Source organism: Nocardioides pocheonensis, from assembly GCF_003725535.1.
In the GTDB taxonomy this organism is placed as follows: domain Bacteria; phylum Actinomycetota; class Actinomycetes; order Propionibacteriales; family Nocardioidaceae; genus Marmoricola; species Marmoricola pocheonensis.
On record NZ_RJSF01000046.1, the window covers coordinates 140,203 to 252,753 of the forward strand.

Consider the following 112,551-nt stretch of genomic DNA (forward strand, 5'->3'; position numbering starts at 1 on the left):
GTCCCCCTGGTTCCGGCAGGCTCAACCACCAGCCCCCCTGGTTTCGGCAAGCTCAACCACCAGTCCCCCTGGTTCCGGCAGGCTCAACCAGCGAGCGGTACGGCGACCGCTCGAAAGCCGGGCGCGGGTCGCGTATCATTGGCACTCGACGTAGTGGAGTGCCAACGCTCCCCGACCGCCTTGACCCTGAGGAACGCCCGTGCCCACGTACCAGTACTCCTGCACCGAGTGCGGCCACTTCTTCGAGGCCGTCCAGAGCTTCAGCGAGGACTCGCTGACCGTCTGCCCCGAGTGCGACGGCCGGCTGCGCAAGGTCTTCAACGCCGTCGGCGTGGTCTTCAAGGGGTCCGGCTTCTACCGGACCGACAGCCGCGGCTCCTCGACCGGCTCCGAGACCGCGGGGTCGACCACGACGGCGACCGAGACCAAGAAGGCCGACTCTGCCGGCGCCACCAAGACCGAGAGCAAGCCTGCGGCTGCCGCTGCCGCGGTCGACTGACCGTCGCGGCCTCCGGGCCTGTGGATCGTCGCGGCGCGTGAGCCGCGCGGCTCTCTAGCGTGAGGGCATGAACCCCCTGCGCGTGCTCGACCGGGCCCGTCGGCGCGTCCTTGTCCACCGCCGCCTGCTCGGAGCGTGCTCCGCGGCGGCCGCCGTCTGGTTCGTCGCCCAGGCAGCCACCGCGCCGGCCCCACGGACCGTTCCGGTGTGGACGGCCCGGCACGACCTGGCGAGCGGGACGGCGCTCGGTGCGGACGACCTGCGGCGCACGGCATTCGCCCCGGGCAGCGTGCCGGCCCACGCCGTCCGCTCCGTCGGGGCGGTGCTCGGCCGCACCCTGGCCACGCCCCTCGGAGCCGGTGACCCGGTCACGTCCTCGGACCTGATGGGCGCCGAGCGGCTGGACGGCTACCCCGGGCGAGCCGCCGTCGCCGTACGCATCCCCGACCCGGCGGTGGCCGCGCTGCTCAGCCCCGGACAGCACGTCGCCCTCGTCGCCAGCGATCCGCAGGGCGCCCACGAGCCCGAACGGATCGCCGCGGACGCCGCGGTGCTCGCGGTCCCACGCAGCTCCTCCGAGGCGTCCGGCGAGGCGTCCGGCACCGCCATGCTCGGCGGTCGGCTCGTGGTCTTCGCGGTCCCGGAGGGGCAGGCCGACGAGCTCGCCGCAGCCGGAGCCAGCCGCTACCTGAGCGTGGTCTGGAGCCGCTAGCGTGCGAAAGGTCATCCGGGTGGTCTGGTCCCGGGCCCACACGAAGGAGTACAGATGACCGGCTTCAAGAACTTCCTCCTGCGCGGCAACCTCATCGAGATCGCGGTCGCGTTCATCATCGCCGGCGCGTTCGGCAAGGTGGTCACGACCTTCACCGAGTGGCTCACCGGCCTCATGCCCGACTCGACCAGCAGCGTGTTCGGCACCGCCGCGCAGAGCTTCGGCGCCTTCCTGAACGCCGTGATCGCGTTCGTCCTGCTCGCGGCCGTCGTGTACTTCCTGATCGTCGTGCCGTACACGAAGGCCAAGGAGCGGTTCTTCCCGGCCGAGGAGTCCGGCAAGCCGTCCGACATCGCCCTGCTCGAGGAGATCCGCGACCTGCTGTCCACCCGCGGCGGCCCCGGCGTCTGACTCAGCCGTGGTGCGGGGGGACCTGGCTCTTCAGCCAGTCCTCCTGCGCCTGGTCGTCCGTACGCCGCTCCGCCGCTCCGGCTTCCCCCGCGTCGTCGCTTGTCTGCTCGGGGAGCACCTCACCGAAGATCTCGGCCAGCCGGCGGCGCCGCTCAGCGCGCTGCCGGGGAGTGAGCTCGTCGGTCACGACGTCGCCGCGACCGGAGCCTGCGCCGCGTCGAACCAGGCCGGGTCGAACGTGGACCGGCGCGGCTGCCACCCGGTCTGGGCCGAGAAGTGGTCGGAGCTGACCCGCAGCGACCGGGTCAGCGGCTCGACCCGGGGGCCGGCGAGCCGGCGCAGCACCGGGCCGAGGAACGCACCGCTGTCGACACCGACCGCCTTGGCGTACCCGTCGACCAGCTCACCGCGCAGCACCGGCGCGGCGCCCACGTTGTAGACGCCGTTCGGTGCCTGCAGCGCCGCCAAGACGGCGGACCCGAGGTCGTCGGTGTGGACCAGGTGCGACCACTGGTCGCGACGCCCGACGCCGACCGGTCGCCGGCTCGCCGCGGCCTTCAGCCAGAAGCGGGTCATGGCGTCGTCGCCGACGATCGAGCCGAACCGCAGCACGACGCCGGCCCGCGAGGCCGACCCGAAGCCGAGCACGTGGGACTCACCGACGGCCGAGGGCTCGGTCGCGGGCGTGATCTCGATGGAGTCCTGCTCGGTGATCCAGGCGTCGCCGTGGTCGGCGTACAGGAAGCTGACGCTCTCCTGGACGACCCGGCGCACACCCGCAGCGCGGGCGGCCGCCACGACGTTCGCGACCGCCGTGGTGCGCAGTGCGTCGTGGTCGCGCCACGAGCCCGGCCAGACGGCGGCGTAGCCGACCGGCACGCGGGAGGCGAGGTTCACCACGGCGTCCGCGCCGGCGTAGATGCGCTGGAGGCTGTCGGGGTCGAAGAGGTCGGCCGGGCACGCGCGTGCACCGAGGCTCTCGATCAGGGCGGTGTTCTCGGGCGACCGGGACAGCACGTCGACGTCGTGGCCCGCGGCCAGCAGAGACTGGACGGCAGCACGACCGATGACTCCTGTCCCCCCGGACACGACAACCCGCACCCGTCCATCTTGCATAACGAATCCGTAACGCACAACTCATGCGGTCCGGTGGGCGCGTCGCGGGAAAGCATGCGGGCGTCGAGGGCCCGACGCGCGAAAGGCTACGTGCAGAGACCCGCAGCCTGTGCGTCCGCCTTCTTCTGCTCCTCGGACTTCGTCGGTGTCGACGACGGCGACGAGGACGCACCCGAGGTCGCGCCGGACGACGACGCGGTCGGCGTCTTGCTGGGACTGGCCGAACCGGTCGGGGTGCTCGTCGGGCTGACACCCGCCGTCGCGGCGCTGTCGCTGCCGGGCGTGACCGCGTCGGAGGTGAACTCCGGGGTCAGCGGCTTGTCGCGCCGGATCAGCTTCCACAGCTGGGCGGCCTCGGGCTTCCAGGCGACCCGGTTGATGTCCTGGCTCCACGGCTCCCACGGCACGGTGATGAACTTGACGTTGTCGAGCCCGATGTTCTTCAGCGAGCTGCCGAGCGAGGCGAGCTGCTTGAGGTTCGCGAAGCCGGGGTCGGTGGTGAGCGAGTTCGTGGCGGCGTCGAGGAACTTCAGCAGCCGCACGGGGTTCGCGAGGGTGCCGGCGGAGACGACCTTCTTGATCATGGCTGAGATGAAGCTCTGCTGCCGCTTCATCCGGCCGATGTCACCGGTCGGTGCGCCGAGGTCGTGGCGCACCCGCACGTAGTCGAGGGCCTGCTGCCCGTTGACCTTGTAGGTGCCGGCCGGGAGCCGGATGTGGCCGACGGTGTCGTTGACCTCCTGGGGCACGCACACGGTCACGCCGTTGATCGCGTTGACCATCGACTTGAAGCCGACGAAGTCGACGACCACGAAGTGGTTGATCCGGATGCCGGTCAGCGCTTCGACGGTCTTCACCGTGCAGGCCGGACCGCCGATCGCGTACGCCGCGTTGAACTGCGTGATGCCGCCGGGGTCGACGCCGTTGCCGTTCTTCCGCGGGCAGGCCGGCCGCTGCACCATCGCGTCGCGCGGCAGGCTGACCCCGTAGGCGAACTGCCGGTTCGCCGAGAGGTGCAGCAGGATGGTCGTGTCCGAGAGCCCCGGGGTGTCGCCGCCGATGCCCTTGCCGTTGGCTCCCTCGCGGGTGTCCGAGCCCATCACGAGCACGTTGATCGGGCCCTTGACCTCCTCGGTCGGGCGCGGGCCCGCCAGGAACTGCGCGGTGCCGATGTTGCCCTCGAGCCGCTTGTAGGCGACCACCGCGATGGTCGAGACCACCATGAGGAGCACGGCCACGCCGATGCCGATGCGCTTGAGGAGTCGCCGCGACCTCGGCGTACGCCCTCGGTGGCGCGGTGCTCCCTCGGACAAGATGTGACCCCATGATCCTCGACGGGTCCCTGCCCGCGCCTACACGTGGGCACCCATTGTGGAGCGTCCGCCGGATAGTCCCAAATTGGGCGTGTCAAGATGTACGCCGTCCGGTTCGCCGGCCCGCCCCAGTAGCTCAGTGGATAGAGCAGCCGCCTCCTAAGCGAAAGGTCGCCAGTTCGACTCTGGCCTGGGGCACCAACGCAGAAGCGCAGGTCAAGACGCCCAACGGGCCCCTCACCTGCGCGTTTGTCACGGTGCTCCCTCGTGCTGGACCGTGTCGGCTCATGCCGAACTGGTCCAAGGCGACCCCTGCGAATCTGATGTCGACGGCCATTTGACGGCTCCTCTATGGGAATCCTATGTGAAATCCGGAGCTCAGCGGCCCGAAGATCCGCGCAGAGTGCGGCCAGTGACCGGGCTTTGGACCGCTGCGAGGGGTCCGCAGTGGGCTGCGGCCCAAACTCTCGGACCGAGGTTACCGCCGCGAGAGGGCAGGGCCCGTCCACGACATCGTCGCTGGTCAGAGACGGTATGAAGGCCTGCGCCTGCCGCCCCATGGGCACGTATTAGGCACAGACCCGAGCGCCAGTCAGCTCGTGCTCAGGACCTGGGTCACGCTCGAGGCCGCCGGGTCGCGACAGTCACTACTTCGACCCTTAAACGGACTCGAGCAACGCGCAGGCCTGCGCGAAAGAATATCTTGTTTCGAAAGTTGGCGGGACCACCGGCCGGATTTTCGATGCCGTCGTGCGACAGATAGACGCAACAGGGAAGCCGGCCCCGAGCTGGTGAGGCTCCTGCAGCTGGGCCAGCGTGGCGTCGAGCGTGGCGAGGGCTGCGGAGTCGACAGCAGGCAGGGTGAGGCCGCACCTGGTGATGTGCGCCCGGTCGGGCTCGCCCTGGAGGCGCTGGCGCGACGGGCCGGACATGAACGGCTTGAGCGCTTCAGGGACGTACAGGTAGGCTCCGAGGTCCTCATTCCTGAGGATCCTGATGCGGTACTCCTCGCCGACGAACTGCTTATCCGCGTGAGCGTCGTCGAACATCAGCAGGCGCGTCTCGGGCAGCTTCGGGCTGCTATTGAAATATGGCGCGGTACGTGGTGATGCCGATCGCTTATGCGCCGGCCTCGACGGCGCTCTCGCAGCAGAGACCCAGCCTCGGTGGCTGCGATGACCAAAACGCCCGGCACTTCTTTTCGCTGCGCGACGGCGAGCACGTGGCGCGCCAGCTGCTTGGTCGGGGTGGCGGTGAATGACCGGGCCCTCGTTCTTGCGGCGCACCTATCCGACGAGCAGGCCCCGGGGCTTGCCCGATCCGGCCGGTAGTTCGAGCGCGAGATCCGGTGTGGCTTGGTGGTGATCGGCGTAGACCCGGAAGACGTCGCCCTGGTGCAGCCAAAAGGTCGTCGACGGCCTCAGTGGTGCGGGGCCACGCTGCCCGGCGCGGCGGACCAGCTTAGGGGAGCTCAGGTCGGCTTCCTGGGGAGCTTCAACCTCCACTGGACGAGGCTTGCGAGCAGCCGGTACGGGGCCCGGGCTCAGGTCTGGACGTATACGGTGCCACCGAGCTCGAGGAACTCCGAAGACTTCTGCTCCATGCCAGCCTTGGGGTCGAGGCTGCTGCCGAAGCGGTCGCGGACGTCCTGGGAGATCCGCATGGAGCAGAACTTCGGGCCGCACATCGAGCAGAAGTGCGCGGTCTTCGCGTTCTCGGCCGGCAGCGTTTCGTCGTGGAACGACTCGGCGGTGTGCGGGTCGAGGGAGAGCGCGAACTGGTCGCGCCAGCGGAATTCGAAGCGTGCCTTGCTGAGCGCGTCGTCCCAGGCGCGGGCACCGGGGTGGCCCTTCGCCACGTCGGCGGCGTGTGCGGCGAGCTTGTAGGTGATCACGCCGGTCTTCACGTCGTCGCGGTTCGGCAGGCCGAGGTGCTCCTTGGGGGTGACGTAGCAGAGCATCGCGGTGCCGTGCATGGCGATCGTCGCCGCGCCGATCGCGGAGGTGATGTGGTCGTAGCCGGGCGCGATGTCGGTGACCAGCGGGCCGAGCGTGTAGAACGGCGCTCCGTGGCACCATTCCTGTTGGAGCGCGACGTTCTCCTCCACGAGGTTCAGCGGCACGTGGCCGGGGCCCTCGACCATGACCTGCACGTCGTGCTCCCAGGCGCGCTTGGTCAGCTCGGCGAGCGTGCGCAGCTCGGAGAGCTGGGCCTCGTCGTTGGCGTCGGCGGTGGAGCCCGGGCGGAGGCCGTCGCCCAGGCTGAACGCGACGTCGTACTGCGCGAAGATCTCGCAGAGCTCGTCGAAGTGGGTGTAGAGGAAGTTCTCCTCGTGGTGGGCCAGGCACCAGCCGGCCATGATCGAGCCGCCGCGGCTGACGATGCCGGTGACCCGGTCGGCGGTGAGCGGCACGTAGCGCAGCAGTACGCCGGCGTGGATGGTCATGTAGTCCACGCCCTGCTCGCACTGCTCGATCACCGTGTCGCGGAAGATCGGCCAGGTGAGCTTGTCGGCCTCACCGTTCACCTTCTCCAGCGCCTGGTAGATCGGCACCGTCCCGATCGGGACCGGGCTGTTGCGGATGATCCACTCCCGGGTGGTGTGGATGTCGTCGCCGGTGGAGAGGTCCATGACGGTGTCGGCACCCCACGTGGTCGCCCAGGTGAGCTTCTCCACCTCTTCGGCGATGGAGCTGGTGACCGCGCTGTTGCCGATGTTGGCGTTGACCTTCACCAGGAACCGGCGGCCGATGATCATCGGCTCGGACTCGGGGTGGTTGACGTTGTTCGGGATGATCGCGCGACCGGCCGCCACCTCGCTCCGGACCAGCTCCGGGTCGCAGCTCTCGCGGAGCGCGACGAACTCCATCTCCGGGGTGACGATGCCCTGCCGGGCGTAGTGCATCTGGGTGACGTTGCGGCCGGTCCGGGCGCGTCGCGGTCGGACCTTCTCCCCGGTCCACTCCTCGCGGGCCGCACCGGCGCGGATCGCGGCCTTGCCGTTGTCGACGAGCTGGGTCTCGCGGCCGTCGTACTGCTCGGTGTCGGCGCGTTCCTCGATCCAGGCCTGGCGCAGTCGTGGCAGCCCGACCTCCGGCTGGGAGCCCGGCCCCTCGGTGCTGTAGCGGTCGAACGTCTCGCCGTTCGTGAGCGCGACCCGGGTGACCGGCACCTGCACGTCGGGGCGAGAACCTTCGACATGCACGCGGGTGTGGGCTTCGTGGATGGTCATGCGATCTCTCCTCGGGTGTGTGCGATCGGTCCTCGGCCGCGGCCGAGCTCCCAGTGCTGGCTGAGCCGGAGCTTCGCCGTGGTGTAGGTGGCGGCCCGCGTCACGGCACTAATCAGCGGCACGCGACGGGCGAGATGAACGGTGAGCGCGGCGCTGAACGTGCAGCCGGTGCCGTGGTCGTTGCCGGTCACGACCGCGTGGTGGGTGAGCGGCACCGGATCCTCGCCCGGTAGCGCCACCCAGTCGGTGCAGCTCCCCGAGCCGACCCCGCCGGTGAGCACGACCGCAGGCCCGGTCTCCGCGAGCAGCCGTGCCAGCACGTCGGGCGGCCCGTCCACTTCCGTGAGCACCCGGGCCTCGTCGAGGTTGGGTGTGACCACGGTGGCGACCGGCAAGAGCCACCTCCGGTAGGCGCGGACCAGCTGGTCGTCGCCGAGCACGGCGCCGCTCGTCGCGACCAGCACCGGGTCGACCACCACCGGGAGGCCCTGGTCGCTGAACCGGTCGGCGACCAGCGCGACGGCCTCCGCGCTACCGAGCATGCCCGTCTTCACCGCAGCGACCGGCAGGTCGGCCAAGACGGCGTCGATCTGCGCAGCGACCATCGCGACCGGCAGCCGGTGGATGTCCCGCACACTCGTGGTGTCCTGGGCGGTGACCGCCGTGACGACAGACGCTCCGTGCGCGCCGAGGTCGGAGAAGGTGGTGAGGTCCGCGGCGATGCCCGCGGCGCCACCCGAGTCGGTGCCAGCGACGGTGAGCACGACCGGAGGAGTGGCCCCGTCGGTCATCCGCCGACCTCGCGCATCAACTCCCGAACGACGCCGGCCGGGTCGGAAGCCCGCATGACACAGCCCATCACCGCGACGCCGAACGCCCCGGCGGCCCGCGCTGCGGCCGCGTTGCCCGGACCGACTCCGCCGAGGGCGAACACAGGGATGTCGTGGTCGATCGCATAGGCCTCGCCGGAGACGGGCGGCCCGTAGCCCGGCTTGCTCGTACTGGCCGCGAACGGCGACAGCGTCACGTACGCCGCGCCCTCCTCGGACGCCCGGCGAACGGCCGCGACGTCGTGGCACGACCGACCGAACCAGTCGACCGCGGGACGCTGCTGACCGGCCGCGAGGTGGACCCCGCTAGCACCGGCGAGCGGGGTCCGCGCGGCGAGCACGGTCAACCCGGCGACGGCCGACAGCTCCGCCACGAGCCGCTGACGATCGGGCGGGTCGAGGTCGAGCTCGCGCACCACCACCTGGGTCAACCCCGCCGACGCACACGACCTCACCACCTCGACGAGATCGGCGCCTTCGGGAAGCTGACTCCGGTCGGTGAGCAGCAGCAGCCGGTCCGGAAGAGCCGCAGACGTCATCCGATCCGCCCCGAAACCGGACTCGAGGCTCGGGCCGTCGTACGCCGCGGGATCCGGCCGGCCGCGTACGCCGCAGCGCCCGCCTCCACCCCGAGCCGGAGCGCACGCGCCATCGCGACCGGATCGTCGGCGCGGGTAACCGCCGTCGCCGCGAGCACCGCCGCGCAGCCGAGTTCCATGGCCAGGGCAGCGTCGCTGGCCGTGCCGACTCCCGCGTCGAGCACGACCGGCACCGAGACCGCGGCGACCACGCTCTCGATCGCGTGCGGGTTGAGGATGCCGAGGCCGGAGCCGATCGGCGACCCCAGCGGCATCACCGCCGCGCAGCCGACGTCCTGGAGCCGTCGGACCAGCACCGGGTCGTCGGTGGTGTAGGGCAGCACGACGAACCCGTCCCTGACCAGCGTCTCGGCGGCGTCGAGCAGCTCGACCGCATCCGGCATCAGGCTGGTCTCGTCACCGATGACCTCGAGCTTCACCCACGAGGTGTCCAGGGCTTCCCGTGCCAGCTGCGCCGTCAGCACCGCCTCGCGGGCGCTGGTGCACCCGGCCGTGTTCGGAAGCAAGGGGACGCCACTACGGATCAGGGTGTCGAGCAACCCGCCAGGTGCGAGGCCCGAGGTGCGGCGTACCGACACCGTCACCAGCGCGGGCCGGGCGGCGTAGAGCACCGGCTCCAGCAGGGACAGGTGCGGCAGCCCACCGGTGCCCAGGAACAGCTGCGAGCCGAGCTCGGTGCCGGCGATCGAGAGGCTCATCCGCCCTGCACCGCCGTCACGACCTCGACGACGGCGCCCTCGTCGAGCTGGGTGCGGGGCCACCGGTCGCGGGGCACCACCTCCCCGTCGACCGCCACGGCGACACCCCGCGGTGCACGGGCGCCGAGGTGGACCTCGATGAGGTCGGCCACCGTCGCAGCGCCTGCGTGGGTCGAGCCGTTGAGCACGATCGTCATCGCGTGATCCCTTCTGTTGCGAAACGCCGTGGGTCGAGCGCCGGCTCCACGGATCCGGTCTCGAGGTGGTCCGCGACGAGCCGGGCGGTCAACGGCGCGAGGAGTACGCCGTGCCGGTAGTGCCCCGCAGCCAGGACGACCCCGTCGACGCCGGACGGGCCGACCAGCGGCAGGTTGTCGGCGGTGCCGGGCCGGTCGCCGGCGCGGACCTCGGTGATCTCGGCCCGGTCGAGGCCGGGGATCAGCTCTCGCGCCGCCTGCAGGAGTCGGACGGTCCCGCCGACGGTCGGCACCGGTGGTCCGTCGTGCTCCTCGGAGGTCGCGCCGACCACGATCTCCCCGGAGGGTCGCGGAACGACGTACACCGGCTCGCCGCGCACCCAGCCGCGCACGGTCCGACCCGGCGCGGTCCCGCCCCGGACGCGCACGATCTCGCCGCGGACGCCGCGCACCAACGGCCGGAACGGCTCGGGGAGAAGCGCGCCGGTGGCGACCACCGTGACGTCGTTGCCGCCGGCGTCCTCGGGCACGACGGCGACCCGCCCGAGCAGGGCGGAGAGCACGGCGCGCGGGTCCACGCTCGCTTCGTCCGGCAGCAGCGCGCCGCCGGCTACCCGCGGCCCCAGCGCCGGCTCGTGGTCGAGCACCGACCGCCGGTCCAGCAGAGCGACCTCACGTCCCTGCGCCGCCAGGAGCGCGCACTGCCGCTCAACCTGCTGGAGGTCACCGTGGTCGCTGCCGACCAGCAGTGTCCCGCCGGTGTGCAGCGGGACGCCGAGGCGAGCGGCGGCGTCCGGCCAGAGCGCGAGGCTGCGCAGGCCGACGTCGAGGAGGGCCTCCTCGCCGTGCCAGACCTCGGCCGAAGGGCTGAGCATCCCCGCGGCCACGAACGAGGCACCGCTCGCCGGCCGAGGGTCGACGACGGTGACCGTGTGGCCTCGAGAGATCAGCTCCTCGGCGCAGAACAGGCCGATGATGCCCGCGCCGAGGATCCGGACCCGCATCACGCGATCGCTTCGAGGAGCTCCTTCGCTGCGGTCACCGGATCCGGTTGTCGCCAGATGGCACCGATCACGGCGACGCCGTGAGCGCCGGCCTCGCGCGCGGCGCGGGCAGTTCCGGCTTCCATGCCGCCGATCGCCAGCAGGGGCAACGGTCCGGCCGCACTCGTCACCGCCTCGAGCCCGAGGGGAGCCGGCAGCCCGGTCTTGCTTCGGGTCGCGAACACGGGTCCGAAGCCGGCGTAGTCCGCACCGGCCGCAGCGGCGGCCTCCGCCTGGCTGCGGTTGCGGCAGGTTGCGCCGACCAGCAAGCCGGGAGCGAGCCGGCGCGCCACCTGGATCGGCAGATCGGTGCGACCGAGGTGCACGCCGTCGGCACCGGCCGCGAGCGCGACGTCGACGCGGTCGTTGACGATCACCGAGGCGCCGTACGGTCGCACGTCTGCGATCACAGCCTGGGTGAACGCGAGCAGCTCGGCGTCCGTGAGCGCCTTCGCGCGCACCTGGAAACCAGGAACCCCCGCCCGCGCGAGCTCGGGCAGCAGGGACCGATCGACGGACGCATCGACGAGGCAAAACAGGTGGGGCAACACAGCAAGCTCCTCGCTTCCTTCGCCGGCATGACCCGGATCAGGTTCGACGGTCGGAGCGGCTCCAGCTCCTTCTCAGCCCACTGCCGCGGGCTCCCGTGGTGGATGTCGAGGACGCTAGCAGATCAGGTCACCAGTCCCCCAGAGCGCGGTCCGCATTCCGGGACAACCATTCGATAGTTCGTAGGCGCGGCGCATGTTCGTCGCCTTAAATCGACGCAGGCCCATCGCCCGGCCTTCCGGCGCCCTGGGGGTCGCGGGTGCTTTCTCGGCCGCGCGGTGATCGTGCCCCGCAGTTGCCACGAGCGTTTGACCCTCGACGGAAGACCGTCGGCAGATGCGGAAGCGATGCAGCCTGACGCTTCAAATGATGCGGACGTCGAGGTAGCAAGGACGTTGGGGAACCCGCCCGCGCGGCGCCCCACCAGAGACCCGTGCCGTACGCCGCATCATCAAGTCGACGGCCCAACGCAAGAAGGAACGGGCTTACGTGCTCTGTTCTTTCGCGGTGCTCTGCGAGCCCGACGAAGGAATCCACGACTACGGCGGTAGCCATGGCACGCCGGAGATTGCGGGAGGCCAGTGCTCCGCAGGCTGCTACTGGCCACCAGTGCCTCAGCAGCAGAGAGGCTTCCTGCCGGACGGCCCAGCAGAGACCGCGCAGGGCGAGCCTACCAGCGACGCGGCGGCGATCCGGCGTGGGTGGGAGCGCCTTTTGCACCGCACGCATGCCGACCGCCAGCCCGACCGCCGCCGAAGGCCCTGACCAGCGGTTTCGGAGCAAGAGCGCGGCGGCCGCTGCGGCGAAGGTCGGGGTGAGGACGGCGGGCGCGAGTGCGTCACCATGGCGTTCAGCCAGTTTGGCGCTACCCGAACCGTAGAACGCCTTCCGGCCCAGCCAGGACCACAAGGTCGTCCTCGTGTCGTGGCCTGCCTCGATGGTCGGGTCGTAGCGCACGCGGTGTCCTTGGGCGACGAGACGCCAGACGAGGTCGACGTCCTCCCCCACGCGGAGTGACTCGTCGAAGGCGCCGGCCACGATGCTGGTCCGGCCGACGAGACACGCGCTGGGCAGCCACCCCACGTCGCTGCCCGGTGCGACGGATGCCGACTTCTCGCCGAGGGTGAGGGATGAGGCGACGACGTCATACCGCTCGAACCAGCGCGGCCGCTCTGAGCGGACCACGCCGGTGATCCGTGGTCCGACCAGGCAGACCTGCGGGTCGGCGAAGTGGCGGGTGAGCATCAACAGCGTCGTGGCGTCCACCTCCACGTCGGAGTCGACGAACGCTATGAATGGCGTCGTCACCAGCGCAGCGCCCGCGTTGCGGGCAGCCGCGGGACCAACGTTCGCCTCGAGGGGCAGCAGCCTGGCGCCGTGCCGGGCGGCGATCGCGGCTACGGCGCTGCGGTCGAGCGAGGCGTCGTCGACCACGACGGAGCGCAGCGGCGTCAGTGCCCCCAGGGCACGGTCGAGTTGTGCCGGCCGGTCGCGGACGGGGATGACCACGGTGAGCGCGTCGGCGTCGGCTTCGGCGACGTTGGCCAGGTCGGGGACGCCGAGGTTCGTGGCGAGCAGGCGCTGGGCGACGTGCGCGGTCTGCTCGTCCGTCACGCAGATCGTGTTGTCGACCAGCATCTGATGTGCCTGGGCGGACAGGCGCATGGCGGTGAGAGGAGAGCCGCCGACCAGCAGGCGACCTCCATCGGCGACGAGCACGTCGGATGCGAGCCGGACGGTGAAGCCGGCAGGAAGGGCGCTCATCCGGTGAACCCGCCGTCGGCACGCACCACGGACCCGTTGAGTGCCGCACCGGCCGGCGAGCAGCACAAGGCGATGGCGGCGGCGATCTCCTCGGGCTCGAGCAGCCGGCGAATGCCCTGGTGGTCGGCCAGCTGCTCGGGCGTGCTGTCGTAGAGATCGGCCGTGGCGGCGAGCATCGCGGTTCGGGTCGAGCCCGGCGCTACCGCCACCGCGGCCAGACCCGTGCCGATCAGGTCCGCGGCCAGACCCCGGACGATCCCGATCACCGCGTGCTTGCTGGCGACGTAGCCGGCCAGGTTGAACAAGCCCCGCTCCCCCGCTGCCGAGGCGACCGCGACGAAGCGGCAACCCGCGGGGTCGTCACCGGCGAGCATGACCGGGATCGCGGTGGCGGCGGTGTTCCACACTCCGCGGACGTTGATGTCGAAGAGGGTGTCCAGGTGCTCGTCGGGGGTATCCCATTGCGGTCGACCTCCGACCACGACCCCGGCTGCCGCGACCACGGCGTCGAGCCGTCCGAACCGGACCAGGGTGGCATTGACCGCCCAGTGCATCGCCTCGCGGTCACGCACGTCGGACTCGATCGCGAGGACCCGGTCAGGGTGACGGTCCGCCACCGTTGCGAGATCGGCGCGCGTGGCGAACGGGTAGCCCACGCCTGCGGGTACGACGCCGCCGGCGCAGATGTCGAGCGCGGTGACGGCGTACCCGTCGGCCACCAGGGCGTCGACGGTGGCCGCGCCGATGCCGCGGGCAGCGCCGGTGACCAGGGCGACCCGACGCGGAGTGGGAGCGTCAGCACCGGACACCGGCGACGGCTTCCAGGACGCGGTGCACCATGACGTCGAGCAGGTGTCGGCCTTCCGCCGAGCTGGCACCAGTGGGGTCGCCGAGGACGCCGTTGCCGGACACGGCGCCCACACCGTCGCTGACCAGCACGGGGAGCAGGATGTCCAGGGGTGCGGTGTTGCCCGGTGCCGCGCGCGTGCGGTCCACCGATCCGGGACGCAGGTGCAGCATCAGCGAGGTCTCCGTGCGACCGGCGTGGGCGTCGCTTCCGGGAACGCAGCATGGCACCCATGCGACCTCGTGACCTTCGGCCACGAGTTGGTCCACCGCAGCGGTGAGCGCCCGCATGTTGCCGCCGTGGCCGTTGACGAAGACCACCTGGCGCGCCCACGTGCGCACCGACCGGGTCAGCTCGACGAGGAGGTGCTGCAAGGCGGCAGTTCCGATCGAGCTGGTGCCGGGGAACGTCTGGTGCTCGCCGCTGGAGCCGTACGCGATCGCTGGGGCCACCACCGCTCCCGGGATCTTCGCCGCTGCGCGGTGGGTGACGGCTTCGGCGATCACCGTGTCGGTGTCCAGGGGCAGGTGCGGTCCGTGCTGCTCGACCGACCCGACCGGGACCAGGACCAGTTCAGTGCCTGTGGCAGCAGTCGAGGTGATGGCGGCCAACAGCGGAGCCATCTCAGGCCTCGATGGCGACGGGCCGAGGCTTCGGCTGCCCCAGGAGCCGGTGGAAGCCGTCGGGGAAGAGGATGTCGTCGGGGTCGATCTGGTGGATCGATCCGACGCCCAGGCCCATGAGGGTGGAGTCGATGCCGCCGCGCAGGACGTCGAGGACGTTCTCGACACCGGCCTGGCCGTTGGCGGCGAGGCCCCAGAGGTAGGCCCGGCCGATCATCACGGCTCGGGCGCCGAGGGCGACGGCCTTGACCACGTCGGAGCCGCGCCGGATGCCGCCGTCCATGAGCACCTCGATCTGCTCGCCGACGGCGTCGGAGATGGGCTTGACCATCCGGATCGTGGCCGGGGTGCCGTCCAGGTTGTTGCCGCCGTGGTTGGACACCGAGATCGCGTGCACTCCGGCGTCCACGGCTCGTAGCGCGTCGTCGATGCGGCAGACGCCCTTGAGCATGAACGGGGTGCCGCTGATCTGGTGCCACTGCTCGCGCATCCAGGCGACGTCGTCCCACGACGGCGGCGGGGTGGTCATCCACTCGTAGTAGGCGCCGAAGAACGTCGGGGCGGCGCCTCCGGGCGGGGCCAGGTTGGGGGCGGTGAGGTGGGCGATGTGGCCCGGGCGGCCGAAGTGCCACAGCCAACGGGGCTTACGGATCACCGCGGGCGCCATCCGGACCATGGTGCGCAGGTCGACCTTCTCCGGGATCTCCGGGCTCCCCCAGTCGCGGCCGATCGAGAACGACCAGTCCAGGGTGGCGATCAGACCCTTGACCCCGGCGTCGTGGGCGCGCTGCATCCGCTGGGTCATCGTGTCCCGGTCGCCGGTCCAGTACATCTGGAACAGGGTCGCCGCGCCGGTGGCGGTGACCTCCTCGACCGGTCGGCTGGCGAAGTTCGACAACCCCATCAGCGTGCCGCGTGCCGCAGCGGCGCGCGCCACCGCGACCTCGCCGTCCGGATGCACGACCTGGACCCCGGTCGGCGAGATCAGCACCGGCAGCGACACGTCCTGACCCATCACCCGGGTCGACTGCTTCCGTTCGGCCTGCTGGCCGGCCACGTGCGGTGCGAGGCCGATCTCCGCGAACGCCGCCTGGTTGTCCGCGACACTCTGGCCGCGCTCGGAGCCGGCCACGAGGGCGCCGTACACCGGCTTCGGCAGCCGCTTGCGGGCCCGCGCCTCCGCGACCGCGACCGACTCGAACCACGGGTTCTGCTTCCAGGGATTCTCGAAATTCATCTACACGATCTCTCGGTTGGTGCCGGGTCGCCGCCTCGTCTCGGGTGCGGGGCGGCGACCCGGAGTCATGGGGTCTCGATCAGGGTCGGGCCAGGGATCGGGGCAGCGTGTAGCCGGCCAGCGGGTTGCTGGCGCAGGCGGTGACCGGCGCAGCATCGATCTCTTCCCGCCTGGTCAGGGTCAGCATCACCGGCTGGCTGCGGGTCGGAGCGGTCTTCGAGTGGTCCTGGCTCGGCGCCGGTACGACGCGATTGCCGGCCAGCGCCAGCTCGCCGTACCCCTGGACACATTCCGGGTCCGGCCCGTCGAGCGGAAGGCCGGTGAAGAACTTCGCGGCCATGCACCCGCCGCGGCACGAGTCGTAGAACGAGCAGCTCGCGCACGCGCCGCCGGTCTGCGGCGAGCGCAGCTGCGCGAACAACGACGAGGTCTGCCACACCTGCTGAAAGCCGCCGGTGAGCAGGTTGCCGGCCAGGAAGGTCTCATGGATCGCGAACGGGCAGGCATAGACGTCGCCGACCGGGTCGATCAGGCACACCACCCGTCCGGCACCGCACAGGTTCAACCCGGGCAACGACTCTCCGAAGGCGGCCAGGTGGAAGAACGAGTCCCCCGTCAGCACCCGGTCGCCGTGCGCCATCAGCCAGTCGTAGAGCTGCCGCTGCTGCTCCGGCAGCGGGTGCAGCTCGTCCCACACGTCCGCACCGCGGCCCGACGGGCGCAACCGGGTCAGCCGCAAGGTGGCGCCGAACCTTTCGGCGAGTGCCTTGAAGTCGTCGAGCTGGTCGATGTTGTGCCGGGTGCACACCACCGAGATCTTCGCGTCCCGGAAGCCGGCGTCCTGCAGGTTCGCCAACGCGCGGACTGCGGTGTCGAAAGAACCCGGGCCGCGGACGTAGTCGTTGACCTCGGCGGTCGCGCCGTCCACGGAGATCTGCACGTCGACGTAGTCGGTGCTCGCCAGGAACCGCGCCCGCTCGGGCGTGATCCGCACCCCGTTGGTGGAGAACTTCACCCCGACCTGGCGGTCCACGGCGTACTCGAGCAGGTGCCAGAAGTCCGGCCGGATCGTCGGCTCCCCGCCACCGATGTTCACGTAGAACACCTGCATCCGCTGCAGCTCGTCGATCACCGCCTCGCACTGCGCCGTGGTCAGCTCCCGCGGATCCCGACGACCGCTGCTCGACAGGCAGTGCGCGCACTCCAGGTTGCAGGCATAGGTCAGCTCCCAGGTCAGGCAGATCGGCGCATCCAGGCCGTACTCGAACTGCTGGACCAGCGACCCGGTTGTGGGGCGTTCGGCAAGCTCGGTCATCGGGCGTCCTCCGTGGTAGCCGTGCGCGGGCGGATCATGTCCGCGTCGGCGAGGCCGCGCAGCGCGACGGCGTACGCATCATGCTGGTCCTCGGGAATTCCGGTCGCCGTGAGCGCGGCCCGCACGTCGATGTGTTCGTCGAGCCCCCTGACCAGCGCGACCAGCTCCCGCCGCTTCAAAAAGGTCAACTTGCGGTTCCCGAAGTGATAGGCCAGCGCCCCGAACGGCTCCGGCCGCAGGGCGACCGACGGCGACAGCGTCCAAGCCTCCTCCAGCATCGTGGCGTCCTCAGTAGACGCCGCACATACCGTCGATCGAGACCTCCTCGATGAGGTCCTCGGCGACCAGGCTCTCGGTGGTCTCTTCAGTCTCGGTGGTGTTGGGCTCCATCAGCTGGCTCCTCTGGGGCGGTCGCGACGTGGTTCGCGCCACAATAGATGCACTCGATGCCAAAAGGGAAGGGTGCCATCACGGATTGGCTAGGTTTCTCGCCATGACACAGCCCAGCCGCGCGTTGGCGGGCCGCCCGGAGGCGACCTCGCACGCCGAAATCGAGCAGGCCGCTTTCCGACTGTTCGCCGAGCGCGGCTTCGAGGGCACCACCATGGACGCCATCGCGGCCGAGGTCGGCGTCGGCCGGCGCACCCTGTTCCGGTACTACTCCTCGAAGAACGACATCCCCTGGGGCCAGTTCGACCGCACCCTCGAAGGCTTCCGGCAAATCCTCGACGACATGCCCACCGACATCCCACTCCACGAGGCCGTCCACCGCGCCGTCGTTGCGTTCAACGACTTCCCCGACAACGCCAGCCCGCCTCACCGCCAGCGCATGCGGCTTATCCTCGAAACCCCCGCGCTGCAAGCCCACTCGGTCCTGCGCTACGCCGAGTGGCGCACCGTCATCGCCGAGTACGTCGCCCGCCGCCTCGGCCTCGAGCCCGACGAACTGGTCCCCTCCGTCGTGGCACAGGTGTCGCTCGCGCTGGCGCTCACCGCCTACGAGCAGTGGCTCAGACTCCCCGAGGCATCACTTCGAGAACTCCTCGGGCGGGCCATGCTGTCTCTTCGAGTCCACCTCGGCGTGGACATCGAGGAGCGTCCGAACGGTGCATCCGACCTGCCGCAAAGCGCCAAGACGTCGGGATCGATTGAATAGCCGTCAAGGGCGAGTAGCGGCAGACTCCAGCGGGCTAAACAGATCTCGCTGATGAGGTGAGTGTTGTGGCGATGCGCTTAAGTAGCGCGAGGAGTTCTCGACGTTGATCTGCTCGAGTGCGTCGTTCCTGACTGCGATGGACTCGATCGGCGTGACACCCGATCCCACGTGCACCTATCCGGTTGCGGTGGCATCGGTTAGCTCCTGGGCGTCACAGCGCTGTGCGTGACCCCCTCTTCCGATGATCGGGCCCAGGCTTCCGGGAGGAGCTGGCCCCATGGTTTGTCCAACGCATGACGGCAAGCGCTTGACGTCCATGGTTCGGAGCCGCTCCGGCACCTCAGCCCCCTGCCGCGGACTCCCGTGGAGATCTTGCGGAACCTAGCAGAAAGATGGGAGCAGCGTTTGTCCGCATTTCAGAATATTGATACAGAAATCAGACCGATCTTTGCAGTGTTGGGCGTACATGCGCGGGCCTCCGACCGCGGTCATGCCCCAGTCATTTCACTCCGGACGGACCTTTCCTCCGGAGAGGAGGCTGCACGATTCGTCGCCCCTCGCCTGCACCGCCAGGGACCGCTCCAGGTAGAAGCTCAGGCCCGCCCATCGGTCTTGGGCGTCCAACCGCTGCAGGATCGCCTCGAGCTCGTGGTGCCGCTGATCGCGATTCGCACTGATGGGGTGCTCCTTGTTTGCGAACCGCCTGGTGGCGACCCGTACGCCAAGTCGCACGCCCAGCGATCAACTTTTCTACGCGACTCCTAGACGCACGGACGGAGTCCAACCCATTCCCGGCGCCGGCCGCTTGACGCGGTCCGTAAGCGGGCCGGCCGGACAGCATGTGTCGACGGGCAACGTCCAATCCGGCGAACCGCCGGAACCGGTCCAGGCTATTTGCCAGATGACCAGGGCGCCTGCGGATTTCGCGGTTGGCACGAGGTTCAGATTACGGTGTGAGTATGGCCAGTCGCCGAGCTGGTAATCTGCCGTCCGACCTAAGTTCCTTTGTGGGTCGGACCCGCGAGATGCGCGAGGTCCGCCAGTTGTTGGGTCAGGCTCGCCTGGTCAGCGTGGTCGGGCCGGGTGGCGTAGGCAAATCGCGGTTCAGCATCCGGCTCGCAACGCAGGTCCAGAAGAACTTCCGCGACGGGGCGTGGCTCGTCGAGTTGGCCGCCGTAACAGACTCTTCACTGGTCGCGGAGACCATGGCCGGCGCTCTGCAAGTACCGGAGGAGTCGAACCGTGATCCGGTTCAAGCACTCTGCGAGTATCTGGCCGTCCGCGACGCGCTGTTAGTTGTCGACAACTGCGAACACCTGAGAGAGGCATGTGCGGTTGTACTGAGCACCGTGCTCTCGCGATCGCCGAAGCTGCGAGTCCTACTCACGAGCCAGGAGGTCCTCGGCCTCCCCGGCGAGGCCGTGTACCACCTCGGTCCACTCGAGGTTCCCGACGGTGATGTCGGAACCGACGCGGCGGAGATCTCCCCCGCCGTCGCGCTGTTCGCTGATCGGGCAGCAAACGCGCTGCATGGGTTCACGCTAACCAAGGAGAGCCTTCAAGCGGTAGTGGATCTGTGCCGGCGCGTGGACGGTCTTCCGCTCGCGATTGAGCTAGCGGCCGCCCACGCCCGCACGTTCACACCTGCCCAGATGCTTGACCGCATGGATAACCGGTTCGGCCTGCTGGCTGCCAAGACCACCGCCATACCGGCCCGGCACCAGTCGTTCAAAGCGACGCTAAACTGGAGTTACGAGTTGTGCGGCAAGCCCGAGCGGCTTGCCTGGCAGCGGCTCTCGATATTTCCTTCGAGTTTCGACCTAGCCAGTGCGCAGGCCGTGTGCACTGACGAGCGGTTGACGACCGCCCAAGTGGAAGACGCAGTCGGCGAACTCGTGGACCGGTCGCTGCTCATGCCTAGACCCGACCCGTGGGGGATGCGATACCAGTTGCTGGAGTCGATCCGTGCCTTCGGCCGACACATGCTTCGCGAGGCCGACAACACCGAGGACGCTCTCCCCGAGAGCGTCCTTAGGTCTCGGCACCTCCTTTGGTACGTCGCCGTTGCCACCGACTTTGAGCGCGAGTGGTTCGGATCGCGGCAGCCGGAGTGGCTGGAGCGCCTCCGTGCGGACCTCCCGAACATTCGTGCCGCGTTGTCATTTGCCGCCGAGAAGGAGACTCATCGAGAGTCTGGCTTGATACTCGCCGGCAAGCTGGGGTTCTTCTGGCGTGTTGCCGCGCTGCGTGAAGGCGAGACATGGCTGACCAGGCTTCTCGGAGCCGGTTCTAAGCGGTCCACGGGTCGGGCTTGCGCCTTGGTCGCACTGGCCCGCCTCTTGGGTGCGCGTGGCGACCCGGCCGCCGCAACGGTCGCTGCGGACGCGTTGGAAGCGGCTCAACGCTGCGATCCAGTCCTCGTACCACGGGCGCTGGCGATCCAGGGAGCCCTGGTTCCCGATCAGGCGAATTCCATCGCTCTGCTGAAAAGAGCGCTCGCGGAAGCAGAGCGGATCGGATCGGCCGCCGACAGAGCCTTCATCCTGCATCGCCTCGGGTGGAGCATCGGCACCGCAAGCGGGCCGACCGCTGCCGAGTGGTACTTCCGGGAAAGCGTGGCCATGTCGCTCGCGGCCGGCGAGCTTTGGTCTCGTGGCCTTACCGAGCTTCGGCATGCCCAGATCGCGTGGATGTACGGCCAGTCCGAAATCATGGCCGCATCCGCTGCCGAAGCCCTGAGGGCATCAAGCCGCATTTCCGATCCTCTCACCTGCGCGAACGCCCTAGCAGTCATCGCAGTTGCAGCGGTCGGCCGTGATGACCACCTTGCCGCACGCTTGTTCGGCGTGGCAGGGCGGGTGTCGGAGGACGCTGGCGGCTCAATTCTCCTGACTCCACCCTGGCAGCAGCTGCTTGACGACGCGCAGGCCCGCTGCCGCACGATGATCGGCAGCAACGCATTTGAACGGCACCACCAACGGGGCAGGGCCCAGTCACTTGATGACGCCATTGCCAATGTCTTGGACGAGCGACCGCCACACGAATCCTATGAAGCCGAGCCAGACTTCGCGCTCACGCGTCGAGAGTTCGAGGTCCTCGAACTCATCGCGCAAGGGATGACGAACAAGGAAATCGCGAGCAGGCTCGTGATTTCGGTTCGAACGGCCGAAGCTCACGTTCAGCACATCTTGGTCAAGACAGGGTTCGCCACACGGACTCAACTAGCGGCTTGGCATGCCGCACGCAGGTGAAGCGGCCGCACTCACAGTGCGCTGCAACGAGCCGACGCGTCGGAACCCGATCGAGCAGCCAAATTCTCCACGGGCTAATTGCTCTCAGCACTGGCCCCTTGTTGCGTCGCAAACGGAACGCCGCACAGTGACCGGAGCCGACGCATTGGTCGCGTACGCCCAGCGTTGCGCTGGACGCACCGGAAATCCGCAGCGAGGAAGGCGGCTATCGGCCCGAGGACGATCGGGTCGGTTCGTCGGCGCCCGCCACTTCCAATCAGGCGGAGGTTGCTGTCACGGCGGTGAGTGCACTGAGCACTTGGTCCTGCACGACTAAGCAGGCAATCAACACACCCGGTGGCTCTCGCGTTATCACTGGGAGTTGGCCGATCCCGTTCTTGGTCTGGCTGACGCACCCCAGGCCGCCCTTTCCTCGGAAATCAAGCTCCTGCGACAGTCGAGGTCAACTCCACCGCTTCGTGGAGCTCCTCAAGCCTGGTGACGCGATCGAAGAGGTCGTCCACTTGGGCGTCGTCCAAGGGTGTCGCGGCGACCGACGCGCACTCGCCGAACTTCTGTCGCAGGTCAGCCCACGACAGCGGGTGTTGAGGCGAACCCGGCACCCCCTCGCCACCCTGAATCAGCTGACGCCCATCAACGAGAGTGATCTCGATTCTCCCGTCGGGCAGTTTGGACTTCCAATCTAAGGAGGGATCACGGGAGACCGTTACACGGGCTGCCAGAGCACGGACTGCTGGGTCCTTGAGTGAGTGGCCGTTCAAGTCGCGGACCGAGACATTACCCCGGACGGCAGCGAGGGCCACAAGGAACGGCAGACTGAACCGGGCGTCGAGGACCGTCGCCGGGACGCGACGCTCGTTGAGCGGGACGCACAACAACTCATGGGCGTCTCCTACGAACAGTTTGAGTTCTCTGATGGTTGAGACGTCGAGAGAGTGGAGCTGGATGGCCTGGATAACGGCGTGAATGTGGCTGTGCGCGGTTCCTATCGCGGGCCACCTCTTATAGAGGGTGTGTGCGCCCTCGAACTCGCGACCAAGGTCAGCCAGCATCGCGTCCCGGTCGTATCCCATCGAGAAGAAAGCTGCGAATACTCCCGATACCCCCTCGAGGAAGGTGTCGGTACCTTTCACCCCACGGTCGGCCAATTGCGCGGCCATTACTGCAGTTTTCGCCGGAAACGCGCCGTAGATGCCCCCGAGGTCACTGCCGAGCCCCGAGACAACCTCCATGACGCCACCGGCCTCGCTGCTAGCAATAGCCATCGCGTGGTTGATCTGACGCCCGTCTAGGCCCAGCACACGACCGGCCGCCGCTGCCGCCGAGACGGCGCCCATCGCCGTCGAGAGGTTCCAATCCTTCTTCCAGGAGACGTTGCATCGAAGCCGAGCGAACAGGTCCTGTCCGACTGCGATCGCCGTGATGAGCTCGGTCCCGGGAACGCGCTCCATTCGCTCCGCAGCGGCGAGCACCGCCGGGACGAGTGACAAGGAACAGTGCTGACCCCACGGAAGGTAGTCGTCAAAGTTGAGACTGTGCATCGCGGCGCCGTTGGCCATTGCTGCGAGCATGGCGGGCGCACGGAACCCGAACCCGAACACCGACGCTTCTTCGCGCCCGCCCATCTCCCGCACCATGTCCACTACCGCGCGGGTTGCATTCTCGTCACCACTGGCCGCCAGCATCACCGCCAGTGAGTCCACGATGGTCTTCTTCGCGGCATCGACCGCTCCAGCCGGGAGGTCCTCATATCGCGCTGACCGTGCGAAGTCTGCGAACTGACGGCTAACGTCGACGGTGCCCGGAGAGACGAGCTCGCCATCCCTCTCACTCACTCTGCTCGGCCTCTCGTCGGTTGAAAGGGTGGTAATCGTGCTCATTCGCGACACGGCCGGAGGCGGGGGGTGCCATCGGCAGATTTCTACATGCGGCCCGCTGACACGCCAGCAGCGGGCATCAGGACTACTGACATGCCACCGTCAACCAGCAGGTCGACGCCGGTGATCTGCGAGGCCTCAGGTCCCGCCAGGAACAAGATCGCGCGTGCTACGTCTTCAGGCATGCCAATTCGTCGCAGCGGCAGATTCGATTCCCGCATCTCGCGAATGGCCCGCTGCCGTGGGTCGTCCATGTCGTTGAACACTCCCTCTGTGAGCCCCGTGATTGTCGGGCCGGGAGAAACGCTATTGCAACGGATTCCGTCGGGGCCCCATTCGAGCGCCAGCTGCTTCACGAGCATCAGCAAGCCCGCCTTTGCTACTGAGTATCCGCCCTGGGGAGGAGCCGGGTGATGGCCGCAGATGGAGCCGGTCGCCACCACGCAACCTCCGGCGGAGGCCAGCCACTGGCGAGCGGCCGTGGCGAGAAGCCAAGTTGCCCGGACGTTGATGGCGATGTTCGCGTCGAACTCTTCGATCGTCAGAGTGGAGAGCAACCCCATCTTGGGAGCACCCGCGTTGCTGACGAGGACGTCGAGGCCCCCCAAGGCTCCAACAGCGAATTCGACGACGCGTTGTGGCTCCTGCGGGTCAGCCAGGTCAGCCCCGACGGACGACACCTGAGCTCCTTGCTCACGCAGTGCGGCTTCGACCTCGGCAAGCCCCTGCGCGTTTACATCCACCAGGCAGAGTTGGTGGCCGTCCGCAGCTGCCAGCTCTGCCACGGCCTTCCCAATACCGCTGGCTGCACCTGTGATGAGGAAGCGTTGTCTATCCGGCCGTGTCCGTTCCATTTCTTCTCCGCTCGTTCCTCGCGCTAGGTCTCCACCGTTGTCGAGCCCACACTCCGGCCCTATACCTCGGCATCCGCGATCGCACGCCAGGTTTCAAACGCCTTGTCGTCGTTGCCCCTAGCCAGCCGCGCCAGGGCATCAATGACGGGAAAGTCGCCCTGGACCGACGCTGCCAGCTCTGCCGCGAGCACCGCGTCCTTCGCGTAGAGCGCCATGGCCGAGTGGAAGACTTCGCGCGAGTGGCCGTACCGCTCGAAGTGCCTGTGTAATGCTGAGCCGCTAGTGGAGAGGAAGTTGCGACCGGTGCTGACCTCAAGCACATTCGCCAATTGGTCAAGCTCCACACCGCAGTCGATGGCGATGCGGGCGACTTCAGCAGTGACCAGAGCATTGAGAGTCCCGATGGCGTTGTTCAAGATCTTCACATTTTCGCCGGCGCCGACGCTGCCGCAATGGAATACGTGCGATGCGAGGTGGGACAGCACAGGGACTGCAATTGCCACATCCTCCGGGCGTCCGCCCACCATGACGGTCAGCGATCCAGCTGCCGCGCGCGCATCTCCGCCGCTGACCGGCGCATCGACCAGTCGCGCTCCGGCAGCGCGGACGATGCCGTCCATCTCGCGCACCGCGCTCGCCGCGACCGTACTCATCACCACCACCACCGGGCCTGGCGAGACCACACTGAAGGTCAGCCCATGCGGCCCTGTAAGGACCTCGCGCAACTGCGCGGCGGTGTTTACCACGACGAGCACGACGTCGTCTCCGGCGCAGGAAGCAGGCTCATGGGTGGTCCGAGCGCCTTCCGCCGCGAACGCTGCGAGGGCCGCCTGGGATCGGTCGCAGGCGGTGACGGTGAAGCCAGCGGCCATAAGACGGCGAGCCATCGGAGCGCCCATCTCGCCGACACCGACCACGCTCACCTTCATCGTCTGACCCCCGGCAGACGGTCGCGCCTGGGCACCTTCGAGACGAACCCAAGACCACCACTCAACACAGCGTCGCCCCGCTATCCACCTGCAGGATCTGGCCGGTGACGACTCGTGACTCCTCCGAAGCGAGATACACCGCCAGATGTGCTACGTCGATCGGCTCGACGAGGCCAAGGAGGTGCTGGCGGACCAGCGGTGCATCCGGGTCAGTGACTCCCGCCCTCGCTTCAACCCGCGGAGACAGTGTGATGCCCGGGGCGATCGCGTTCACGCGGATACCGAACGAGGCGTACTCGGCAGCCATAGACCGCGTCAGCGAGATGATTCCTCCTTTGGCTGAGGTATAGCAGTCGAAACCTGGCACAGCCTTCACGGCCACGATCGATGTGGTGTTGACGATCGACCCTGGGCTTGCCTTGATGAGTTCTGGCAAAGCCTGCTTTGCGACGTTGAAGGTTCCGAACAGATCTAGTTTCACGGCTCGCCAGAACTCCTCCTCCTTGGCCTCGAGAAGGGGGGCATCTGCGAGGCTGGAGCCACCGGCAAACTGGCACAGAGTGGTCAGGCGCCCAAAAGCCTCGAGACCCGTGCGAAGAGCTTCCGAAACGCTGTCGTTCTCGGTTACATCGCATGAGACGGCAACGGCGTTATCCGGGCGCGACTCGACTGCCATCTCCGCGGCTTCCCGCGAGATGTCCGCCGCTACGACCCGCGCGCCTTCCGCAAGGAAACGCTCACAGGTCGCGCGGCCGATCCCACCCCCGGCACCAGTCACGAAGGCCACTTTGCCATCTAGGCGCCCCACCATCGATTTTCCTCCCTGTTGGTCCACCCGCCGCCTGGGCGCCGCGACGACCAAAGCCGGGGGCAATGCCCAATGGGACGGGCCGAAACCGGGGCCGCGCCCAGGCGTGCATTGCCTGTGTCAGACGAATGGCCAAGCCTCCGTGAGCCTCCCCGGAAGGCTTGCGTTCGTAACTACGCATCGCTGTACAGTATCTAGAACGTCCCACCCGGTCAATGGGACGTGGCGCCGTCCGCGGCCTTGCTCGCTTCAGTCGTGTGTAATAACGTATGCGTATTCCTAATGCAGAACAATCTTGACGGCGCAGAATACCCCCGCGCCGATGCCGGCCCGTGAACCGGGCACCCCTGGGTGGCCCCAACTCGAACGGACAACAACTCGTCGTCGCGGCGCCGGCTGTTCAGCGCGGCGCCCTTAGCAACTTCAAGCGCGCTTCTCGAAAGGTCACGTCATGAATGAAAGCCTCAAAGCCATGCAGGCTGAGATGGGCGAGCACGTTGTCGAGGCGCACGCGCAGTACGCCACAGTGGACGAAGAGCTGTATGACGCATATCTTGCGTGGCGGAGCGCGATGCTCGATTCCGGAACAATCCCCCGCAAGGACAAGTTACTCATGGTCATCGCCCTCTTGACCGCGCAGCGCGACATCATGCCCCTCAAGTTGTATGCGCAAATCGCTCGGTCGCAGGGCGCCACAGCGCAAGAGCTCAAGGAGGCGTTGCGCGTCGGAATCCTCTTCTCGGGCGGTGCAGGCGTCGACGCCGCTTCCTCGGTCGTCGATCTCCTTGTCGACTAGTCACACGATATGCACCTGGCGCGGTAGGTCTACCCCCGAGATCGCACGGGTCAATGAAGACGCATCGGGGTCCTTCGGTGTAGTAAGCCTCCTGACCCAAACTGGGGTTCGCTCGACTCGGGCGGTTTCACAGCTAAACAATCGGGCCAGTAAGAGCCCGGCGTGTCGCGCCAGAGCTTCATCCGCAGGACAAGTGAACCTCCCCAGGCAGTCCTGTCACGCACTGGGAGCGCGGTGCTGCGGGCAGGATCACTACACATGACCGCCCATGTTGGCGCCGGGGCGCCTACGGTGACAGCGCACGGTAGGTGATCCCGAGACCTTGACGCGTGATGCTCGGACCATAGCGGTTCTCTCGGCACGCGGGTCCTGGGTGGTTTGAACGCGCGTTTGTGATTCGCTGGTGGGTCTCCATCGGCGAAACATCAAATGACCTACCCACCTCCAGTGGCAGCGGCAGCAGATCAGTCCAGGTAGGGCATCCGCGGCTCGGTCGACAGGTCCCACACAATGCCCTTGTGTCTGGTGTACATCTCCACGGCCGCGAAGCCGTACTCGACCCCGAAGCCGCTTCGCTTCGCGCCGCCGAAGGGCACTGTCGGATCAAAAGCGCGGTATGTGTTGACCCAGATCGTCCCGGCGTCGAGATTCTTCGCGAGGTGTTGGATAGCCCTGGCGTCGTTGCCCCACACTTGCGCACTCAGCCCGAACTCGGTGCCGTTCGCCCGGGCGACAGCCTCCTCCAGATCAGAAAACGGCATAAGGCTCGCCACAGGTCCGAATACCTCGGCCGTTGCCACCGGATTGTCATCCTCTACTCCGGCTAGGACCGTAGGCCGATAGAAGGCACCCGACGAAAGTTCAGCTCCGTCTGCGGGGCCGCCTCCAGCCAGGCATTCTGCACCCGCCTCGACGGCCCGGTGCACCAGGGCGTCCACCCGACTTCGATGCTGTTGGCTGATCAACGTGCCCATTTGCGAGCTGGCAGCTGTCGGCAGACCGACCCGGATGGCCGCTGCCCGCTTGGACACGTCAGAGCACACTTCGTCGTAGATCGATTGGTGCACGAGCACCCGAGAGCCGGCCACGCAGCTTTGACCGGATTTCACGAAGTTTGAGTGCAGAACGGAGGGGACCGCGGTTGCGAGATCTGCGTCCGGCAACAGGATGGCGGGGCTCTTCCCCCCGAGTTCGAGGATGACTGGAACGATGTTTGCGGCGGAGGAACGAATGATGGAACGCCCTGCGCTTTCGCTCCCGGTGAATGCGATCATCCCGATGCCCGGGTGCTCGGTGAGGATGGGGCCGACCACTGATCCTCGCCCCGTGACCACGTTCACTACACCGGCGGGGATGCCCGCCGCGACAGCCAGTTCGACTACCTTGAACGTGTACAGTGGGGCGATCTCCGGCGCTTTCAGCACAATGCAGTTCCCGGCAATGATCGCGGGAGCAGCTTTCATGACTACGAAGTTCGGGGTGCCGTTGTATGGGTTGACTCCTGCGACGACGCCGTACGGTTCCCTCACCCCGTAGGCCAGGCGATCTCGCCTGTTCGAGTACGTCTTGCCCTCGATCTTGTCGGCCAATCCCGCGTAATACCGCAGCGTACGCACCGAAGCGTCGATGTCGCCGAGGACCTCGCTTCGAAGCAAACCGACTTCCGACACCTCAAGTTCTGCGAGCTCGTCTCGGTGATCGACGAGCGCATCCGCCCACGCGCTCAGCAGTTGACCACGCTTCTCGGGAGTCACGTACCTCCAGGTGTCAGCGAAGGCAGCCTGCGCCTGACCGACCACGAGGTCTATCTCCGACTCGCCTACCTCGTAGGCGCTGGCAATCACCGTCCCGGTGGCTGGGTTGTACACCGGAAACCATTCCCCCCGATTAGGCCTCACGTGCCCGTCCGCCGACAGGTAGCCGAACCGCGGCAGGGGTGAGTCGTCAGTCATCGATAACCCTTCTAGGGACGCGTTGAATCGACGGTTCCTCGGAGGGACCGTCAGCGGTCACGCCATCGGGAGTCTTTGGAAAGTCCTGGTTCTGGAACTGGGAGAGGCTGGGATCATGATTCATAAGGATCCGGTCTGATTGACCGCAGATCCTGGCGATCGACTCCAACGAGGTCTTCGCCGACACGTTCAACCCGGGTGCCGCGGGAACCGTCAAGTTCTCCATCAAGCAGGCGGCGTCGCCGGCAACGCAGAGGATTCCCTCGTCAGTATTGACCAGCACGGACTGGTGTCCCGGCGTGTGGCCAGGCGTGCGGATAACCCGAAGACCAGGGAGCACATCGTAGTCATCCACTTGAATCAAGGTGTATTGGAGGAACGACAGCACATCGCTCGTCCATTCCACGTCGTACAGACCGACTTGGTTGCTGCTCGGATCGTGCGCGAAGTCCCACTCCGCGCGCGAGACGAAGAACTGTGCATCGGCCAGGTCCAGGTTGTTCTCGGAATGGTCGTAGTGCAGGTGTGAGTTGATGACGATATCGATGTCTCGCGTGCGCCATCCGAGGTCCGCGAGCCGGGCATGCAGGGTCTCGCCAGGATCCAGCGAGTGCGGTGCACCGCTGCTCCACTTGTCGGCGTCCCTCAACCCGGTGTCCACGAGGATCTTGCTGCCGTAGCCCTCGATAGCGGCAACCCAGATGGGCACGTCGATGAGCTCGGAGCCTCCGCCCTGGACCGCGGCGCTCTTCTCAACCCTGATGGAACCGACCCGAAGGGTATGAACAGAGTAGGTGGGGATCACTAGCGCCTCGTTCGCTGCCTCATCATCTCAATCCCTCCTTCGCGGCCGCGTACGGGCTTCATCCCGAGGTGGCGGACAGTTCCTGGCGCTAAGCTTGCCCGGATCACGTACGCACTTTGTTCACGTAGCCGTACGATAGTACGTTAATACGAACCTTCGCCGGGGTCAACGTGCCGCCTCAATGCCATTACGCAACTCGCGAGCTTCGAAGTGACTTGAGAGCCCCACAGCGACCCTCGGTTGGGGCCATTCCGACTCGAGTCGTTGCCTTGGGCCAAGGGACAGTCAGGCCTGGTTCACCTGCGGATGGCGCCTGCCGTAGTTTCCTGAAGCTCTTGCACCGCTTGTGAAGATCGGGTTACGTTTTGATTCGCAATCGCAGATAGGGGTTCGTCATGTCGAACACAGTTGACCGGTCCGCGGCAGCACCCGCCGTCGCCTCTCTAGCGCAGCTTGTCGACGACGCCGTCAGTGACGGCGTGGCGCCATTCCTGGTCGCGATGGTTGCTGATCGGGACGGAGTTCGGTGGCAGCATTGCGCGGGCTTAGCCAACGCGACACATCCTGCGAGCCCAGACTCCGTACTTAGCATCTTCTCGGCCACGAAGGCTGTGGGTGGACTGATGGCCGTCATGGCCATCGATCGAGGCCTCATCACGATGGACACGCCGGTCGGCGATGTGCTTCCGCAGTTCGACAAGTTGCAGGTGCTTGAGTCCGTAGGCCCAAACGGACCTGTGTTCCGCAAACCCAAGCGGCGCGCGACCCTGCGTCACCTACTCACGCACACCAGTGGAATGGGTCTCGAGTTCTACTACCCCTTGATGGCGGAGTACGCGGCCAGGACAGGCGCACCCTCCGACGTCACAGGCACCTTCGAGTCACTCAATTACCCGTTGCTGTTCGACCCGGGCGAGGATTTCGCTTACGGGATTGGGCTTGATTGGGTGGGTGCGCTAGTGGCGGAACTGGATGGACGGTCCATCGATCGCTTCGTGCAAGAGGAGATCCTCGAGCCGCTCGGAATGAAGCACACATACTTCGAGCGGGCCGCGGCGGGGGACCAACTTGCCACGATCAGGCTCAAGCGGCCGGACGGCGAGTTCGAGCCCATGGAAAACTTCCTGCCAGAAAACCCTGAGATCTACCACATGGGGTACGCGCTGTACTCAAGCTCGGCGGACTACTTGACTTTCCTCCGCCTGGTACTCAATGAGGGCGAGCTGGATGGTCGGCGACTTGTCAGCCCCGAGGCGATGCAGCTTATGTACACCGATCAGCTTCCCGGTGTGGCGCTTCCGACGCCCATCCTGAAGAGTTCGGCTGCCATCATCTGTGACACCGAGCCCTGTCCCGGCACCCGCAAGACCCACACGGCCGGCTTCTTCCGCAACGAGGATGCCCTGCCGGGCATGCGCAACGTTGGCTCCCTGTTCTGGGGAGGAGCGCTGAATACCCACTATTGGGCAGATCCCCACGCTGGAATTGCTGCTGTGTTCATGACACAGATGTCGCCGTTCTTCGAGCCTCGACTCATGGAGCGCTTCACGGAATTCGAACGAACGGTGTATCGCGACCTGGTGAACTGACGTCCTTGTCGAACAGGATCCGCATGACCGCAACTCGAGCCTGGGCTGATGCGGGCCGAGATGGGTATGCGCTTCTCCCGGCAAAGCCCCCACGCCTCCAGGGCGACCCTTGCCTCCAAGGAGCCCCTCGCCACCAACGAGGACTGAGGCGCCGACTAGCCTGCCGGGGTGGGCGCGGCGGCGCCCGATGCCATCAAGGGGAGGGCGCCATCTTTAGATCAGGTTGTCAAGTCCTCGGAGGAGCGCAGGTTGTTTACCAAGCCACCCGGAAGTGCGATGCTCTTCAGTTCGTAGTAGCTCTCAATGCCTTCGCGGCCGTTCTCCCGGCCGAAACCCGACTGTTTCACTCCGCCGAAAGGTCCTCCGCCGCCACCGCCGGGGCTTTCGTTGATCCGACAGCTCCCGGTTTCCAGGCGTAGTGCAACCTCGAGGCCGCGCTCCTCGTCGCTCGTGAAGACCGCGCCGCCGAGCCCGTAATCCGAGTCGTTGGCAAACGCGACCGCTTGATCGACGGTGTCATACGCAGTGAGGGTGAGTACTGGTCCGAAGATTTCGTCGCGCGCGATCGTCATAGAGTTCTCGACTCCCCCGAAGATGGTGGGCTGCACGAACCACCCACGCTCGCCCTGAGGCCGGCCGCCTCCGTAGAGGAGCGTGGCCCCCTCACTCTTCCCGAGCGCGATGTACTGCTCGACACGGTCACGCTGGCGTTCGGCTACAAGCGGCCCGATGTCGGTTTCTGGGTCGTGAGGGTCTCCGACCACCAGCGCGGCGACCGCCTCGACAAGGCGCTCCGTCACCTCTGCGGCCCGCTTGCGTGGGATCAATAGACGGGTGGTGGCATGGCAAACCTGTCCAGTATTCGGGAGGGAACTCGCGATGAGGTGGGGCATCATTGCATCGAGGTCGACATCATCGAGAACAATTGCCGCGGACTTTCCCCCCAGCTCAACCGACACGCGCGCGAGCCGTTCCCCACACAGGGCCGCCACGCGGCGACCGGCTGCAGTGCTTCCGGTGAATGCCACGCGGGACACTCCATTCCGGCTGATGAGGTACTCGCTCACTTCGCGTCCGCCAGGCAGGATGCTGAGTACACCGGACGGGATTCCTGACCTCACCGCAGCGTCGGCCAGGAACGAGGCCGACAACGGCGTTTCCGGCGCCGGCTTCAGGATCAGTGGGCATCCCGCGATTAGTGCCGCGTAGATCTTTCCGAGCGCCGTCGCGATGGGTCCGTTCCATGGGATAACCGACGCGGTGACGCCGACGGGTTGCCGATCCACGAGCACCTTGCCCGAAGAACCGTCACGCGTCTCGCGCGGCGGAATGGTCAAGGCGTCTGCCACATACTTTGATGCTGCCTCGATGCGCCCAGCCGTAGTAGCGCGTATCCACTTGTCTGGGCCTCCCATCTCGTCGATCTGGAGTTGGACGATCTCGTCGAGGTGAGGCTGCAGCTCGGCAGAAAAGCGCATGAGATATTCGCCCCGCTCGGCTACCGCCAGCTGGCGCCAATCACCGGCGGCGTGAACAGCCACGGCTGCGGCGACTGCGCGATCGACGTCGGCCTCACTCGCGGCTGGGGTCGTACCGACCAGCGCTTCGGTGGTCGGTGAGAATACAGAAATTCGCTCATCGCTAGCTGGAGCGATCCACTCCCCGCCGATGAACAAGTACTGATTCTCAATCACCGCATCCATTCCAATCGCATAGCTCCACTCGGCGCTAGTTTGGATGGGCCCGGCTGACGCGGAGCACTTCGAACGAGGGCGGCGACCGATGCGGATCGTTCATCTTCCCGAATATAAATATGATAACTCGAACGCAGCGCCGGGTCAACCAGGGGCCCGATAGGAGCCGCGTCGTGACACGATGCTCCGATCACGGCGTCCTACCCAGGGTTCCTGCGCCCGACCTGGAGTACACCCACCTAGCCGAGCCTCACTGAGTCAGCGTGCCTCAGTCGTGCTAAAGAACCGCTGTTCGTAGATATGAACATCCCGATGTGAAAACGACGACACTCGCCGGACGAATAGTTAAGATGCCGCAAATATCGACGAGCTCGAACAAGCCGGGGTGTCCCAGTCCTAGTCGTCCCCGGCGAAGATCGCGGCGCTGATCTTTTTGCGCGCACATTGCTCATCTCTCCGGATGGCGAGGAAGGAGTACCTCGAGTCGCCTCGCAGTGGATCTACACGAACATCGGGGTCCGGCACTCGTACCTTGCGAAGGGCATCCATGACCGGGCCGCCCAGATGTGGCCATGAGCCCTCGAGCGCTGTCGCCGCGTCGTGCTCACTGGCGCCAAGTGGATCAGCGATCACACGCCTGTCAGGGCAAGCGCAGACGTCTCGGATGACCTTGTTGCCGATGGCGTCGAAGGTTTTGGTCGGCGGCCTCGGCGTGGCGGCATCGAGGCAAGGCGTCAGCATGCGTCCTAGGTGCGTCGCCATAGCGCTGGCTCCGAGCAGCGCCGAACCTACGGTCCAGCGCACCGGAATGGACACGCCGGCTGCGGCGACAACGGACGAGGCTGCTGGCAACTCTGATCGCCCAGGCCGAACAATTTGCTCGTCAGACGTCAGTCACTCTCACTCCGGAATGCGCCTTGTACCGACGGTTGACGCTGATCAGGTTCGCCGTCAAGGCCTCGACCTGATGAGCATTCCGCAACCGGCCGCCGTACACGCCGCGAACGCCGGGGACCGTGTCAGCCAATGCCTGCACCATGTCGGTGGCCGCACGGTCATCTCCCAGCACCAACACATCAGTGTCCACTGAGTTCACGTCCGGGTCGTTGAGCAGCGCCGCGCTGACGTTATGAAAAGCGCCGACCACCGTGGATTCGGTGAGTATCACTGCGGCTTGCTCGGTCGCCGAGCCCTCCTCCACTCTGAGGGCGAACGCTCCATGCCGGTCGAACCCGAGCGGGTTGACGCAATCGACCACGACCTTGCCACCGAGTTGCCCTTTGAGCTGGCCCAGAAGGTCCGCGTGACCTTCCCACGGCACCACGATCAGCACGACATCTGCAGCTTTCGCCGCCTGGGCGTTCGAGGCACCTGACACTTCAGCCCCTGTCGCCTCGGAGATCTCTGCGGCCACCTGTTCCGCGTTCTTCGCCACCCGGCTCCCGATGACGACCGAGAGACCAGCAGCCGCGAAACGACGTGCCAAGCCCCGCCCCTGTGGTCCGGTTCCCCCAAGGACCGCGAAGGTCATTTCAGCCAAACTCGAGTCAGTCATGTGTACAAGCTCCATGAAGCGCAGTTAGCGTCCAGCGGTCGCGCCGTTCGGCCGCACCGCCGAGTTGCGGGTGCTTGGGTCACCTAAGATCTGCCGGCACGGACACGCTCAGCGGCCGCGTAAATCCCCACAGCGACGAATAGGACAAGGCCGTACAAGGTCTGCTTCGCCGCATCCGGGAGGTTGAGCAGGGGCGTGACGTTGTCGATGAGCGACAGGAAGATCGCGCCGAGCACGGCTCCGACGAATGATCCACGACCCCCGCTGAGGACGGCGCCGCCGAGAAAGACGGCGGTAAAGCAGGGCAAGGCATAGCCCAAGCCCACGTCGTTGGTCCCGATGCCGGTCAGGGAAGCGAGAAACACGCCGGCCACGACTGCACCGAAGGCGCAGACGACCAGGCCCATCGAGCAGATCAGCGCGACCCGTCGACCAACCCGGTTGCTAGCTTGAGGATCGAAACCGATCGCGCGATGCGCGAGACCACCATGCGAGCGGTACATCCAAAGTTCTAGCGCGACCGCGATGGCGATGAGAACGAGGAACGGAAACGGGATGAAACCGACGCCCCAGCTGAAGGACTCCCCAAGGTCCGGCGCGATAAGACCGCCGGGTTCAGGTCGAAGGATGATTGCGATTCCCTGAATGATTCCCGTGGTCGCGATTGTGGCCACGATCGGGTTGACCTTGAGCACCCCGATGAGGAAGGCGTTGAACCCGCCCACGGCCAACCCACCCAGGATCAAGACGGGGATCGCCAGAGCTAGTGACCCCTGACTGACGTCGGGGAGCGTGAGAGACAGAAGCACCACCGTTAAGCTCATTGTCGCGCCAACGGAGATGTCGAGTCCGCCGGTGAGCATTGTGAACTGCTGGCCTAGGGCTACGAAGGCGAGCGGCAGGCTGAGTAGCAAGAGGTTCGCGAGGTTGGGGCCTGTCCAGAAGACAGGTGACTGGGTACCCGTGTAGATCGCGAGCAGGGTACACAGGAGCAGTAGCACCAGTATCGAGATCTGAGACGACCCTCTGCTGAGCAGTCTCGTAAGGGCCGATGGATGATTCGACGCCGCGGTGCTCTGCTCCGCCAGGCCAGCAGCACTCACGAAGCTGCGGACGATCTCGTTCTCTGAGGTTGGTCCGACGATCTCGCGCGTAACCTTCCCGCGGGACATGACGTACACCCGGTCACACAGACCAGCGAGCTCCGATGAGTCTGATGAGTTCACCAACACGGCCGTGCCATCTTCCGCGGCGTCCGCCAACATGCGGTAGATGTCCATGCGCGCCTTGGCATCGACACCTTGAGTGGGCTCGTCGACGACAAGCACCTTCGGTTGACGCAGTGCTGGTCGCGCCAGTACCACTTTCTGCTGATTACCGCCCGAGAGTGCACTGATCGGTTGGAAGGGCGAGGCGGTGACAATCCCAAACTGCTTCGCTGACCGTCGGAACATCGCGCGCAGGCGACCAAAGACGGCCAATCCGAACGGGCCGCCGGCGGAGCCGGCATGGAGTGTCAGGTTATCCATCACAGACAGCGGGAGGTACACCGACTCCGCAGCGCGGTCGCCGCTCTGGAAACTGATGCCAGCTGTCGTGGCCGCGACAGGGTTGCGTCGGGTGATCCTCTTGGCGTCCACCTCGATATCGCCACCCGTGCGGCCCATGCCGATAAGTCCACGGAGCAGGGCACGCTGCCCATTGCCCTCGGCACCCGCAAGTCCGACGATCTCTCGCGCGCGTACGGATAGGGAGATTGGCCCGTAGCCCGGTCCGGTTAGGTCTCGAACGACGAGCCGCTCTGTCTCCGACGAAGGGCGCTGCCGACTCGGGAACTCCAGCTCGGTGGGCGCTCCGACCATGAGCTCGACAATGTCGTCAACGTTCCACCCGTCCGACGTGTACGTGCCTTGTAGGACGCCGTCGCGAATCACAGACAGTCGGTCCGCAATGCGGCGCACCTCCTCCAGCCGATGGCTGACGTAGACGATGGCAGTTCCAGCGCTGCGCGCTTGTTTGATGAGTTCTTCGAGATGCGCCGCGAGATGCATGTCCAATGCGGCGGTGGGCTCGTCGAGCAGCAGGACCCTCGGCTCGTGACACATCGCTCGCGCGACCTCGAGGAGCTGACGAGCGCCCGGGCCGAGCGCGGAGACTGAGTCGGTGGTCTTGAAGGGCAGTTCGTAACGGTCAAGGATCTCGCTGAGATCCATTGGCCGCGGCTGCCCGATCGCGTCGAAGGACAGCGCCAGATTGTCAGCGACCGTTAGTTCGGCGACGAGCGAAGTGTCCTGGTACGCCGTCATCAGCCCGAGCCGACGGGCCTCCCTGGTACCACCGCGCGAGAACGGCTTCTCAGCGATGTAGACCTCACCGGCGTCAGGGGTCAGCACGCCGGCAGCGATCTTGATCAGGGTCGACTTCCCCGAGCCGTTCTCCCCAACCAAGGCGTGTACCTCGCCGGGCCTGCAGTCGAACGTCACGTTGTCGAGCGCCTTCACGCCCGGAAACGTCTTGGAGATACCGGTCAGCAGGACTGCCGTCTCGTCGGACCGATAAGGTGCCGCATCAGTCTCGTTCAACACAACATTGCTCGTTCCGTCCATCACGGCCTTCACTCGGTTGATCTGTCATCACAAGAATCGAAGCATTGGGTTGGGTTCCGTGATGCCACGGAACCCAACCCGTAGTCGCCCGTTGCGCTCACCCTGCTGACAAGGACTCCACTGCCAACTCAGGATCAAGCAGGGTGGTGAAGGAGACGTTCCCCGGGATCCCCGGTTCCGCCAGCTTCTGGATATCGTCAAAAGACTCCGTCGGCACCGGCGCGAGCAGGTTGTTCGGAACGTCGAGGCCCAGCTTGTTCATCACGCCCGCCGTGACGGCCGTCCGGACATACCACAGGTGGCCGTTGCCCGCAAAAGCCTTCACGTCCTTACCCTCGCCCGTCCACTTCTTGTAGGCCTCGATCGACGAGTACAGAGCGGCGTCTGTGGCGACAATCGGAGGCGTCTCACCCTTGTCGATGTACGGCTTGACGAACTCCTCGTAGAATCCGTCCAACAGAATCCCGGTCGGGTTCTTCCCACTCGCGAGCAGCCCGTTAGCGGCCTGCGCCACGCCCTGAGGCGTCCACTTGGTGTAGCCCGAAAAGACCTTCTTCCAGCCGGCGGCGTCAAACTCCTTCTCGGCACACGGCTGCCACAGCGGCGCGATCGAGTTGCCAGGAACGCCGGTGTAAAGGGCGTAGGTCTTGGGTCGCGGCCCCGCGTTATCGATCACCTGCTTGGCGGCGGTCGTACCCCAATTGCAGAGGTCGTAAGGGAACTGGGCGGTCACCTCGGCGCCCACCGCCTTGGGAAGCGGCGAGTTGGCAGTCACGAAGGCGATTCCCGCCGCCTTGGCTTGCTTCACCGCGGGGAGGATCGCTCCACCGAACACCGGATCCTCGACGATGATGTCGACCTTCTGGGCAATCAAGCTCCGGAGGTTGGCAAGAACCTGTGCGATGTCGCCACTTTCGGCACTTGTGTAGATCACCTTCCGGACCTGAGGGTAGGAAATCGCTTGAAGCGTTCCTTCTGCCCGCCGAATGCTCCAGTAAGGGGCATTGGTGAAATCTGCGTTGATGGCGACGGTCAGCGTCCCTCGGCCCGTGTCGCACTCGCGCTGGCTGAGGCACTTCTTGAGCAGAGCCTTCTGCTCGTCGGTGACGGGCATCGAGGCTACGGCCAAGGAGTCCGCAACCACGGGATCCATGTCAGAGGTGGACACCGGGGCAAGCATCGCCTTCTCGATCGTTGCCTGCAGTTGGCCATGGTCGACCGAAGCGGCCGTCGGGATGTCCTTGGACTTGCCCTTCGATGAACCCGCGCCGTCGCTGTTGCTTTCCGTCGTGTTCGAGCACGCAGTGAGCACTACGGCGAGCAACGTCGCCATAAACAACGGCCATTTCTTCGCTAGTGCGAACCGAAGGTTCGGCCACCGACTGGTCATCTTGTCTCCTTCATTTTGGCTGGCTGGGTCGATGACTCCAGGCCCTCTAGTTGGTCGCTACCGGCGACTTGGCGGAAACTGCGAGTGCTCCAGCGCAACCCCGAGAGTGCGTACTGGCCGAGAGTGATGGCGGAGATGGCAACCACAAGTGCGACACCTTGCGCCACAACTCGTGGACCAGCGGCTAGTCCATGGATCGTCAGGGCTTGATCGAGCAGCTGAAGGAACACACACGCGCCCACGACACTGGCGACGCTGGCCGGACCGCCACTAAACGCCGTCCCCGCGATGGCAACTGCTGTGATCGTCGCCAGTTGGTAAGGCGCTCCAATGGATGTATCGGGGGATCCCACGATCCCCGCGACGAGAACCCCAGCGATCCCGTACAGCAGGCCAGCGGCCGCGAACGCAGTGAACTCGATGCGTACGACTCGAACGCCCTGGAATCGTGCTGCTCGCCTGTTCGTCCCAATCGCAGCGAGTTGACGTCCCCCGCGAGTGCGCGAGAGAACCAGCGCGAGTAGGCCAGCCACGACCAGCGCGACGAGGAACGACGCGCTCAAGTTGAGAACCGACCGGTTAGCCAGGGTCTGCAGTGCCTCAGGAGCCCTGCCCGTGAGCGAAAACGAGACTCCGGTCCACCACGCCATGGCGCCCGTGACGATGCCGAGGGTGGCGAGGGTGGTGATGATCGAATTCAGGCCCAAGCGGGTGATGAACACCCAGTTCCCGAGACTGATGACGACGGCAACTGCGAGAGCCAGAAGTACGATCGGCGGAAGACTCGCGCCCGGTGTTCCGAAGTGCACCACAATGCCAGCGGACGCCATGATGATGGCGGGCACCGATAGGTCGATTGCACCCAGCATCACGATGAGCATCTGACCCATGGAGGCCAAGGCCAGCACGCCGGCGAGTGAGGTCACGACTTTGATGCCGTTCGGGTTGAAGGTGACCGGCACCACGATGGCCACGATCACTGCGAGCAGGACCAAGGCTCCCCAGCACGCCAGGTAGCGGGCGGGGAAGCGGTACTTCAGGTCTGTCACGAGACTGGTCACGCATTCACTCCACGGTGAGGAGTCGGTCGGCGCATGGATGTATTCACCGCTGCAACTCATACGATAATCCGTACACGCGTACGCTATGGCGATCGTCCGTCGGGTGTCAACAGTCACATCGCGCAAAGTCTCGGGCGCCGGTCTCCGCCCTCGCACAAGTTCCTATCGCAGGATTGAGGATGGAACGGCCAGCCACCACACGCTTGGCAAGACCGGGTCGCGTTGCATTCTCCGGCTGCCAGAAGAACCGAACCCCCAAGCCGCTTTGGGACAGTCCCCCCGCCCCTCACTCAGAACAGTTCGCGGACTTACGCAGGCATTACGCGTGGCACAAATCAGCGGAGGCTCGGCCCTCGAACAGGTAGCGACCACCTCTGGGCAACCAGCCGCTCGCGCGACAAGCCCATGCACGGCGCTGGCGCGCGGCGTGGGCCTCTTGCCAGCCCGGACACGCGGAACGGAATCAAAAGAGACTCAAGGCCTGCTCCGCGTCAGCGCTGCCAGAAGGGAGTGCCATGCGGCGCATCGCATGGCAGGCTGTTGGAACCGCCCGCTGGGCCAATCAGGCCAGCGACGGCTCCTGGTAAGGAGCCGTGCGCTGGTCGAGCCCCCTACTCCGAAGAAAGTCGCTGACTACCCCCGCGACTTCGGCATTGTTCAAGTCAGACATGGGGAAGTGTGTGTTGCCCTTCACCCCCACGTCGGGAAGTTCCAGATACGTGGCGTCACCGCCTCGCTTGTTGATCGCGTCGACGAACTGTCGGCCACGCTCGCGCTCGAGCCGCCACAGCTCGATACCGAAGTCGGCGTTCGGGTCAGGCTCGTCTGCGATGTTGTCGCCCATCAGAATCAGGATCGGTATCTTGGTCAGTTCCTGAAACCTCTCGCCCGGAACCAGCTGTGGCTCCAGGAAGGGAAGTAGGAACTCGTTCGCAGTTGAGACTGGCGGCGGAACGTCGTCGTCCGGGAACGCATACTGGCCCGGCTCGATAGAAACGATCGCCTTGACGGACTCCGAGCGCTTCATTCCTGTGACCCACCCGTACTGCCCACTAAACGAGTGCGTCATCAGGATGCTGGGCCCGGCAGTATCGAGCAGGTCAACCATGCCCTCTGCCATGAACTCCCGGTGCTGTGCGTTGAGCGGCTCCGGACCGGTGTTTGGAGTCTGTTGCGCCATGAACTGACGTACAGAACGTGGGTCCCGCGGAAACGCGATACCCGCAAAGAAATCCGGAGACCCCGGAGGATGCCACGACCCGAGTCGCTGGGTGCCCCAGAAAGTCGCCTCGCTGTCCTGCGATGGCAGGGGCGGTAACTCCTCTTGCGAAGACGGGAAGCTCGACACGCGCCCGCCGCGACCGCGCCTCGGCTGGTCGACGATGAACACGGGCCAACCTTGACGCGTGAAGATCTGCCAGAAGCCTTCACGTCCGTCTGGGGTCGACTCCCATGTCTTGCCCGACTGTCCCATGCCGTGCCACATGATCAGTGGGAACTCGCAGGCCTCCATCGGAACGAAGTACTGGGCGTACCCGTGATCACAGTGACACGTTTCGCCTGCTTCATTCTGGACGACCCTGCCTCCGTAGAAGAGGCTCCCCATGGCGCGGAGAGTGATCGGCTGCTCATGTGGTGCACCGATGGTCACTGGAGTCCTCCTCGAACCAACGATTCGTCATTTCGAATCGATTGTCTGATGTACGAATGGACTCCGACGCTAGGCGTGTAGATCCAGCCTGTCAATGGGTGGACGACTATCGACGGTCACGCGCGTCTGCCCCGGAATTCGCGCGGTTGACCCGGAACGCTGCTAATCGGTATTCTGACGATCTATCCTTATATACGAACGCGCCACTGGTCTTCGACCGGTCCATGTCGGAGCAGGTAAGCCACCAATCTAAGAAGCCGCCGGCCTCATCGGGCCGGCCTGCTGACACCAAGGGCGGAGCAGATGACTCAAACCGACCGACCGAAGCCAACTGCTGCTCGTGAGCTAATCGGCGACTTTGCGCCTCGACTCGTCGAACTGACGGATGGAACCCTGTACGACGAAGTGTGGAACCGGGAGGTGCTGAGTCGTCGCGAGCGCAGTTTCATCACGGTTGCGGCGCTCGTGGCCGCGGGGAACTTCGAGCAGCTGCCTTGGCATCTTCGGTATGCGGTGGAGAATGGCATCAGCCAGCAGGAGATCAGTGAGGCCATCATGCACCTCGCCTTCTACGCCAGCTGGCCAAAGGCGATGTCTGCGATCAACGCGGCCAAGACAGTCTTTGCGGACGCCTTCCCGGCCGACGTCGTGGACTGAGGCGCTGAACGCCCCGCCCGTTCTGGCTTTCTGGCGCTCACCGGATCGCCAGACGCCCGGCCGAACCCCTGAGGCTTGCGCGGACGTGGCAGTTGCTTCCCGGCGATATTCCCACCACGTCGATGCGCTTGGCTCTTTTGGTGAGCCGCTCGATCGGGTCGGTCGATCGACGATTTCTTGCGCCAGTGCGCGTGCGGGAAAGTTGATCCTCTTTGGCGAGTTCCTTGGCGGGTTCTCACAGAGCTCACGCATTGGACTCTCCGACGTGGTGGACCGACACGAACCGGTAACCAATCAGACCCAGAGTTACATGACTCCAGTGGACGCCCCCACTACGGGCGCGGGGGCCGCCACAAGCCGGATGAGTTGACCAACATCCGCGCACCCCTCCAGCTCTCGGATGCCCGACTTGAGCTGACGAAGGTCCCTGGAACTGGGAGGCGCAGCGGCCACGGCCGCGCAATTGGCGAACTTCGCCTCTAAGGCGTCCCATGTGAGCGGGGCAGATGCACTGCCGGGGACGCGGTCTCCAACGGCCTCGACACTTCGTCCGTCTTCGGTGAGGATCCTGACGCGGCCCAGAGGGAGCTCGGTGTGCCAGTTCAGTGCGGGGTCGGGAATCGGAACCACTTTTGCCGCGGTACGGAGCACGTCCTCGTTCCGAAGAGCGTCCTCGGTGAAGTCGGACACGTCGATGCCCCCCCGCACTGCGGCCACGGCTACAAGGTAGGGCAGGCTGTACTGCGCGTCGGCTCGACTTTTCGGCGCTCGGCGGGCTTCCAGTGGCCTACAGGTCAGCTCGTGATAGTCGCCGACGTAGAGCCGGATCTCTTTAATCTGCGCGCCGGTGAGGCCGTGGTTCGCAACTAGGTCGATCGTTGCCTTTATGTGGCTGTGCGAGGTGCCGACGCACGGCCACGCCTTGTACTCCGTATCTGCGCCCCTGAAGTCTTCTCCCAACCCTTCGAGCATGGCGGCGCGGTCGAACTGGCCCTGGAAGTAGCTCGCGAACACGCCGTAGTCACCCTCGAACAACTGAGGAATCCCGGTGACACCCCGTTGCGCTAGGAGAACAGCTTCCACCGCACCTCTGGCAGAGAATCCTGCATACATCCCGTGCAGATCACTGCTGGTCCCGGCAATCATCTCGGTCATGCCGGCCGAGTGCATGCTGGCGATGCCTAGCGCATGGGCCACCTGCTCCGAGGGCAGGCCCAGCACCCGTCCGGCTGCCGCCGTCGCGGCATAGACCCCAAAGACCGTGGACAGATTCCACTCTCTGCGCCAGTCGATATTGCGTCGAAGCCGGGTGAACAGGTCTTGGCCGACTGCGACAGCGGTGATCACGTCCCGCCCGTGCACGTTGCCCGCCCGCTCGGCGACTGCCAGCACGGCGGGCACAATGGAACTGCTGCAGTGGTGGCCCCACGGTGTGAGGTCATCAAAGTCCAGGCAATGCGCCATGGCTCCATTGGCAAAGGCCGACGCCGCAGCCGGATACCGTCCGGAGCAGGAAACGATGGTGGCTTCCTCTTGACCTCCCGTCTCCCGCACTAGGTCGATCAACCCGGTGACCTCTGGCTCCATCCCACTGGCGGCGAGAATGACACCGAGCACGTCCAAGACGCTCTTCTTCGCGGCCTCAGCTGCAGCAGGCGAGAGCGCGTCGTAGCTCGCGTTCGACGCAGCCAAGGCGAAGTGATCGACGAGGTCCATATCCCGTTCAACTCCTCAGGACAACTGAGCCAACGATGCTCATCAACATGAATTCACTTTTCGCGGGAACTAACTGTGCTTGCCTCGGGAGGCGAAGGCGTCGCGCTCCAAAGATTTGTCGCGCGTCACTCGCGGACTGCAGCGAACTGCGTGGAGGACAGGGTGCAAGCGCGTTCGGAACGATTGCTCCAGGCATGACGGGTTCCGCGTTGAACGAGGGTGTCGCCGGTACGCAGGAGAGTTTCACCGTTCTCCATCACCAGCCAGATCTCGCCGTCCAGGACCGTCACCACGTCGATGGTGTCCGTCCTGTGCATCCCCGCTGCCCCGCCTTGCGCGTCGTTGCCCTGATCTCCGTAGAGCTCATGGAGGGCTGCCTCATATGCCGCAGCCTTGTCTGCGTCGATGTCCTTGTCGGCAGGGAACACCGCGAGCCGGACACAGACACCGCGCACGGGGGGCGCCATCACCCATTCGCCGCTCTCGACGGGAAAGTCCTCCACCCTGGCCGGCATCGATTCTGCGCGCCAGATCTCCATAACGACGGAGCCGGTCGGTCTTTGCACCCAGGTCGGAGTTGGGCCGTCACTTACGACTACGGAACGGCCATCGTCTCCAATGCCGGTCACGACTCTACGGGCCAGCCTTGGCTGCGGCTCCGTTGACATCTGATCTCCTCTACACCGCGACATCAGTCGATCGCTGTCCAGCAATTGGGATCGCAAGCTGGCGAAAGACTCGGCCATCTCGGCATGCGTGATTACGTACTGTCGTACGCCATTACGGCTTAAGTTAGCGCAAGAACTGACCCAAGACAAGAATCGGAATGGCCCTTCAGGGTGATGGATGGGTTCATATTATCGTATGCTCAGTCGTGATCACGAACCAGCGCGAAGGAGGTGGCTATGCCTACATCGGGAGTTCGGCTCGAAGAGGCAGGAGCGAATGTCAGGGTGCTCGTCATTGACCGGGTTGAGCGTCGGAATGCGCTCAGCATCGCCGTGAAGGACCGAATCGCGGACCTGGTCGAGGTGCTCGACAACGACCCGGGCGTCAAGGTCATTGTCGTCACCGGTGGACCCTCGGTTTTTGTCGCCGGGACCGACGTTGAGGAGATGTCACGCCTCACCCCAACTGAACACACGCTCATGGCGACGGACAGAATGTTCCGCGTTCTCCGGGCTTGTAGGACACCACTCATCGCGGCGGTGGATGGCTACGCTCTCGGCGGAGGATTCGAGCTCGCGCTGAGCTGCGACCTGATCGTGGCCGGCGCAGGGGCTAGGTTTGGTCTTCCGGAAATCAGGGTTGGTGTGATGCCAGGAGCCGGGGGGACCCAAAGGTTGGTGCGTTTACTCGGGAAGTACCAGGCCTTGCGGCTCGTCCTCACGGGTGATCACATCACCGGCACCCAGGCTCATGCCATGGGCGTCGTGTCTGACGTCACCGACGACGGTGCAGCATTGGCGCGAGCCCTGGAGCTCGCCGAAGTCATCGCAGCGATGCCCCAGCTCGCTGTCCAGGCGATCCTTGAGGTGGTCGAAGTCGGCGCTGAGGCTCCCATCGACGTGGCGCTTGTACTTGAACGACGAGCATTTCAGCTGCTCTTCGATACTGAGGATCAGAAAGAGGGCATGCGCGCTTTCCTGGAGAAGCGCTCACCCGAGTTTCAGAATCGCTGAATCGTCCGCCGTCCGGCGAATCCCTTCACCTGCCGCTTCGCAGCACGAACAGGCCGTCGACCGCCACCACACCTCGGCCTTCCTCGCGCACGAGCAGCGGATTGATCTCGGCCTCCGAGATCTCGATGCCGGTCAGGCAACCGAGCTGCGACATGGAGGAGACAACTTGGGCGAGTGCCTCCTTGTCTCCCGGCGGCAGGCCACGAAACCCCGAGAGGACCTTCAGTCCCGAAACCTCTTCGATCATGGCTCGTGCCTCGTCGAGATCGACCGGGGCCAGCCGTACAGCGAAGTCGCGATACACCTCCGCCATCACACCACCCACACCCAGCACGACGATCGGTCCGATCTGCGGGTCATGGCGGAAGCCCAGGATGACCTCGGCTAGCCCAGACTCCATCTGCTGGACCAAGATGCCTTCGATACGCGCTTCGGGCACGTTGGCCCGAACCCGCTCGATGATCGCGGACGCGGACAACCGGAGTGCCTCGGCATCAGCGATTCCCAGTTGGACTCCACCAGCATCGGTCTTGTGCAGCACGTCGGCCGAAAGAACCTTCGCCACGACAGGGAAGGTCAGTGCCACCTCGTGGTCGGGTTCGGCGATGATTTCGCTACGCGCGAACGGGATGCCGAGCGCTTCGAACACGGTGCTCGCTTCCCGCTCGTTGAGGGTGGTGCCCTCCGCCGTCTCCAGTGCGCGTGTCACCGCCGCGAGGCGATCATCGTCTGTGAGCTGTTCCTCTTTCGGCGGCGTCCAGCATGCCCACGCCCGAATGGCATCGACGCAGGACTCGGGAGTCCGGAAGCCGGCGACACCGCTCTCGTCGAGCAAGCGGAGGGACTCGACGGCGTGAGGGGCGATGAACATCGCCAATGGCTTCCCGTTGCGGTCTGCGCTAATGACCGGCTCGACCGCAATCTCGGGTTGGAATTGCGCGGAGCTGCCTGCGACCGCGAGAACAAGATCACAGTGGTCCGATGCCAGCAACTCCTCGAGAACTGGACCGTATACATCCGCGCGGGTACCGGCATGGGTCAGGTCGGTCACCCTGGCATCGCTGATGGTGATGCCCCTGGCTGCGAGGTTCTCGATGACCTTAGGAGAAGGCGGGACGACGTTGACGCCGACGGTTCCCAAACGGTCGACCACGATGCCGGCGCCACCACCGGTGGTTGACATGACCGCAACCCGATGCTGCTGCGCCGGCCTCTGAGAGACCAGCAGAGGCGGCAGCTCGAAAAGGGTCTCCAAGTTGTCCACCCTCAGAATGCCGTTGGCGCGGAAGTAGGCATCGACCACCTCGTCCGCTCCGACCATCGCACCGGTGTGTGAGGCCGCCATGTCGCGACCGAGTTCCGAACGGCCGAGCTTGTAGGCGATGATCGGCTTGCCCGCCTCGGCAGCTCGCCGAGCAGCCCGCGCCAGACGAGGAGCATCACGGATGCTCTCGATGAAGAGCAACACTGCGCCGGTCGCATCGTCGTCTACCAGGAGGTCGACGAGCTCCCCCACCCCTAGGTCGGCCTCGTTACCAATCGAGACGATCCGGGAGAAGCCGACTCCACGCCCGAGCCCGCGGGAGACGAGTCCACCGGTCATGCTTCCCGACTGCGAGATGATGGCCAACGGTCCCGGCGTCACGTCAAGCTGCTCCATGGCGGAGTTCACGGAGAGCGCGCAGGAAGGCCTCGTGCTATAGATCCCGCTGCAGTTCGGGCCGAGGAGCCGCACGCCGTGCTGGCGGGCAACATTGACCAGTTCCTCCTGCAGCCGCGCTCCCTGGGGGCCGGTCTCCGCAAAGCCGTCGGTGTAGATCGTTGCTACCGTTACCCCGCGCTTCCCGCATTCTTCGATCGCCCGCGGCACGGCGTCGACCGGCACCATGATGAATGCATGGTCGATCCGGCCAGGCGCATCAAGGATCGACGGGTAAGCCCGCTCGCCGAAGATCTCGTCGCGCCCGGGGTTGATCGGAACGATGGTGCCGCCGAATCCGTGCGACCGAAGCATGCGCTGCGGTCGAGCTGTGTTCTTCGTGGCGTCACCGGACGCCCCGACGAGGGCGATGGCCCTCGGTGCGAACAAAGCGTCAAACAGATCGCCATGCCGCTGCACGTCAGCGCCCCGGTCGCTGGGAGAAGCGGCGGCCGAAGACCGACTCCGCGATGCGGTTCTGGAGCATCTCGATGGTGCCTCCTGCGATCATCCAGCCGCGGGTACGGCGAAGGCAGTACTCGACAAGCGTTTCGTCGCTGTATCCCATTCCACCCATGACTTGCAGCGCCTCGTTGGCAACATCGAACCCCACTCGGTTGCACTTAACCTTCGCGATGGCGGTCTCCTCGGGTGAGGGGAATCCCTGGTCAGCGTTCACCGCAGCGCGGTAGAGCAGCAACTGAGCGGCATCAAGCTCGATCTTCATGTCGGCGAACTTCCACTGCAGTCCCTGGAACTCCGCCAACGGCCGCCCGAACTGGTGCCTGGTCAGCGCGTGCTCTCGGGCAAGGTCGTAGGCGTAGCGACCAAGTGCAAGCGACCGGGCACTGTTGCCGATGCGCTCGACGTTGAACCCGCTCATCTGGCTCTTGAAACCACCCGGTCCGAGCAAGACGTTCTCGGCCGGCACGTAGACATTGTCGAAGAAGAGCGGATTCCATTCCTCGCCGCCCAGGAAGTTCGCCGGCGCACCAAAGGAGAAGCCCTCTGCGCCTCGCTCGATCAGCACCGACCCAATGCCCTCGATCCCTGGCCCAAATCGCACGTAGACCAGGAATACTGACGCATGCAGGCCGTGGGTCGTGAAGATCTTTGCACCGTTGATGCGGAAGCCATCGCCGTCCGGCGTAGCCGACGTGGTGAGTTCTGTCATTGCGGAACCCGCGTCCGGCTCCGTCATCGCGACGCAGATGACGCCATTACCACGCAGCAGCGGTTCCAGATAGCGCTTCTTCTGATCGTCAGTGCCGAATTGCGCCAGCACCCGCAAGGCGCCGAAGTTGCCGGCCTGGATCACATCCGCGCTCCGGGGGCAGGCGGCGGCAATCTGCTCGATGGCAAGGACCGCGTCCATCAGCGAGCCTCCTGACCCGCCATCCGCCTCATCCACAGTGATGCCGATGAGCCCCAGCTCAGCCATCCGGCTGGCCACGTCCCACGGGTAGTCGCTGCTGTGAGCCCGCTCCAGCGCCCCCTTCGCAAGCTCGCGTCGCGCGAAGTCGCGGACTGAGTCGCTGAACGCCTTCTGCTCGGGCGTGAGGTCAAACTCCATGGAACCGTTCTCCAGTCTGTAGCTGATGGGCATGCATGTGGCCGGCGCTTCCGGACTCCGGCTGAACGGACGCGAAGTCATCGGACGCCAAGAAGTCCGCGCGCGTTGGGAACCGACGGATCGGACGCGTGCCGTCCCAGGTGGCGGCGAGCCTTTCGATCGCGGACATGTACGAGTGGCGGTAGGGCGTCATCGGCACAACGGCGACGACTACACCGACCGATGCCGGGCTCTCGTAGTAGCTGGCGTTCTTCGTGCCGTCGGCGACGTGTATGGTGCTGAGTTCCCTGAACCCAGCGCCCTCAATCGCGCGACAGGATGCGGCGTAATCCTCCGGCCAGAATTCCAGGTGCTGGACCCCTTCACGCCCGCCATCGAGAAACTCGCGGTAGGGCGACGGTGCATCGTTCGACTGGCTGATGAGCTCGAACTGGGTTTCACCTCCATACGTCAACGCGAGCGACATCTGCACGTCGCTCCGTCGTCCGCGATGCATGAACGTCCGGCCCTCCAACCCATCCTCGATGAGGATCCAGGGCCCGACCCCCAGATGCTCTGACCAGATCAGCGCGGCCTGCTCGAGGTCGTGGACGACCATGCTTACCTGCATTCGCTTGCCCAGGATGTCTGGAACGCCATTGCCGCGGGGAAGGGAGTTCATTGGTGTGCCTTTCTTGGTGATTGCAGCAAAGAGGTCTGTCAGCGGCCCGACCACTTCGGCTGGCGCCTTTCCACGAAGGCTGCTATGCCCTCGCGCATATCGGCGCTGGACATTGCCTCAGTCATCGCCCCCTCAGACAGGCGCCAACATTCGACGTCGTCAACGGTGGCGGCCGAATCGATGACCCGCTTGCTCGCACGCACAGCGACCGGTGCATTGGCGGCGATCAGCGCGGCCAGCTCCGTGGCAGCGGTCAGCGCCTCACCCGGTGCCGTCAACCTGTTCACCCAGCCGAGCTCGCTGGCTCGTGTTGCGTCGATTGGTTCCCCGGTCAGCACCATCTCCATCGCGATGTTGCGAGGCAGTCGACGCGGAAGGCGGAACAGACCACCTGCAGCGGCCACGAGCCCGCGCTTGACCTCGGGAATGCCGAACGTTGCCGCGGTCGATGCGACGACCAGGTCCGCAGCCAGACAGATCTCGGTGCCGCCGGCAAGCGCGGGGCCTTCTACCGCCACGATAATCGGCTTGGTCCGTTCTCGTGCCACGAAACCGGCGAAGCCACCCCGAACTGTGCGCAACTTGTCACGCCGGCCCGCACCGATCTCCTTCAGGTCGGCGCCAGCACAAAACACGGGAGGGGTGGCGGTCAACACACCAACCCGTAGCTCCGGATCAGCCTCGAGCCGGTCGACTGCAGCCTCGAGTCCCAAAGCCATCGCGGCGTCGACCGCGTTCCGCGCCTGCGGACGATTGAGGCTGATCGTTACGATGTGATCCCGCACCTCGAACCGGACCACGTCCTCGGCGGGCGGGGCGACCAAGGCGCCAGGGGTGTCAAACTCCGAAGCGCTCATCGCGGGGGCATTCTTATCGCGCCGTCGAGTCGGACGGTCTCGCCGTTTACGTACGAGTTCTCTAGCAGCGTCACGGCCATCGCGGCATAGTCCTCAGGTGCCCCGAGACGGCGGGGGTGCGGAACCGCGCTTGCAAGCGCCTCCCGCAAGTCGTCCCGAAGTCGCGCCAGCATGGCGGTGTCAAACGTGCCCGGCGCAATCGTGTTGACTCGGATCTGCCGGCTGGCCAGGTCTCGCGCCGCCACCAAGGTCATGCCATGGACAGCGGCCTTCGACGCCGTGTAGGCCGTTTGACCTATCTGGCCATCGAACGCAGCGATCGACGCCGTCAGCACGATGGCTCCCCGATCGCCGCCCAGTACATCGTTCGAGGCCATTCTGGCCGCCGCGAGCCGGAGCACGTTGTAGGTACCGAACAGATTGACTTCGACGACGTTGCGGAAACTATCGAAATCCCCCGGCTTCCCATCCCGGTCGACAATGCGCAGGCGGTCACCACCGCGGCCTGCGCAGTGCACGACTGCCCGGAGGGTGCCGAGCCGCTCGGCGGCGTCGAATGCCGCACCAAGCGCCAGTTCGTCGAGGATGTCCGCCGGGGCGAACACGGTGCCGTGACCGAGTGACTCTGCCGCCTCGGTTCCCGCCGAGTTGGGTAGGTCGACCAGGACGACGCGAGCACCCCGCGCAACCAAGTCGGCGGCGGTCGCGAGCCCCAGACCGGACGCACCTCCGGTCACGAGTGCCGATTGTCCGCTGAGGTTCACTCGTTGTGCCCTTTCGTAGTCTCGTGGTTCGCTCGCCCGTCCATGCTCAGGCGACGAGTTCGAGCAATGTCGCGTTCGCCGTGCCGCCCGCCTCACAGATGGCTTGGAGACCGAAACGGTGTCCCTCGGCATGCATGTGGTGGATCAGGCGAGTCATCAAGATGGCGCCTGACGCGCCAAGGGGATGCCCGACCGCGATCGCGCCGCCGAGAGGATTCAGCCGCGTGGCATCTGGCCCGATGTCGTTCAGCCACGCGAGTGGCACGGTTGCAAACGCTTCGTTCACCTCAAACGCCCCGATCTCCTCCAGCCGCACGGCGCTGCGCTCCAAGAGCTTCTTGGTTGCCGGAATCGGGGCGGTCAGCACCGACACCGGATCGGCACCTACGGCCACGCCAGAGTGAAGCCGTACCAGCGGGGTGAGTCCCAAAACTCGGGCGTTCTCCGGCGTCGTCACCATGACTGCCGCTGCCCCGTCGGAGATCTGTGACGAGTTCCCTGCGGTGACAACACCGGTGTCCTCGAAGACAGTCGCTAGTTCGGCCAGTTTTTCCATCGACGATCCCCGTCGGATGCCCTCATCGACCGTCAACCGGTCGTCGATGGGCTCTAGTTGCTCTTCGAACAGACCTGCATCCGTGGCTGCTGCTGCCTTCTCGTGCGACTCCAGGGCGAATTCGTCGAGCTGCTGACGCGACAGCTTCCAGTGCCGGGCCATCATCTCTGCTCCAGGTCCCTGCTCGAACGTCGCGTCGGGGTAGCGCTCGGACATCAATGGGCCGTACGGGAAGCCAACCGCCCGGGTCGCCCCCAGCGCAACACGGCTCATCGTCTCCACACCGCCGGCGATCACGAGGTCGTAGCGCCCAGACATGACCCCCATCGCGGCGAACTCAATCGCTTGCTGGCTCGAGCCGCAGGCTCGGTTGATCGTGACCCCGGGGATGTGCTCCGGCCATCCGGCAGCGAGGACCGCGAAACGTCCTACGTTGCCGGACTGGTCGCCCAGTTGGGTGACACATCCCCAGATCACATCGTCCACGACTTCGGGAGCCAATCCCGTTCGCTGGAGAATTCGGGTCAAGACATGGGCCGAGAGGTCGACCGGATGCAGGTTCGCAAGTGCGCCGTTGCGCCGGCCGATCGGGGTCCTGATCGCCTCGACGATCACAGCTTCACGCATGAGCTTCCCCTCCCCCGTGTGCCGGTGGGTAATGTCGGACCTGCCGCGCGTTGGCCCCCCGGTCCGGGGTCACTGGATGCCGCCCATGCACAGATACTTGACCTCGAGATAGTCCTCAAGTCCGTAATGCGAGCCCTCTCGCCCGACTCCCGACTCCTTGATCCCCCCGAAAGGGACGGACTCGTTCGCCATGAGTCCCACATTGATCCCAACCATCCCGGTTTCGAGGGCCTCGGCGACTCGCCAGATCCGGCCGATGTCACGACTGTAGAGATATGCGGCGAGCCCGAACTCGGTGGCGTTGGCAGCGTCGATGAGCTCGCGCTCGTCGGTAAAGCGAAACAGCGGCGCCAGGGGTCCGAACGTCTCATCACACGACACCAGCGCGTCGCGGGTGACGTCGGCGATCACGGTCGGCTCGAAGAATGCGCCACCGCGGTCGTGGCGCTTTCCTCCGGTGAGAACACGCGCACCCTTTGCTACTGCGTCGGCGACGTGTGACTCGACCTTTTCTACAGCCTGGGCGTTGATGAGCGGCCCCATCGTCACCGCGGGGTCAGCGCCGTCGCCAACGTGCAGCTGCTCGACCCGCTTCACCAGCTCCGCGGCGAACTGTTCATAGATCGAGTCATGCACGTAGAAGCGGTTTGCACCAACGCATGCCTGACCGCTATTGCGGAACTTCGAAGCCAGGGCACCTTCCACTGCAGCCTCGATGTCCGCATCGCCGAAGACGATGAATGGCGCGTTCCCACCCAGCTCGAGCGCGAGCTTCTTAATGGTGCTTGCGCTCTGCTCCATCAGCATCTTGCCAACTGCTGTCGAGCCGGTGAAGGAAAGCTTGCGAACGACGGGATTCGTAGTCAACTCGCGACCCATGTCCTGCGGGTGACCGGTGACGACATTCAGCACCCCCGCGGGGATGCCCGCGCGTGCGGCCAGTTCGGAGAGCGCGAGCGCCGAGAATGGCGTCTCTGTTGCTGGTCGCACAACCATCGTGCAGCCGGCTGCCAGCGCAGCACCAGCCTTGCGCGTGATGATTGTGTTCGGGAAGTTCCACGGTGTGATGGCAGCGCAGACCCCGACCGGCTGCTTGATCACGGCGATGCGACGGTCGTGTGCCGGCGTCGGAATCGTCTCACCGTAGGCTCGGCGCGCCTCCTCCGCGAACCACTCGATGAATTGAGCACCACTGACGACTTCCGACAACGCCTCGAGGTAGGGCTTGCCCTGCTCGGCAGTCAAGATCCGCGCAAGGTCCTCTTGGTTGTCGATGATCAAGTCGAACCACGCCCGCAGCAGTCGACCCCGCTCTTTGGCAAGGAGTGAGCGCCAATGCGGCAGCGCAGCCTCCGCGGCTTCGATCGCCCGGCGTGTCTCCGATGCGCCGAAGTACGGCACCCGGCCGACCTCTACTCCTGTGGCCGGGTTGGCGACCGCGACGGTTTCTTCGGAGTCCGCGGCCACCCAGTGGCCGCCGACGTGACACAGCTGACGCAGAAGGGTCGGGTCTTTGAGGATGAGCTTAGTTTCCATCGGACTCCCCCGGCAGCGCGGGCATCGCTTCGGCACTAAGCGGCCCTGACTTCCAGGTGTCGTGAAAGTTGGCCGGGTACGGATACCAGATCGCGCGGTACTGGGGCGTCTCAAGCTCCGTGTCGACGCAGATGAGCGTCGGACGACCGGAGTCGAGCGCAGCCTCCAGGGCCGGGCCGAACTCTGACGCCTTCGTCACATTTACGCCCTCGGCGCCCATCGCCTGTGCCATAGCCGCGAAGTCAGGGCCCCACAGCTCTTCTTCGCCGACCTTCCGGTAGTCACACATCGATTCGCGGCCATAGACGCGCAACATGGTCTCGCGTTCGATCTGGAGGGAGCGGTTATCCATGACGATCCAGACGATGGGCAGATTCAGCTCAACCGCGGTCGGCACGACTGTGGCGCGCATCAGGAACGCGCCGTCCCCGAGTAGCGCGATAGCGGGCTGGTCGCCGCTGGCCATGCTTGCGCCCAGGACCGACGCGGCACTCCACCCCATTCGGTGCATGAACCCGGAGTGCACAACGTGGCGCGAGGAGGCCGGCAGGAAGGATGGACCGAAACTGAGCATGTGACCGGTGTCGAAGTGAATCGACGCATCAGGGCACTTCTCAGCAACGATTCGCGCTGTGTCCCACGTGACGCGGCCATAGTGCAGCGGTGCGATGTCCGAAGTTCGGATCTCTTCGGTTTGAGCGAGCCATGCAGTCCGCTTTTCGTCGAGGACGGATGTCCACCCGGTCTGCTCAGCCACCTCCCCCTCCCTAGCCGCTTGCGTCATCGCTTCCAGACCGAGCCGCGCGTCGGAGGTCATGGCGACCGCAGTGGGATAAGCGCGACCCAGCTCGCTGGTGTCGATGTCGATGTGGATGAGCTTCGTATTTGTCGGGATGTCAAACAACGTCCACGCGCCGGTATCGATGTCGGTGAAGTGGGTGCCCACCCCGATCACGACGTCGGCGTTCTGCGCGGCGTAGTTGCCCTGACCCGTACCCGCGCGGCCAATACAGCCCAGCGAGAGGCGGTGGTCCTCGGGGAAGGCCGCCTTGCCGGATGGCGTCGTGGCGACGGGGATGCCTGTCGTCTCAGCGAACTCGAGCAGTGCATCCCAGGCCCCAGAGTTCGCGATCCCGCTTCCGACCACGACCGTGGGCCTCTGAGCGGCCCTGATGATCTCGATTGCCTCGGCCACACCCTGCGGATCTGGCGCTGGCGGGCGGTGCATCATGTATGGCGTCGGATCGGGAAGGTCATCGTCGATGAGCGTGTTCTGAATGTCGAACGGGATCGCCATCACCACTGGTCCAGGCCGGCCGGAGTGAGCGGTCTGGTACGCACGGAGAAACATGTCGATCGCAGTGTCCGGCCGGGTGACCATGAGCGACTTCTTGGTGATGGGCTTCATGACCCCGACCCAGTCCTCAGGGCCATGCCGGTAGAACTCTTCGATACCGCCTCGGTCGAACCAGTGGGTGGCCCCAACGCCGACAAGGATCAGCATGCCGATCGACTCATAGTAGGCCGTGGCGATCGGCGGAACGGTGTTCATGTTGCCCGGCCCGACGCTCGTGGTCACGATGGGCAGCGGAGGCTTCCGCGTGCGGCGCCAGTAGCCATCGGCGAGCTCGATCGCGTGGTCCTCGCTCCGAACTGCGACGCTGCGGATGTTCGTCTCGTGGACGAGCGCGTCCAGCAGCGCCCAGTTACCGTGTCCATTGAGCCCGAACGCGGCTTCAGTGCCCATCTGCTCCAGCAAGCGCGCAATGGCCTGGGCAACTGTGATCTGTCCCATGATGTCCTTCTCGGTAGTGCCAGTTGGTTCGTACGGATTGATCACTGTGGGATCACCCGCGGTGCCCTCGAGCGTTGTTAGTCCTGGAAGATCGAGGTGCAGGTGGGAAGCACCTTCACCGATGGGAGAGCGTCTACCTTCTGGAGGAGGTCGAACAGCTCGCGCGACTCTGAATCGGTGTGCGTCTTCGCCGTGCACTCGCGGAACTTGCCCCAAAGCTGCTCTGTCGTGAGCGGGTCGCTCGCATGCCCAGGGATCGTGGCGATGGGACCGCTCTCGAGAACCTCGCCGCTCTTGAAGCGCAGAGTCACGGACTCGGTGGGTGAGAAGACCGGGTCGCGCTCGTCGTACTCGTCGACAGGGACGAGCCTGACCTTCGGAAAGAAGGCTTGGATGTCCGGCCGTTGGACGACCTCATCGGCAAGTTCCGGCACGCCCATCTTGCCTAGGATCACCGCCGCAGCGATCCCGAACTGACCGCTGAACTCAGCCTCCCAACGCGTCTGCGGACGCTCATACACAAGGCAGGTGACCTGGCCCCTGCCCATGCGCACCTCCACGGACTCGACCTCATCCGGATCGACGTCCCGGCCGGCGAGCATGGCAACGGTTCCGTTGAAGGAGCGGTGCAGGAAGTAGCAGGTGGGGTGCAGCTTGATAAGTAGCTTGTGTGTCGGGAGATACCACTCCTTCCCCAGTTTGGAGTCTGAGGTCAGATCCGGCTCCCTTTGGGTCGAATAGGCCATCAAGAAGCCCTGCGGGTTCTCAATCGCGTCGTGACCAGCGGACATTCCGGCAGCAGCAAGACGAGCCGCTTCCAGGCCACCTCGCGCGGCCAGGCCGGCGTGGTAACCCTTCATCATGGAGCCGAAGTTGGAAAACAGCCCACCGGCGTAACTGCCGGCGATTGCGACGGCGGCGGCAGCACGGTCTGCGGGCAGCCCACGGAGCACCGCACCAGCGGCAGCTGCGGCCATGGCTCCGAAAACCGACGTCGGGTGCCATCCCTTGGCGTGGTAGCTGCGATCGCGCCGCCACAGCTCGCACCACACCTCGTACCCTGCTACGTATGCCGTAACAACGTCGCGACCGTCCGAGCCCAGGAACTCGGCTTCAGCCAGGATAGCCGGCACGAGCACCGCGCTGGGATGTCCTGACATCGACTGGTCGTCGTAGTCGAGCGAGTGTGCGATGGCCCCGGCAAGGAGCGCTGCTTCTGGCGCGGCGACGCGCTCGGACGACAGGCACGACCGCGCCTCCGCCGCGCCCAGCGGCCGCGCCAGAGTTTTGCGGACGACCTCGGCCACCGGCTGATCGATGCCGACCATGATGACCGCAACGGTGTCGGTGAACGCGTCGCGGACCATGGGAAGGACCTCCGGCGGTAGGTCGTCGTACGTCACCGAGGCGAGGAACTCGCCGATGTCAGAAGTCAGTGATCCCACCCGATGTCTCCTTATATGACAGGTCCGCGACTCGAACTCGACAGACATCTGGGTGTCGGACTGCAGAACCCGAGACCCTCTGTGATGTGTTCGGTATTTCGAAGGACCATTCGTGATTGCGTAGGAATGTACGCGGCTGAAGAGGTCTGGTCAAGCCGAGATGCCGACCGCTTGGGAACCACCTGCGGCGGGCGCGCCCTGACGAGACAGGTGGACGTCCCGGCATGCACTGGGCCACTGCCGCTTGTCGACGCGAAATTCCTCGACTCGAGGCCGGGTGTGCTTCCTTACGCAATCGCGAACACAAATGCGGTATCTTGGACGAGGTGTTTCAACCGCAACCGGCGCTCTAGAGCCGCTTGGCGCCGCCGTAGGAGCAAGTGGAGCCCCCATGATCGAACAACTCATACCGCCGGGCATGCGCAGCGTCCTCGGTCCGCGCATGCAGGTCGGCATGGTCGTGCGCGACCTCGAGGTGGCGACAGAGTTCTGGGCCCAGCACCTCGGGATCGGCCCATGGATCGCCATGAAGAGCTCGAGCGCCGACCGACGCTTCGTTCATCGGGGCGCGGAGTCGCCAGTGGAGATGGAGCTGGCATTCTCGTACGCCGGAGACACTCAGCTCGAAATCATCGCCCAGACCAACGATGCTCCGTCACCCTACAAAGAGTTCCTGGATGAGGGACGCGAAGGAGTCCATCATCTCGGCTTCTGGCCCGAAGACTTCGAGGGGTCGTGTAGCGCGCTGCGGTCAGCTGGCTTTGAGGAACTGTTCGCGCTCTATCTCCCGGACGGATCTAGCAATGTGACCTACTACTCGAGTCCCGCGTTCATCGGCTTGGTCGTCGAGCTCGCACCGATGACGCCGTTTCGGCGGAAGTACATGACCGCGATCGAGAAGCTGGCGCAGTCCTGGGACGGCAGCCATCCGCTACGTCGGTTCGGCTCACGAGAAGAGTTCATCGCATCGGACGACTTCCGGCGCGTGGAGGGTGAGGGAAAGTGACGGTGGACACGCCCGGCGCCTGGATGAGCCAAGAGCAGAGCCCGGCATCATGACGTCGGCTGATAAGCACCGCGCAGTGACCTTCATCAGAGTCCCAGCCTGGCACGACGCCCGGACGCCGCAGTACGAATACTGGTACGACAACGTCCACATCCCCTTGCGCATGCGACAACCGGGATTCCTCGGAGCGCAGCGGTACGAAACGCTTCTGGGGCGGCAGCGCTACTTCGTGCTGTACGAGCTGGCGGATGCCACGGCCACGGAATCGCCGGAGTACCTGGCCCTTCGCAGTTGGGAGGCAGCCCAGCCCGCCGACAGCTTCGAGGCCCCGGCTACTAGCAGGCCGGGATTCGAGCGAGGCATCTACGACCAGACGGCCGGCCCGTCCTGGCCGGACCCGAGCCTCACCGCACCGGTGGCTCATATCGCGGGCTTCCAACCCTCGGAGATCAGCGAGGAAGAGTTCTTGAAGAAGCTCGAGCTGATGTATGGCACTCTGTTCCGAGCGATCCCGCAGATCGCTGCCGTGCGCCTGTTCAGGCTCACCGGCCACAGCTTCAGGGGCAGTGCCAAGAAGACTCAAATGCACACGCGCTTCCCTCGTGTCATCGCGATTTCGTACCTCGCCGAAGAGTCGGTGATGAACGCAGCCAAATTCGCGGAGGTGCAAAGGGACGCCCGGCTCCTGGAGAATCAGCGCGACCACGAGCCTTACCTGATGGTCGGTCGGCTCAAGCACACAGCGTTCGGCGCCGCTGGGTGAGGTTTCAAGACCACTCTCGATCACCGGAGGGCGGCCAGAGCCGGCCATATCGCTCCGCTCACCCTGCACCCGCTCCGCTGCCCATCACAGGCGCGGGGGCTTGCGGCCCATCGCAGCAACGATTCAACCCATGTTGGCCAGGGCCTCGAGGTGCCTGCCGCCGTGAACAAACCGATATCCCGCACCAGCGGTGGTCATAGCCTCCCGAGGACGTCGCGCTGGAAGGCCTGCATCTCTTCCACGACTACCTCGGCTCGCTGATGCTCGAAGCGGAAGTCGATGGCAGTGACACCGAGGTCACGCACAACGTTGAGATCAGACGCGAAATCAGCATCGCCGCCGGCAAACAGGCGACGCGTCCCGTCGCTCGCCGTCGGGGATAGGCGATGTCCATGCTCGGCGACCCGCAAGGCGATGTCGATGGAGCCCGGGTCGCGGCCAGCGGCTTCCGCAAGGTCCCGAAGTCGTCCGATACCGGCCTGGAGTCGATCGACAGTGTCCAATGGCTTCGACTGGTCGTTCATCATCGGATACCACGCGTCCCCCAGCCGGGCAGCGCGGCGCATCGCGGGACCACTCATCCCCCCAATCCACAGCGGCGGGTGTGGTCTCTGAGCCGGCTTGGGCTCCAAGCCAATGCCGTAGACCTGGATGTGCTCGCCTTCGTACTCGACGACCTCCTCAGTCCACAGCAGCTTCATGACCTCCAGGTACTCATCGGTGACACGGCCCCGCCTTTCGAAGGCAGGAGCGCCCAAGGCTTCGAACTCGTCCTTGATCCATCCGGTTCCCGCCCCCACCGTCACCCGCCCACCTGACAGCACGTCGATCGTGGCCAACATCTTGGCTGCGAGAACGGGCGGGCGATAGGGCACCACCATGACCGCCGTCACGAAGCGCAAAGCGCGAGTGCGGCCCGCAAGAAAGGCAATCGTCGTGACCTGTTCATGACAGCGGCCGTAACCGATATCGGTGTCGCCTTCGTCGCTGTTGTTGTACTTGGCCCGCAGAGACCGCTGGACAACCATGTGGTCGAAGACAGTGGTGTAGTCGAAGCCAAGCCGCTCCCCTTCCATCACCAGATCGGCGAGCTCTTGCGTATCAGTCATGGCACGGGGCGTTCGAACATCGAATCCGATGTGCATCGGCGCGGGCTCCTTCTGCAAGTAGGTCCAGGGACGGCACCGCGTTCCCGTCGGAACGGCCAGCGGCGCGCGCACTGCACTGTCCCTTCTAGAGTAGCGCGGCGTTCTCTTTTACGTATGCTAGGTCTAGATGATGAACACATCGTCAGCGTCCAGGGCCTCGCCCTAACCTCTAATCCTGCCCCTCGTCCACGACAGTTTGAGGATTGCGACGCTCCAACAGCCACACTGCCTGCAGGAGATATAGATGATCACCCTGGGACTCGAGTCCGCCGTCGTGCCAGTGACCGGAGCCGCTTCCGGCATCGGCCTGGCTATCGCCGAGCGACTGCGCTCCGAGGGCGCGACGCCTCTGTTGATCGACGTGGACGAGTCTGGGCTGCGCGACGCAGCAGAGAGGGTGTACGGCGCCGACTCGAATCCGCGCTACACCTACCCTGTCGATGTCAGCGACTCGTCGGCGGTCGATGCTTGCTTGGCGGAGATCGGCGTTGACCATGGCCCCATCTCGCACGCGGTCGCCAGTGCCGGGATACTCGGCCCCTCCGATGCTCTTGGCCTCACCGATGAAGTGTGGCATCGCGTGATGGACGTCAACCTTAACGGGGCGATGTACTTCTGCCGGGGTGCCGCACGACAGCTCGCTGACCGCGGCCGCGGAGGATCGATTGTGACGATTTCCTCGCTGGGAGGGCTTGCGGCGCGAGAGAACCGGGTGAGCTATGTCGCGTCCAAGGCTGCGTTGATCAACCTGACCAGGGCGTTCGCCCTGGATTTAGGCCATTTGGGCATTCGCGTGAATTCGGTCGCCCCTGGGCTCGTCGACACGCCGATTCAGTCCAACAACCAGGATAGGTTTCGGGAGCTCGCCGAGACCGTGCCCCTGCGGCGCATCGGGACCCCGGACGACGTAGCAAAGGTGGTCATGTTCCTGCTTTCGGATCTGGCTGGCTACGTGACCGGAGAAACGGTCGTTGTCGACGGGGGCCTCGTGGCGAGGTACAGGTGACCGGACTGGACACGGGATCGGCACCATGTTCGTTATCACGAATCTCGACGTGATATTATGAACGCCCGGGAACTCGGCGGATCGCCCTGATCACCGCATGGAGGCGCGTGGTGGATGTAGATCGCTATGAACAAGGCGTCCGCATTCGGCGCGAGGTACACGGTGACGAGGTCGTCGACGCTATACACGACGCCACCGATGCGTTTTCGCAGCCGATGCAGGACCTCCTCAACGAGTATTGCTGGGGAACGGTCTGGAGCCGCACTGGCCTGGATCGGCGGAGCCGGAGCATCCTCAACATCGGGATGTTGGCTGCGCTGAACCAGCCTGATGCGCTTGCCGGACATATGCGCTCCGCTCTGAACAACGGGGTCAGCTGGACGGAGATCCGTGAGTGCCTTCTTCAGGTTGCGGTGTACGTCGGCATGCCGGCCGCGCTCGCCGCGTTTGAGGTCGCGCGAAAGGTTCGAGCGGAGACCGATGCGCTTGGCTGACTGCCTAGCTAGGCATCCAGTGCAGTCGATCTTGGCAGGCGGACCAGCCCCGGTCTCCGGCTGGGACAGCCTCCAGCTAGCCGCGGTACGACCGAATCCCAGGCCGTGCGACGGATCTTGCGCGGTTGAAAGACGCGCTCCAGTAACGGAAGGGTCTTAATGAAGTACCTCGTCCGTGAGTACGCCGACGACGACCTCGACCACGTGTTGCACCTGTGGGACGAAACAGCCTCGCTCGGTCAGCTGAGCATCTTCACAGTGGGCGAGTGCCTGGCCGCACTACAGGCCCATCATCCGGCAACCGTCGCGATCAGCGACGGCAGGCTAATTGGTGTCGCCGTGGCACGTGTCGACGATGACCGCGCGTGGATCATGCGGATCGCAGTACACCCCCAACGCCGCGGGGAAGGGGTTCCCAGCGCACTTTTAGGCAGCCTTGAGCGCCTGCTCCTCACACGAGGGTCACGACGAATCGCTTACGTCCTTCCCCACGAAGAGCGCATAGCCGAAGGCCTCACCAAGGCGGGCTACAACCGTCACCCTGCGATCGCCTACTACGAGAAGCGCGAGGGCCTCGGCCCCGGAGAAGCCTCAATGCTCGAAGTTCTCGGAGGCCAGGTACTTCCGGCGGGCCTCTGGGAAGACCTCTCCGGGATGAAGTTCGAAAAGGAACTGATCGAGTCACGCATTGTTGCCCCTCTCCAACACCGTGAGTCCGCTCGGGCGAACGGGCTTGAGCCGCCACGGTCGGTGGTTCTCTTCGGCCCTCCTGGGACCGGAAAGACCACCTTCGCTCGTGCGATCGCCAGCCGCTTGGGTTGGCCGTTCGTCGAGATCTATCCGTCCCGCCTGACGGCGGAATCTGGTGGGCTCGCAGCGGGACTGCGAGGCACCTTCGAGTGTGTCAGCCGGCTCGAGAAAGTGGTTGTCTTCATCGACGAAGTCGAGGAAATCGCGCCTGAGCGCACGTTCCCCCCTCTGGGTGAACCAGGGAGGGGAGCGCACGGTGTTGTCAACGAGATGCTCAAGATCATTCCCGCTTTCCGGGAACGCGACGCTCGCCTCCTCATTTGCGCCACGAACTCCGTGCGGAGTCTGGATCGAGCGTTTCTTCGCCCGGGACGGTTTGATTACCTCATCCCCGTCGGGCCTCCGGACGACGAGGCACGTGCGGCAATGTGGTCACGCCTGGTCCTGCGAGCGGAACGGTTGGACGTCGACATCGACCGCCTAGTCGCAGCGTCGAACTCTCTGACGCCAGCCGACATAAGTCAGTGCGCTCAGGCTGCTGCTCATCAAGCATTTGCCCGCGAGATGCGTGGCGTGGGCCCCAGCGGCGCCCGAGGCGCAACGACGGAGGACTACCTCCATGCACTCGCCCAAGTGCGGCCAAGCGTCTCCGAGGAAAGCATTGCCCAGTTCCGACAGGACATAGACCAGTTCGCCCGGACCTGACGCCAACCTGACGAGCCGCGGCGTCGCAGCGGTCGTGACCCAGTGCTTCCTAGTCGCTTCCTAGTCGCGCGGAACCGTCGTAGTGCCGGCGGCCTGCGCGAGCTCCGCAATGCGCCGCCCGGTGAAGTGGGTGATGCCGGGCGGCTGGGAGGACATGCCAGCGTCGACGGGGAACACCGCGCCCGTGATGTAGCGGCCTGTCTCAGCCGCGAGGAACAGCATCGCATCGGAGATCACTCGTGGTTCGATCCAGGGAATTGGCAGCTGGTTCACCGAGGTGAGGACATACTCCATGTCCTTGTACGTCGGGTTCTCGACGCCTGGGACGAACCTGGTCAGGTTGGCCTCATTGAGAATCAACGGCGTCGCGACGTTGGTCGGGCACACGAGGTTTACCCGGATCCAGTGCGGCGAAAGGTCGGCCGCGAGGCACTTCGTCAACCCGACCAGTGCGTGCTTAGCCGCGGTGTACCCCGCGTTGTTGTAGATCGGCACCAGGGAAGCCGCCGAGCCGGTGATGATGATCGAGCCGCCCTCGTTCTTGAGGTACGGGACAGTTGCAGACACGGTGCGGAAGACCGCGTTCAGGTTGATCGCGACCACAGTATCGAACACCTCGTCGGTGTCTTCGTCCTCGAGAGTATGACCGCGACCGATTCCGGCGTTCGCGATGACGGTGTCTAGCCTGCCGAGCTCGGTGACTCCTTCGGCCGCCGCCTCACGCAGTTGAGCACTGTCCCGAGCGTCCGCGCGCAAAGCCACGCACCGGCGCCCGAGGTTCTCCACCATCTTGGCGGTCTCCTGCAGGTCCTCGGCGGTGCCCAGTGGATAGCGGACGAAAGGAATGTCCTCGCAGATGTCGAGGGCGATGACATCGGCCCCTTCCTCGGCGAACCTGACTGCATGCGAGCGGCCCTGGCCGCGAGCAGCACCTGTAATCAGGACGACCCGCCCATCCATCTGTCCCATTCCTGACACTCCTCACCATGAACCGCCGCGGCGACAAGCCACACGCGCCTGCTTCCCCAACTGATAGAGCCTCTTAGGTAGAGCGTCCGGTCCGACGGGGCAGTCCAATGCAGATTCATTAATACGAATCGCAAAACCGTATATCGAACTCGTGGCTTGCGCAAGCAGCGCAGGACGGTCCGGCTTGTTCCCCCGTGTCGCCAGCTCGTTCGCTATGATGAACACACGCGGTCGTCTTCCACGCCGAGGCCTTCCGCGTGCAATCGGCATCGAGAAAGTGACGGAAACCACGAATGAGCGTCTCTCAGGGTCGCGAACCCTCCCCGGCCGGCGAGCACCGCACGGTCGCGCGCGTCATGTCACTGCTCGAACTGGTCCTCGCGAGCGATCCGCAAGGGCTGCGACTGGGCGAGTTGTCGAACGCGATCGACGCGCCGAAATCGTCCGTGCATGGTCTGACGAAGGGCCTCGTAGCAATCGGATACCTCCGGGAGGAGGATGGCCGCTACATCATCGGACCTGCCATCTCGACCCTGCTGGCCGTCGGTCCGAGCTCGCTTCCCTCCATGTACCGCCATGCAATGGAGGACCTCACCGAAAGGTGGGATGAAACCACGATGCTCGCGACGCTCGTCGGCGAATCTTTGGTTTACCTCGACGCCGTCGAGCCTGCCGCCTTCATCCGGGCTGCCCCCGAAGTCAACAAGCGACTTTCCTTGTGGCCAAGAAGTTCCGGCAAGTGCTTCGTTGCGTTTATGGACGAGCGCAAGCGCAACCTGTACCTCCGCCGCAACAAAGAAGCCCCGACCGACTCGCCCGAGCTCCGCGCCGAGCTTGAGGAGATCAGACAGACAAACCTCGCAAAGAACGTCGGAGGCTCCCACCAGGGTCACCTAGGCATAGCAAGCCCCATCCACCTCGGGGGCGGACCGGTGACCATTGCGATCGCGATCGTCGGGCCGCTAGCGCGAATGGAGGACAAACTCGACCAGATGTCCCGGGATTTGGTTGAGACCGTGCAGTCACTGAGTCCGAGCTACCAAATGAATGGTTCAGCCAGCGGGCGGTAGTTAGTGTCGACCGCTCGCGCGGCGACCCGAGAGCAGCCGAGTGGAAGTGAGTGATTAGTGGCAGAGATCCTGTCGCAGCTTCCGAGCGAATACCTGATGGAGCATTCGCCACAAGCCGGAGCAGCACTGCGCGAGCTGCGAGACGCGCTGGTGTCTTCGGGCCCCCTCGATCGGCGAACATGCGAGCTGATCGTCATAGCTGGCCTCGCCACCGAAGGATTCGAGGACTCGTTCAAGGTCCACGCACGTCGACTCATCGCCCTCGGAGCGACGCCGGAGGAGATGAAGCACGCCGTGGCAGTAACGCTCGGAGCCTCCTCAGTGCTGTTCCAGGTGGCCCGCGCGATCACGTGGATCGATGAACTCAGCGAGGCCGCGCCACCTGACTCGGACCCGTCAGACGCTCGATCAACCGCTGACCAATAGGACCGCGTTGACGATTCCACGAGCCGGACTTCTCTCCATATAGGAACTGTCGTACGATATTCCGCACTCAACGGACGAACGGCAGCCACGTGACCCCTGACTCATCGCTAGTGTCTTCGATCGACGACGTGCTCGGCGGAAAGGACGCCGTTACTCTCATCCAGGCCATCTCGCCGACTGCGCTAGCCGTGGTCGTTGATTTCTTTGCGGCGCCGGCCGCGAGCGGGAACCTGACCGGTCGCATGAGGGAGCTGTTGCTCCTAGCCATGCATGCCACCCCCACATCTCTGGACGCACAGGCGGTCGAGCGCCAAGTCAGGCGTTCGCTCGATGCCGGTGCGACGCCGGCCGACGTTGTCGATGTCCTCCTGACCACGGTCGGCGTCGCGAACCATGCGCTCTACGCCGCCATGCCGATGTTCGAGGAGGAGCTCGCTCGTGCCGGCATGGAGCTCGAAGAGAGCGGGTCGCTCGACGAGAGGTTCGAGTTCGCTAAGCAAGAGTTTCTCGACGCCCGCGGGTTCTGGAACGCCGACCGCGAGCGGTTTGCCCGCCTGATGCCCGCCTACTTTCACGCCGTCTGTCGCCTGTCGGTCGAGCCGTGGAAGAACGGGTCGCTCACGATCAAAGAGCATGAGCTCGTCTGCATCGCCATCGACTGTGTCGTCACTCACGGGTACGAGCCAGGACTGAGATTGCATATCGGCAGGGCAATCGCTTCCGGCGCAACACCCGGTGAAATTCTCGAGGTGTTCCAGATTGCCGGCACCCACGGGATCGAGAGCCTTGCCTTGGGTCTGCGCGCTCTCACCAACGTCGCGGAGGTCAGGCGCTGACCGGCAGGAGACAGTTCGCCGCTCGCACGCGTGCATCGCCTGAGAGCTGGCTACGAACCATTAGATCCCTCCCCTCGTTATTGCAGCCTTCTCAGGAAGCACGTTCTTGCCAGGATCGGAGTCGACATGGAGCTAATCAGGCCCACCGCAGGAACCGAATCCGAGCGGTCGCTCGGACCGTTCACCGGAGACATCTGGCGGGACATGTTCCATGTGGGACACGAAACGGTGGTGGGAAGCGTGCACTTCACACCGTGTGCCCGCACGCACTGGCACCGGCACCCGCACGGGCAGCTGCTCATTATCGTCGCAGGCGAGGGCCTCGTCGTCGATGACGAGCAGACGTTGCGCGTCAGCGTAGGCGACATGATCTACACGCCCCCCGGAGGACGTCACTGGCACGGCGCTTCCGCAGACCGGTTCATGATGCACACCGCGATCACTTTCGGAGGGGGCGCTGTGACCTGGGAGGACGAGGTTTCGAACACCGAATACGAGTTGGCAGCAGGGGTATCCCCGCATCTCGACTCCCGTCCGTAGTCGGCCGCCCTCCGCCCGCGTTCGCGCTGGTGGACTGGGAGCGTTCGTGATATCGTATGCCGAGGCGTTATTTTGAACGCCGATCTCTACCGTGCATCGCTTCCCACGTCGGTTCGGGAGATGTGCTGCCACAAAAGGTCGATAGGAAGCCTACGAACTTGCGATCGCGTCAACGGCCCAACGATCGGAGTCCGGTGCGCGTCACGAGCGCCATGGCGATATTGCTTGCGGCGTTGACCATTTGCGCGCCCATCTCCATGGACCTGTACCTGCCGGCATTGCCTGCCCTGACGCGCGACCTTGGGACAACCACATCGGCCGCTCAACTGACCATCACGGCATGCCTCACCGGACTTGCGCTCGGTCAGGTGATTACGGGGCCGCTCTCCGACCGTTTTGGAAGGCGACGACCTTTACTGGTCGGCCTGGCCGCTTTCGTCCTCGCGTCGGGTGCTTGCGCCTTGAGCCCGTCAATCGAAACGCTGATTCTTGCCAGGCTGGGACAGGGCTTTGCAGCCGCGACGGGTATCGTCATAGCTCAAGCCTCTGGCCGAGACCTCTACTCAGGTCAACGCCTGCTCGAGTACTACAGCAGACTCGCCGTCCTCGGTGGACTCGCAGCGATAGTAGGACCGGTGCTCGGAAGCCATGTCGCACGGTTGACGGGGTGGCGCGGCATGTTTCTGCTTCTGTGCCTCGTCGGATCGGTTCTCTTGGCGGCGTCTGCGCGGGTCGCTCGCGAGACGTTGCCCCTCAGCAGTCGCACCGGTCCCGGACTACATGTCCTGCTAGGGCGATTTCATGGCATGGCCCGCGATGGGCTCTTCATCGGCGCGGTGATCACGATGGGAGGTATCCAGGCGGCTTCCTTCGCGTACCTAGCGGGCGGCACCTTCATTCTTCAAGAGATCTACGGTCTCTCAGCGCAGGGTTACGCCTTGATCTTTGCTATCACAGCGACCGGGTACATGTCCTTCGGGTCGCTCTCCGCTCGATTGTCAGTCCGCTGGTCGGAAATGGCCGTGCTGGCCTTGGGATTGACCTTGGCCGGTCTGGCAGCCGCTGGTCTCATTCTGGCGGCCTTCGCGCACCTCCCCCTACTGTGCATGACGGTTCCGATGTTTGCACTGCTTAGCGGGGTGGGTTTGACCGTTCCTCCGACCACCTCGCTGGCAATGGGCGGCTATCCCCATCTGGCGGGAACCGCGGCGTCAGTGCTGCAAGCCGCAAGGTTCGGCTTCGGCGCGTCGCTTGTGCCACTCGTCGGCATTGCGGGACCAGAAGACGCTCGACCCTTCGCGATCATCGTCGCTTCGGGCGTTGGAACTGCATCGCTCGCCTACATAGCCCTGATGCGCCCGCGGTTCTCGAACTCCATCGAGCAGGTCGAGTCCGCACGTGCCTAGAGGTGGCTGATGAGTCACGCCACTGAACTCACCGCACCGTTCGCTTTCGACAGTTCTCGCTCACGCTTGGCCGCTTGTTGGCCAGGATTGGGCAACGGGAGCACCGGCGGTGGCGGCGGAGCTCCAAATCGGTGCCGCTTCAGCGCCTGAATGGCTCGCCTCCACTGTCGCCGATCTACACCGAAACCTCGTGGCGCACCCCTATTTCGGCACTGCGGATCGAGACGTCGACGGCCCGACGCTCGCTCGACAGCTCGGGTTCAGGTCGCTCGACGTGCTGCCAAGCGTTGGCCCGCGGCTGTCTCCCAGACGTCTTGGGCTTCCTCTCGAACCGCGGCCACCCACCTCATTTCGTTGCCCATGTTCCGGCGTACGGTCACCGACTGCAGTTAGGTTCAATGCACGGAGGGGAGGGTGCAGCGTGTGCAGGGGTCGGAGGCGGCGTAGAAGGAGTTCAGCTTCAGTCCGGGTTGAGCCGGATGTAGGTGCCGCTGGCGACGAGCGCGTCGGGGCCGCTTGACCCACTCCTCGTCGGAGCCGGTGCACCATTGGTCGGCGTCCGCTGGTTGAGCTCGGCGATCTCGGCAACCAGGCAAGGATGTCCTCGTGTGCGGTCGGCTGCTGCATGTTTGAGGCTCGGGCACTTGAGAAGGGCTCCGTTTCGTTGTCAGCGACGGCTGAAAACTGACCCCGGAGCGTCGGCCGAATTTTGACCCCCTTCGAACTCCCACTTCGTCGGGGCGAGTCGGAGAGTGCGCGGTCGAGGGCAGCCTCGCGTGCATCGCGACGCTAGCTGCCTCTATGGCATCAGTGGGAGCGACCCTTGCCCTTGGGCGTCCTCGTAACCAGTCCTGATTGACATCAGATCCACTGCGTGCCGATCGAGACGGAGATCCTCATCGGTCTCTGGCATCCAGGAAGGACACGGCACGACGCGGGAGCCCTCGAACGCGACGAACACCGTCAGACATTGGGTAGCCGTAAGCATTTCGTCTCCGCGTACATCGTTCGACCTGACGTGGACGGCTATGTGCATGCTCGAGGTTCCAGTGTGGATCAGCCGAGCCTCTACTTCGACTAGGTGGCCGATCGGAATCGGGCGAAGGAAGTGCGTGCCGCCGACGAAGACCGCAGCATTTTCCACGTTCCCGGTCCATCGAGTGACGAGCGCGTGCGCTGCTTCGTCGATCCATCGCATCACGATTCCACCATGAACCTTGCCGCCCCAGTTGACGTCGCTGGGAGCAGCGAGGAATCGAAGCAGGACTCTGGGTGCAGTGCCCTCCGCGGTGTAGGACTGAAGGCGTACCCGCTGCTCAATATCCGTGCGCAGGTGGTTGTGCACCGCCACCCGAGAAGCGGCCATCTCCTGCTCCACAGAGTTGGGAACCCAGCTTGGAACTGGCACAGGACGGCGCTCATCGTCCACCGCAACAAAGGTGATGTAGCATCGGGCGGCCGCCGAAAGAGTGGCTTCACGTGGGTCACCAGACGCGACTGTCACTTCGATGTGCATCGAAGACCTGCCCGTAGAAACCAAGCGGGCCGTGGTTTCTACGAGGTCTCCGACTCGTACTGGTCTGGAAAAATTCACATGCCCGATGTATGCCGTGACCGCATATTTACCGCTCCATGAGGTTGCGACGGCGTAACCAGCTTTGTCGATCCACTCTTGAACGCGGCCTGCATCGATGCCCCCGGAATAGCCTCGGTCGGCCGGCGCGGCCAGGTGTCGAAGGACCGCCACACCGACGTGACCGGCGCCGTACGCAATGGGCTCCGTCATGCTGCTACGTGCGCGAGACTCGCCGGTCCGGGCGCTACATGCCCGTCAGGGAAGATGGCTCCGCCGTCCTCGAAGCGAATCACGCCGTTACACAGAAGGCACCAACCCTGCTCCGAGTGATCCACCGCGACATACGCAGTCATTGCCGCGCGCTCGTCTGCGGTAGGGCAGTGCGGGTTGTGATGGCATAACATCGCTTCTCCTCTCTCCCGTTTAGGTCGCTTCGTGCGATCGCCGGACGGACAACTACGTCTGATCACGGCTCGGCGGTTTACGCAAGCGGTTCCGAAATGCGTGCTCCAATCAGCGGATTTGTTCGTATTTACGCTTGGCCGTTCGTTATCAAGGATATGATGTTCAGCCACTGCCGTCTTGTCAAGGTTGACGGAGCACCCGTCTAGGCTCAGCGCAGGATCGATCAGGACACACGAGGTATTGGAGGCGATTACCGCCTTCGCGGCAGCGCCTGGGAAGTTGAGTCCAGCAAAGTGGTGGTGTACGACGTGGTGACCCGTAGTTGCGTGTAGACGTGGGCGCGGTCATCGTGGCGCCCTTCTTCGAGTGGGTCGTCGAAGATCTCTCTAACAATCACGCGGTGACCGCGCCCACGTCGACGACCGGGTCAGCGTCACCACGTGGCACACCACTCTGCTGGACGCAACTCCAGGGTCCACCTACGGCGACTCGAGTTGGTCCGATGTTGTGTCGGACCTGTCCACTTGCGTGGCTGACGACTCAGTTCGCAGGACCGCCTGCGGTGGACGTGTACCGGCATCTGGAGTTGAACCCCATGAGGTCCCGCGCGAGCCAGCGGGACCTCCGACTGATCGGCGCATCAGCGGTCCCAGGGATCTGCTCTTCGGGCCACGGCAACCGTCTCGTGCTCGGGGCGATCTGGACGATGAAGCACCAGGTGTCGAGGGCCGCGACATGTTCGGCCCCCGCCCGCAGAACTGCCGAGGAATGGCCCCAGCCCATGACGATCGTCCGGCATCGGCATCGGCGTCGCCGACGTTGACATGCGCTATCGGCCGACTACCCGACCCGTGGCGTTCCCCCATCTCTGCGTGCGTGCGCGGGCGCGAGTAGGCCGAGGCGAGAGCACCGCCGTTCCCTCTGCGGGGGTGAGACGAAGGGCACCTTTGGCCCGGCTGGGTCGAGGCCCCAAGCGGGCCGATTGGCCTAACTTCGTCGGATCCGAACAGGCCTTGCCCCCGGAAACCTCCCGGCCAAGGCAAACCAAGAAAGCGAGGCAGCCATGGACAACGACACGAGCAGCACGACGATCAGCGCCAGCCTGCGCTTGATCCTGGTCGACTTGGCCCGACGTGAGGAGGAGCTCGCAGACAACGAGGCCGCGCGCACGCCGTACTGGGCCACATGCCCCCCATCGGTGATCGGCCACCGTACAGCCGCTGCGGCGCTGCGCGCCGAGGCCGACTACCTGGGTCTCGTGGGCTGAGGAGGACGTCATGCACACCGTCTTGCAGCAGAACCAAAGATACCTTCGTGACGCATTCGGGTGCCCGCTCCGTGATGGCGCGTGCGTGCTCGACGCCGACCGGCAGGTCGGATACGTGCGACTCGAGTTCGGTTCCCGCCGCGGCCCGGATTCGGCGTACTGGGATGGCTGGTTTAGCGTGACGCCTTCACGGGCCGGTCACCCTTTGAGGGGGAAAGTCATGCGCGGATCCCTGGTCCAGCTCATTGGGAGCGCGGCATGACCTGGAACACCGCAACCGTCCCCTCTGATGGTCTTGCCGCATTGCTGACCATAATTCGCAGTCGCGGCGGGACGGTCACGAGGAGCCAACCTCAGCCGCATGGCGTCTGCGTGACCTGGACGACGCGAACGAATTGAGCCGGTCGAGTGAGTACCGCGAAGGCGCGACATTGACGCCCTGTCGACGCTTCGCGGTCCCCGACCCCATTGGTCCTCACGCGACGGATTCATCGTTGGAATTCGGCTGCTCGGGACTATGACGTGGTACACGTCCGGTCCTAGCATTCAAGTGCACCTGTGAGGCACGGAGGTCCGAAACGATGCCGTCAGAGATCCTTTCCACGGTTCAGGTTGGTGGCCTGGAGCTTTCACCAGGTGACCACGTATGTGCGTTCTATCCGACGAAGGTCGAACGGGACGAGATTCTGCTTCCGTACCTGGTGGAAGGCATGCATGCCGGCGCAAAGTGCATTGCCGTTCTCGACGCCGACGACGGTGCGGACATCGTCGATGAGCTGGCTGCTGCGCTCGGGCCGGAAATTCCTGCTCCGGACCAACTCGCCCTCCACACCTCCGGTGACACGTACCTTGCCACTGGCTCGTTCAGTACGGACGCGATGTTGGACTTCTGGGAGAAGTCGGTGGGTGGCGCCTTCGAGCACGGATTCTCCTTCGCCCGGGTCGCGGGGGAAATGACGTGGGCCTTGAGCAAGCTCCCTGGCGTCGAACAACTTGTCGGGTACGAGGCGAAGCTCAACCGGTTCCTGCCGCGATTTCCGCAGGTGATCTTGTGCCTGTACGAACTCGAGCGATTCGATGGCGAAGTGCTGGTCGACGTGCTCAAGACGCATCCGAAGGTACTGCTTGGCGGAATGCTGCTCGCCAATCCCTACTACATCGAGCCGGATGAATTCCTCGCAAGCCGCGAGCCATGACGACGACCGCTCCCCGGCCATCAGCCACCCTCGAGACGGATCTCCGCAACCAGCTGTCGAACCTCCAGGGTCTTCTGATGCTGTCCATGCTGATGACCCAGAGCGGTGACGGCGAGAAAATACTGCACCTCGCCGAGACGTCAGTTCCTTCCTTCGGCCGTTGTCACCTCGTCGGCACGATGATCGACCGTCACTGGATGCCCGCTCATTCCGCCGAGTTGTCACCGCAGCAGCAGATCGAGGTGGGCGTGCTGGCCTCGTCCTTGCCGCCGGGCGGAGGCGAGCTCGATATCCCAGGGCATACCTGGGCAAAGGCGCTCCCCCTTAGGAGTCTGAAGAGCCATGTCGGCTTTCTTGTGGTGGGTGCACGAGAGCATCTGCCAAGCGGCAGCGAGCAGTTCCTTTTCCAAGTGCTCGCCCAGCAGACCGGTATCGCACTAGTCAACGCACAACTACACGCCAGCGAGAGATCGACTGCTGCGCAGCTCCGAGAGGCTAACGAGACCCTGGCCGAGACGGTGCGCGTCCTGGAACGCACGACTGACATCCATGTGCGATTCACTCGCGTCGCGGCAGCCAACGAGGGCCAGGACGGCATCGCTCGTGCCCTTTACGAGCTCACCGGGTTCCCGGTGGCGGTCGAGGACCGTTACGGGAACCTGCGAGCCTGGGCGGGGCCCGATCGGCCCGACCCGTACCCAAAGGACCCCGGGGCCCGGCGCGAGCAGATGTTACGGCGGGCGATGAAGGAAGGTCGACCGATCCGGGAAGGCGGGCGTCTCGTGGCGATCGCGAACCCAGCGTCCGACGTGATCGGGGTGCTCGCACTGATCGATCCTGGCAGCCAGGCTGGTGATCAGGAAACCATCGCCATGGAGCACGGCGCCACTGTGCTAGCAATGGAACTTGCCAAGTTGCGCAGCCTTGCCGAGACGGAGCTGCGGTTGCGCCGGGATCTTGTCGACGAACTTCTCGCTGGGACTGATGAGACCAGTGCGCTGGCCCGCGCTCAGGCGCTCGGGCACGACCTCGAGAGGCCGCACCGGGTGGCGGTCATCGAAGGCAATGGTCGCGTGCATGATGCGAACGCATTCTTTATGGCGGTTCGTCGGGTGGCCCGCCAGCTCCGTGCCGGGTCCCTCATGGTGGCTCGCGGGGAGACCGTCGTCCTGCTGTCCGACTGCGAAGTAGCGTGGGAGAAGTTCCGTGACCAGGTGCTCACCGACCTGGGAGGCGGCCGATGTCGCATCGGCGTGGGCGATTTCTGCCAGCGGCCGGCCGACTTTCCGCGCTCGTACCACGAGGCGCAGCTCGCGCTGCGGGTACAGCGCACCGTCAAGGCCTCGGACCGCGCCACGACGTACGCCGATCTCGGTGTGTACCGCATCCTCGCCGAGGCCGAGGACCCCGATACCGTTGACCGCTTTGTACAGCGCTGGCTGGGGCGCCTACTCGAATACGACGCGCAGAAGGGTGCGGAGCTCGTGCACACCCTGAGCCGCTATCTGGAGTGCGGCGGAAGTTATGAAGCCACCGCCAACACCTTGGCCGTACACCGCAGCACGTTGAAGTACCGACTGCAACGGATACGTGAGATCTCAGGCCTCGATATCGGTGATCCTGACATCGCCTTCAACCTCCAGCTCGCAACACGCGGCTGGGAGACGGTACGGGCGCTCAAGGCCTGAGATCCCACGCTCGGCCGCAGTTTTACCGACCGTACCGAGCCCAGTGCTCGGCGAACAGGTCCTCTTCGGTAACCACCACGGGGTCGATGGGACGCGAGACCCACGTAAGGTTGACGAAGTGTCGGGCGTTGACGTTCTCCGTAGTGATATTGCCACCCCATGTGCCGCAGCTAAGGCTGAGCGTGAACGGCAGACCGTTGCGCGGACTGCCAGCCCCCTCGTTGAGGTTCTGGTTCACCATGACCCGAGCGGTTCGTGTTCCATGCGCCAAGGCGTCGACATGGTCAGCGCGTGCGGTGTGGATACCGCAGGTGTGCCCAAGACCTTGGTAGCCGGTGATCTCATTGACCAGCCTCACCGCGTCGCGGATGTTCCCGTGGTAGCGGTATGCGGTCAGAACGACTGACAGCTTCTCTCCTGAGAATGGGTGGTCGTGGCCGACGCCGTCGTCCTCGACAATCAGGAATGTTCGGTCCGCAGCGACGGTGAAGCCAGCGAGGGCCGCGATGGTACCGGCCGGCTTGGCGATCACGTCGGGCGTCGGGATGTGGCCGTCGTCGGGCCACATGGCCGACTGCAGCGCCTGCTTCTCAGCCGACGAGCACAGGTGGCCGCCCCGAGCCTGGAGCTCGGTGAGCAGCTCGTCGTAGACCGAGTTCGCCACCACGATGCTGTTGTCGGCCAAACAGCTGGTGGCGTAGTCGAACGTCTTCGCTGCCACGATCGCGGTGGCCGCGTCGGCGAGGTCCGCCGTCTCGTCGACCACATGTACCGAGTTGCCCACTCCGACGCCGTAGGCGGGCGTGCCGGAGCTGTACGCGGCCTTGACCATCGCCGCGCCGCCGGTCGCGACCACGAGGTCGGCCTGCTCCATCAGGCGCTGCGTCTTCGCGATCGAGGGTTTCCTCAGTGTCTGGATCAGGTCCGCCGGGGCACCGAGCTGCACGCAGGCCTCACGCATGAAGTCCACGACCGCCGCCGTGGTGTCTTTGGTCCGCGGATGCGGCGCGACAACGATCGCGTTTCGTCCCTTGATTGCGAGCAGCGCCTTGAGTGGCGGCGTAGCGTCCGGACCCGTCGTCGGGATAAGTGCAGCAACAACCCCGACCGGTTTCGCGATCTTGACAAGTCCTCGGGCCGAGTCCTCCTCGACCACACCAACAGTGCGGACACTGCGCATGTCAGCCAGTACGCCGAGCACGCGCTTGTTGATCTTGACGACCTTGTCCTCGTAGTTGCCGAAACCGCCCTCGTCCACGGCCAGCTTCGCCAGGCTTTCGGCACGGTCTTGACGCGCCACAGCCCAGGCGATGCCGGTGCACAGCGCGTCCACCTCTTCTTGGGTGTAGTCGGCGATCGCCGCCTGGGCTGCGCGAGCGCGGGCAACGACCTCGTCAACCTCACGTGCCGCCTGATCCTGCTTCTCTTGTGACATCTCCACTCCTGGGTCGTCGAGCTACGCCTTGACGGCACCAACCCTGCATCGAGCTCGGCCGGCGCGGATCGACTGCTCAAGACGAACTCCGTAGCGGAGTTCAGCCCGTCAGGACATCGCAGGACCTAGGACCGACAGCCGATGGTGGATTGAGCGCGGCCGACCGCTGAGGAGGTCACCAATGCAGTTGAACAACGTCACCCTCGGAATTGCGGAGTGGCGAGACCTCATACGCCGGGTCGAGATCGGCGAGGTGCGCGAGCCGCTTGTCAACATCGACGACTCCGACGCCGCGCCTTGGGACGCGATCTTCGTCGGTGGAGGCGCCGCCGGTCGCTTTGGCGCGGCGTACCTGAAGGCCATGGGCGGGCGACCGCTCGTCGTGGACCGTTGGCCGTTCCTGGGCGGGTCGTGTCCACATCAGGCATGCGTTCCGCACCACCTCTTCTCCGAAGCAGCACGGGAGCTTGACTACATGCGCTGGAACTCCGGGACGCTGTGGTTCCCGAAGTTCGACGACTCGACTGCGAGCATTCTCGATCTGATCTCGCTATTTCGGTCCGGCCGCGCCGCTGCGCACGCGTTCATGAACTGGCAGACCAAGGAGCAACTGGGCGTCGAGTACGTTCTGAACGCAGAGGCGACCGTGATTGATTGCCATACCGTCAACGTTGCCGACGGCTCGTACACGGCACGAAACCTTGTGCTCGCCACCGGCGCCCAGACCGCACACCCGCGAATCCCCGGCATCCGCAAACGCGGTGTCTTCGATTTCGCGAGCCTGATCGAAGATCTGGACTACGAGCCCACCAAATGTGTGATCGTTGGCGGCTCGAAAGTGGCCATGGAGTACGGCTCGTTCTTCCAGGCGACGGGGTGTCAGACGACGATCCTCAGTCGCAGTCCGCTGATGCGCGGCACATCTCTTCACCACGTCGATGAAGATCTGCGCATTTTCGTGGTCAGCGGCATGCGCGCGCGTGGCCTGACCGTGCATGAGGACAGCGCCACCCTTGAGATTCTTGGCGACGAGCACGTCGAAGGTGTTCGAGCGCGGCTCGCCGACGGTGCAGAGATCGTGCTCGACACGGACTTCGTGCTTCTCGCGACCGGAGAGCTGCCAGCTACAGCAGAGTTGGTGAGAACGTTGGGCATCGAGCTGGACGAACACGGGTTCGTCGAGGTGGACACCCAGATGCGCACGTCCGTTGCCGGCGTGTACGCCGTCGGTGACCTGATCGGCTCCCCGCTCGAGATGTTCAAGGCACGTAAGTGCGGCATGACCGCCGCCCGCAACATCATGGGAGAGCCATACACCTTAGACCTCTCCCAGTACCCCGATTTCCTGCACACCACCTACGAGGTCACCTGGGTCGGGCTTACCGAGCAAGAGGCGCGTGAGAAGTACGGTGAAATCATTGTCATTCAAATGCCACCGAACGGGCTCGACCAGCCGATCCCGCTTCCACTGGCAGAGGGCTCGATGCTCTACGCATTCACCCGGCCAGAGATCACCGGCTACCAGAAGGCCGTGTTCGATGCCCGCTCGAGGCGTCTGGTCGGCGCACACCATGTCGGGTTTGGCGCCAAGGACGCGTTCCAGTACCTCGATCATCTGATCAAGCGCGGGATCACGATCGATGAGCTCGGCGAGATGAACGAACTGTTCCTCAATCCCGAGCACTTCATCCAACTCTCACGTTTGCGGGCAGGCCAGCATGCTCTGCATGACCTATGAGCGGTCAGGAGCGCAGATTATGACGTCCATATCCAGTGACAGCCGCGCGGACCGGCTACAGAACCTGTTGGCAGCGCATGCGGATCGGTTAGAGAACGCGCCAGCTCAGAGCGTGCTCACTTGGGCACACGAGACCTTCGGCCCAACGCTGTGCGCCACATCTTCCATGGCTGACGCCGTCATGGTGCACCTGCTTGCGCAGTGCGCTCCGGGTACGGACGTACTCTTTCTGGACACAGGAGTGCACTTCCCGGAGACCTTGGCGTTCCGTTCATTGATGGCCCAGAGGTACGACGTACGCGTTGTCGACGTGGCTTGGAGCTCGTCGGGTGCGCGCCGCTCCGAGCTTCAGGGAGAATGGGCCCGTGACCCTGAAGCATGCTGCCGGCGTCGGAAGGTGGACCCACTGAACCGTGCGCTGGCGCCGTATGACGCATGGGTGACAGGGATCCGGCGCGCTGAGTCGGCCAGCCGGAGGCACACGAGGGTGCTTGACTGGGATGAACGAAACCAGGTGATGAAGATAGCTCCGCTCGCTCACTGGTCCGACGACGAGATCAGAAAATACGTCCGCGAGCACGCCCTGCCGAGCCACGCACTGTCAGAGTCGGGCTACACGTCCATCGGCTGCGCCCCTTGCACGGCGCGGCCGACAAACGACGACCCCAGGTCGGGCCGTTGGCCGGGCTGGGAGAAGACGGAGTGCGGCCTGCACCAAGCACCAGCCTTTCCAGCGGGCGTCGTGACCTCCAGGTAGCTCCGCGACCGACTCCGACCCGTCTCGTGTGACGCCGCAGCCGCGATGAGACGTCGGTTCCGCATGCGCTTGGAGAGCCGGCCCGGTTGCCTGCTGCTGGGCAGCCGGTAGTCACGACCCGGGTGAGGCGGTCGTCACCCGCCGTGGTGAACCTTCATGCCTTGACGAGACGCCTGCGCTTGACCGTCCAGCCTTGCGGCAAGGATCCTTCCTTCAGCATCCGGATGGGACAACGTCGGCACTTCGGCTGCGAGCTACAGCACTTCGACTTCGGTTTCAATCGCTTGGGCATGATTCCCGATCCTTCTCGTTGACCGGGAAAGCATCCGAAATCCGCACGTTCGTCACGATCCCGTGCACACCACTCGCGACCAAGGCCAGGCCGGCAGACATCGACACGTGAAGCCGCTGAGGTCCGGTTGGCGTAGATGCGACGCACGTGCAATCTGCCCGACTTCCCTGAAGCACGATGCGGATCGCGAGCGGGCGGCACCCAGCCGGGATCTCGCTCGCCACTGCATCGCTGCGAGGCACCGCCGCAATCCGCACTGTCGAGAGCCGCCTGTCGGGGGACGACACGACGAGCTCAGAGCTTGTGTGCCCGCTCGGGTGTACTCGCGTGATGTAGCGAACGGGGTAGACGGGTTGCTGCGCCTGCGCATCCCGAATCCCAGACCCAGGACCCGCTCGGTCGGGTCGGGTGACGCCATGCACGAGGGGCCCGGACATTGCCACGGCGAATGGTGTTGTGGTGGTCAAAGTTCTCCTCCAGGTGGTGCGTGCCGCCGACTTATCCAGCAGGGGCTCGTGTCGTGTCACTCCTAGACGATGGGCACTGGCAGAGCGTCTGTCAGCCAGAAGGGACGAACCGGTCGAAGTGGATGTGGCGGTCCTTGCAGCCACTTGTCGTCAGGACCTCCACCGCGGCGTCAATCATGAGCGGCGGCCCGCAGAGATATGCCTCCCATCCGGTGGTTGACGGCAGATGCCGCGCAAGCACTTCTGTGATCAGCCCTGTCTCTCCATTCCATGCGGGGTCACCGTTCGGTTCGCTCAGGGCCGGGATGAAGGTCAGCCACTCGTTCTGCCGCGCTAAGTCCTGCAACACCTCGACCAGGAACAGGTCGCGCGCGGTGCGCGCGCCGTAGAGGAAGGTGACCTCGCGCCTGTTGCCCGTGGCTGCCAGATCCCGCAGCATCGCCAGAATCGGGGCCATCCCGGATCCGCCGGCGATCATGACCATCGGGCGGTGGGACAGTTGCACCCCGAACTGGCCAAGGGGACCTCGGAGCTGGAGCTGGTCGCCCACCTTGAGCCGCTGGTCCAGTGCGGTGGAGAACCGGCCCTCCGGGAGTAGCTTGACGATCAGGTCGACTCGCCCGGACTCCATGGAGGGGTTGGCCATCGAAAAGGAACGCCACTGGTCCGGCGCGTCGGGAACAGCGACCTCGACATACTGCCCGGCGACGAATGACATCGCGGACTCGTCGTTTAGACGCAGCCCGAGCCAGCGGATGTCGTGAGTGAGCAGATCGACTCTATCGACGGTGGCAGTGAACTCCTGAACGTGGTGACCGGCCAAATACTGCTCTTCGGTGAGGTCATCCATCGTTTTGGAGACGTCGACTACCAGGTCGCCCGAGTCGGCGAAGGTGGAGCACAGCAGGACCACTCCTGCGTCGCGATCCGCGTCGCTAAGAGCAAAGGACGTGCTCTCCCCCAAGCGGTAGTCGCCGTCCACCACGTGTGCACGGCACGTGCTGCACCCGCCGTGCTTGCAGCCGTACTTCACGTATCGGCCCTGACGTAGGACAGCCTTGAGGATCGATTCCTCGGGTTCGACGTCGAAAGTGTCGTCGAACGGCAAGATCGTTACAGCATTTCCCATGGGAGCGTTGGCCATTCCTTGTCGACGGTTGTGGAATCTTCCGAGGCCGCGTGGAGGTCGGGCAGAAGCGCCCGACCCCCACTGGCGGCCTCACACCCTCAGCGGGTCCTTGACCTCGTACTCGAGCCGCCGGATGTCGTCGATGGTCCACATCCGGTCGGGGTTCAGATGGGGCTGACCCATCAGGGTCTTCCCGTCCGGCCGGACGTAGCCCAGCGCCAAGATCACGTCGGCGAGGTCCATCCCGTCGAAGCGCTCCCACCAGTTCGCACAACCGGTGTAGATGGTCGGGTTGAGCCGGAAGATCCACTCGCAGCCCTCACTGCACACCGCATACCGCTTGCCGTCGCGGTCGAGGATTCGCGTTTCCGGCGCGTCGATGCGCGGCATCACACAGGGCACGTGGCACACCTGGCAGAACGGCGGTAGAGCAGGCAGTTCCTGCATCAACAGCCGTCCTGAGGACGGGTCGCTCATTGCTCGGTAGGCGTCCCAGAGGCCACCGTAGCGTTCGGTCCAGCCCGGGTAGTGCTTCTCGAACCATTCGTAGTCGGTTGGCCCCATGGGGTCGATGCGCCAGAAGTTCAGCGGCCAGATAGCGGCCAGCGCGATGGCAACGGAGTGGTGCATGTCGTTCACGAATCGGGCCACGTCCGGAAGTCGGTCCGGTGGCCGCAGACCGTAAGGTGCCAGCCGGCTCATGTAGGAGCCAACGAAGTCGTCGACGACCCACTCCTCCCATACGTCCTTGTATGCCCAGGGCCGGTTCACGGCGTAGTACTCGGCGACGACGCCCACCAAAGTGTCCATGGACTGGTGCTGGTGCCAGAAGTGCCGTTCCAGTGCTTCTTGGAGGAACGGAACATTTTCGGTCGCCTCCAGGCACGCCATCAGAGTGCTGTAGCCGTTGGCCATGTGCCGCGACTCGTCGGACTGAATGGAGAGGAAGGTGCTCGGCATCGCCTGGTCGCCGTTCACCGTGGCGACCTGGGGCAGCGCCACGACCAGCGGATTGGTGTAGGCCGTTTCCAACACCACCCCCAGACACATCGATACCTCGATCGGGTCACCGGTGTTGAATGGCTGGAACGACGCCCGAGCGAGCGTTCCCACAGGGTGGTTGCCCAGCGCTTGCTGCCCGATGTCGAACCCGGCAGGATCGTGGTAGTTCTTGAGGTAGTACTTGCGCAGAGCCACCTCGAGCTGAGTGTGCCGCACCTCGTCCAGCATCTGGCCGGCGTAGCCTTGCCGAAGTTCCTGGTTCTTCACCGACGAGATCAGGAATCCCGCACCACAGACCGCCTGGTACTCGGCGTCGGTGAACGCAGGGACGGCGAACTTCATGGCCTCCATGAACCGGGGCTCCGCCAGATTCGCGTTGCGGAAACGGACGTTACTGTCCAGGGCGCCGTAGACCCGGTTGTCCTTCTCGCTCTCCATTGCCGCGTAGCCACGCATCATCACCCGGAACGGGTCCTTGCCCTTCGGTGGAATGATGTAACGAGAGGGGAACTTCGGGTCCGGCTTGGCGTAGTCGAACCCCCAGTCGTAGCGCTTGCTCTTCTCGTGGACTGTTTCCAGTTTCGGTGCCACCATCGGTCTGTCTCCTTCGTGCCTAGTCGCGGAACCGCTCGGGGAGGATCTCTGAGTGAATCTCGACGACGCCGTCGTTCACGACGATGCGTCCGTAGTAGGACGTCATGTTCACCAGGAAGTCATGAACCGAGTAGTCACGACCCAGCCGTTCCGACAAACTCTCCATGTCGAACCTGAGCAGTCCGTCCCGCTCGATCTTGAAGAAGCAGTCGTTGTCGGTGATCTTGGCGTCGGGGATCTCCTCCTCGACCATGGCCACCGCCGCCGCCGTCTCCGTGCTACCGATCAGCGAAATGCCGACCGTGTCTCGGACCTTGGTGAAGTCTCGCGTTGACATGTGGTTCCCTTCCGTCTAGGCCGCGGCGGGGACGCGTAGTCCCAGTCCCTCGAGGTAGGTGGCCTGCTTCCGCATCACGTCGTCCAGCGCTGTCGCGAAGGTGGCTGCCTGGGCGGTGGCCTGGTCGAACACGGGTGCGAAGGCGTTACATGCCTCCAGGGCGTACGCGTTCCACTTCTCCACCCACCCGTTGATGAGGGTGCGGTTGTGGCTGCCGTGTTTGGGGTCATCGAGTAGGTGCTCGATCAGGGCAGCCGTCCAGCGATCGGTGCGTGCGCTGTCGGCCTCCGCGGAGGCGATCAGGATCGGAGTCACCACGTCACCATTCGCGGCGGCGAAGCGGCTGAAGTATTCGACCTTGGCGAGGTCACCGAAGAGCCGGTCGAAGCAAAGGTTGATCGCGACGACGATCTCCATCCAGTCGTTGAGAGCGATGATGTTCTCGACGGCCTTGCGCGCGCCTTGCCACACAGGGTCGGTCATCCACGCCGTCATGAAGGTGGAGTCGTCGAACCAGGGGAACGCCTCTTCCAGTTCGAAGGAGTAGTACACGACGCCCTGCAGGTGGCGCAGCTTGTCAGCCGCCTCGAAGACGATCGGGAACGTAGTCGTGTCCGACAGCGCCTCCCGCTCGGCGTAGCACAGGGCGAGGAAGAGCCCGTACTCGACGAAGGGGTAGGTCATGTAGTGCTGCGCAAGTCCGGTACGGACCCAACCCTCGTCGGCGAAAGCGAAGAGGCCGGCGGCGTGTGCGCCGGCAAAGGAACGCTCAAGCGCCTTCTCCGACTCGTTCATGCCCGCGATGTACGGCCGCTGCATCGTCTGGTTCGGGTCCCGGAAGGCGTACCAGTCCGAGCAGCGCACAACCGTGGCGTCCGCGGTGTAGGGATCCCTTCCATCGTCGAACCGAACCGGCCATCCCTGAAACGCATACTGGGCTGGGGTTGACTGCTGACCTACGGTCAGGTCCTCGTACTCGGTTGGGCGCTTGCCCTGCGGCTTGACCCACGTAAACGTTCGGTTGCCCGAGAGGGTGGTTCGTTTCGGTGCTGTGTAGACAGCCATACTGCGACCTCCGATTCCGGTGTGCGCGAGAGCAACGAGGTCCGAAGGTAGAAAGTTCGGTGGCCAGCGGTCTTGGGTTCCCGAGGTCGAATCGCTGAGCGCGTTCTGGCCTCAGAGAATGAGGGCAGGTCGTGACGCCACTGCTATGGATCGGCGCCTGGCCCACCAAGCCTCGGCAGCCGTTGGTCCGGCGGGGACCAACGTGATGTGCCTTCTCGGCCCGCAACGGCACACGAACGGACGCCAGAGGTCGAGCGTAGTGTCCTGAACCCGCGCGCTAACCCTGCTCGTGAGCGGCCGAGAACTCGCGGGCTCGCGCCAGCACGGCATTCTCGGCGCTCTCGATGCTGCCTCGGGCGCGTTCTCGGCGGCGGGCTGCCCGTTGGGCGAGCCGCTCGATGCGCCGCGCGTGCTCCGTCACGCGGTGTGCCGCGCTTCCGCCCAGAACGTCGCGCCTGGCGACGATCATGCCGGGGTCAGTGATGGCGGCTACGTTCAGATCGGCGGTGAGCGGTCGGCCTAGATGTTCACCAGCCGATGCTGCGAGGTCTGTCAACTCGAGTGAAGTGCGACCCGCTGCGACGGCGCGAGCGACCGCTGCACCGACAACCTGGTACGCCGTTCGATAATCGAGGCCCTCGCGAAGGACCATGTGCTCAGCCAGGTCGGCTGCACCCGTGAAATGGGAGGCCGCCTCAGCGGCCAAGTGCTGTTGGTCCACCTCGAGAGTGCCGACGATCATCGTGCCAAGCCGTACGAGTCGGGTGGCGTTTTCGACGACCTTGGACGTCTCACCATAGCCGTGCAGCCAGTTGTCCGTGCGTGCGGAAGGTGTGCGCTGAGCAGCGAGCAACGCTGTTGCCTGGCCAATGAGGACGTTGGTCCCGGATCGGACGACCGCGAGCGCGTATGGGTTGCGCTTCTGCGGAAGCAGAACGGATGCGCGACACAGAGAGGCGTGCAGTGTGACGTACCCAAACGCCGGACTTGCGAAGATCTCCAGGTCCTCGCACAACCGGTCCACCGTAGTAGCTGCCTGGGTTGCGGCAACCGCAACGTCGACGAGCCCGTCCACGGACCACATGATGTCTCGGGTGTGGAAGCCTGGTTCGTCGAAGCCCAGGATCGCGGCATCCCCGACCCGGTTCGTGAGAATGGGTGAACCGCCGACTCCGCCACACCCGACCGGTGATCGGTTGACCCAGACGTAGGCCGCCCAGACGCGACGCAAGTGACGCGTCGCCTCTTCGCCAAATCCGCCGAGGTAGTGACCAAAGGTCGAGGGCTGGGCAGGCTGAAGGTAGGTCGTGTCGGCCCAGGTCGTGGCAGCGTGTCCGCGCGCCTGAGAAGCGAGCGCCTCGACAAGCTCCGTAATCGCTTCGTGCAGGTCGAGCAACTGGCGACGCAACGCGATGCGGAAGGCGATCCGGCCGGCCTCACGCCGAGTCCGGCCGGTGTGAAGCCAGCCAGCAAGCACGCCGATTCGCCTCTGAAGCTCCCGTTCACGGCTGTTGTAGGCATCACCGTATGCAGCGTCGTAAGGAAAGTCTGCGGCCGGGGTTTCGTTGAATTCCAAGAGCTGGTTGATCAGCTGCCTCGCTGCAGCTCGCGGCACGACTGTCGCGTCGACGAGCGCAAGGACGTGCGCCAGATCGGCCAAGTTGAGTCCACTGTGAAGCAGCGGCGCATCCGCCGTCTCCAGGGAGTAGCCAGTTGCGACAAGTTCCGGGGCCGGTCCGCTGGTGATGCGCCCGGTGGCGCCCAAGTACCCGTCTGGCACCGCATCGATCATGGCGACTCCTCACTTGGTCAGCACTGTGGGGGCACCGCCCGTTACCAGGTACACGAGCGGTCCTTTGATCAGGTCACGCCGGGCGTACTCGATGAGTGCTGCCATCGCCTTGGCACCGAATACCGGGTCAAGGAAGACGCCCTCAGTGCGGGCTACCAGCTCCGCTGCCCACCTACCGGCGTCGGAGGGGATTCCGTAGCCCTCCCCGATGAACCCCCCGACCACTATGGGTTCCGGCGCGTTTCGGCGGTCACCGAGGAGAGCCAAGGTTCCAGCCGCAAGAGTCGCGACGCGCTCGGCCGACTCCGTGGGGGTGCGACTGGTCGCAACGCCAATGACGGGCAGGTCCGCGTCAAGGACGGTCAGGCCGGAGATCAGTCCGGCTTGCGTGCCGCATGATCCGGTCGCCAACCAGATTGAGGTCGCCTCTATCCCATGTTCGACCAACTGACTCGTGAGTTCGATGGCGCCACGGACGTAGCCCAGACAGCCGAGTGGGGTCGCCCCGCCGCGAGGGATGACACAAGGGGACCGTCCGGAATCGATCAACTCGCGTGCGACCTTGTTCAGCACTGGGTCGAGGGAGGTGCGGTCGACCTCGCCGGTCCACCGGATGCACGCCCCCGATATTTCCGCGAGCAGCTGGTTGCCGGCGGCCGGCTGTGGGTCGCCGTAATAGATGAGGTGCGGCTCGAGCCCGGCCATGGTCGCAGTGAGGGCGGACAGCATGGCCCAGTTCGACTGCGGTCCAGCGCCGGTCACCACACAGTCGTGACCCTCTGCGAGCGCATGGCCGAGTAGGTATTCCACGGTACGAACTTTGTTGCCACCGAAGCCGCGACCCGTGAGGTCGTCTCGCTTGAACCACACTTCGACGCCTAGCGCGTCGGAGAGGTTGACGGCTGGATCCAGCGGCGTTGGTGCGAGGACAGTGCCGACTCGCGGCAGGTTGTCCAGGGTTGACACCCACGATGAGTTCATGGCTGTGCGCCGTTGGAACCAACTACGCGGGTCACGAATTCGGGCGCGGAACCGAGCCCTGCCGTGGGCGCCAGGGCGGCGCTAAGCTCCTCCTCGCTGATGGCCCGGCCGACGGCTGGCTCGGACAGCAGAGCGTCACGGAACGTGAGACCCTCAGCGAGTCCGCGCATGGCGGTCTGGTAGATCAACTCATGGGCATGGTGCTTGCCGAGTCGGGGCGCGAGCTCCCGCATGACCGGCTCAGACAGCACGTAGCCGCCGCGGGCCGCGAGGTTGTCTGCCATCCGGCTAGGATCGACTTCGAGCCGTTCGAGCAGCGTGTGGGCCATCGTCAGAGTGGCCGCCGTGAGGCAACAAGCTTCGGGCAACACGAGCCATTCAGTCTTCCAGGCGCGTCCGTCCCGCTCGTGCTCTGGCAGCATGCCCTCGAACGCGAGACCGACATGCGAGCGGACGACGCGCGCCAGCGTTACCAGATGCTCGGAGATCTCCGGGTTGACCTTGTGCGGCATGGTGATGCTGCCGACGACGCCCGGTGTTGCGCCCTCGCGAACCTCGGCCAGTTCCGGGCGCTGAAGCTGGTAGACCTCTTGGCCGATCTTGCCCAGGGTCGCAGTGATCATTCCCAGTACCGAGATGAACTCGGCGACGCGGTCGCGAGCGGTCAGCCAGGCAATGTCTGGCGCCTGGAGGTCCAACCGGCGGGCGAACGCATCCAGCAGGGGCAGTGCCCGATCCCCCCAGAACTCCATTGTGCCGATCGCGCCGCCGAGTTGGACGACGCTCCAGCGCCTGGATCCTTCAGCAAGGCGCTCTCGGTGACGGCGAATCTCGGAGACCCACACCGCTGCCTTGAACCCGAACGTGACGGGGAGCCCGGCCTGGCCGTGAGTCCGGCCGCTCATGATGGTGTTTGCGTGCTCGCGCGAGAGGCGGGTGGCTGCAGCCTCGATTCGGGCCAGGTCGCGGTCGGCAATCGCGGTGATCCGCTGCATGACCAGCGCCGTCCACGTGTCGGAGACGTCCTGCACGGTCGCGCCGTAGTAGACCCACTCGCGGGCTTCCTGGGGCAGGACATGTTGAACGCAGCGGATGAGGCCGAGCGTGGAGTGCCCCGTTTCCCGGGTCTGTATGGCTAATTCGTCGAGGTCCAGCATCGACACGTGCGCATGCAGGCGGATCTGCTTGGCCGCCTCTGGCGGGACCAGCCCGACCTCGGCCTGCGCTTCGGCGAGCGCTGCCAAGATGTTGAGCCACGCCTGTGTGCGTCCGCGGTCGTCGAAGAGCCCACGTGCCTCGGGGGTGCCCCACAGATGGCCGTAGATGTTGGAATCCATGGGATGAGCGGTCATGCGTGGACCTCCGTCGTGCCCTTGTCCGCCGCGGTGGACCAGGGAGGTGTTTGAACCTTCTGTGGGGCGGGGGGTTGTTCGAGCCCGACCAGCGCGCGCAGCGCGAGGCGCACTTCGTCCAGATTGGAGCCCCAAGGCACGATCGCCCGTGCGTCATCGGTGGCGATGCCTCGCTCGATCAGGCAGCACTTTGTGAGAGTGAAGTCGCTGGAGTCGGAGGTGGCCGGCCTGAGGCGCGGACAGATGTCCACGCGCGGCGCTCGGTCGCCGTAGAAGTGTTCGTGGAACTGCACCGATCGCTCACAGCCGACCATCAGCCAGTCCAGGCGCGCCGGAGGGCGGGTGTCGAGGAAGTCGACCTGGCCGGACACCTCCGCGCCAGATCCGCGGCAGGGCAGCAGGTAGTTGTCGGCGCGGTGTTGTGCTGCCAGATCGGTGATGTCGACCTCGTCGAGCTCAAGGGCGATGGGCGGCAGGTCCTCGTCAAAGTCCAGCACCTGCTGGGCCATCGCCAAGAGCTTTGCGGGCCATGGAGGGACGACCTCGGTGACCCTCACGACCAGGGGATCTGGCCGCCAGATCACGTTGATGTGCTCGAACCGACCACGCACGGCGTAGGCCAGAACACCCTCCTGCTTGTTGGATGCCGCGACCCGGGCGAGTGCCGATGCATTGCCCACGTCGGTGTCCGGGGAGTGCAGCATTCGCACCTGGTGTGGGAGGGCGAGAACGCGCGCCTCCACGACGGGCGAGAACAGTGGAACCGCCGACTCCTTCACGACGGCAGCGAGGGCCCAGTTGTCGCCACGATGTAGGAGTAGGAAGTCGGTCCGGCGATAGACCTCGCGTCCCACGAGCAGGTCGAGGAGGGACGGCTCGGTCAGCTCGACATCGACCTCTTGGACCGAGAGCCCGCGGTAGGGACGCGTGATGAAGTTCAACGGCGGCTCGGGGATCATGATCGCACCGACACTCTCGAACGGCCCAGGTCGGCGGTATCGGCTCGGAGCCCGAGGCGAAGGGTCTCGAGAGCCAGCGCCTCCTCCGCACCCACGTTGCCCAAGCCGACGTTGGCGCCGAAGCGGCGGATGAACCAGGTCTGTTGGGCCTTGACTGGCGTCTCGAAGATCACCTGACCGAGTGGGATCCGGGCAGCAATGGCGTCGGCGAGCTCACCCCGGGGTGACCCGTCGGAGCGGTAGAGGCCCACCGTGCCGCTCTCGCGCCCCTCTGCGATGACGTAGCGGGCGCCCGCCGCGAGGTCACCCTCCATCTCGTCCACCCAGTCGCGAGGCTTGACGTCGACCTTCCCATCCTTCGCTCCGGTCTCGGCGAAGATCGTGAAGTCGCGAGAAAGACCGCGGATCAACTGCTGCTTCACGGCGACTGGCATCGACGACAGGCCGTTGGACACCTCCAAGGCCTCGACCCCGGCTCGCTGTGCCCACTCGGCCAACTCCGCAACCCGGCCCCGCTGGGCGGCAACTTCCATGAGGGTACCCCCCAGACACAGGGACACACTCGACTGGCGACAGAGAAGGGCTCGGCTCCTGAGGTCCTTGTCGACGTACCCGATGCCCCAGCCGAGCTTGAGGACGTCGATGTAGTCGGCAGCCTGCTCCAGCAGCGCGTCAAGCGCCCGCAGCGAAATCCCCTTGTCGAGGACGTGGGTCAGACCCTCCGCTCGGGGCTTCTCGGGGCGGTCGGGGAGGTCGAGGAAGCATGGCTGTTCGTACACGAGAGGCCTCCGTTCTTTTGTGGGCGACCCCGACGCTAGGCAGCCCGCCAGCTCAAGTCCCTGCCCCAGCGGGATGATCTGGGGCGACTGCTTCGTCCTGGCAAGACATGGTCGCTCGCGGCACACCCCTCCTACGGTTCCGGACAGTCGAAAGGAGCCATGATGGGACGACGGCTAATCGTGGTTGGGGCTGGCGCGGCTGGGATGTCGGCGGCCTCCGCTGCACGCCGCGTGGACGAAGAACTCTCGATCCTGGTGCTCGAGGCCGGACAGCATGCTGCGTATGGCCTGTGTGGCCTACCTTATTTCCTCTCGCAGGTAGTTCCAGAGGTGGACTCGTTGCGCGCATACCCGCCGGACTTCTTCCGCGACAAGCGTGGAATCGAGATCCGGTTCGGCGCCGAAGTGGTCCGCATCGACCCCGAGCGGCAGATCGTCCACGTGCGCATCGATGGAGACATCGAGCAGCTCGCCTACAACCGGCTTGTCCTCACTGCAGGAGCACGTCCAGTACTTCCGCCGATCCCCGGGCTCGACGACGACCATGTCTTCGCGATCCGCACGGTAGAGGGATCGATCCGGCTCCGACGGCTCCTCGATGCCGGCCACATCGGACATGCAACAGTCATCGGCGGCGGCTACATCGGCCTCGAAGTGACCGAGTCGCTGGCCGAACGGGGGGTCTCGGTCACGGTGGTCGAGGCACTTCCCCACCTGATGCCGAACCTCGACCCCGAGTTCTCCGCCAAGGTGGAGGAAGAGGTGACCAGGCATGCCGACTGCAAACTCAACACCGCCGTCAAGGAGGTGACCCGGACCAATGACGGCCTGCAGGTGGGGCTCTGCGACAGCAAGGCATTCCGGACCGACGCCGTCATCGTCGCGACGGGCGTTCGACCTGCGAGCGTCCTCGGTGAGATGATCGGTGCCGAGACCGGTCCCGCCGGCGCGCTGATCGTGGACGACCGGATGCGCACGTCGGTGCCGAACGTGCTGGCGGCCGGCGACTGCATCGCTCCGAATCACGTCGTCACCGGCTCACCTGCCTTCGTGCCTCTGGGCCCGACGGCCAACAAGACCGGCCGCGTCGCGGGGACCGTCGCGGCTGGCGGCGACGCGAACTTCCCCGGTGTCGTCGGCACAGCCGTTGTCAAGGTCTTCGGCGTGGGAGTGGCGAGAACCGGCCTGACCCTCAGCGAGGCTCTCGACGCCGGCTACGAAGCCTACGCAACCGACGCGACCGGCCGATCCCGCGCCAAGTACTATCCCGGTTCAGCCCCGGTCGAGGTGCGCCTGGTCCACACCGCCGACGGGAGGCTGCTCGGCGCCCAGTTCGCCGGCTCGGGAGACGACGTGGCCAAGCGCGTCGACGTCGCCGCCGTCGCCCTGCACGCCGCTTTCTCGGTGCAGGACCTCACTGAGCTCGACTTGTCCTACGCTCCGCCGTTTGCACCGGTTTACGAGCCACTCTTGCTGGCCGCCGCGTCGGCTGCCTCCGCGATGCGGCGCCGCATGGAGACCGTTGCGTGACCACGACCAGAGTAGCGGTCGTCACGGGCGCAGCCTCGGGAATCGGCGCTGCGACCGTTGCCAGACTCGCAGCCGACAGCCTCGTCGCCGGGATAGACGTTGTCGCGTCACCCCGGGCCGGCGTCTTGGATCTGACGGCGGATGTCTCCCAGCAGCCTCACGTCGACGCTGCCTTCGCCCGCATCATCGCCGACTTCGGTCACGTCGACGTGCTGGTCAACAACGCCGGTACGACGGGAGGCGCGCACGCAAGCCTCTGCCATGACAGCGCGGTCGAGGACTCGGACCTGATGATGGCGGTCAACGTTCGTGGGCCCTTCCCGTGGGCGAAGGCGGTGCTCCCAGCGATGCTCGCCCGTCGGTCGGAGCACATCATGAACGTCGCCTCGATCGCAGCGCAGGTCGCCTTCCCGGAGCGGTGCGCACGCACCGCCTCGAAGGGAGCCGTCGTCGCCTTCATCCGGCCACTGGCCGCCGCCTACGCGCCGGCCGGTATCCGAGCGAATGCCACCTGCCCAGGCGTGGTGCAGACTCCGATGACCCATTGGAGGCTGGACCGAGAACTGCTCCGCAAGAAGGTCGAGGCGCGCGTCCCCCTCGGTCGCGTCGCGCGGGCCAACGAGTTCGCCGCAGCGATCGCGGTCCTCGCTGGGGACCAGCTCTCCTACATAACCGGACACACGCTTGTTCTCGACGTCGGCTGGACAGCCATCTAGCTACGAGTCGAGCTACACCACCACCACAGAAGGGAAGACATCATGAGCAGGTTCGCCGACAAGGTGGCGATCGTTACCGGGGCCGGCTCGGGCATCGGACGTGCCGCCGCCGAGCTCATCGCACGCGATGGAGCGGCAGTAGGCATCATGGACCTCCGGCCCGAAGCGGCAGCGGAAACGGCTGACGCGATCATCTCCGCCGGAGGCCGAGCCATCGCTGTGCCCGCGAACGTGGCGGACACCGGCGCCGTTGACGAGGCCGTCGCAAAGGTCGTGGCAGAGTTCGGGGGCCTGCACGTGCTCTACAACAACGCCGGATGTGACTCCAGCGGTTCCGTGGCCGAGGCCACTGACGACGACTGGGACCGAGCGATGAACGTGAATGCCAAGGGCACCTTCCTCTGCTCGCGTGCGGCCGTGCCCCACCTCAAGGCGTCGGGTGGCGGCGCAATCGTGAACCAGGGTTCGGTCGCAGCGCTCGTCGCCGTCCCCAACTTCGCCTCCTACTGCGCTGCGAAGGGAGCTGTCGTCTCGCTCACGCGCTCGATGGCTATCGACCTCGCACCATTCAAGATTCGGGTCAATGCAATCTGTCCAGGGACCGTCTTCACCCCCCTCATGGAGCCTATGCTGCGCGCACGGGGCGGCGGAGACCTCGAAGCAGGGCTGGCGAAGACGCTACTCAAGTACCCCATCGGCCGTCTAGGCACGCCGGAGGAGATCGCTCGCGTCGCGGCATTCCTGGCATCCGACGAGTCCTCGTTCCTCACCGGCTCAGTCATCGCCGCCGACGGCGGCATGACGGCTCAGTAGGAGTGCCCGATGACGTTCTTCCTCAACCTCGACAAGCGTCTCCCACTCGAGGAGGCCGTGTCGCGCGTGCACGACGGAGACGTCGTCGCACTCGGCGGCGGGCTTTCTGCACGTCTTCCAATGGCACTCGTCCGCGAACTCATCCGCCAGCGTCGCCGCGAGCTGCACCTTGTCGGCTCCGCCCACGGCATCGACGTCGACCTCCTCGTCGCAGCAGGCGCCGTCGCCGTGTGCGAGGAGAGCTATGTGGGGTTCGAACAGGACCTCGGCCTGGCGCCGGCCTACCGCCGGGCAGCGCAGGCGGGTGAGCTTCACATCGCAGAAAGCTGCTGCGTGACGATGCTCACCCAGTTGCGTGCAGCCGAGGCTGGCGTGCCCTTTCTGCCGGTGCGTGGCGTCAAGGGATCCGACATCCGCCGACTACACCCGGAGTACGGGGAGGTCACCTGCCCGTTCACCGGTGAGGTCCTTGTAGCCGTCCCCGCACTGAGTCCGGACGTCGCGCTCATCCATGCTTCGCTCGGCGACCGTCACGGCAACCTGCACTTCGACAAGCCGTACGTCCTCGACGAGAGATTCGCGTCCGCAGCTAAGGTCGTCATCGCGACCGTCGAACGAATTGTGTCCACCGAAGAGGTCGCAGCCGAAGGCATCACCGTGCCCGCGCATCTGGTCGCCTCGATCAGCGAGGTCCCGTTCGGCGCCCATCCGAGCTCGTGCTACCCGGAGTATGCCTACGACCGGACCCACCTCGCTGAGTACGTGGACGCTGCTGCCACCGCCGACGGAGCCAATGCCTACCTCGAACGCTATGTGCTCGGCACCCCTGACGAGCAGTCCTACCGGAAGCTCGTTTCTGAGCCGCTGGAGCGTCTGCGTTCGTGGCATGAGTCGACCGCCGCATGGAAGGAGCTCTTCGCATGACCGCCACCGACGTAGACACCCGAGCCCTCAAGTTCTCCATCGACGAGTGGTTCGTGGTCACACTCGCGCGGACGATCCGGGACCGAGAAGCGGTGTTCCACGGGTTCGGCAGCCCGTGCGCGCAGGTGGCCATGCACGTTGCGCGCCACACCCACGCGCGGGACATGCTGCTCGTGGAGGGCGCGACCTACGCGGTCAACCCCGACCCCGCCTTCATCCCCCCCACCGGCAACGACCTGGCGCTCCAGCGGGGGGCCACATACCAGATGCGGTTCGAGGAGTTCTTCGACGCTGCCGTTCGAGGGGACATCGACCGGATGTTCCTCTCGGGCGGTCAGATCGACCAGTGGGGGAACACAAACGTCACCGCCGTCGGAGCGGTCAACGCCCCGCCGAAGGTGAAGCTCGGCGGTGGTGGCGGTGGCTGCAACCTGGCCGCCACGATCCGCAACCTGACGCTGTGGACCACCAGGCACGGCTCGGGACGCACCCTGGTCGAGGCCTGCGACTTCATCACCGACATGGGTCACCGGATGCATGGCACCACCCGAGAGGAACTCGGCTTCAGGGGAAACGGCCCTGAGTGGCTGGTCACCGAGCTCGGTGTGTTCGACTTCGTGGGCGGAAGAGCACGATTGCGTCAGGTGTTTCCCGACATATCCGTAGAGCAGGTGCGAGCCGCAACCGGTTTCCCGCTCGAGGTGGCCGGTGACCTGCGCACGGTGCCTCTGCCCAGTGCCGTCGAGCTCGCGGCACTCAGGGCAGCTGACCCCCTCAAAGTCCGACATCAGGAGTTCTCCAAGGATCAGCTGGCCCGTGTCTTCGAACATCGACCAGACAAGACCTGTGCATGCTAGATCCGCCGCTCACGGCGTTGGACGCCGTGTTCCAGCCACGCCGTATCGTGCTCGTCGGCGCGTCCGACCGGCCGGGCAGCGCAGGTGCGGTGCTGTGGGAGAACCTCTCCGCTTACGCCGGTGAGGTCCTCCCCGTCACCAGGTCGGGACTGCCGGTTGCCGGCGTCCGGTCCTACCGCAGCCTCCTCGACGTGCCGGGCATCGTGGACCTTGTCGTCATCGTAGTACCGGCTGGTGAGGTCATTGACGTGGTCCGCGAAGCGGGCGTCAAGGGGGCGGAGGCCTGTGTGGTGATCTCGTCTGGGTTCGCTGAGACCGGCCCGGCGGGAGCTCGCCTACAGCAAGAACTCAACGAAGTCGCACGCAGCTCCGGTGTCCGCATCATCGGACCTAACTGTCTAGGCGTCCAGCATTCTGCTGCGGGCCTCAACGCCTCCCTGACCAGGGCCGGCCCGGCTCGCCCGGGCACGATCAGCATGGTCACCCAGTCCGGTGCCTACGGCATGGCGATGCAAACCCTTGCCGCGGACGAGGGCATGTCTTTCGACAAGCTCATTGCGTCCGGTAACCGTGTCGACGTCACCGACACCGAGATGCTGGCTCACCTGTCCCGTGACGGGAGCGGACCCCTGTGCTTCTTCCTCGAGTCGCTCCCGGACGGTCGCTCCTTTGTGGAATTGGCTCGTCAGGTCACGCCGTTGCGTCCAGTCATCCTGTGTCGTACCGGGAGTTCGTCGGCGGGGCAGCGGGCCGCGCTGTCCCACAGCGCCAGCTTGGCCGGAAGGCCTCGGATCTGGTCCGCTGCGTTCGCACAGGCGGGAATCATCCAGACGCGATCCGGCCTCGAGATGCTCGACGCGGCGAGAGCGCTGGACGCCCAGCCTGCTCCTCGGGGGAAACGCACCGGCATCGTCACCAACTCCGGAGGCGTCGGCGTCGAGCTGACCGACCTTCTCGCTCTCGAGGAGATCGACGTGCCGCTGCTCAGCCAGACCCTGCGCGCTTCGCTGGAGTCGTTCCTACCCCCGTTGGCCAGCGGCGCTAATCCCGTCGACCTGACCACCGTCTGGAAACGGTTTCCCGAACTCTATCCAGCCGTCATCGACGTGCTGGCTCGCAGCGGGGAGGTGGATTCGGTGGTTACCGTGCTCCTTCAGCGCTCGGCAACTTCACCGGTCACCGAGGCGATCGCGGACGCGGTGCGACGCCTGCGTGGAGAGGGGGTCAGCATCCCGATCTACGCCTGCTGGGTGGGCAGCCGGGACTCGCTCGCGCAAGCGGCACCGCTGCGCGACGTGGGAGTGCCGATCTTCGAGTGGCCAGAGCGCGCAGCGAGAGCCATCGGTCATGCCGTCCGGCATGGCCTGTCTGGTCAGCCTCGCGCTCAGTCAACAGAGCCCGTGACGGCGAATGCGGGCATATGCGACGGCTGGCTAGACGCGGCCGACGCGGCCGCGGTACTCACGCCCTTCGGCGTGCCGCTGGTCCGCTGGGTCGCCTGCGACGCAACGAAATGGGCGGTCCCGGACGCCGAGGAGCTCCACCGGCCCATAGTCCTCAAGGCTGTTCATCCTGAGCTGCAGCACAAGTCCGATGTGGGCGCGGTCGTGCTCGGGCTCGCGGAAGACGACGAGATCGAAGCGGCAGCGCAACGCCTCGCCAAACTGCGGAACGGGGTTACCCTGCTGTGCCAGGAGCAGGAGACCGGGATCGAGGTCATCGTCGGCGGTATCCGCGACGCGGAGTTTGGTCCTGTCGTGCTGGTTGGTCTGGGTGGGGTCGACGTCGAGGCGACCGATGACATCCAGCTCGCTCTCGCCCCGGTCACGACGACAGAGGCCGTTGCCATGATCGAGCGCCTACGCGGCGCAAGCACGCTCCTGGGAGGTCGACGCCCCGGGGTCGCAGTCGGCGAACTCGCGCACGTCGTGCAGGCGCTCGGTGCGCTGCTCCTGAGCCGCACTGACGTGGAGGAGATCGATCTGAACCCTGTCCTGGCTCGCCCCGACGGCTGCACTGTCGTCGACTGGCGAATCCGGGTCTCATCCTCGTCCCGCGAGGACGAGCGCCAGCCCGGTCCGGGCGAATCGGCAGGGCGAGTTTGGTCTCGGTAGGGGGAGGTGTGGCGAGCCGGAGTCGGCTTAGCGTCAACGACCACACACAGGGTGTCTCACCCACCAGGAAAGGAGTCCCCGATGCGGATCGGCTCTCAAGATGTTCTTCTCCCGACCACGATGGTCGGCAACTACCCGAACCCGCGCTGGTATGACGGCCAGGCCTTCGCGGCATTCCCCAAGGGCGAGTTCGTGTACGACGCGGTCAGCCGGGAGGCGTTCGACGACGCCGTGGGGGCGATCGTCCATGACCAGGAGGCCGCGGGTCTGGACATCATCAGTGACGGCAGGGTCTACGGCGGCGACTCACCCTACGGTCAGATCCTCTACCACTACACCGAGCGGATGTCTGGCTACAAGCAGGCCGGACCCCCGATCGGTCTGCCGATCTACTCCACGCTCTTCGCACCCAGCTGCGTGGGCGAGGTGCGCCGCGAAGCCCCGTTCCACCTCGCAAACCTCCGCGCCACTCGCAAGGCGACCAAGAAGCCGGTCAAGGTCTCGTACGTGGGCATTCAGGTGCTCGCCGCCGCGACGAACAACCAGTACTACAAGGAAACCCGCGAGCTTGCGATGGCGATCGCGAAAGCGTTCAACGAGGACTTCAAGGAACTGGCGGAGAACGGCTGCGACATCATCCAGATCGACGAGTTCGTTTGGCCCTACGGCATGGGCGACTGGGAGATCGAGGTCCTGAACACCGCCGTTGAAGGCGTCGACTGCCAATTCTGGGTGCACACGTGCTGGGGCAATTACTCCGGGACCCCCGGCTACTTCCCGAACGAGGACGACAAGGAGTTCGGTGCTTGGGTGCTCGATCAGCGGTCCAGCAGCGCGCCGGCGCCACAAAAGGCCGTGCCGATCTTCCCGCAGGTTCTCGACGCCAACATCGACGCGCTCAACTACGAGGTCGGCCGTACGGGATCGGACGACCTCAAGCCGCTCCTGGACAACAACTGGGACAAGCCATTCGTCGCGGGCGTAATCGATGTCAAGTCCACTGTTACCGAGACGGCCGACGAGGTCGCCGACCGTATCCGGCAGGTTCTGGAGTTCGTCCCGGCAGAGAACCTCGGCCTGAGCACCGACTGCGGTCTGATCAATCTGCCTCGGATGATCTCGGCCGGCAAGCTGCGTGCTCTTGCTGATGGCGCGGCGATGGTGCGCAACGAGCTGATCGAGAAGCGGGCCTGAGTCGACTTCCGTCGTGGGCGGGCAACCGCCCGCCCACGACGGAAGCAACGAGCAATCCCACGGTAAGATCCCGCTCACGCTCCCCACGCGCCGCGCCGTAATCTCGCCGACTCTCACTGCTGTATCTACCTGCCGGCGACCCGAGACGAACTCACAACACATACAGGTCAACACTTGCATAGGACCATCACGTGAGGACTTGCCGCGGTGCGGAAGGAAGCCGTCACACCACTGCACCGTGGCGCCGCCCTCCGTGCGCGGCAGCCGGGCCCCCAAGGCGAGCGCATCGACTGGAAGGTTGCCTCCATGGCTGTTCAACCGAGGTCTGACGAGCAGGGCTACCGCGTCCACAGCTCCCACTGGGGCCCATTTGAAGGCCGCTGGTTGGGCGAACAGCTCGACATTCGACCGACCTGTAGCGTCGGCGAGACACCTCCCCTCATGGGCAACCTCGTCGACACCGCTCGTCACGCAACACGAGTGACCCAGCCCATGATCCGCAGCGGTTGGCTCGAAGCCGGCCCAGGACCGAGCATCCGAGGTCGCGACCCGTTCATACCAGTGAGCTGGGACGAGGCCGTACGACTCGTCGGGGACGAAATCCGGCGAGTCATCGAGCTCCACGGCAACGAGTCGATCTATGGCGGGTCCTACGGATGGTCGTCGGCCGGGCGGTTTCACCACGCGCAGAGCCACGTGCACCGCTTCCTCAACGTCGCCGGCGGCTACGTCGCCTCCAAGGGCACCTACAGCACGGGAGCAGCAGAGGTATTCCTCCCGCATGTCGTCGACGCCGTCGACACGGTTACGTCGCTCTGGCATGACTGGGAAGCGATTATCACCGGAAGTGACCTCATTCTCGCGTTTGGTGGCATCCCGCTGAAGAACATGCTCGTAGCGCCCGGCGGTGTGGCCGACCACTGCGGACACGAGAATCTGCGCCGCTATTCCGCAAATGGAGGCACCGTTGTCAGCGTCAGTCCAGTGCGCGATGACGTCCCGACGGACCTGCCGTGCGAGTGGATCCCTATGCGAGCCTTCGGTGACACTGCGCTTCTACTCGCCTTGTCGTACGTGCTCATCAACGAGGGGCTCCACGACGAGCGCTTCCTGGACAGGTACACCGTTGGATTCCCCCGATTCGCCGACTATGTCCTCGGGAAGACCGATGGCATACCCAAGACCCCATCGTGGGCCGAAGGAATCTGCGGTGTCGCAGCTTCCGACGTGGTCCTCCTCGCCCGCCGAGCTGCTAGTTCCCGCACGCTGGTTAACACGACGTACTCCCTTCAACGCTCTCAGTTTGGAGAACAGCCACTCTGGGCTGCGCTGAGCTTTGCAGCGCTGTTGGGACAAGTCGGACTGCCAGGCCGGGGGTTCTCGTATGGCCTCGGGTCCATGGGAAGCCACGGGAAGCTGCCAATGGCGTTTCCGATCCCCGCACTTCCGCAAGGCAAAAACCGCGTGGCCACGTTCATCCCTGTTGCCCGGGTCGCCGACATGTTGCTTCGGCCGGGCCAGGACTACGACTTTGACGGCCATGTGCTTACCTATCCGGACATCCACCTTGTGTATTGGGCAGGCGGCAACCCGTTCCATCACCATCAAGATCTATTTCGGCTCCGCGAAGCCTTTGCCCGACCGGACACGGTGGTAGTGCACGAGCAGTACTGGACCGCCACGGCACGTCACGCCGACGTCGTCCTTCCGGTCACGTTATCGATGGAGCGGAGCGACCTTGGCGCCGGACGTCAGGATACCCGACTGATCGCGATGCACCAGCTCGTGCCACCGCTTGCCGGGACGCGGGATGACTTCGACATCTTCGCTGACCTGGCCGCACACTTAGGAGTCCGGGAGGAGTACACCGAAGGAAGAAGTAGCCACCAATGGCTCGACGTCATGGTCGCCCAAGTCCAGCAATCCATGAGTTCGGTGGGTCTGAACCCACCCGATCGCGATGAGTTCTGGCGCGTCGGCGGATTGGACATCCCTACTCGCCCCCGAGGCGAAACGCCGATCGAGGCATTCCGCAGGAATCCGGATCGCCATCCCCTGCCCACCCCGAGCGGGCGCATCGAACTCTTCTCCGAAGTCATCGCTTCGTTCGGCTATGACGACTGCCCGGGCCATGCGACCTGGCTCGAGCCCTCCGAACGAGTCACCGTCTCTGAACAACAGCAGGGCTTTCTTCAACTTGTCGCGAACAATCCGGCCACCCGGCTCCACAGCCAGTTGGATCCGGGCCGAACAAGTCGACACAGCAAGGTGTCTGGACGAGAACCCCTGCGGATCGCTGCGCGAGACGCTGCGGTGAGAGGCATCGCTGACGGAGACCTGGTGCGCGTCTGGAACGACCGAGGCCAACTCTTGGCAGGTGCGGTCGTCACAAACGACGTAGTCGATGGTGCCGTTCAGCTATCAACTGGTGCCTGGTTCGAACCCGCCGATCTTGATGGGCGCCCGACATGCATCCACGGAAACCCCAACAGCGTCACTCTGGACGCAGGCACCTCCAGGCTGAGCCAAGGCTGCAGCGGTCAACTAGCCCGCGTCCGGGTTGAGAAGTTCCTCGGCGAGGCGCCCGATGTCACAGTGACAAAGCATGCGCCGCACTCAGATTGACGCCGAGGCGCAGATGCGGTCAGTCGCGCCGTAAAGGAGGGCCGGTGAACCTCTCGATGTTCCGGCGCGCGACGGACTCCATCCACATCACCCACCACTCGAGTGCGCCCAGCCGCCTCAGGCATAGTCTCCGCTGCGCTTCCTCTGACGTTCGGGCTGAATGCTTCCCCCTGATCCGCTGCTGTGAGTATGCGGGCACCGTGGCAGAAAAGACAGTAGTCAACGCGCCTGAATGTCCAGCACGATCAGCCGCGGATCACATCTGCTCCATCCTTGTGACCAACCGGCGCTGCACTTCGGTCGAGCGACCGTGCCCAACTCCGGCGGCGGAGGCGTGCTCGCCAAGCGCGGCGCCAGAGGTCGATGAGCGTCAAACTCCCGTGGGACGGTCAACTCGGGGACTGGAGGCAATCGGCATCAAACGCCTTCGTGGCCTACGTCAGACGGCAGCTCGTCGGCCCTTCCGACGGGCCGGCAGAGATCATCTTCGATCCGCCGAACCGACAAGACCTGGCAACGCATCTCGGTCGGGTTTCAGCGCCTCGTCGAGCAGCGCCGCGTGCGGGACTACGACGAACTGGTTGCGAACGCCGGAACACTCTGAGCATGTCCAGTTGGGCCTCATCGCCAGGCGTCCGGCGCGGGATGCAGGGGAACCGCGGCCGCGACACGAAGCCCGAACTCGCTGTCCGGCGCGCCGCACACGCTGCGGGCCTGCGGTATCGCGTCGACTACCGCCCGATCCCGACGAACCGGCGGGCGGACCTCGTATTCACGCGCGCGACGGTCGCCGTGTTCGTCGACGGTTGTTTCGGGCACGGTTGTCCCGAACATCACGCGATCGCGAAGACCAACGCCTCGTTCTGGGCCGACAAGGTCAGACACAACCGGGAGCGGGATGCCAACACCAACGAGCTGCTCGTCCAAGCTGGATGGACTGTGTTTCGGGTTTGGGAGCACGAGCCGCCCGAACTCGTCGTCGCCCAGATAGTGGCCGCGCTGCGGCCTGATGACGGTGCGGACCCAAAGCAGCAGCGTGCTCACTCCAAGTAGCGTCAGTTTGATGGCATCCCATGCGAGCACGAGAACGACGAGGTTGAGCCAGCTGGGAGCGCCAGCGGCAAGGGTCTCCGCCACCATATGCATGGCGATTAGGAACACGGCTGCTACTGCGAGCAGCCCGACCGCCGTTGGAAACCGCGGCGCCGCCATACGGACGCGACGGAGCAGGCGGTTCGTCGGCGCGTACATCTGGAGGTACCGGTGCGCGAGTGCAACCGTCGCGAACACCGGGAGTGCAAGCAGGAGGACCATCAGGACTCCTTTCCTCGGGTCTTCACTGCATAGACCGCACACATCCTGCTAGCGCTCAGCGCGTTAAAACCTGTGGACGGACGCGCCGCGTCGCGTCCTATGGAGCACACATGGCCGACGACTCGAGGGCCTGACGCGGTCGGCTGGCGGGATCGCGCACGCTCGTCGCAGCTCGAACTGCCTGGAGAGCCCGATGTCTGTCGTTCTCCTGGGCCGCGTCCGTGGAGCGGCCGCCGACAGGAAGGTCGGAGACGACGCAGTAGCGCTCGCGGTAGGCGGCAACGGTGCTGACCTGGGCGAGCCACCACTCGCGACCGTTCCTCTCTGTCGGCGGTGATCCGAGCCGGCGCATCCACGCCGGCAGCTGCGCCACCGCCTCCTCGGCGAGCGCGCGGGCACGGGTCTCGATCATGTGCTTGCGCTCGTCGATGGCCTGGCGATCCTCGTCGCTCATCACCCCGAGCGGGTCCGGAATCAGACCGGCAATGAGTCTGGGCTTCACCCCATGCTTGCCTCGCGGTACCGACGATGCCACCGCCTCGACGCGGAAGGTCAGGACCGCTGCGATGTCGTCGGCGTCTTCGAGCCCATGCTGTGCGACTACGCTCGGCAAAAGTCGTTCGAGATCGTGGTGGTTCGCCTCGGCCCTGCGGAGCGCGGCCGCCAGCGGGCCGAAAGCTGTCGACTCGGTGACGCCCCTGTTCTCCGAATCGCTGAGGCCGGAGCGCCGAAGAAGATCAACGAAGCGTTCGCGCTGGGCATGGGCGGCAATGGTCTCCAGTTCCGCGGCGAGGCGGTCGATGCCGCCGTACAGCTCGTACTCGGCTTCCATGGTCTGGAGTGCGCCGACGCTCGCACCGCTGTGCTGGAGTACTCCGAATAGGACGGTCCGCGCGCTGATGTCCTCGGGTTCGGGCGTCGTGTGGCTGTCGTCGGGCTGGTCCAGCGCGACGTAGGCAATGTTGGACTCGCGACCGCGGCTCATCGAGACGTAGAAGTTCTCCCGCGTAGTCGTAGGCGTGACGACGACGTGTGAGGTATCGACCGTGACGCCTTGCGCGCGGTGCGCCGTGACGGCGTACCCGAGGTCGAGGTGCTCCCCCACGTACTCGCGAGGTAGCACGGCCTTTCCCCGTCGGCACGGGTCGACGCGGTCGACAAGCACGGAACCATCGCGCCTGATGTCGGCGATCCGCCAGCGGTCGCCGTTCTTCACCCATCCACCGGCCGATGTGCGCAGGGTCCGCTCGTTGCGACGCGTGATGACGACGTCGCCGGTGGACGCTCGGCTCCCGTCGCCGAGTGCAACCTCCTGGCCGTCCGCCGCGCCATCGAGCAAGAGGCGTTCGGCACGTGCCCGTTCATTGAGCGCGCAGACCGCGTGCAACGACTCGGTCACAAGGATGCTCGCCTTGCCCGCCTGCGAATCGGCCCGCCAGGCGTCGTACGCCTGGTCGAGCATCTCGTCCGTGAGCCCCTCGCGGATGCGCTTTTGCCGCGCGTAGGTGGAGATGATCTCGACCTCGCCGCGTCGCAGCGCCAGCGAGGCGTGCTTCTCCCACGAATTGGTGAAGCGGTGGATCTCGGTGAGCTCGGGAGCGTCCGTTCGCCGGTCGACGAGCAACGAGAAGGCGCCGCCAGCGTCGACAGACTGCAGCTGGTACGGATCGCCGACGAGCAGCACCTTGGCGCCGGTGGACTCAGCGATGCCAGTGATCCGGTCGAGCGTGGCCGTGCTGGCTAGCGTCGCCTCGTCGACGATCACGAGCTGGCCTTCGCGGAAGTTCGTGCGCCCGAGATCGAACTCAGTCAGCCACTTCGCCGTGTTGTCGCAGGCGATACCCAAGTCGTCAGCCAAGGCCTGAGCCGCGGCAGCCGAGGGCGCGAGCCCGATGACACTCCCCCGGCCGTGCTCGGTGATCCACACCGAACGAAGCGCACGCATGGCGGTCGTCTTGCCTGCGCCCGCCGGCCCGACCAGGAGGTCGAGCCTCCGCCCGGATGTCGTGATGCTCTCCAGCGCGGTCCGCTGCTGTGAGCTCAGGCCTCCGTTCGAGTGGGCAAGGACGCGAGCCGTGACCGCAGAACGGACTGTCGGCGCTCCACTCGCCTCGGAGCGCGCCAACAACTGCCCCTCGGCCGCGATGATCGCCGTCGAGGAGTACTTCACCGAGTGCCGCGGGCGAAACACGCTGGTCCCATCCTCCCTCCGGAATCCCGCGGGGCTGAGCGTGAGGTCCGGCGGGGTGAGTGCCACCGACTGGGCCTGGGCCGAGTCGACGACCATCGCGATGGCAGACTCGCGGTCAGCGGTAGTGGCGAAGCGGAGGTCCATTGTCTGCTTGGACGCCTCGGCCATCAGGTTCCAGTGGTTCCAAACAGATCGCTTGATGCTCACCGCCGCGACAACGTCCGCGGCGATCGCCTCGACCGCTCGGAGCGGCACGTCGGCGATCCGTAACGGCATGGCGCCTGCGCCCAGCAGCGTCGAAGCCCACGCCGTGGCGTCGCCACCGACACGCTCCGAGGTGCGCCGACGCCACTCGGCGGTGAGGTCGACGAGCGAACGGATCTCCTTCGGCGGACGCGTTGCGAGCGTCGCCTGGGCGCGGAGCTCCACGATGACCTTCGCCGACGGCTGCCGACCATGCTGCGCCACGTACTCTGCGATCAGCGCATCCTTCTTCACCTCGATCTCCCGCGTGCGACTCGAGAACTCACCGATCAGCTCGTCGCTGACCCCGGCGATCTCCCATCGCGGGTTCCTTTCCGCCCCGCGCTGGCGCATTTCCCACTCGACGCCGACGTCGCGGGCGAGCCGGTCGGCGAGCAGCGCGTTGTAGTGCTCCGACAGCCCGGTCCTCGACGCGAAGACGGGCCGGCCGTCGAGGCTTCGCCAGCGCCCGTCCATCTGAGTGAGGACCTTGTTCGAGACGACGACGCAGGCACGCACCAGGTGGGGAGAACACGCCGCGAGCACCATCTGGGACGCCTCCATCGTCAAGGTGATCCTCGGGGGCGCATCCGCCTCGAAAGACCTGCAGGAACTCTCATTGCTCATCGGCGAACGAGACGAAGCCTCCGACACCGTGACGATCACGGACTACGGAGCCCGTTCGTTGCAGCGCTCGCTCCGGCGGGTATCGATCATGCCACCGGAGCGGATCCGCACGATGCCGTTCGGCACCGGTTTGGTGATGCTGCGGAGTGCACCGCCGATCATCACCCGCCTTCGCCCCTGGAACCCCGGATGACGGTGGGGGCATCTGGTGGAGCAGCGATGGCCCCGCAGATCGAAGACCGGATGCCGAGCCCCAGGCGGTGGCCGGAAGCGCCCCATTTCGCCCAGAGTGACGCTCTGGTCCAAGCGCCCGAGGGACGAACTGACCACCCCGCCGACTAGGTCCTACGGTGTAGGGCGACCAGTCGTCGATAGTTGATTCCCAGTGTTTGGGCGCCGCGCGTGAGCCCTGCCGACTTGGCGGCATTGCCTCACTTGGCCGGTTCTGACTCAGTGTGGCGACGGGCTACTCGTCGCTCAAGGAGATCGCGACCTCGACTATCTCTGCGCCCTCGAACTCCACACGCACTTGGGCGGTACAAAGCAACCGGGCAGCCAGCTCGATCGAGGCCCTTTCTCCGTCGTTGTAGTCGACGAATCCACCTAGCGTGTCCCCTACTTGGGGGATGAGTGTCGAGGGAAGGCCCACCGAGAGCACAGCGTCGAAGGTCACGGCAACCTCGTCAAGTCTCATGCCGTAGTCGTACTCGTGAACAGTCCCCGACTCCACGAGCGGGAAGTCCGTGGGCGCCGCGCTGACCGACTTCACGACGACATCGCCAAGGTCGGCTAGGACGCTGGCGATTGATCTATCGTCGAGCTCCAATTCCAATAGTTCGCGAACGACCCGGGCCGCGTCGGCGCTGTCGAGAATGTCACCGGCGAGAGACCGCACGTTGTCGATGACCGCCAACTCAGTCGCGTCAAAGTAGAAGTCGGACCAGCCATCAGCCTCTTCGGCTTCGCCTGTCCGCGCTGGATCGTCGCTGACCTCCGCGGTCGCATCTTTCCCACCCTGGCCCGGCTCCTCGCCAAACCCCGCAGCTTCTGTGGAGCGGTTCGGCCCGTAGGGGTCGGGGTCGTCACGGTCAGGATCATCCGGTCCCGACCCCTCTGGACCGCCGGGCCCAGCGGAAGACTCGCCCAGATCCTGACGGGTGCGGTCATACACGAATCGTCCGAGTGTTTCGGTCCAACCGGTCTCGACCTCGATGACTCCGCGAGCGATGTCGCGAGGTTCACGGAGCACGTTCTGAATGTCGACCATCGCCGAATGGCCGCCAAGAAGTACCGCCGCGCGCCGATGTCGAAGACCCGACGCCATCAAGGCCCGGGCCGCTGGGGTTGACACACCGAAGCGGAGGTATTCGGGGAGCATTGCCACGGCGTCCGCGATCACGACATCAGTGTCAGCAAGATGGCGCTGAAGAACGGCGACTGCCTGCTCAACCAACGTCGCTAGTGAGTAGGAAACTAGTTTGCCGTAGATCCGCAGTATCTCGTCGACGGACCGGCTCGTCTGCGAAGCAATGTCTTGGAAGCTCGTACCGTTGATCCACAACGCGACGATGTCTCGGAGGGACGCCCGATCCGGCAGGTTGAGCGGCGGGACTTGCTCTTCAGCAGGAAAGGCTTCCCTGAGGTCGGCTTGGAAGTCTGGTTGCCTGTAGGCCCAGGCAAGGACCGCGTCGAGGAGGCTCTCATCGACCGGCGATTCAATGGTGTCCCAACTGTCGAGCGCTGGGACCAGGTCAGTGACGACCGAGTCGACCAGTCGTGCTCGAGCCCCGGTCTCGCGGATCCACGGCATACGACCCCGCGTTCGCAGATCAGAAAGCCGCGTTGCGCGCATAGCGAAGACCGTGGAGAGCAAGGTCTGTCCGCGCTGGTCAAGCTGCTGAGCCGCAAAAGTGTTGCGGGCGAGCGCGGCGGCCGCCTGCCGGAACTCCTCGTCGCCGAGTTCGTCGTGAAGAAGCTCGATCAGCGTCGAGTCGATGCCATCGGTCAAAGGGAAGAGTGCGGCGGCGCCTTCGAGCAGCTCCGTGGTAAGGCGAGTTCCCGTTTGGATTGAGTTCTGTAGTGCCTGCACCAGCGAGCGGAGAGCACCGTGGACGTCCTCTCCGGGCTGGCCAATCGCGACCGGGCGCACAGCGGACCACTGGTTGGGGTTCGCGCAGATGACGAGCCCCTTGGTCGAGCTCCCGGCCCGACCTGCGCGACCAACTAGGTTTCTGATGTCCCGCGCCAACATCGGGATCGGTCTACCGGTTCGGGACCGGCGCTGGACCGCATAAAGGACAAGGGTGCGGATGGGCAGGTTTACACCTTCGGCGAGCGTACCCGTGCAGAGCACCATTCGAACGACGCCGTCGCTGAGCAGCTCCTCAACTGCCTCGCGGGTTTCCTGAGGTATGTCCCCATGGTGCACGACGACCCCGGCTGTAAGGGAAGCCGTACCTACCCAATTGGGGCCGTACTCGCGGGTGAGATAGTCGCCGACCGAGTCGAGTCGAGCACGATCCGTTACAGAGTCCAAGGGACGTGGAAGAGGGACGTTGCTCCTCAGCTGTCGCAGGAGCTCATCTGCGAGGCCCGCCACGCCTTGATCGCCAGTCTTTGTCGCCGAGAAGACGGCCACCGTCCCCAGTGCCATCGACTTGCGGGCGACGGCGATCGCTTGAGTCTTCACCGAGCCGAACTGGAAGGTGTTGAGGTTCCCGGTGGTCTCATTCCGGAACCGGAAATCTGAGTCCTGCAGGAAGTCATTCAGAGTGTGGGCTGGAATGGTGGTGTCGACAGCCTGCATCTGCAGACCGACTCTGGTTGAGCGTCCGCTTCCAGCGGGTCGGAGTACCGCATATTCAGCCTCCGCCGGACGGAAGTCGCTTCGCACAACGGTGTCGGCCGAACCTCCCAACCAAGCGTTGATTTCTTCGATGTTCGGAACGATCGCGGAGACGAAGACAGTGCGAGGCGGCCCGCCTTCACGTCCCAGCAGTCGAGCGAGCAGAAGTTCGAGGGCGACACCTCGACCTGGCTGGTCAAGCAGATGCCCCTCATCGCACACGATGAGCGAGATGCGTGCGACGAGTTCAGGAGCAGAACCCAGCAGGCCCGTCAATGCCTCGGGGGTAGCGACAATCGCGCGGAGCTCGTCGACTCCCTGAATCTCCTCGTAGCTAGGCACTGTCCCGCCGTACACGGTTCGAGTAGCGATGCCTATGCGAGTCAGTCGCCGGGCGAGTGATCCTCGAAGTTCCCTTGCCAATGCTCGGTAGGGGACCAGCAGGACTGCTAGGTCATCTGGCCGTTCGACCAAGTGATTGAACAGGAGCGTCTCGGTAAGCGCTGTCTTGCCGGCGCCGGTCGGCATCTGCAGCGAGAAGGGTTCGTCACTTGAAAGAAGACCGGCCTGGATCGCCGAGATCTGCGACGGGAAGAAGTCCCAGACCGGGCGGCGGCGGTTCAACAAGGAGCCGACGAGAGGGTCCCAACGTGACGAGCCGCCATCCGGCAGCACGGCACGGAGATTCGTCACCCGAAATCGGTCGAGTAGCGACGCATAGGTGCGCTCGGCTATCCATTGGTCGGGACCGACCTCGAGCGACGACTCAACCGCTCGCTGAGCGCCGGCGGCCGCCGCCTCGATGCTGGCGACATCACCGCTCGCCAATGCGCGGAGAAGAGTTTGGACACGCTCGGACGCCATCCGTGATGGTCGAGCTAAGAAGTCGTAACAAGCGCGGTACGCATCGTCGCTCCACGCGTCTTGTGTCGCTACTTGCTGCATCGTCACGTATGCCGAGGCCGAGTAGCCCCCGCCGTAGAATGCCGCTGCTGAGAAGAACGTTGCGTCCAGTTCGGCGGAGCCAGTCAAGGTGCGTGCAACACCCGAAAGCGCGTTCCCCAGAGTGGCCCAGTCCCGTGAATCTGCTGGGGGCTCTCGCATCAGGTCAAAGAGTTCTCCGACGAGCGACACGTATAGGTCAAAGCTTCGGCCGTCCTGATAGTCGAGTCCAGCGACCTCAGACTGGAGGCTGTACTCCCGCAGGCTCTGGCGGGTGTCTGCGTCGGCAACCCACCGCCGGAGTACCTGCCTCATGAAACGACGTCCACGCCAGACTTTTCGAGGAGCACCTCGAATAACTTCTCGTAGTTGGCCTTGAGGTCCGGAACAGAGATGACCACCAATGTGCACTCACCCAGGTGGGGCACCGTCACCCCTGCCAGTTCCGCATCGACCAACTCCGAGCTGAGAACAACGACGGCGCGGAACTCGTACGTCGCCTGTGGATGGTCCGTCGCCTTCACAAAGCGCTCGATGTGGTCGAGCTGGACAGTCCCAAGGTGTCCGAGAATTGCTCGCTCCTTAAGCCACAGCAACGTTTTGGCCAATCGACTTTCGCGGTCCTTCCGCGAGTCCGCGATCGCATCTGCCACCGGAGTCGAGCTGCCGTTCGTCGATTTCGTCTTCACCTCGGCACACAAGACGACATCTTGGTCGGATGGGACTGGCCACTGGGGCAACTGGAACTGAACGATGTCTGACCCTTCTGAGGCTCTCGTCCGCCGGCTCTTCAGCCGCCACATCTTGGGTTCGAGTACGTCGCCTGTGATCGTGGAAGCGAGGTAGATCGCACCCACGATTTCGCCGTAGTCGCCAGCCATGACCGAGCCCTTGTCCGGAAGCACCGCCTCCACGACGGTCTCGAAAGGCAACTTCTTGTCATCGACGATCGCTTGAAGCGTCGCATCTGCGATGTAGCAGCGGCGAGCAGGCACTCCCAGCAGCTCAGACCACGCTGCCGTCTTGTCGTCAAGAATCATCACGACCACGTACGGGTCATTGAGCGTCTCGATGAAGAAGGACCGGACCTCAGCGAGGTCGAGACCTAGTTCCTTCATGTCGCCCGATCCCCGTCCCAACGACCCGCTAGCTCACCGCTACTCAGCGGCGAAAAGCCTAGGACATCCAGGAGTGTCACCGTCAGGGAAACGCTCGGCTTGGCTCTGAGCTGTTTGATAGCGACGTAGTAGTCCGCCGAGCCTGCTGTCGACAACGGCCGGGCCAACGATCGACCACGATGGCGCCATGGTCTGAGCGTCGCTTCCAACGCGGCGGGTTTCGAGAGCATGCGCAGCTCGTACCACGGTGTGCCGAGACCCTCGTCACACCGCTGGTCAGTTCATGCCCGCCGTGTCTCGTACACGTCTAGGACCTCGAGAAGGACTTGTCCCATCTCAGTCACCTGAAACCCAGTGCCGCCCAACACGCTCAATGCACGGGCGAACCCAGCGTTAGAGAGCCCAGTGGCGGCTAAGGCAGCCTGGTCATCAGTCATGCCGGATGCCTCCGCCAGGGCTTCTACGTTCCAACGCTCTGCTTCGCCTAACGCGGTCACTTGGACGGGTTGGAGGTCTTGGTACGGCTCTGGCTCGTTCGACTTCCACTGGGGCGGGCCTGCCATCACACGCAGTAGGGCAATGTGTTGCCGCCGGAGGGCCTCGATCCCGAGGAGAAGAACCTCGGCCTCATCGGCCCGATCTGGATGGGCCGCTGCGTTGCCTAGAACCGCACCCAGGGCTTCGAGAACTTCGTCCTGACCAGTCATTCCTGCTTGCCAAAGGACCCGGGCAGCGATCGGAACAAGCTTCGGATTGGCCGCAATACGCTCTCCGAGATCCTCGCGAGTCATACCCGCCAAGTCTTCGGCGGCGCGGAGGGCGATGGACCGCGTCCTGGCGAGTTCGGCTCGCGCCTTGGCACTGAGCCGAGCCATAGGATCGGTTGCGACTCCGGCAGTGAGCATCCCCGCAAGCGCCCCAACGAACTCATCGACCCAGTCCGTTTCCTGGCGCGGCTTCATCCCACCGACCCTAATCCCGGCAAGGCGCGAGCGCGCGTGATCCCGCCGCGTTGCGCCAGTTCGCCAGTAGCGTCGTCGCATGGAGAAAGTCGTTCGCGAGGAGCTTGATGACGAGGATTATCAGATCAAAGAGGTGTTCGCGGTCTATGGCCGGGCCGCTTACCAGGCCCAAGTACTGGAGCGTGGACTTGCCAACGTCCTGACCGTCGCACGCACGGCGGCAGCACGAGGTAGCGGCGACGATTTCGATGCGTTCCTCGAGCAGCATCTGGGGTCCACGATGGGACGGCTGGTGAGCCTCCTAGGTCCCCATGTCCATGAAGACGGCGACGTGTTACCCAACCTTCGGGCCGCACTCGAAGAGCGAAACCGGTTGGCCCATCGCTTCTTCAGACAGCACGAACTTGACTTCGGTTCGTTCAGTGGACGAGAAGAGATGCTCGCGGAGCTTTACGGCCTGATTGAACTCTTCGAGAGCGTAGACGCGAGCCTTCGGATAGTGATCGACCGTCTCCTTGCATCAGTCGGCATGACGGCGGAACAGCGCCGGAACCTTGAAGCCGCAGAGGTACTGCGACTGCAGCAATTGGCTGAGTCCAGAGACAGGTCGGAGGCCTAACCCCAAGAAGTTCCTCAATGGTTGCGCTCGACAATGGCGCGTCACACCGCCGCCAATCAGCCGCTCCCTCGACGGCTTAGAGACCCCTGAGGGAAGTTCAGTTGTCAACGCGCAGGAGCGGGCCCTGTTGGGTCTTCAGGAAGCGAAGTCCCTCTTCGGTTCATTCGCATTGCGCGCACGAAGGACAAGCAGCGTCTCGAACCGGTCGACCTCAGTTACGAGAAGTTCCCCGTCGGGAATTGCCGCTGCGGATGGCTCACCGTCGACGGTTGAACAGACTCGCGTAATCCGCCCGAGGCTGGCGACTTCGTTGCCTGGCCCAGTACCGAGGAAGGCGTGCTCGAATGGCCGGTCGTACTCCTGCGCCCGATTCACGTCGAGCTCGACCAGTGCGCCGCCGCTCGGATTGACAGCGGTGTCGTCTGGCGCGAACGGCGAAGCGTCGTTGGTCACCACCATGCCAAGCCGAGGGCCAATCGCCTCAAGACTTTGGCGCCAGAATCCTGCGAACCAACCACTCATCGACGGTCGTAGATGGATGACCTCCTGGGCCAGCGCAAGGTAAAGACGAGCCGCGCGCCTGGTGGTCTCCTCAACCGCACGACGTTGAGAGCTGCTGTGCGGCAAGAGGTAAGCGCGAGTGGACTTGGCGTGAAACACGAGGTTCCGGGTCGAAGAGTAGAGCTCGTCGTACAGGGCTTCGACCGGATCCGCAGCACCTTCAGGAGCATGCGCAACTAGACCGACGACCTTGTCCGCCTCCGTAAGTGCTCGACGGAACCACTCACCCTCGCCTTCCTTAGGTCGCACAGTGCGCTGCGGGGTTAGGGAGTCCAGGATCGATTCCAGTGCGAGGTACACGTTGCGGAACGAATCAAACAAGTCGTCGGTGAGCTGAGACAGCCGGAAATAGCGTGCGCTCTCCTGCCACACGGGCACAGGCGGCAAGACCGGCACACCCCCAGTCACGGTCACCTTCGGAGCGCCCAGCGTTATCGTCGGAGCACTCAATAGGCGAATGACTGACTCGGAGCGCTCCGACCACCAAGCGACATGCTCTGCAGCTGCATGACGGATCGCCAATGGCGGCGCCCCGCGCAGGCACATGAGGTCCAGCCCTTTGTTTGCCGCAGCCAAGGCCTCATCGCGCACCAGCTCATAGTTTGCACCGGACTTACCGCGCGCGACGACGATCTGGCTCCCGGCTCGCAACTCGATGCGCCACGCATCGATGGTCTCGGACGCGTCCTCCTGCGCTGCCTCAGACAACCGAAAGGCACCGCCGGCGTTCGCGCCGTCGAAGAAGCCCATTCCGTCGATGCTCGCTTCCGCCACCCCAGCATTCTCATGTCAGACTCTCCATTCGAGTTCGGTCCGAGGCGCATCACGAGGCATCAAACCCACCACCCCGGATTGCTTCGCCCCGAAGTTTCGGAGGGAGCTATGAAGACCCGACAAGCAGGTGCGTCTTTCCGCGAGTTGCCGACCCGATATGGGCGTACGGTGCCAAAGCACCAAGCATCGACGTAGGCTCCCCGCGTGTCACAGCCGTGGAACCCCAACGTCTCCCCGAAGGGAAAGGTCTTGGGAATCTACGGCAGCTTCACCGCCATCGCTGCCTTCCTTATCGCCTTGGAACTGCCGTGGCCCTGGAAGTCATTGGCCGTCATTCCTATCGCAGCCACAGTCGCCCTAGTTGTCTCAGCTTGGAAGGCCGGGCGCGATGTCGTGCGGTCATGGACAGAGGATCAGCCTCAGTAGTAGTCGTTTGCTGCACCAGACGAGCTCACGGGACGACGGCCATTGTCATTGAGCTGCCGGGCTTCGCCCATGTCCACAACGGCCGGAGGACCTGAGTCTTACCGCCGCCTAATCGCGCATCCGCTCATGCCGAAGGCAGCGGCGCCGGTGACCGCGGCTATGCGGGCGCCGGATTCGTCAAGAGCGTGCGCGAGGCGGAGGTGCCAGGGCCAACGCTGACGGAGGGGCGCGCGCACGCGGTGTCGGCGACCGACGAAGAAGCCTTCAGGCGCCCGCGATCCAATCCCGTACGCCTCCCGTCTTTCCTCCCGCGCTCATGTCTCGGGGTGTCGCGATGCGACCTCTAGCGAAGGACGTGAGCATCTTCAATGAAGGCCGCGATGTGGAAACCTGACCCATGGATGCTGATCACCGGCGTTGCGCGTTGGCCCGTCACCACTCAGGTCCAGGCCCGGCGGAACGCTCTGCTCGCGTGCACCGTGCTGGCCCAACGTATGCGAGAACGAGACGAGGTCGAGGAGTTCGTCGGCCGCATGAGCCCGCCCGTTGCTCCCCAAGCAAGCCCCTTCAACTCCGCGCACAATCGTTGATCGCCTTCATCGTGGAAACCGTTCGAGTGTGCCCCGGAGTGCAAACGGCGGCCGTTGCCGCACCCGGGGTGTCCGTGGCCATGAAAAAGTCCCCACTGGTGGCCAGGTC

General features: G+C 65.0%; 97 protein-coding genes, 1 tRNA gene and 1 riboswitch. Of the genes, 38 read left to right on the forward strand and 60 right to left on the reverse strand.

Features of this window, described 5'->3' with window-relative positions; all coding sequences use genetic code 11:
- Nucleotides 1–199 precede the first annotated feature (199 nt).
- The 3 genes from EFL26_RS20250 to EFL26_RS20260 all read left to right on the forward strand — a co-directional run bounded on the left by EFL26_RS20250 (nt 200) and on the right by EFL26_RS20260 (nt 1,622).
- Nucleotides 200–499: an FmdB family zinc ribbon protein gene (locus EFL26_RS20250; protein ID WP_123224722.1), complete on the forward strand. Its 300-nt coding sequence runs from the start codon at nt 200–202 to the stop codon at nt 497–499.
- Nucleotides 500–566: 67 nt separating this feature from the next.
- A complete protein-coding gene (gene cpaB, locus EFL26_RS20255; RefSeq protein ID WP_123224723.1) occupies nt 567–1,211 on the forward strand; it encodes a Flp pilus assembly protein CpaB in 645 nt (214 codons plus the stop codon).
- Nucleotides 1,212–1,265: 54 nt separating this feature from the next.
- The gene (locus EFL26_RS20260) at nt 1,266–1,622 is read left to right on the forward strand and encodes an MscL family protein (RefSeq protein WP_123224724.1); all 357 of its coding nucleotides are present in this window, start codon (nt 1,266–1,268) and stop codon (nt 1,620–1,622) included.
- Between the two features lies 1 nt (nt 1,623).
- Here EFL26_RS20260 and EFL26_RS20265 read toward each other — a convergent pair whose 3' ends face one another.
- The 3 genes from EFL26_RS20265 to EFL26_RS20275 form a co-directional block, all read right to left on the reverse strand.
- The gene (locus EFL26_RS20265) at nt 1,624–1,809 is read right to left on the reverse strand and encodes a hypothetical protein (RefSeq protein WP_123224725.1); all 186 of its coding nucleotides are present in this window, start codon (nt 1,807–1,809) and stop codon (nt 1,624–1,626) included.
- A complete protein-coding gene (locus tag EFL26_RS20270) occupies nt 1,806–2,723 on the reverse strand; it encodes an NAD-dependent epimerase/dehydratase family protein (protein ID WP_183408294.1) in 918 nt (305 codons plus the stop codon). The genes EFL26_RS20265 and EFL26_RS20270 overlap by 4 nt, the downstream gene beginning before the upstream one ends.
- Nucleotides 2,724–2,824: 101 nt before the next feature.
- A complete protein-coding gene (locus tag EFL26_RS20275) occupies nt 2,825–4,051 on the reverse strand; it encodes an LCP family protein (protein ID WP_148046786.1) in 1,227 nt (408 codons plus the stop codon).
- A gap of 125 nt (nt 4,052–4,176) precedes the next feature.
- On the opposite strand from EFL26_RS20275, the gene EFL26_RS20280 reads away from it, so the two are divergent.
- A tRNA-Arg gene (locus EFL26_RS20280) sits at nt 4,177–4,252 on the forward strand.
- Between the two features lie 458 nt (nt 4,253–4,710).
- Here the strand turns inward: EFL26_RS20280 and EFL26_RS20285 are convergent.
- Nucleotides 4,711–5,100 carry a hypothetical protein gene (locus tag EFL26_RS20285; protein ID WP_123224728.1) on the reverse strand — a complete coding sequence of 130 codons (390 nt, stop codon included), beginning with the start codon at nt 5,098–5,100 and terminating at the stop codon, nt 4,711–4,713.
- Nucleotides 5,101–5,141: 41 nt separating this feature from the next.
- Here EFL26_RS20285 and EFL26_RS24385 point away from each other — a divergent pair, with 41 nt between their 5' ends.
- The gene (locus tag EFL26_RS24385; protein ID WP_183408295.1) at nt 5,142–5,312 is read left to right on the forward strand and encodes a hypothetical protein; all 171 of its coding nucleotides are present in this window, start codon (nt 5,142–5,144) and stop codon (nt 5,310–5,312) included.
- Between the two features lie 282 nt (nt 5,313–5,594).
- Here the strand turns inward: EFL26_RS24385 and thiC are convergent, their stop codons facing one another.
- The 14 genes from thiC to mftA all read right to left on the reverse strand — a co-directional run bounded on the left by thiC (nt 5,595) and on the right by mftA (nt 17,375).
- Complete coding sequence (gene thiC, locus EFL26_RS20290) at nt 5,595–7,283, reverse strand: phosphomethylpyrimidine synthase ThiC (protein ID WP_123224729.1); 1,689 nt, start codon at nt 7,281–7,283, stop codon at nt 5,595–5,597.
- Nucleotides 7,280–8,074 carry a bifunctional hydroxymethylpyrimidine kinase/phosphomethylpyrimidine kinase gene (gene thiD, locus EFL26_RS20295; protein ID WP_123224730.1) on the reverse strand — a complete coding sequence of 265 codons (795 nt, stop codon included), beginning with the start codon at nt 8,072–8,074 and terminating at the stop codon, nt 7,280–7,282. Before thiD ends, thiC begins: the two co-directional genes overlap by 4 nt.
- On the reverse strand, nt 8,071–8,652 hold the full coding sequence (locus EFL26_RS20300; RefSeq protein WP_123224731.1) for a thiamine phosphate synthase: 582 nt from the start codon (nt 8,650–8,652) through the stop codon (nt 8,071–8,073). The genes thiD and EFL26_RS20300 overlap by 4 nt, the downstream gene beginning before the upstream one ends.
- On the reverse strand, nt 8,649–9,410 hold the full coding sequence (locus EFL26_RS20305) for a thiazole synthase (protein WP_123224732.1): 762 nt from the start codon (nt 9,408–9,410) through the stop codon (nt 8,649–8,651). Before EFL26_RS20305 ends, EFL26_RS20300 begins: the two co-directional genes overlap by 4 nt.
- On the reverse strand, nt 9,407–9,607 hold the full coding sequence (gene thiS / locus EFL26_RS20310) for a sulfur carrier protein ThiS (protein ID WP_123224733.1): 201 nt from the start codon (nt 9,605–9,607) through the stop codon (nt 9,407–9,409). The genes EFL26_RS20305 and thiS overlap by 4 nt, the downstream gene beginning before the upstream one ends.
- A complete protein-coding gene (locus tag EFL26_RS20315) occupies nt 9,604–10,611 on the reverse strand; it encodes an FAD-dependent oxidoreductase (RefSeq protein WP_123224734.1) in 1,008 nt (335 codons plus the stop codon). The genes thiS and EFL26_RS20315 overlap by 4 nt, the downstream gene beginning before the upstream one ends.
- Nucleotides 10,611–11,198 carry a thiamine phosphate synthase gene (gene thiE, locus EFL26_RS20320; protein ID WP_183408296.1) on the reverse strand — a complete coding sequence of 196 codons (588 nt, stop codon included), beginning with the start codon at nt 11,196–11,198 and terminating at the stop codon, nt 10,611–10,613. Before thiE ends, EFL26_RS20315 begins: the two co-directional genes overlap by 1 nt.
- Nucleotides 11,198–11,308, reverse strand: a riboswitch (TPP riboswitch). It overlaps the preceding gene by 1 nt.
- A gap of 98 nt (nt 11,309–11,406) precedes the next feature.
- A complete protein-coding gene (mftF, locus tag EFL26_RS20325; protein WP_123224736.1) occupies nt 11,407–12,963 on the reverse strand; it encodes a mycofactocin biosynthesis glycosyltransferase MftF in 1,557 nt (518 codons plus the stop codon).
- Entirely contained in the window at nt 12,960–13,772 is an 813-nt protein-coding gene (locus EFL26_RS20330; protein WP_123224737.1) for a mycofactocin-coupled SDR family oxidoreductase, read from the reverse strand. The genes mftF and EFL26_RS20330 overlap by 4 nt, the downstream gene beginning before the upstream one ends.
- Nucleotides 13,759–14,433, reverse strand: coding sequence for a mycofactocin biosynthesis peptidyl-dipeptidase MftE (gene mftE, locus EFL26_RS20335; protein WP_123224738.1), 675 nt, complete (start codon nt 14,431–14,433; stop codon nt 13,759–13,761). Before mftE ends, EFL26_RS20330 begins: the two co-directional genes overlap by 14 nt.
- A gap of 1 nt (nt 14,434) precedes the next feature.
- Nucleotides 14,435–15,670 (reverse strand): pre-mycofactocin synthase MftD, encoded by a 1,236-nt coding sequence (gene mftD, locus EFL26_RS20340; protein ID WP_123224739.1) that lies wholly within the window; start codon nt 15,668–15,670, stop codon nt 14,435–14,437.
- 79 nt (nt 15,671–15,749) lie between these two features.
- Entirely contained in the window at nt 15,750–16,985 is a 1,236-nt protein-coding gene (gene mftC, locus EFL26_RS20345; RefSeq protein WP_123224740.1) for a mycofactocin radical SAM maturase, read from the reverse strand.
- Nucleotides 16,982–17,263, reverse strand: a complete 282-nt coding sequence (gene mftB, locus EFL26_RS20350) for a mycofactocin biosynthesis chaperone MftB (RefSeq protein ID WP_123224741.1) — start codon at nt 17,261–17,263, stop codon at nt 16,982–16,984. The genes mftC and mftB overlap by 4 nt, the downstream gene beginning before the upstream one ends.
- A gap of 10 nt (nt 17,264–17,273) precedes the next feature.
- The gene (gene mftA / locus EFL26_RS20355) at nt 17,274–17,375 is read right to left on the reverse strand and encodes a mycofactocin precursor MftA (RefSeq protein WP_123224742.1); all 102 of its coding nucleotides are present in this window, start codon (nt 17,373–17,375) and stop codon (nt 17,274–17,276) included.
- 103 nt (nt 17,376–17,478) lie between these two features.
- On the opposite strand from mftA, the gene mftR reads away from it, so the two are divergent.
- Together mftR and EFL26_RS24945 are read left to right on the forward strand one after the other, a co-directional pair.
- Nucleotides 17,479–18,141: a mycofactocin system transcriptional regulator gene (gene mftR, locus EFL26_RS20360; protein WP_123224743.1), complete on the forward strand. Its 663-nt coding sequence runs from the start codon at nt 17,479–17,481 to the stop codon at nt 18,139–18,141.
- A gap of 959 nt (nt 18,142–19,100) precedes the next feature.
- On the forward strand, nt 19,101–21,392 hold the full coding sequence (locus EFL26_RS24945) for an ATP-binding protein (RefSeq protein ID WP_148046787.1): 2,292 nt from the start codon (nt 19,101–19,103) through the stop codon (nt 21,390–21,392).
- Nucleotides 21,393–21,811: 419 nt separating this feature from the next.
- Here EFL26_RS24945 and EFL26_RS20375 read toward each other — a convergent pair whose 3' ends face one another.
- Genes EFL26_RS20375 through EFL26_RS20390 form a run of 4 tightly spaced genes read right to left on the reverse strand, consistent with a single transcriptional unit; the run spans nt 21,812 to nt 25,839 of the window.
- Nucleotides 21,812–23,272 carry an MmgE/PrpD family protein gene (locus EFL26_RS20375; protein WP_123224746.1) on the reverse strand — a complete coding sequence of 487 codons (1,461 nt, stop codon included), beginning with the start codon at nt 23,270–23,272 and terminating at the stop codon, nt 21,812–21,814.
- 41 nt (nt 23,273–23,313) lie between these two features.
- Nucleotides 23,314–24,123 carry an SDR family NAD(P)-dependent oxidoreductase gene (locus EFL26_RS20380; protein ID WP_123224747.1) on the reverse strand — a complete coding sequence of 270 codons (810 nt, stop codon included), beginning with the start codon at nt 24,121–24,123 and terminating at the stop codon, nt 23,314–23,316.
- A gap of 59 nt (nt 24,124–24,182) precedes the next feature.
- Nucleotides 24,183–25,199, reverse strand: a complete 1,017-nt coding sequence (locus EFL26_RS20385) for an NAD(P)-dependent oxidoreductase (RefSeq protein ID WP_342773541.1) — start codon at nt 25,197–25,199, stop codon at nt 24,183–24,185.
- Nucleotides 25,114–25,839 (reverse strand): SDR family NAD(P)-dependent oxidoreductase, encoded by a 726-nt coding sequence (locus EFL26_RS20390; RefSeq protein ID WP_221177078.1) that lies wholly within the window; start codon nt 25,837–25,839, stop codon nt 25,114–25,116. Before EFL26_RS20390 ends, EFL26_RS20385 begins: the two co-directional genes overlap by 86 nt.
- A gap of 472 nt (nt 25,840–26,311) precedes the next feature.
- On the opposite strand from EFL26_RS20390, the gene EFL26_RS20395 reads away from it, so the two are divergent.
- A complete protein-coding gene (locus EFL26_RS20395) occupies nt 26,312–26,656 on the forward strand; it encodes a carboxymuconolactone decarboxylase family protein (RefSeq protein ID WP_123224749.1) in 345 nt (114 codons plus the stop codon).
- Between the two features lie 464 nt (nt 26,657–27,120).
- Here EFL26_RS20395 and EFL26_RS20400 read toward each other — a convergent pair whose 3' ends face one another.
- Together EFL26_RS20400 and EFL26_RS20405 are read right to left on the reverse strand one after the other, a co-directional pair.
- Nucleotides 27,121–28,608 carry an aldehyde dehydrogenase family protein gene (locus EFL26_RS20400; RefSeq protein WP_123224750.1) on the reverse strand — a complete coding sequence of 496 codons (1,488 nt, stop codon included), beginning with the start codon at nt 28,606–28,608 and terminating at the stop codon, nt 27,121–27,123.
- Nucleotides 28,601–29,413 (reverse strand): N-acyl homoserine lactonase family protein, encoded by an 813-nt coding sequence (locus EFL26_RS20405; RefSeq protein WP_123224751.1) that lies wholly within the window; start codon nt 29,411–29,413, stop codon nt 28,601–28,603. The genes EFL26_RS20400 and EFL26_RS20405 overlap by 8 nt, the downstream gene beginning before the upstream one ends.
- 395 nt (nt 29,414–29,808) lie before the next feature.
- On the opposite strand from EFL26_RS20405, the gene EFL26_RS20410 reads away from it, so the two are divergent.
- Nucleotides 29,809–31,002: a serine hydrolase domain-containing protein gene (locus EFL26_RS20410; RefSeq protein ID WP_123224752.1), complete on the forward strand. Its 1,194-nt coding sequence runs from the start codon at nt 29,809–29,811 to the stop codon at nt 31,000–31,002.
- A gap of 218 nt (nt 31,003–31,220) precedes the next feature.
- Here EFL26_RS20410 and EFL26_RS20415 read toward each other — a convergent pair whose 3' ends face one another.
- The 6 genes from EFL26_RS20415 to EFL26_RS20440 all read right to left on the reverse strand — a co-directional run bounded on the left by EFL26_RS20415 (nt 31,221) and on the right by EFL26_RS20440 (nt 40,959).
- Complete coding sequence (locus EFL26_RS20415; RefSeq protein WP_123224753.1) at nt 31,221–32,705, reverse strand: aldehyde dehydrogenase; 1,485 nt, start codon at nt 32,703–32,705, stop codon at nt 31,221–31,223.
- Nucleotides 32,706–33,579: 874 nt separating this feature from the next.
- Nucleotides 33,580–34,251: an NADPH-dependent F420 reductase gene (gene npdG / locus EFL26_RS20420; protein ID WP_123224829.1), complete on the reverse strand. Its 672-nt coding sequence runs from the start codon at nt 34,249–34,251 to the stop codon at nt 33,580–33,582.
- 83 nt (nt 34,252–34,334) lie between these two features.
- The gene (locus EFL26_RS20425; protein WP_123224754.1) at nt 34,335–36,869 is read right to left on the reverse strand and encodes an ATP-binding cassette domain-containing protein; all 2,535 of its coding nucleotides are present in this window, start codon (nt 36,867–36,869) and stop codon (nt 34,335–34,337) included.
- Between the two features lie 85 nt (nt 36,870–36,954).
- A complete protein-coding gene (locus tag EFL26_RS20430; RefSeq protein ID WP_123224755.1) occupies nt 36,955–38,247 on the reverse strand; it encodes a substrate-binding domain-containing protein in 1,293 nt (430 codons plus the stop codon).
- Entirely contained in the window at nt 38,244–39,308 is a 1,065-nt protein-coding gene (locus EFL26_RS20435; RefSeq protein WP_183408297.1) for an ABC transporter permease, read from the reverse strand. The genes EFL26_RS20430 and EFL26_RS20435 overlap by 4 nt, the downstream gene beginning before the upstream one ends.
- A gap of 562 nt (nt 39,309–39,870) precedes the next feature.
- Nucleotides 39,871–40,959, reverse strand: coding sequence for an alpha/beta hydrolase (locus EFL26_RS20440; protein WP_123224757.1), 1,089 nt, complete (start codon nt 40,957–40,959; stop codon nt 39,871–39,873).
- Nucleotides 40,960–41,262: 303 nt separating this feature from the next.
- On the opposite strand from EFL26_RS20440, the gene EFL26_RS20445 reads away from it, so the two are divergent.
- Nucleotides 41,263–41,616, forward strand: coding sequence for a carboxymuconolactone decarboxylase family protein (locus tag EFL26_RS20445; protein WP_123224758.1), 354 nt, complete (start codon nt 41,263–41,265; stop codon nt 41,614–41,616).
- A 306-nt stretch (nt 41,617–41,922) separates the two neighbouring features.
- Here EFL26_RS20445 and EFL26_RS20450 read toward each other — a convergent pair whose 3' ends face one another.
- Both EFL26_RS20450 and EFL26_RS20455 read right to left on the reverse strand, forming a co-directional pair.
- Nucleotides 41,923–43,332 carry an MmgE/PrpD family protein gene (locus EFL26_RS20450; protein ID WP_123224759.1) on the reverse strand — a complete coding sequence of 470 codons (1,410 nt, stop codon included), beginning with the start codon at nt 43,330–43,332 and terminating at the stop codon, nt 41,923–41,925.
- Nucleotides 43,333–43,457: 125 nt separating this feature from the next.
- Nucleotides 43,458–43,835 carry a cupin domain-containing protein gene (locus tag EFL26_RS20455; RefSeq protein WP_221177079.1) on the reverse strand — a complete coding sequence of 126 codons (378 nt, stop codon included), beginning with the start codon at nt 43,833–43,835 and terminating at the stop codon, nt 43,458–43,460.
- A gap of 402 nt (nt 43,836–44,237) precedes the next feature.
- On the opposite strand from EFL26_RS20455, the gene EFL26_RS20460 reads away from it, so the two are divergent.
- On the forward strand, nt 44,238–45,014 hold the full coding sequence (locus tag EFL26_RS20460) for an enoyl-CoA hydratase-related protein (protein ID WP_123224761.1): 777 nt from the start codon (nt 44,238–44,240) through the stop codon (nt 45,012–45,014).
- A 25-nt stretch (nt 45,015–45,039) separates the two neighbouring features.
- Here the strand turns inward: EFL26_RS20460 and EFL26_RS20465 are convergent, their stop codons facing one another.
- The 9 genes from EFL26_RS20465 to EFL26_RS20505 all read right to left on the reverse strand — a co-directional run bounded on the left by EFL26_RS20465 (nt 45,040) and on the right by EFL26_RS20505 (nt 56,527).
- Entirely contained in the window at nt 45,040–47,133 is a 2,094-nt protein-coding gene (locus EFL26_RS20465) for an acetate--CoA ligase family protein (RefSeq protein ID WP_221177080.1), read from the reverse strand.
- A gap of 1 nt (nt 47,134) precedes the next feature.
- On the reverse strand, nt 47,135–48,286 hold the full coding sequence (locus EFL26_RS20470) for an acyl-CoA dehydrogenase family protein (RefSeq protein WP_123224762.1): 1,152 nt from the start codon (nt 48,284–48,286) through the stop codon (nt 47,135–47,137).
- Complete coding sequence (locus EFL26_RS20475) at nt 48,276–49,001, reverse strand: VOC family protein (protein ID WP_123224763.1); 726 nt, start codon at nt 48,999–49,001, stop codon at nt 48,276–48,278. The genes EFL26_RS20470 and EFL26_RS20475 overlap by 11 nt, the downstream gene beginning before the upstream one ends.
- Nucleotides 48,986–49,804, reverse strand: coding sequence for a crotonase/enoyl-CoA hydratase family protein (locus tag EFL26_RS20480; protein WP_123224764.1), 819 nt, complete (start codon nt 49,802–49,804; stop codon nt 48,986–48,988). The genes EFL26_RS20475 and EFL26_RS20480 overlap by 16 nt, the downstream gene beginning before the upstream one ends.
- On the reverse strand, nt 49,801–50,541 hold the full coding sequence (locus tag EFL26_RS20485; RefSeq protein ID WP_246000308.1) for an SDR family oxidoreductase: 741 nt from the start codon (nt 50,539–50,541) through the stop codon (nt 49,801–49,803). Before EFL26_RS20485 ends, EFL26_RS20480 begins: the two co-directional genes overlap by 4 nt.
- Before the next feature lie 73 nt (nt 50,542–50,614).
- On the reverse strand, nt 50,615–51,751 hold the full coding sequence (locus EFL26_RS20490; RefSeq protein ID WP_123224766.1) for a thiolase family protein: 1,137 nt from the start codon (nt 51,749–51,751) through the stop codon (nt 50,615–50,617).
- A 69-nt stretch (nt 51,752–51,820) separates the two neighbouring features.
- Nucleotides 51,821–53,287, reverse strand: coding sequence for an NAD-dependent succinate-semialdehyde dehydrogenase (locus EFL26_RS20495; RefSeq protein ID WP_123224767.1), 1,467 nt, complete (start codon nt 53,285–53,287; stop codon nt 51,821–51,823).
- Nucleotides 53,277–55,082, reverse strand: a complete 1,806-nt coding sequence (locus EFL26_RS20500; protein WP_123224768.1) for a thiamine pyrophosphate-binding protein — start codon at nt 55,080–55,082, stop codon at nt 53,277–53,279. The genes EFL26_RS20495 and EFL26_RS20500 overlap by 11 nt, the downstream gene beginning before the upstream one ends.
- A 77-nt stretch (nt 55,083–55,159) precedes the next feature.
- Nucleotides 55,160–56,527 carry an MmgE/PrpD family protein gene (locus EFL26_RS20505; protein WP_183408298.1) on the reverse strand — a complete coding sequence of 456 codons (1,368 nt, stop codon included), beginning with the start codon at nt 56,525–56,527 and terminating at the stop codon, nt 55,160–55,162.
- 391 nt (nt 56,528–56,918) lie between these two features.
- Between EFL26_RS20505 and EFL26_RS20510 the strand changes: the two genes are divergently transcribed.
- Together EFL26_RS20510 and EFL26_RS20515 are read left to right on the forward strand one after the other, a co-directional pair.
- On the forward strand, nt 56,919–57,533 hold the full coding sequence (locus tag EFL26_RS20510) for a VOC family protein (protein WP_183408299.1): 615 nt from the start codon (nt 56,919–56,921) through the stop codon (nt 57,531–57,533).
- A gap of 76 nt (nt 57,534–57,609) precedes the next feature.
- Entirely contained in the window at nt 57,610–58,296 is a 687-nt protein-coding gene (locus EFL26_RS20515; RefSeq protein WP_123224771.1) for a DUF4286 family protein, read from the forward strand.
- A 194-nt stretch (nt 58,297–58,490) separates the two neighbouring features.
- On the opposite strand, the gene EFL26_RS20520 is transcribed toward EFL26_RS20515, so the two are convergent.
- Nucleotides 58,491–59,441, reverse strand: coding sequence for an LLM class F420-dependent oxidoreductase (locus EFL26_RS20520; protein WP_123224772.1), 951 nt, complete (start codon nt 59,439–59,441; stop codon nt 58,491–58,493).
- 247 nt (nt 59,442–59,688) lie between these two features.
- On the opposite strand from EFL26_RS20520, the gene EFL26_RS20525 reads away from it, so the two are divergent.
- The 3 genes from EFL26_RS20525 to EFL26_RS20535 all read left to right on the forward strand — a co-directional run bounded on the left by EFL26_RS20525 (nt 59,689) and on the right by EFL26_RS20535 (nt 62,399).
- The gene (locus tag EFL26_RS20525) at nt 59,689–60,450 is read left to right on the forward strand and encodes an SDR family NAD(P)-dependent oxidoreductase (RefSeq protein WP_123224773.1); all 762 of its coding nucleotides are present in this window, start codon (nt 59,689–59,691) and stop codon (nt 60,448–60,450) included.
- A gap of 107 nt (nt 60,451–60,557) precedes the next feature.
- Nucleotides 60,558–60,944: a carboxymuconolactone decarboxylase family protein gene (locus EFL26_RS20530; protein ID WP_221177082.1), complete on the forward strand. Its 387-nt coding sequence runs from the start codon at nt 60,558–60,560 to the stop codon at nt 60,942–60,944.
- 159 nt (nt 60,945–61,103) lie between these two features.
- Complete coding sequence (locus EFL26_RS20535; protein ID WP_123224774.1) at nt 61,104–62,399, forward strand: ATP-binding protein; 1,296 nt, start codon at nt 61,104–61,106, stop codon at nt 62,397–62,399.
- A 60-nt stretch (nt 62,400–62,459) separates the two neighbouring features.
- On the opposite strand, the gene EFL26_RS20540 is transcribed toward EFL26_RS20535, so the two are convergent.
- Nucleotides 62,460–63,368, reverse strand: a complete 909-nt coding sequence (locus EFL26_RS20540) for a mycofactocin-coupled SDR family oxidoreductase (protein ID WP_123224775.1) — start codon at nt 63,366–63,368, stop codon at nt 62,460–62,462.
- A gap of 293 nt (nt 63,369–63,661) precedes the next feature.
- On the opposite strand from EFL26_RS20540, the gene EFL26_RS20545 reads away from it, so the two are divergent.
- From EFL26_RS20545 to EFL26_RS20565, 5 genes are all read left to right on the forward strand, one after another.
- Complete coding sequence (locus EFL26_RS20545; protein WP_123224776.1) at nt 63,662–64,438, forward strand: IclR family transcriptional regulator; 777 nt, start codon at nt 63,662–63,664, stop codon at nt 64,436–64,438.
- 57 nt (nt 64,439–64,495) lie between these two features.
- On the forward strand, nt 64,496–64,864 hold the full coding sequence (locus tag EFL26_RS20550) for a carboxymuconolactone decarboxylase family protein (RefSeq protein WP_123224777.1): 369 nt from the start codon (nt 64,496–64,498) through the stop codon (nt 64,862–64,864).
- A 110-nt stretch (nt 64,865–64,974) separates the two neighbouring features.
- Complete coding sequence (locus EFL26_RS20555) at nt 64,975–65,700, forward strand: carboxymuconolactone decarboxylase family protein (RefSeq protein WP_123224778.1); 726 nt, start codon at nt 64,975–64,977, stop codon at nt 65,698–65,700.
- Between the two features lie 126 nt (nt 65,701–65,826).
- On the forward strand, nt 65,827–66,240 hold the full coding sequence (locus tag EFL26_RS20560) for a cupin domain-containing protein (RefSeq protein WP_123224779.1): 414 nt from the start codon (nt 65,827–65,829) through the stop codon (nt 66,238–66,240).
- A gap of 194 nt (nt 66,241–66,434) precedes the next feature.
- Nucleotides 66,435–67,646 (forward strand): multidrug effflux MFS transporter, encoded by a 1,212-nt coding sequence (locus EFL26_RS20565; RefSeq protein WP_221177083.1) that lies wholly within the window; start codon nt 66,435–66,437, stop codon nt 67,644–67,646.
- Between the two features lie 799 nt (nt 67,647–68,445).
- Here the strand turns inward: EFL26_RS20565 and EFL26_RS20570 are convergent.
- On the reverse strand, nt 68,446–69,432 hold the full coding sequence (locus tag EFL26_RS20570; protein ID WP_123224780.1) for an acyl-CoA thioesterase: 987 nt from the start codon (nt 69,430–69,432) through the stop codon (nt 68,446–68,448).
- Nucleotides 69,429–69,626, reverse strand: a complete 198-nt coding sequence (locus EFL26_RS20575; RefSeq protein WP_123224781.1) for a DUF5999 family protein — start codon at nt 69,624–69,626, stop codon at nt 69,429–69,431. Before EFL26_RS20575 ends, EFL26_RS20570 begins: the two co-directional genes overlap by 4 nt.
- Before the next feature lie 1,064 nt (nt 69,627–70,690).
- Here EFL26_RS20575 and EFL26_RS20580 point away from each other — a divergent pair.
- The 3 genes from EFL26_RS20580 (at nt 70,691) to EFL26_RS20595 (ending at nt 73,778) form a co-directional block, all read left to right on the forward strand.
- On the forward strand, nt 70,691–70,894 hold the full coding sequence (locus tag EFL26_RS20580; RefSeq protein ID WP_123224782.1) for a hypothetical protein: 204 nt from the start codon (nt 70,691–70,693) through the stop codon (nt 70,892–70,894).
- A gap of 581 nt (nt 70,895–71,475) precedes the next feature.
- Nucleotides 71,476–72,090: an MEDS domain-containing protein gene (locus tag EFL26_RS20590; protein ID WP_123224784.1), complete on the forward strand. Its 615-nt coding sequence runs from the start codon at nt 71,476–71,478 to the stop codon at nt 72,088–72,090.
- On the forward strand, nt 72,087–73,778 hold the full coding sequence (locus EFL26_RS20595; protein ID WP_123224785.1) for a PucR family transcriptional regulator: 1,692 nt from the start codon (nt 72,087–72,089) through the stop codon (nt 73,776–73,778). Before EFL26_RS20590 ends, EFL26_RS20595 begins: the two co-directional genes overlap by 4 nt.
- Before the next feature lie 22 nt (nt 73,779–73,800).
- On the opposite strand, the gene EFL26_RS20600 is transcribed toward EFL26_RS20595, so the two are convergent.
- Nucleotides 73,801–75,213 (reverse strand): aldehyde dehydrogenase family protein, encoded by a 1,413-nt coding sequence (locus tag EFL26_RS20600; RefSeq protein WP_123224832.1) that lies wholly within the window; start codon nt 75,211–75,213, stop codon nt 73,801–73,803.
- Nucleotides 75,214–75,394: 181 nt separating this feature from the next.
- Between EFL26_RS20600 and EFL26_RS20605 the strand changes: the two genes are divergently transcribed.
- Nucleotides 75,395–76,951 carry an FAD-dependent oxidoreductase gene (locus EFL26_RS20605; protein ID WP_123224786.1) on the forward strand — a complete coding sequence of 519 codons (1,557 nt, stop codon included), beginning with the start codon at nt 75,395–75,397 and terminating at the stop codon, nt 76,949–76,951.
- A 19-nt stretch (nt 76,952–76,970) separates the two neighbouring features.
- A complete protein-coding gene (locus EFL26_RS20610; protein ID WP_123224787.1) occupies nt 76,971–77,708 on the forward strand; it encodes a phosphoadenylyl-sulfate reductase in 738 nt (245 codons plus the stop codon).
- Between the two features lie 850 nt (nt 77,709–78,558).
- On the opposite strand, the gene EFL26_RS20615 is transcribed toward EFL26_RS20610, so the two are convergent.
- The 9 genes from EFL26_RS20615 to EFL26_RS20655 form a co-directional block, all read right to left on the reverse strand.
- Nucleotides 78,559–79,575 carry a 2Fe-2S iron-sulfur cluster binding domain-containing protein gene (locus EFL26_RS20615; protein WP_246000310.1) on the reverse strand — a complete coding sequence of 339 codons (1,017 nt, stop codon included), beginning with the start codon at nt 79,573–79,575 and terminating at the stop codon, nt 78,559–78,561.
- Nucleotides 79,576–79,686: 111 nt separating this feature from the next.
- Entirely contained in the window at nt 79,687–81,192 is a 1,506-nt protein-coding gene (locus EFL26_RS20620; protein WP_123224789.1) for an aromatic/alkene/methane monooxygenase hydroxylase/oxygenase subunit alpha, read from the reverse strand.
- A 19-nt stretch (nt 81,193–81,211) separates the two neighbouring features.
- Nucleotides 81,212–81,529, reverse strand: coding sequence for an MmoB/DmpM family protein (locus EFL26_RS20625; RefSeq protein WP_123224790.1), 318 nt, complete (start codon nt 81,527–81,529; stop codon nt 81,212–81,214).
- Nucleotides 81,530–81,544: 15 nt separating this feature from the next.
- On the reverse strand, nt 81,545–82,594 hold the full coding sequence (locus tag EFL26_RS20630) for an aromatic/alkene monooxygenase hydroxylase subunit beta (protein WP_123224791.1): 1,050 nt from the start codon (nt 82,592–82,594) through the stop codon (nt 81,545–81,547).
- A 277-nt stretch (nt 82,595–82,871) separates the two neighbouring features.
- Nucleotides 82,872–84,386 (reverse strand): lyase family protein, encoded by a 1,515-nt coding sequence (locus EFL26_RS20635; RefSeq protein ID WP_123224792.1) that lies wholly within the window; start codon nt 84,384–84,386, stop codon nt 82,872–82,874.
- A gap of 9 nt (nt 84,387–84,395) precedes the next feature.
- Nucleotides 84,396–85,352, reverse strand: a complete 957-nt coding sequence (locus EFL26_RS20640) for a 1-aminocyclopropane-1-carboxylate deaminase/D-cysteine desulfhydrase (protein WP_246000311.1) — start codon at nt 85,350–85,352, stop codon at nt 84,396–84,398.
- Nucleotides 85,353–85,363: 11 nt separating this feature from the next.
- Entirely contained in the window at nt 85,364–86,719 is a 1,356-nt protein-coding gene (gene xcbD, locus EFL26_RS20645; protein WP_123224794.1) for a 3-sulfopropionylcysteine synthase XcbD, read from the reverse strand.
- A complete protein-coding gene (locus tag EFL26_RS20650; RefSeq protein WP_123224795.1) occupies nt 86,716–87,678 on the reverse strand; it encodes an XcbA family protein in 963 nt (320 codons plus the stop codon). The genes xcbD and EFL26_RS20650 overlap by 4 nt, the downstream gene beginning before the upstream one ends.
- Entirely contained in the window at nt 87,675–88,583 is a 909-nt protein-coding gene (locus EFL26_RS20655) for a phosphosulfolactate synthase (protein ID WP_246000312.1), read from the reverse strand. The genes EFL26_RS20650 and EFL26_RS20655 overlap by 4 nt, the downstream gene beginning before the upstream one ends.
- A 36-nt stretch (nt 88,584–88,619) precedes the next feature.
- Between EFL26_RS20655 and EFL26_RS20660 the strand changes: the two genes are divergently transcribed.
- From EFL26_RS20660 to EFL26_RS20700, 9 genes are all read left to right on the forward strand, one after another.
- A complete protein-coding gene (locus tag EFL26_RS20660; protein WP_123224833.1) occupies nt 88,620–89,987 on the forward strand; it encodes an FAD-dependent oxidoreductase in 1,368 nt (455 codons plus the stop codon).
- A complete protein-coding gene (locus EFL26_RS20665; protein ID WP_123224797.1) occupies nt 89,984–90,703 on the forward strand; it encodes an SDR family NAD(P)-dependent oxidoreductase in 720 nt (239 codons plus the stop codon). Before EFL26_RS20660 ends, EFL26_RS20665 begins: the two co-directional genes overlap by 4 nt.
- A 42-nt stretch (nt 90,704–90,745) precedes the next feature.
- Entirely contained in the window at nt 90,746–91,516 is a 771-nt protein-coding gene (locus EFL26_RS20670) for an SDR family NAD(P)-dependent oxidoreductase (RefSeq protein WP_123224798.1), read from the forward strand.
- A 9-nt stretch (nt 91,517–91,525) separates the two neighbouring features.
- Entirely contained in the window at nt 91,526–92,440 is a 915-nt protein-coding gene (locus EFL26_RS20675) for a CoA transferase subunit A (protein WP_123224799.1), read from the forward strand.
- The gene (locus EFL26_RS20680; RefSeq protein WP_123224800.1) at nt 92,437–93,297 is read left to right on the forward strand and encodes a CoA-transferase subunit beta; all 861 of its coding nucleotides are present in this window, start codon (nt 92,437–92,439) and stop codon (nt 93,295–93,297) included. Before EFL26_RS20675 ends, EFL26_RS20680 begins: the two co-directional genes overlap by 4 nt.
- A 26-nt stretch (nt 93,298–93,323) precedes the next feature.
- Nucleotides 93,324–95,411: an acetate--CoA ligase family protein gene (locus EFL26_RS20685; protein WP_246000314.1), complete on the forward strand. Its 2,088-nt coding sequence runs from the start codon at nt 93,324–93,326 to the stop codon at nt 95,409–95,411.
- An 81-nt stretch (nt 95,412–95,492) separates the two neighbouring features.
- Complete coding sequence (locus EFL26_RS20690) at nt 95,493–96,605, forward strand: cobalamin-independent methionine synthase II family protein (protein WP_123224802.1); 1,113 nt, start codon at nt 95,493–95,495, stop codon at nt 96,603–96,605.
- A gap of 306 nt (nt 96,606–96,911) precedes the next feature.
- A complete protein-coding gene (locus EFL26_RS20695) occupies nt 96,912–99,230 on the forward strand; it encodes a molybdopterin-dependent oxidoreductase (protein ID WP_123224834.1) in 2,319 nt (772 codons plus the stop codon).
- 645 nt (nt 99,231–99,875) lie between these two features.
- Nucleotides 99,876–100,283 carry a very short patch repair endonuclease gene (locus EFL26_RS20700; RefSeq protein WP_123224803.1) on the forward strand — a complete coding sequence of 136 codons (408 nt, stop codon included), beginning with the start codon at nt 99,876–99,878 and terminating at the stop codon, nt 100,281–100,283.
- Nucleotides 100,284–100,641: 358 nt separating this feature from the next.
- Here EFL26_RS20700 and EFL26_RS20705 read toward each other — a convergent pair whose 3' ends face one another.
- Nucleotides 100,642–103,542, reverse strand: coding sequence for an AAA family ATPase (locus tag EFL26_RS20705; protein ID WP_148046790.1), 2,901 nt, complete (start codon nt 103,540–103,542; stop codon nt 100,642–100,644).
- On the opposite strand from EFL26_RS20705, the gene EFL26_RS20710 reads away from it, so the two are divergent.
- Nucleotides 103,460–103,798, forward strand: a complete 339-nt coding sequence (locus EFL26_RS20710; RefSeq protein ID WP_123224835.1) for a TraM recognition domain-containing protein — start codon at nt 103,460–103,462, stop codon at nt 103,796–103,798. The genes EFL26_RS20705 and EFL26_RS20710 overlap by 83 nt on opposite strands.
- Nucleotides 103,799–104,071: 273 nt before the next feature.
- Here the strand turns inward: EFL26_RS20710 and EFL26_RS20715 are convergent, their stop codons facing one another.
- The 3 genes from EFL26_RS20715 to EFL26_RS20725 form a co-directional block, all read right to left on the reverse strand.
- The gene (locus EFL26_RS20715) at nt 104,072–107,707 is read right to left on the reverse strand and encodes a DEAD/DEAH box helicase (protein ID WP_123224805.1); all 3,636 of its coding nucleotides are present in this window, start codon (nt 107,705–107,707) and stop codon (nt 104,072–104,074) included.
- Nucleotides 107,704–108,510: a Hachiman antiphage defense system protein HamA gene (locus tag EFL26_RS20720; RefSeq protein WP_123224806.1), complete on the reverse strand. Its 807-nt coding sequence runs from the start codon at nt 108,508–108,510 to the stop codon at nt 107,704–107,706. Before EFL26_RS20720 ends, EFL26_RS20715 begins: the two co-directional genes overlap by 4 nt.
- Before the next feature lie 281 nt (nt 108,511–108,791).
- On the reverse strand, nt 108,792–109,472 hold the full coding sequence (locus tag EFL26_RS20725; protein ID WP_123224807.1) for a hypothetical protein: 681 nt from the start codon (nt 109,470–109,472) through the stop codon (nt 108,792–108,794).
- Nucleotides 109,473–109,551: 79 nt separating this feature from the next.
- Between EFL26_RS20725 and EFL26_RS23935 the strand changes: the two genes are divergently transcribed.
- Nucleotides 109,552–110,091, forward strand: a complete 540-nt coding sequence (locus EFL26_RS23935) for a hypothetical protein (protein WP_148046791.1) — start codon at nt 109,552–109,554, stop codon at nt 110,089–110,091.
- A 135-nt stretch (nt 110,092–110,226) separates the two neighbouring features.
- On the opposite strand, the gene EFL26_RS20740 is transcribed toward EFL26_RS23935, so the two are convergent.
- Nucleotides 110,227–111,426 carry a hypothetical protein gene (locus EFL26_RS20740; protein WP_123224810.1) on the reverse strand — a complete coding sequence of 400 codons (1,200 nt, stop codon included), beginning with the start codon at nt 111,424–111,426 and terminating at the stop codon, nt 110,227–110,229.
- Between the two features lie 794 nt (nt 111,427–112,220).
- Here EFL26_RS20740 and EFL26_RS23940 point away from each other — a divergent pair.
- A complete protein-coding gene (locus EFL26_RS23940) occupies nt 112,221–112,442 on the forward strand; it encodes a hypothetical protein (RefSeq protein ID WP_148046792.1) in 222 nt (73 codons plus the stop codon).
- Nucleotides 112,443–112,551 lie beyond the last annotated feature (109 nt).

Coding starts and splice junctions, on each gene's coding strand:
- mftC (WP_123224740.1), bottom strand. CDS start 16,985: ATGACCGAGCTTGCCGAACGCCCCACAACCGGGTCGCTGGTCCAGCAG.
- mftD (WP_123224739.1), bottom strand. CDS start 15,670: ATGAATTTCGAGAATCCCTGGAAGCAGAACCCGTGGTTCGAGTCGGTC.
- EFL26_RS20315 (WP_123224734.1), bottom strand. CDS start 10,611: ATGCGGGTCCGGATCCTCGGCGCGGGCATCATCGGCCTGTTCTGCGCC.
- EFL26_RS20520 (WP_123224772.1), bottom strand. CDS start 59,441: ATGCACATCGGATTCGATGTTCGAACGCCCCGTGCCATGACTGATACG.
- cpaB (WP_123224723.1), top strand. CDS start 567: ATGAACCCCCTGCGCGTGCTCGACCGGGCCCGTCGGCGCGTCCTTGTC.
- mftR (WP_123224743.1), top strand. CDS start 17,479: ATGACACAGCCCAGCCGCGCGTTGGCGGGCCGCCCGGAGGCGACCTCG.
- EFL26_RS20620 (WP_123224789.1), bottom strand. CDS start 81,192: ATGGTGGCACCGAAACTGGAAACAGTCCACGAGAAGAGCAAGCGCTAC.
- EFL26_RS20720 (WP_123224806.1), bottom strand. CDS start 108,510: ATGAAGGAACTAGGTCTCGACCTCGCTGAGGTCCGGTCCTTCTTCATC.
- EFL26_RS20610 (WP_123224787.1), top strand. CDS start 76,971: ATGACGTCCATATCCAGTGACAGCCGCGCGGACCGGCTACAGAACCTG.
- EFL26_RS20395 (WP_123224749.1), top strand. CDS start 26,312: ATGAATGAAAGCCTCAAAGCCATGCAGGCTGAGATGGGCGAGCACGTT.
- EFL26_RS20630 (WP_123224791.1), bottom strand. CDS start 82,594: ATGGCTGTCTACACAGCACCGAAACGAACCACCCTCTCGGGCAACCGA.
- EFL26_RS20705 (WP_148046790.1), bottom strand. CDS start 103,542: ATGGAGGCGTCCCAGATGGTGCTCGCGGCGTGTTCTCCCCACCTGGTG.
- EFL26_RS20695 (WP_123224834.1), top strand. CDS start 96,912: ATGGCTGTTCAACCGAGGTCTGACGAGCAGGGCTACCGCGTCCACAGC.
- EFL26_RS20410 (WP_123224752.1), top strand. CDS start 29,809: ATGTCGAACACAGTTGACCGGTCCGCGGCAGCACCCGCCGTCGCCTCT.
- EFL26_RS20670 (WP_123224798.1), top strand. CDS start 90,746: ATGAGCAGGTTCGCCGACAAGGTGGCGATCGTTACCGGGGCCGGCTCG.
- EFL26_RS20700 (WP_123224803.1), top strand. CDS start 99,876: ATGCAGGGGAACCGCGGCCGCGACACGAAGCCCGAACTCGCTGTCCGG.
- EFL26_RS20725 (WP_123224807.1), bottom strand. CDS start 109,472: ATGAAGCCGCGCCAGGAAACGGACTGGGTCGATGAGTTCGTTGGGGCG.
- EFL26_RS20375 (WP_123224746.1), bottom strand. CDS start 23,272: ATGAGCACGATTACCACCCTTTCAACCGACGAGAGGCCGAGCAGAGTG.
- EFL26_RS24385 (WP_183408295.1), top strand. CDS start 5,142: ATGGCGCGGTACGTGGTGATGCCGATCGCTTATGCGCCGGCCTCGACG.
- thiD (WP_123224730.1), bottom strand. CDS start 8,074: ATGACCGACGGGGCCACTCCTCCGGTCGTGCTCACCGTCGCTGGCACC.
- EFL26_RS20690 (WP_123224802.1), top strand. CDS start 95,493: ATGCGGATCGGCTCTCAAGATGTTCTTCTCCCGACCACGATGGTCGGC.
- EFL26_RS23940 (WP_148046792.1), top strand. CDS start 112,221: ATGAAGGCCGCGATGTGGAAACCTGACCCATGGATGCTGATCACCGGC.
- EFL26_RS20580 (WP_123224782.1), top strand. CDS start 70,691: ATGGACAACGACACGAGCAGCACGACGATCAGCGCCAGCCTGCGCTTG.
- EFL26_RS20680 (WP_123224800.1), top strand. CDS start 92,437: ATGACCGCCACCGACGTAGACACCCGAGCCCTCAAGTTCTCCATCGAC.
- EFL26_RS20460 (WP_123224761.1), top strand. CDS start 44,238: ATGCCTACATCGGGAGTTCGGCTCGAAGAGGCAGGAGCGAATGTCAGG.
- EFL26_RS24945 (WP_148046787.1), top strand. CDS start 19,101: ATGGCCAGTCGCCGAGCTGGTAATCTGCCGTCCGACCTAAGTTCCTTT.
- EFL26_RS20660 (WP_123224833.1), top strand. CDS start 88,620: ATGGGACGACGGCTAATCGTGGTTGGGGCTGGCGCGGCTGGGATGTCG.
- EFL26_RS20715 (WP_123224805.1), bottom strand. CDS start 107,707: ATGAGGCAGGTACTCCGGCGGTGGGTTGCCGACGCAGACACCCGCCAG.
- EFL26_RS23935 (WP_148046791.1), top strand. CDS start 109,552: ATGGAGAAAGTCGTTCGCGAGGAGCTTGATGACGAGGATTATCAGATC.
- EFL26_RS20510 (WP_183408299.1), top strand. CDS start 56,919: ATGATCGAACAACTCATACCGCCGGGCATGCGCAGCGTCCTCGGTCCG.
- EFL26_RS20480 (WP_123224764.1), bottom strand. CDS start 49,804: ATGAGCGCTTCGGAGTTTGACACCCCTGGCGCCTTGGTCGCCCCGCCC.
- EFL26_RS20545 (WP_123224776.1), top strand. CDS start 63,662: ATGAGCGTCTCTCAGGGTCGCGAACCCTCCCCGGCCGGCGAGCACCGC.
- EFL26_RS20500 (WP_123224768.1), bottom strand. CDS start 55,082: ATGGGACAGATCACAGTTGCCCAGGCCATTGCGCGCTTGCTGGAGCAG.
- EFL26_RS20600 (WP_123224832.1), bottom strand. CDS start 75,213: ATGTCACAAGAGAAGCAGGATCAGGCGGCACGTGAGGTTGACGAGGTC.
- EFL26_RS20535 (WP_123224774.1), top strand. CDS start 61,104: ATGAAGTACCTCGTCCGTGAGTACGCCGACGACGACCTCGACCACGTG.
- EFL26_RS20300 (WP_123224731.1), bottom strand. CDS start 8,652: ATGACGTCTGCGGCTCTTCCGGACCGGCTGCTGCTGCTCACCGACCGG.
- EFL26_RS20470 (WP_123224762.1), bottom strand. CDS start 48,286: ATGGAGTTTGACCTCACGCCCGAGCAGAAGGCGTTCAGCGACTCAGTC.
- EFL26_RS20400 (WP_123224750.1), bottom strand. CDS start 28,608: ATGACTGACGACTCACCCCTGCCGCGGTTCGGCTACCTGTCGGCGGAC.
- EFL26_RS20260 (WP_123224724.1), top strand. CDS start 1,266: ATGACCGGCTTCAAGAACTTCCTCCTGCGCGGCAACCTCATCGAGATC.
- EFL26_RS20305 (WP_123224732.1), bottom strand. CDS start 9,410: ATGAGCCTCTCGATCGCCGGCACCGAGCTCGGCTCGCAGCTGTTCCTG.
- mftE (WP_123224738.1), bottom strand. CDS start 14,433: ATGGCTCCGCTGTTGGCCGCCATCACCTCGACTGCTGCCACAGGCACT.
- EFL26_RS20560 (WP_123224779.1), top strand. CDS start 65,827: ATGGAGCTAATCAGGCCCACCGCAGGAACCGAATCCGAGCGGTCGCTC.
- xcbD (WP_123224794.1), bottom strand. CDS start 86,719: ATGACCGCTCATCCCATGGATTCCAACATCTACGGCCATCTGTGGGGC.
- EFL26_RS20450 (WP_123224759.1), bottom strand. CDS start 43,332: ATGGACCTCGTCGATCACTTCGCCTTGGCTGCGTCGAACGCGAGCTAC.
- EFL26_RS20525 (WP_123224773.1), top strand. CDS start 59,689: ATGATCACCCTGGGACTCGAGTCCGCCGTCGTGCCAGTGACCGGAGCC.
- EFL26_RS20570 (WP_123224780.1), bottom strand. CDS start 69,432: ATGACGGAGCCCATTGCGTACGGCGCCGGTCACGTCGGTGTGGCGGTC.
- EFL26_RS20415 (WP_123224753.1), bottom strand. CDS start 32,705: ATGGATGCGGTGATTGAGAATCAGTACTTGTTCATCGGCGGGGAGTGG.
- EFL26_RS20650 (WP_123224795.1), bottom strand. CDS start 87,678: ATGATCCCCGAGCCGCCGTTGAACTTCATCACGCGTCCCTACCGCGGG.
- EFL26_RS20605 (WP_123224786.1), top strand. CDS start 75,395: ATGCAGTTGAACAACGTCACCCTCGGAATTGCGGAGTGGCGAGACCTC.
- EFL26_RS20380 (WP_123224747.1), bottom strand. CDS start 24,123: ATGGAACGGACACGGCCGGATAGACAACGCTTCCTCATCACAGGTGCA.
- mftF (WP_123224736.1), bottom strand. CDS start 12,963: ATGAGCGCCCTTCCTGCCGGCTTCACCGTCCGGCTCGCATCCGACGTG.
- thiS (WP_123224733.1), bottom strand. CDS start 9,607: ATGACGATCGTGCTCAACGGCTCGACCCACGCAGGCGCTGCGACGGTG.
- EFL26_RS20595 (WP_123224785.1), top strand. CDS start 72,087: ATGACGACGACCGCTCCCCGGCCATCAGCCACCCTCGAGACGGATCTC.
- EFL26_RS20285 (WP_123224728.1), bottom strand. CDS start 5,100: ATGTTCGACGACGCTCACGCGGATAAGCAGTTCGTCGGCGAGGAGTAC.
- EFL26_RS20490 (WP_123224766.1), bottom strand. CDS start 51,751: ATGCGTGAAGCTGTGATCGTCGAGGCGATCAGGACCCCGATCGGCCGG.
- mftA (WP_123224742.1), bottom strand. CDS start 17,375: ATGGAGCCCAACACCACCGAGACTGAAGAGACCACCGAGAGCCTGGTC.
- EFL26_RS20575 (WP_123224781.1), bottom strand. CDS start 69,626: ATGTTATGCCATCACAACCCGCACTGCCCTACCGCAGACGAGCGCGCG.
- EFL26_RS20590 (WP_123224784.1), top strand. CDS start 71,476: ATGCCGTCAGAGATCCTTTCCACGGTTCAGGTTGGTGGCCTGGAGCTT.
- EFL26_RS20540 (WP_123224775.1), bottom strand. CDS start 63,368: ATGGGACAGATGGATGGGCGGGTCGTCCTGATTACAGGTGCTGCTCGC.
- EFL26_RS20445 (WP_123224758.1), top strand. CDS start 41,263: ATGACTCAAACCGACCGACCGAAGCCAACTGCTGCTCGTGAGCTAATC.
- EFL26_RS20675 (WP_123224799.1), top strand. CDS start 91,526: ATGACGTTCTTCCTCAACCTCGACAAGCGTCTCCCACTCGAGGAGGCC.
- EFL26_RS20430 (WP_123224755.1), bottom strand. CDS start 38,247: ATGACCAGTCGGTGGCCGAACCTTCGGTTCGCACTAGCGAAGAAATGG.
- EFL26_RS20495 (WP_123224767.1), bottom strand. CDS start 53,287: ATGGAAACTAAGCTCATCCTCAAAGACCCGACCCTTCTGCGTCAGCTG.
- npdG (WP_123224829.1), bottom strand. CDS start 34,251: ATGACTGACTCGAGTTTGGCTGAAATGACCTTCGCGGTCCTTGGGGGA.
- mftB (WP_123224741.1), bottom strand. CDS start 17,263: ATGCTGGAGGAGGCTTGGACGCTGTCGCCGTCGGTCGCCCTGCGGCCG.
- EFL26_RS20625 (WP_123224790.1), bottom strand. CDS start 81,529: ATGTCAACGCGAGACTTCACCAAGGTCCGAGACACGGTCGGCATTTCG.
- EFL26_RS20635 (WP_123224792.1), bottom strand. CDS start 84,386: ATGATCGATGCGGTGCCAGACGGGTACTTGGGCGCCACCGGGCGCATC.
- thiC (WP_123224729.1), bottom strand. CDS start 7,283: ATGACCATCCACGAAGCCCACACCCGCGTGCATGTCGAAGGTTCTCGC.